We start from the raw sequence: 112786 nt of genomic DNA, 5'->3' as shown, positions 1-112786 counted from the left end.
ATTCTCGGCTTCAATACCGGCGCTTACAGCGGCGTGCTGGTGGCGCTGGTGCTGTTTAATCAGAGCATCACCGCGATGACCGGGGCCGCGCTGATCGGCGGTATCGCGACGGCTGCGCTGGTGTATCTGTTTGCCTGGCGCAACGGGGTGGAAACGTTTCGGTTAATCATCGTGGGCATCAGCGTGCGCGCGCTGCTGATGGCGCTCAATGCCTGGCTGATTATCAGCGCTTCGCTTGAGTCGGCGCTCAGCGCCGGGCTGTGGAGCGCCGGCTCGCTCAACGGCATCACCTGGGCGAAAACGCCGCCGGTGGTGACGGTGCTGCTGCTGTCGCTGCTGCTGGTGGCGCTGTTAACGCGCCGCATGCGTCTGCTGGAGATGGGCGACGACACCGCCTGCGCGCTCGGCGTGCCGGTGGAGCGCAGCCGCCTGTGGCTGATGCTGCTGGGCGTGCTATTGACCGCGGCGTCCACCGCGCTGGCGGGGCCGATCTCGTTCGTGGCGCTGCTGGCACCGCAGATTGCGCGCCGGCTGAGCGGCGGGGAAAAAGGCGCATTATGGCTGGCGGCGCTGTGCGGCGCGCTGCTGTTGTGCGCCGCCGATTATGCCGCGCAGCATCTGTTCCTGCCTTATCAACTGCCGGTTGGCGTGATTACCGTCAGCCTGGGCGGACTCTATCTGATTGCGTTACTGGTGCGGGAGGCGCGACGCCAATGATCGATATTCCTTCACGGCTGCATGGCGAAGGCCTGACGCTGGGTTATGACAAAAAGGTAGTGGCGGAAAATCTGTCGGTGGCGATTCCGCAAGGGGAGCTGACCGTGATTATCGGCCCTAACGCCTGCGGTAAATCCACCCTGCTGCGTACTCTCAGCCGCCTGCAGGCACCGCTGAAAGGCGACGTGCTGCTGGACGGCGAGGCGATTGCACGTTATCCCACCAAAGAGGTGGCGCGCCGTCTTGGCCTGCTGCCGCAGAGTTCAAACGCACCGGCGGGCATCAGCGTGAGCGAGCTGGTGGCGCGCGGACGTTATCCGCATCAGTCACTGTTTGGCCGCTGGCGCGCAGAGGATGAAGCGGCGGTACAGCAGGCGATGCTGGCCACCGGCGTGGCGGACCTGGCGCAACAGGCGGTCGATACCCTGTCCGGCGGGCAGCGTCAGCGCGTGTGGATTGCCATGGTACTGGCGCAGCAGACGCCGATGCTGCTGCTGGATGAGCCCACCACCTGGCTGGATATAACCCACCAGATTGAGCTGCTTGAGCTGATGCAGACGCTCAATCAGCAACATGGCCGCACGCTGGTAGTGGTGCTGCACGACCTTAATCACGCCTGCCGCTACGCCACCCACCTGATCGCCATGCGTCACGGGAAGATCATTGCCGAGGGCAAGCCTGGCGAGATTGTGACGCCAGCGCTGATTGAGCAGGTGTACGGATTACGCTGTGTGATTGTTGAGGATCCGGTGGCGCATACGCCAATGATTGTGCCGCTGGGGCGCGGGCGCTAAGGCGAAAGAAAGGGCTGTTGTTTAAACGTTTTCTGCCATACGGTTCCCTCTCCCGCCGGGAGAGGGTTAGAGTGAGGGCAAAACCGCTACGCCAGCAACTGCTGCAACAGCGGCCCGATCTGCTCAAACATGCGAGGCGAGATAATCTCGACGTGGGCGCAATCCATCGGCCACACCGTCAGCTCACCGACATAGGGCGCCCAGGCGCGGCGCGCATCCTGGCCTGGCTGCTGCGTCTGTTCGGCGAGGAACAGCGTAGCGCGGCCGCCGAAGCGTGCGCTGCGCGCCGTGGCCAGCAGACGCACCGAGCTGGCGTAGTTGGCTTCGATGGTATCGAACATGGCCTGCATCTCTTCACCGGCCTGATGGCGCTGCGCGGCGATAAACTGTTCGCGCTCGCGATTCACTTCCTCCAGTACCGCCGGATCCAGCACATTCTCGCCGCGCTTCTCATCCCAGTTCTGCGTTTCCGGCGGCCAGGTGTCGAGCAGGCCAAGGAAGGCGACCTCTTCACCCGCCGCTTCCAGCCGGGCAGCAATGCCCTGCGCCAGCGTACCGCCCAGCGAGTAGCCGAGGAAATAGTAGGGCCCGTGCGGTTGTACCTCGCGCAGCGTACGCAAATGCGCTTCACAGACCTCATCGAGATGCGCGCTCTGATTCAGCGGTCCCTGAGTATCAGGCGACTGAATGCCGACCAGTGACCAGCGTGGGTCAAGGTAACGCTGCAGCACGCTGAACTGCCAGGCGAAGCCGGACGCCGGGTGGAAGCAGAACAGCGTCGGTCCGCTGCCTTTACGCAGCGGCAGCACCGCTTCAAAGCCTGCCTGCTGATGGGATTGTCCATCGCTCAGCAGCGTCGCCAGTTTTTCAACCGTCGGGGCGATCATGATCTGCCCAACCGAGACCGGCAGCTGGAGCTCGCGGCGCAGCTGCGCAGCCAGGCGCATCGCCAGCAGCGAATGGCCACCGAGCGCAAAGAAATCATCCTGCGCACCGATCGTGTCACAGGTCAGCAGGCGGCAGAACGCTGCGGCCAGCGTGCTCTCTAAACCGGGCAGTGGCGCGCGCCCCTGGCGCTGCGTGGTGCTCTGCGGCAGCGGCAGCGCTTTGCGATCCAGTTTGCCGTTGCTGCTGAGCGGCAGCGCCTCCAGCTGGACGATGGCCACCGGCACCATGTGTGCCGGTAGCTGCTGTGCCAGCGCCTGACGCAGCGCATCGCCATCCACCGGCTGAGGCGCAACCACGTAGCCCACCAGCTGACGCGCATCGCCCTGTGCCGCCGCACTGCCCAGCACCACCGCATGCGTCACCGCCTGCTCAATGCCGGGCTGGGCGCACAGCGCATGATCGATTTCGTTCAGCTCAATGCGCTGACCGCGGATCTTCAGCTGGTCATCGCTGCGCCCGAGATACTCCACCGCACCGTTGTCCAGCCAGCGCGCTACGTCGCCGGTCAGGTACATGCGCTCGCCAGCGGCGTACGGGTCGGCGATAAAGCGGCTGGCGGTCAGCTCCGGCCGGTTGAGATAGCCGTGCGCCAGCTGAATGCCGGTAAGATAGAGATCGCCGGCCACGCCCGGCGGCACCGGCTGCATTTGCGCATCAAGAATGCGCAGACCGGTGTTCCACACCGGGAAGCCGATCGGTACGCTCGGGGCATCGACGGCGGCGAGCGCCGCGCCATACGCCGGATACCAGCTGACATCAACGGCCGCTTCGGTCGGCCCATACAGATTGTGCAGCGGCACGCGGGTCAATGTTTCCCAGCTGCGCGACAGATCGGTGGGCAATGCTTCACCGCTGCAGAACACATTGCGCAGGCTGGCGCAGCACGCTATCGCGGCCGGGTGGTCGAGCGCCGCGACAAAGGCCGCCAGCATCGAGGGTACGAAATGCGTGGTGGTGACTTTGTAGCGGGCAAACAGTTGCTGTAAGGCTTCCGGATCGCGGTGTGCATCCGGCGGCGCCATCACCAGCTGCGCGCCGACCAGCAGCGGCCAGAAGAACTCCCACACCGAGACATCAAAGCTGCTCGGCGTTTTCTGCAGCACCACGTCATCCGCCTGCAGCGGATAACGATCCTGCATCCACAGCAGGCGATTAACGATCGCCTGATGGCCGACCAGTACGCCTTTCGGCCGGCCGGTAGAGCCGGAGGTATAGATGATGTACGCGCCATCCTGCGGCGTCGGCGCGCTGGGCGGGGCCGGTGCATGTTCGGCATTGTACAGGGTGTCAAAGTGCAGCTGACTGACCGGCGCGATGGCGCCGAAGCGGGCACTGAGCGCGGCAGTGGTAATCAGCGTTTTGGGCGCGGCGTCTTCCAGCATCAGCTGGAGCCGCTCGTCCGGATAGCCGGTATCCAGCGGCAGATAAGCGGCCCCGAGCGTCACAATCGCCTGCAGCGCCAGCGACAGCTGCACCGAACGCGGCAGCGCCACGGCGACGATATCGCCCCGCTGCACGCCGGCCGCGCTGAGATCGGCCGCCAGCGCGAATACCTGCTGCTGCATCTGGCGATAGTTCAGCTGGTGCTGCGCATCGGCCAGTGCCGGTGCGTCCGGGGTGCGCTGCGCCTGCTGCGCCAGCAGCGACGCCAGGGTTTCCGCCGGCAGCGGATGGGCGGTCTGATTGATGGCCGCAATCTGCTGCTGCTCCGCTGGCGTCAGCAGATCGAGCTCGCCCAGCGCGCGCTGCGGCTGCGCGGCCAGCTGGCTGAGCAGCAGGGCAAAGCGGCTGGCATGGCGCTGCAGCGTCTCGGCAGCATAGCGCTGCGCGTTCGCCAGCAGCTCCAGCGTCAGATCGCCGTGCTCGCTGAGATAAATCGCGATTTCCAGATCGCGCACCGGGCCGGAGGCCAGCTGATGCGTGATGCCTTCAATGCCGGCGAAATCGAGCTGGTAGTCAAACATCTTCAGGTTGATCACCGGGCCATACAGCGGATCGCTATCGCCGAGGCGGCCGAGATCGCGCTGCACCTGTTCAGCATCGTAACGCTGATGGCGGCGCATTTTTTTCACTTCCGCGGCCAGCTGAGCGGCGAGATCGCCGAGCGTTTGTCCCGGCTGATAGTGCACCGCCATCGGCAGCACGTTAATCACCGGACCGGTGGCGCACAGCGCGGCGGAGCCGATGCGGCGCATGAAGATGAAGCCGGCAGCAAAATCATTTTGCCCGCTGAGGCGAGCCAGCCACAGCGCTACCAGCGCAAAGGCCAGATCGGCGGCGCTGTGCTGTGGATGCTGGCTGGTCAGCGTGTGGAAACGGTGACGATCCAGCGTAACGCTGTGGCGCAGCAGATCGGTGCTGGCGCTCTGACCGGCCAGCGGCAGCGGCGACAGCGAGGCGGGCGCGGGCAGGGCGCGGCCTTTTTCGCGCCAGAATTCGCCGTCACGGGTGTAAGACGCCGATTGCTGATAGCGCTGATACTCGTCAACCACGGCGCTGAACGGAATAAACGGTGTCGGCTCAGGCGGCTGCTGCTGTACGGCGGCGCTGTACAGGTTGGCGATGCGGCGCGTCAGCGCGGTAAAGCTGAAGCCATCCACCACCAGATGGTGATAGCGCTGATACCAGAACCAGTGCTGCTCGCCGAGGCGGAACAGGCGATGGTGCCACAGCGGCGCGCCGCTCAGCACGCGCAGGTCGCCCTGCATATCGGCGCGCATCTGTGCGCGCGCAACGGCGGCGGCATCCGCTTCGCCGCGCAGATCAACGATGTCTGGCAGGCTGAAGGTCTGCGGCTGCGGCCACTGCAGCGGCTCGCCGTCGATTTCGCCGAACGCCATATTCAGGGTATCGGCTTCCTGCATGCCGTCGACAATGGCCTGCGCCAGCAGCGCACTGTTGATGTCGCCGCGCAGTTCGACAAAGTGCGCGACCGCGTAGGCGTTGTGATGGCGGCTGAGCTGGTCGGCGATCCAGATGCCAGGCTGCGCTGCCACCAGCGGCAGAGTTTGTTGGTCAATCATAGTGTCGTTCATCAGAGAATTTACTGTCGCTCCGGTTCACGTCTGGCGTGATGAATGAATTTGGATTGCGCCACAAAGCTTGCAGACCGTCGAGCAGGCCACCGCGCCAGCACAGCGCGTCATGGCCGCCCTCTACCGGCTGGTAATGCACCTGATAGCCGGCAGCGGTAAGTTGTTGTTGTAATTGTTGATTGGCTTGCAGAATCAGGCCTTCACGCTGGCCTGCCTCCAGCCAGAAACGCAGCGGCTGGCGAGGTGCCAGGCCATGGTCCAGCGCCTGCAACAGCCAGCCATGCGGGTTACCACGCTCCGGCCACCAGAAGGAGCCGGACAGGCTGAGCGCATTACCAAAGGTGTGGGGAAAGTGCAGCGCGGCAAACACCGCGGCCAGACCGCCAAAGCTTTGTCCGGCAACCAGCGTGCGCGCCGGCTGCGCATCGTACGGCATCCAGCGTGCTACCTGCGGCAACAGCTCCTGCTGCACCGCCTGCCAGAATTGCGGATTGCATGGCAGCTCGCGGCTGCGGTGTTCGCGATCGATGATGTCGATAAACAGGTAGACCGCCGGCGGCAGCTTGCCCGCGGCGGTCAGCTGCTGCAGCGGTCCGGCGATCGGCATCTGCTGCGCCCAGAACTGACCATCGAGCAGTATCGCCAGCGGACGCGGGCCGTGCTGCGCCTCGCCTGTAGCGTACAGCCACACCCGGCGACGATTGCCGAGCAGCGCGCTGTCCCACTGCTGCTCCTGCAGCGTCAGCGCCGGGGTGCGGCCCTCATCCACCGCACGCCACACCTGCTGGTCGGGCGCGTCAGGCAGGTGCAGTGGTGACACGCCCATGCCGCGTCCGCCGGACCAGCTGCGCAGCGGATTGAGCGCATCGGCCTGCGCGGCAGGGAATTTTTCGCGCCACCAGTGGCGCAGCGCATGCATGTCAGGCTCGCCGCTGAAATCGCTGGCCTGCCGATCCGGCATCAGGCAGTAGCTGCCGCGCCAGTGTGACGGCAGCACGGTTTGCCAGTACCAGACATCGCTACTGGCGACGCGCATCAGCGATTGCGGCGGGCGATGCTGGTGGTGATCGGTCACGCCGGTGATGTTGATCCACACGCGCTGGGTGTGGGAGGTGGTTTCACTGCCTTGCGGATCGCGCCAGAAGAAGGTCACCAGACAGGTGCCATCCTGCTGCGGCTCAATGCGCGGAATGCCCTGAGTCTGTTGCTCCTGCCACCAGGCTTCGCTACCAATTCCATCATTTCGCCAGGTCATAGGGGCTGCCAGTCGCCGTCTGTACGGGGAGGTTTACATAGGATTGATAAATAATACTATTGATAATTATTTGCATTTGCAATAGGGTGACTGCGCTCAAAATGAGCACGCACGTTCCGTCTGGCACCCGGTAAGTCATGGGATTCAGCAAAGGATGGCCCTGCCAGGTGTGAACGGCTGCGCGATAAAGACAGGGATCTTCTCACCGGCTCGCCAGTCACTCCGCTGTGGCGCAGAACTGGCCTTCCAGGAATGAAAAAAAATGAAGCATTACTCGCGGTTAACCTTCGCTATTTTGATTGAACTGGGGCTCAGCGCCTCACTGCTTTCCGGCAGCGCCTGGGCAGCAGAGACTTCCAGCAAGACGACTTCCAGCAACGCCTCTTCTCCCGATGCCAGCGCAATGGACGGTGGCACCTTAATGGTGACGGCCCAGCAGCAGACGCTGCAGGCACCGGGGGTTTCCACCATCACCGCCGATGAGATCAAAAAGCATCCGCCGGCGCGCGATGTTTCAGAAATTATCCGTACCATGCCGGGGGTTAACCTGACCGGTAACTCGACCAGCGGCCAGCGCGGCAACAACCGTCAGATCGATATTCGCGGCATGGGACCGGAAAATACCCTGATCATGGTGGACGGCATGCCGATCACCAGCCGTAACTCAGTGCGTCTCGGCTGGCGCGGTGAGCGTGATACGCGCGGCGATACCAACTGGGTGCCGCCGGAGATGATTGATCACATCGACGTGATTCGCGGGCCGGCCGCGGTGCGCTACGGTAACGGCGCGGCGGGCGGTGTGGTGAACATCATCACCAAAAAGTACAGCGATCAGCAGTGGCACGGTTCGTGGAATACCTACTTCAACGCGCCGGAACACAAATCGGAAGGGGCGACCAAACGCACCAACTTCAGCCTTGAAGGGCCGCTGGGCGACGACTTCAACTTCCGGCTGTATGGCGGTTTAGCCAAAACCCAGGCCGACGCGTACGACATCAATGAAGGGCATGCGGCAGCGCGCACCGGCAGCTATGCTGGCAGCTACCCGGCAGGCCGCGAAGGCTCGGTTAACAAAGATATCAATGCGTTGCTGAGCTGGGCGTTTGCCCCTATGCAGACGCTGGAGCTGCAGGCCGGTTACAGTCGTCAGGGCAACCTGTACGCGGGCGATACGCAGAACACCAACACTAACGCGCTGGTGAAAAGCCTGTACGGCGATGAAACCAACCGTCTGTATCGCCAGAATATTTCACTGAAATGGACAGGCGCGTGGGATAACGGCATCAGCACCAGCAGCTGGGCGCGCTACGAGAAAACCCGCAATACGCGCATTAATGAAGGTCTGGCGGGCGGCACGGAAGGGATCTTCTCCAACAGCGGGTTCAATACCATTCAGCTGGACGATGTGCTGCTGCACAGTGAAATCAGCCTGCCGTTTGAGCTGGGCGTCAATCAGACCGCGACGCTGGGCACCGAGTGGAACCAGCAGCGCATGAAGGATCCTTCGTCGACCACCCAGGCCGCCAGTAACGGTGCCGTGCCAGGCATCGCCAGCACCGGCCGCAGTCCTTATGCCCAGGCGGAGATTTTCTCCCTGTTTGCCGAAGACAACATGGAGCTGACCGACAGCACCATGCTGACGCCGGCGCTGCGCTTCGATCATCACTCCATCGTTGGCAACAACTGGAGCCCGTCGCTTAACCTGTCGCAGGGGCTGGGCGATGACTTCACGCTGAAGATGGGGATTGGCCGGGCCTACAAAGCGCCGAGTCTGTACCAGACGAACCCGAACTACCTGCTGTACAGCAACGGCCAGGGCTGCGCCGCCAGCACCGGCGCCTGCTATTTGCAGGGTAATCCGAATCTGAAAGCGGAAAACAGCATCAATAAAGAAGTTGGGCTGGAGTGGAAGCATGAAGGTTATCAGGCCGGTCTGACCTGGTTCCGTAACGACTACCGCAACAAGATTGAAGCCGGCTATGCGCCTTCAGGTAAAGCCTCTAACGGCACCACGGATATCTATCGCTGGGAGAACGTGCCGAAAGCAGTGGTGGAAGGGCTGGAAGGTACGGTCAATGTTCCTTTCTCTGACAGCGTGATGTGGAATAACAACTTTACCTACATGCTGCAGAGCAAGAACAAGGAGACCGGCGATCGTCTGTCGATCATTCCGGAGTATACGCTGAACTCGACACTGAGCTGGCAGGCAACGCAGGATCTGTCGCTGCAAACCACCCTGACGTGGTACGGCACCCAGACACCGAAGAAGTATGACTACAAAGGACAGCCGGTGACCGGCAGCGCCACCGACAAAGTGAGCCCGTACTCGATTGTCGGCATGAGCGGTACTTACGATATCAATAAGTATGCCAGCGTGACGCTGGGCATCGATAACCTGTTCGATAAGCGCCACTTCCGTGAGGGCAATGCGCAAACCACCGGTAATGCTACCACCGGCGCTTATCTCTACGGTGCCGGTGCCAATACCTATAACGAATCAGGCCGTACTTACTATATGAGCCTCAACACCCACTTCTGATGGCGTTCAGCCAATCAGTTGCGTTGGCAAACAGCAGCGGGCGACCAGTCCGCTGCTGTCTTCGCGGTTGACCAGTTCCAGCCTGCCGCGATGCATCTGCACAATACGCAGCACAATGTTCAGGCCCAGGCCGCTGCCGCCATAGCGTTGATCGCGCCGCCGGAACGCCTGCGTCAGCTCTTCTGCCGCATCGGCATCAATACCCGGCCCCTGATCCCACACTTCAACCCAGACCTGCTGTTGCACCTGACGCAGCTTCACCTGCACGCTGCTGCCTTCCGGACTGTAGCGCGACGCGTTCTCCAGCAAATTGCGCAGCATCAGGCGCAGCAGCACCGCTTCACCCTGCTGCGGCACATCGTCGCCGTCTGGCCAGTGCAGCGTCTGCTGACGCTGGGCATACAGTTCAGCCATCTCCGGCATCAGCGGCTGCATGATGTCACGCTGCCACTGCAGCTGCTGATAGTGGCCGCCCGCCAGCGCCTGACCGGCGCGCGACAGCATCAGCAGCTGTTCGACGGTGTGCATCAACTGGTCGATACGCTCAATCAGCATGGCGCTTTGCGGCACCTGCTGCTGATGCAGAAGCTCAAGATGCAGGCGCAGCCCGGCCAGCGGCGTACGCAGCTCGTGCGCGGCGTCGGCGGTGAATAATCGCTCCTGCTGCAGCGTGTGGTCGAGACGGGAAAACAGCTGGTTGATGGAGGAGGTGACCGCAACAATCTCATCCATCTCGGAGTAAATCGGCAGCGGCGTCAGGTTGTCGGCAGAGCGGTGGGCAAGGCTGTCCTGTAACGATTTGAGCGGACGGATAATCCAGTTGATGGCCCAGAACGACAGCAGCAGCGTCAGGCTTACCATCACCAGCGAAGGCAGCAACAGCGAAGCGATGGCCTCACGGATCTCATTCTCCACGCGATCGTTACGCGCCTGGGCCGACAGGGTTTCGTTGACGAGGAAACTGATCTGTTCGCGGCTTTCGTGCCACAGCCAGATGGCACTCATCACCTGGCAGGTGAGGAGAATCAGCGCCAGCATAATCAGTAACCGCTGACGCATGCTGTTCATTCGCGCAATTCCAGCCGGTAGCCAACGCCGCGCACGGTTTTGATGCGATCTTTCCCCAGCTTGCGGCGCAGATTATGAATGTGAACTTCTAAAGTGTTGGAGCCGGGATCGTCGTTCCAGCTGTAGAGATCCTGCTGCAGCGTTTCGCGATGCACATTCTGCCCCACGCGCATCAGCAGACGGGTGAGCAGGGCAAACTCTTTGGGGGTGATCTCCAGCGGCAGATTCTCCAGCAGCACCTGCTGCGAGCTGAGATTGAGCGTCAGATCGCCCTGCTGCAGCAGGTTGTCGCTGTGCCCCTGATAGCGGCGGATCAGCGCGCGCACCCGCGCCTGCAGTTCTGCCAGCGCAAACGGCTTGACCAGGTAATCATCGGCACCGGCGTCCAGCCCGTCAACGCGATCCTCCAGCGCATCGCGCGCGGTCAGGATCAGCACCGGCACCGCGATGCCGTCGCGTCGCCACTGGCGCAGCAGCGTGGCGCCATCGCGATCCGGCAGACCGAGATCCAGCACGATCAGGCTGTACTGGCTGCTGCGCAGCAGGGCGTTGCTTTCCGCCGCGCTGCCAGCGCAATCCACGGCGTAGCCCTCGCTGCTCAGCGCCTGCGCCAGGCCCGATTGTAACAACGCATCATCTTCAACGATCAACAGTTTCATTAGTTGTTCTTGTTAATGTCGGTATAGAGCCGGCTCTCAAAGCGCACCAGCGGAATCCGCCGCGTTTTCTGGTCTTCCGGCGGTACCGCATAGCCAGAGAGGAACTGGACAAAGGCCACGCGCGCACCGCTCGACGTGGTGATGAACCCAGCCAGATTATAGACGCCCTGTAGCGAACCGGTTTTTGCCGACACTTTGCCATCCAGCCCCGCTTCGTGCAGACCGCCGCGATACTGCAGCGTGCCGTCATAACCCGCCAGCGGCAGCATCGAAATATAATTCAGCGTGGCGTCATTTTTGGCGATGAACTGCAGCACCTGCATCATGGTCTCCGGCGCGATCAGGTCGTGACGCGACAGGCCGGAACCATCCACCTGAATACTGTTGCCGAGGTCGACGCCGGCTTTTTCGCGCAGCACACGCCTGACCGCATCCGAACCGGCGCGGAAGGTGCCCGGCACGTTAAAGTAGTGATGGCCGATGGTGCGGAACACGGTATCAGCGATCATGTTGTCTGACTTTTTCAGCATGGTGTGCAGCAGGTTGTGCAGCGGTGCGGACTGCGTTGAGGCCAGCACCGTGCCCGGTGATGTCACCTGCGTCTGGCGCACTAAATGGCCGCTGTAATCAATATCGGCGTCGCGCAGCTGCGCTTTAAGGATCTCGCCGGCCCACGCGGCGCCATCCTGCACGGCAAACGCCAGGGGTAGCGGTTCCGCACGCTGGCGCATACAGCCGGTCAGCGTGTAGCGATTGAGCTCGCCGGGCACCACGTCGAGCTCGCAATACTGCCCGTCACCGCTGTTGCGTCCGATCGTCCGCACCTGACTGAACATGTGCGCCGGATAGTAAGAGGCGATGCGCACAAAGGCGTTTTCGCCGGGCGTATTGGCACTGTAGAGCGAAACCGAGAAGCAGTTTTTATCAACAATCGCCGCACCTGGCGGGGCGCTGAAGCACTGTGTCAGATCGTTCCACGGCCAGCCTGGCGCCATATCGTGACTGGCGAACACCGAGGTGTCGATCACCAGATTGCCTTTGATATGGTTGATGCCCTGCTTTTTCAGCGCCGCCACCATATTGCGCAGATCCTGGCGGCTAAGCGTCGGATCGCCGGCAAAGCGCGCCACCAGGTCGCCGTTTAAGGTGCCATCGCTGACCGCGCCTTTGGTCTCCAGCGTGGTCTGAAAACGGAAGTCCGGACCCAGCTCCAGCAGTGCCGCCAGCGCGGTGATCACTTTCATGGTACTGGCCGGCAACGCCATCTGTTTGCCGTGATAGTCGATTATCGGGGTGGATGCGCCCACTTTTTGTACCATCAGCGCCAGGTTTGCGCCGTCTGGCAAATACTGCATGTATTCTTCAACGGGTGCTGCTTGTGCCTGCAGCATAAACGCACAGGTTAATCCGGTAACAAGTCGTGAAAATCGCATAATCTCGCGGTAACTGACGGGTGAAGGCGTCAATACTATGTCCCCGGACGGTGCAAAGTAAACAATGACCCACAGGGAACTCTGGGGTAAAATACGTATCAAAATGCAAAACCGATACCTGACCCGGAAAGCTTTCCGGGTCAGGATTCTTTTGCTTGTGAAAAGAGGTTACGCGCCGCAGAAGCCGATCTTCTGCTGTCACCGGTCAGGATGACGCCGTTAACCAGGATAGATGACGAGGAGCCAAAATGAATCAGATTCCGATGACGTTGAAAGGCGCTGAGAAGCTGCGTGAAGAGCTGAACGAACTGAAAACCGTTAAGCGTCCGCGCATCATCGCCTCTATCGCCGAAGCCCGTGAGCACGGCGATCTGAAAGAGAATGCCGAATACCACGCTGCGCGCGAAGAACAGGGGTTCTGCGAAGGGCGTATTCAGGAGATCGAAGCCAAGCTCTCCAATGCACAGGTGATTGACGTGACCGCCATGCCGAAAACCGGCCGCGTGATTTTTGGTGCCACCGTCACCGTGCTGAATGTTGATACCGATGAAGAGTTTACTTACCGGATTGTCGGTGACGACGAAGCGGACTTTAAACAGAACCTGATTTCCGTGAATTCGCCGATGGCGCGCGGTCTGGTGGGCAAAGAGGCCGATGACGTGGCTATTGTCAAAACCCCAGGCGGCGATGTGGAATATGAAGTGCTGAAAGTGGAATACATCTAAGATATTGCTACGCTTTGAAATGCGCAGCTGCATATTGTAAAGAAAGGAAAAAGGCCGCGCTGCGGCCTTTTATCCCATGCAGGAGCATGGCACTTTCTCTGCCCGTCGGACGAGCCGTAACGGTACGCTTAACGTGGCAGAGTAATTTTGCGCTCTTTGGCAGGGCGATACAGCACCAGCACGTTGCCGATGACCTGAACGTTGTTTGCCTTAGTTTCACGCACGATAGCGTCCACGATCAGCTGCTTGGTTTCACGATCTTCCGAGGCAATTTTTACCTTGATCAATTCGTGATGTTCGAGCGCCTGTTCGATCTCGGCGAGCACGCCTTCAGTCAGGCCATTGCCGCCCAGCATGACCACTGGCTTCAGTGGATGGGCAAGGCCTTTCAGGTGCTGTTTTTGTTTGGTACTCAGATTCATCGTATTTTTTGCTTACTCAGGGATTGAAAACGGTTCATTCTACCGCCATCTCGGGTATATCGCCAAATCAACGCGACCCATTGCGTGCTGATTTATCGCTACGATGACGATTTAACTGGAAATATTATGACGGGTAAAAAGCGTTCGGCCAGTTCCAGTCGCTGGCTTCAGGAACACTTTAGCGATAAATATGTGCAACAGGCACAGAAAAAAGGGTTGCGCTCGCGCGCCTGGTTTAAACTGGATGAAATTCAGCAGGGTGACAAGCTGTTCAAACCCGGTATGACCGTGGTTGACCTGGGCGCTGCGCCCGGCGGCTGGTCGCAATATGTGGTACAACAGATTGGTTCGGGTGGCCGTATTATTGCCTGCGATCTGCTGCCGATGGATCCCATCGTTGGCGTTGACTTCCTGCAGGGCGATTTTCGCGACGAAGCGGTGTTGAAAGCGTTACTGGAGCGCGTGGGCGACCAGAAAGTGCAGGTGGTAATGTCGGACATGGCGCCGAACATGAGCGGTACGCCTGCGGTCGATATCCCGCGTTCCATGTATTTAGTTGAACTGGCGTTAGAAATGTGTCGGGATGTACTGGCACCTGGCGGCAGTTTTGTAGTGAAAGTGTTTCAGGGAGATGGCTTCGATGAATACCTGCGGGAAATTCGCTCCCTGTTTACGAAAGTGAAAATTCGTAAGCCGGACGCTTCGCGATCACGTTCGCGCGAAGTGTACATTGTGGCGACAGGGCGCAAACTGTAGCCCTCCATACCGGAATCAAAGCAAGGCGAAACGGCGTTTATTCTGATGCGTAATTCTGAGTTTCAGGCTAAACAGGCAAAATCATCAGCGCCGCGATTCCAGGTATGAAGGATATATAGTACCCTACGCTGTCTGTTAACACCGTTGTAATATGAGGTTAATCCCTTGAGTGACATGGCGAAAAACCTGATTCTCTGGTTAGTCATCGCGGTCGTGCTGATGTCAGTATTCCAGAGCTTTGGGCCCAGCGAGTCGAATGGCCGTAGGGTTGATTATTCAACCTTCCTGTCGGAAGTGAACCAGGATCAGGTCCGCGAGGCACGTATTAACGGGCGTGAGATCAACGTAACCAAAAAAGACAGTAATAAATACACGACCTACATTCCTGTCAACGATCCCAAGTTACTCGATAACCTGTTGACCAAAAACGTCAAAGTTGTGGGTGAACCACCAGAAGAGCCGAGCCTGCTGGCTTCCATCTTCATCTCCTGGTTCCCGATGCTGCTACTGATTGGCGTGTGGATCTTCTTTATGCGGCAGATGCAGGGCGGCGGCGGCAAGGGCGCGATGTCCTTCGGCAAGAGCAAAGCCCGTATGCTGACCGAAGACCAGATCAAAACCACCTTTGCTGACGTTGCGGGTTGCGACGAAGCAAAAGAAGAGGTGGGTGAGCTGGTGGAATACCTGCGTGAGCCGAGCCGCTTCCAGAAGCTGGGCGGTAAAATCCCAAAAGGCGTGCTGATGGTGGGCCCTCCGGGTACCGGTAAAACGCTGCTGGCGAAAGCGATTGCCGGCGAAGCGAAAGTACCATTCTTCACGATTTCCGGTTCTGACTTCGTAGAAATGTTCGTTGGTGTCGGTGCATCACGTGTGCGCGACATGTTTGAGCAGGCGAAGAAAGCGGCACCGTGCATCATCTTTATTGATGAGATCGATGCGGTGGGTCGTCAGCGTGGCGCCGGTTTAGGCGGTGGTCACGACGAACGTGAGCAGACGCTGAACCAGATGCTGGTTGAGATGGATGGCTTCGAAGGCAATGAAGGCATCATCGTTATCGCCGCGACTAACCGTCCGGACGTACTGGACCCGGCGCTGCTGCGTCCAGGCCGTTTTGACCGCCAGGTGGTGGTAGGTCTGCCAGACGTGCGCGGCCGTGAACAGATTCTGAAAGTGCATATGCGTCGCGTGCCGCTGGCAACCGACATTGATGCCGCGATTATCGCACGTGGTACGCCGGGCTTCTCCGGTGCGGACCTGGCGAACCTGGTCAACGAAGCGGCGCTGTTTGCTGCGCGTGGCAACAAGCGCGTGGTGTCGATGGTCGAGTTCGAGAAAGCGAAAGACAAAATCATGATGGGTGCGGAACGTCGCTCCATGGTGATGACGGAAGCGCAGAAAGAATCCACCGCGTATCACGAAGCGGGCCATGCGATTATTGGTCGCCTGGTGCCGGAACACGATCCGGTGCATAAAGTGACGATTATCCCGCGCGGCCGTGCGCTGGGTGTGACCTTCTTCCTGCCTGAAGGCGACGCGATCAGCGCCAGCCGTCAGAAGCTGGAGAGCCAGATTTCAACGCTGTACGGCGGCCGTCTGGCAGAAGAGATCATCTACGGGGCGGAACACGTTTCAACCGGTGCTTCAAACGACATCAAAGTGGCGACCAACCTGGCGCGCAACATGGTGACGCAGTGGGGCTTCTCGGAAAAACTCGGTCCGCTGCTGTATGCGGAAGAGGACGGTGAAGTGTTCCTCGGTCGTTCAGTGGCGAAAGCCAAACACATGTCGGACGAAACGGCACGCATCATCGACCAGGAAGTTAAACACCTGATCGACAGCAACTACCAGCGTGCACGCCGTATTCTGGGTGAGAACATGGACATCCTTCACGCGATGAAAGACGCGCTGATGAAATATGAAACCATTGACGCACCGCAGATCGACGACCTGATGGCGCGCCGCGAAGTGCGTCCGCCAGCAGGCTGGGAAGATCCAGGCAGCAACAACTCTGACAGCAACGGTACGCCAAAGGCGCCACGTCCGGTTGATGAACCGCGTACGCCAAACCCAGGCAACACCATGTCAGAACAGTTCGACAAGTAACAGGCCTGTTCCTAAGCAAAAACCCCGGCTGGTCCGGGGTTTTTTACATTCCACAATCCAGTGATTCCTCAGGGAGATTTTCGCCATGAAGTTGTACGCCCGTGATACCCATCTCGATCTGTCGTTTCCCCATGTGATGGGAATTTTAAATGTCACGCCGGACTCCTTTTCTGATGGCGGAACGCACAACACGCTGGTCGACGCGCTCACGCACACCAACGAGATGGTGAATGCCGGTGCCACGATTATCGATGTGGGCGGCGAATCAACCCGTCCTGGTGCTGATGAAGTCCCGGTGGAAGAGGAGCTGGCGCGGGTGATTCCGGTGGTGGAAGCCATTGCGCAGCGCTTTGAAGTGTGGATTTCGGTGGATACCTCAAAAGCAGAAGTGATCCGCGAAGCCGCGCGTGTGGGCGCTCACATCATTAACGATATCCGCTCGCTGTCCGAGCCGGGTGCGTTACAGGCCGCCGCAGAGACCGGTCTGCCGGTATGCCTGATGCACATGCAGGGCGAACCGCGCACCATGCAGCAGGCACCGGAATATCAGCATATCGTAAGCGAAGTGGACGCTTACTTCGCTGCGCAGATTGCGCGCTGTGAAGCGGCCGGCATTAAAAAAGAGCGTCTGCTGCTCGACCCGGGCTTCGGTTTCGGTAAGAATCTCAGCCACAATTATGAGCTGCTGGCGCATCTCAGTGATTTTCACCATCACGGTCTGCCGCTGCTGGTGGGCATGTCGCGTAAGTCGATGATTGGCCAGCTGTTAAACGTCGGCCCGGCACAGCGTCTGACCGGCAGCCTGAGCTGCGCGGTGATCGCCGCCATGCAGGGCGCGCAGATTATTCGCGTGCATGACGTTAAAGAAACTGTCGAAGCGATGCGCATCGTCGAGGCGACACGGAGAGCAAAAGGATAAAGGCATGAGCGATCGTAAATATTTCGGTACGGATGGGATTCGCGGCAAAGTGGGTGAAGCGCCCATTACCCCGGACTTTGTGTTGAAGCTGGGTTTTGCTGCCGGCAAAGTGCTGGCCCGTTCCGGCTCGCGCAAAGTATTGATTGGTAAAGATACACGTATTTCCGGCTACATGCTGGAATCGGCGCTGGAAGCCGGTCTGGCGGCTGCCGGGCTGTCTGCCGCGTTCACCGGCCCGATGCCCACGCCGGCCATTGCCTACCTGACGCGCACTTTCCGCGCCGAGGCGGGCATCGTGATCTCCGCGTCGCACAACCCGTTTGACGACAACGGCATCAAATTCTTCTCTGCCGAAGGCACCAAACTGCCGGACGACGTCGAAGCCGCCATTGAGCTGGAGCTGGAGAAGCCGCTGACCTGCGTCGAGTCCGCTGAGCTGGGCCGCGCCAGCCGTATCGTCGATGCCGCCGGGCGTTACATTGAGTTCTGCAAAGGCACTTTTCCCAGCGAGCTGAGCCTGAACGGGCTGAAGATCGTGGTGGACTGCGCCAACGGCGCGACCTATCACATCGCGCCGAATGTGCTGCGTGAACTGGGTGCGAAGGTGATTGCGATTGGCGTGCAGCCGGACGGCATGAACATCAACAAAGAGTGCGGCGCTACCGATTTGCGTCAGCTGCAGCAGCGCGTGCTGGATGAAAAAGCCGATCTCGGCCTGGCCTATGACGGCGATGGCGACCGCATCATGATGGTGGATCATCTTGGACAGAAGGTGGATGGCGACCAGATTCTCTACATCATCGCGCGCGAAGCGCTGCGTCAGGGTCAGCTGCGCGGCGGCGTGGTCGGCACGCTGATGAGCAACATGGGGCTGGAGCTGGCGCTGAAACAGCTGGGGATTCCGTTTACCCGTGCCAAAGTGGGCGACCGCTATGTGCTGGAAAAAATGCAGGAGAAGGGCTGGCGCATGGGCGCGGAGAACTCCGGCCACGTGATCCTGCTGGATAAAATCAGCACCGGTGACGGCATCGTAGCAAGTTTGCAAGTGCTCACTGCGATTGTGCGCAACCACATGAGTCTGCACGATCTGTGCAGCGGCATGAAGATGCTGCCACAGGTGCTGGTGAATGTGCGTTTCAGCGGCAGCCACGATCCGCTGGAGAGCGACAGCGTCAAAGCGGCTGCCGCAGAAGTGGAAAAAACGCTGGCCGGGCGCGGGCGCGTGCTGTTGCGTAAATCCGGCACCGAGCCGCTGATTCGCGTGATGGTGGAAGGCGAGGATGAGGCGCAGGTGACCGAACTGGCGCACAAAATTGCCGATGCGGTAAAAGCGGTTTAACCGCGTTACGGGCGGTCAGTTTGCTGCTTTCCGCCTGTAAAATCACCGGGATGGCGCTTTTTTCCGCAATCGCAAAACTTCGTGTAAATTGCGCTTGCAGAGGTATGCGCCTTTGGTTAGTATTCACACCCGCTTCTGATGGGTGATGACGAGACTCCCCGTCAATATTGGTTGAAGCTTTAACTGTGCGGATAACGCGCAAGGAAACAGGTTGATTATGTACGAAGCTCTGTTGGTTGTTTTCCTTATTGTAGCGATTGGCCTCGTTGGTCTGATCATGCTGCAGCAAGGCAAAGGCGCTGATATGGGAGCCTCATTCGGTGCAGGCGCGTCTGGTACGCTGTTCGGTTCAACCGGGTCTGGTAACTTTATGACTCGCATGACCGCGGTACTGGCTACGCTGTTCTTCATTATCAGTCTGATTCTGGGCAACCTGAACAGTAACAAGACTTCCAAAGGAAGCGAGTGGGAAAACCTCAGCGCGCCGGCTCAGTCTCAACAGCAGACTCAGCCAGCTAAACCGGCCACGCCGGGCAATGATATCCCGCAGTAAGATCGTCAGCGCTAAAGCGACATCGTATCGTCGCAGTCAGTGAAGTGCCGAGGTGGTGGAATTGGTAGACACGCTACCTTGAGGTGGTAGTGCCCGATTGGGCTTACGGGTTCAAGTCCCGTCCTCGGTACCAAATCTCAGTATAACTTGCATTTTTCGCAAGATCGGCGTAATATTCGCCACGTTTTCGGACGCGGGGTGGAGCAGCCTGGTAGCTCGTCGGGCTCATAACCCGAAGGTCGTCGGTTCAAATCCGGCCCCCGCAACCACTTTCCCTTAGAGTTCTTTTTCAAATATACTGTATGCATCGACGGACGCATCCGCAGTCAGTTTTGAAAAAAATTCTGCTGGATGGTGTGCCGAAGCCGCATCGCGGCATACAGGGTCCAGTCACAAAAAGCCCCGAATTTTCGGGGTTTTTTGTTATCAGGAAATCGTAACACTGGGCTTTAGGCCCTTTTTTTATGTCTTGGGGGTGGGCTTGTCCACATTAGAGCAAAAGTTGACAGAGTTGATCTCTGCTCCGGTAGAAGCGCTTGGCTACGAATTGGTCGGTATCGAGTTCATTCGTGGTCGCACATCAACCTTGCGCATCTATATTGATAGTGAAGAGGGTATCAATGTTGATGATTGCGCCGATGTTAGCCACCAGGTCAGCGCTGTAATGGATGTGGAAGATCCTATTACGGTGGCTTACAACCTTGAAGTTTCCTCACCGGGTCTCGATCGCCCTCTGTTCACCGCGGAGCACTATGCGCGTTTCGCTGGCGAAGAGGTGAGCCTGGTACTGCGTATGGCCGTGCAGAACCGCCGTAAATGGCAGGGCATCATCAAGTCTGTCGAAGGCGAGATGATCACGGTAACCGTTGAGGGTAACGATGAAGTGTTCGCGCTGAGCAACATTCAGAAAGCGAACCTGGTCCCCCACTTTTAAAAGTCCGGATTGAGGCTAACCAGGATGAACAAAGAGATCTTAGCTGTAGTAGAAGCCGTTTCTAACGAAAAAGCCCTGCCGCGTGAGAAAATCTTCGAAGCGCTGGAGAGCGCTTTGGCCACTGCGACCAAGAAGAAGTATGAGCAGGAAATCGACGTGCGCGTCAGCATTGACCGTCGCAGTGGCGATTTCGACACCTTCCGTCGCTGGGTGGTTGTAGAAGAAGTCACGCAGCCAACGCGCGAGATCACGCTGGAAGCAGCACGCTTTGAAGATGAAGCCTTCAATCTGGGCGATTATGTTGAAGATCAGATCGAATCTGTCACCTTCGACCGTATCACCACGCAGACCGCGAAACAGGTTATCGTCCAGAAAGTGCGTGAAGCCGAGCGCGCGATGGTGGTCGATCAGTTCCGCGAGCAGGAAGGCGAAATCATCACCGGCGTGGTGAAGAAAGTGAATCGCGACAACATTTCACTGGATCTCGGCAACAACGCCGAAGCGGTGATTGTGCGTGAAGACATGCTGCCGCGTGAAAACTTCCGCCCGGGTGACCGTATTCGCGGCGTGCTGTATGCCGTGCGTCCGGAAGCGCGTGGTGCGCAACTGTTTGTTACCCGCTCCAAACCGGAGATGCTGATCGAACTGTTCCGCATTGAAGTGCCGGAGATTGGCGAAGAAGTTATCGAGATCAAAGCGGCAGCGCGCGATCCGGGTTCACGCGCCAAAATTGCGGTAAAAACTAACGACAAACGTATCGATCCGGTCGGTGCCTGCGTCGGTATGCGCGGTGCGCGCGTGCAGGCGGTGTCCAGCGAGCTGGGCGGCGAGCGTATTGATATCGTGCTGTGGGACGACAACCCGGCACAGTTCGTGATTAACGCCATGGCACCTGCCGATGTGGCGTCAATTGTGGTGGATGAAGACAATCACACCATGGATATCGCTGTTGAAGCCGGCAATCTGGCTCAGGCGATTGGCCGTAATGGCCAAAACGTGCGTCTGGCATCCCAGCTGAGCGGCTGGGAGCTGAACGTGATGACCGTCGATGATCTGCAGGCGAAGCATCAGGCCGAAGCCCATGCAGCGATCGATATGTTCACTAAACATCTCGACATCGACGAAGAGTTCGCCACCGTTCTGGTGGAAGAGGGCTTCTCTTCGCTGGAAGAATTGGCTTACGTGCCAATCAACGAGCTGCTGGAAATCGACGGCCTCGACGAAGAGACCATTGAAGCCCTGCGTGAACGAGCAAAAAATGCGTTAACCACCCTGGCATTAGCGAAAGAAGAGAGCCTTGGTAATCAGGAACCTGCTGAGGACCTGCTGAATCTTGAAGGCCTGGATCGTGCGCTGGCGTATCGCCTGGCGTCAAAAGGCGTTTGCACGCTGGAAGATCTCGCTGAGCAAGGTGTTGACGATCTGACAGATATTGAAGGGCTGGATGATGAGAAAGCCGGTGCGCTGATTATGGCTGCACGTAATATCTGCTGGTTCGGCGATGACGCGTAATAACAGGAAGGAACAGCATGACAGATGTAACCGTAAAATCGCTGGCCGCCGAAATTCAGACTCCGGTCGATCGCCTGGTACAGCAATTTGCTGATGCAGGGATCCGTAAGTCTGAAAACGACGCCGTATCCCAGCAAGAGAAAGAGACCTTACTGTCCCACCTGAATCGTGAGCACGGTCAGACCGGTTCAGGCAAACTGACGTTGCAGCGCAAAACGCGCAGCACCTTGAATATTCCAGGCACCGGGGGTAAAAGTAAGTCGGTGCAAATCGAAGTCCGCAAAAAGCGCACATACGTGAAAGGTGATGCCGACGCTGAGCAAGCTCAGGCGGAAGCAGAAGCCGAGGCGCAGCGTGAAGCGGAAGAGCAGGCGCGTCGCGAGGCTGAAGAACAAGCCCGTCGCGAAGCTGAACAAAAAGCGCAACGTGAAGCCGAAGAGAAAGCCAAGCGCGAAGCCGCTGACAAGGCTAAGCGTGAAGCAGCGGAAAATGAGAAAGTGACTAATCAACCTACCGACGAAATGACCAAGGCTGCGCAATCTGACAAAGCCCGTCGTGAAGCTGAAGCCGCCGAACTGAAGCGTAAAGCGGAAGAAGAAGCGCGCCGTAAGCTGGAAGAGAATGCGCGCCGCGCGGCGGAAGAAGCCCGTCGTCTGGCCGAAGAGAAAGCCGCTGAATGGGAAAAACCAGAGGAAGAAGATAAGGGCGACTATCACGTCACCACTTCAACTCATGCCCGTCAGGCAGAAGACGAAAACGATCGCGAAGTCGAAGGCGGTCGTGGTCGCACCCGCACCACCAAGGCAGCGCGTCCGGCCAAAAAAGGCAACAAGCACTCTGAAGCCAAAACTGACCGTGAAGAAGCGCGTGCTCAGGTACGCGGCGGTAAAGGTGGCAAACATCGTAAACCAAGCACGCTGCAGCAGGGCTTCAATAAACCTGCTCAGGCGGTGAACCGTGACGTCATCATTGGCGAAACCATCACCGTTGCCGAACTGGCCAACAAAATGGCGGTGAAAGGCTCGCTGGTTATTAAAGCGATGATGAAGATGGGTGCCATGGCGACCATCAACCAGGTTATCGATCAGGAAACCGCCCAGCTGGTGGCCGAAGAGATGGGTCACAAAGTGATCCTGCGCCGCGAGAACGAGCTGGAAGAAGCGGTAATGGACGATCGTGATACCGATGCTGCGCAGGAAAGCCGTGCGCCGGTCGTGACCATCATGGGTCACGTTGACCACGGTAAAACCTCGCTGCTGGACTACATCCGCTCCACCAAAGTCGCCTCCGGCGAAGCGGGCGGGATTACCCAGCACATCGGTGCGTATCACGTTGAAACCGATAACGGCATGATCACCTTCCTCGACACCCCGGGCCACGCCGCGTTTACCGCAATGCGTGCACGTGGTGCGCAGGCCACGGATATCGTTATCCTGGTGGTGGCGGCGGACGATGGCGTGATGCCGCAGACCGTCGAAGCGATCCAGCACGCGAAAGCGGCCGGTGTGCCGGTGGTCGTGGCAGTGAACAAGATCGACAAGCCAGAAGCCGATCCGGATCGCGTGAAGAACGAGCTGACCCAGTACGGTATCATTCCGGAAGAGTGGGGCGGCGAGAATATGTTCGTTAACGTCTCGGCGAAAGCTGGCACCGGCATCGACGACCTGCTGAACGCGATTCTGCTGCAGGCGGAAGTACTGGAGCTGACTGCAATTCGTCAGGGTATGGCGAGCGGCGTGGTGATCGAATCGTTCCTCGACAAAGGTCGTGGTCCGGTAGCCACCGTGCTGGTGCGTGAAGGTACGCTGAACAAGGGCGATATCGTACTGTGCGGCTTCGAATACGGCCGTGTGCGTGCGATGCGTGACGAACTGGGTCGTGAAGTGCTGGAAGCGGGTCCATCGATTCCGGTGGAAATCCTCGGCCTGTCCGGCGTGCCGGCAGCGGGTGACGAAGCGACCGTGGTGCGTGACGAGAAGAAAGCGCGTGAAGTGGCGCTGTATCGTCAGGGCAAATTCCGCGAAGTCAAACTGGCGCGTCAGCAGAAGTCCAAGCTGGAAAACATGTTTGCCAACATGACCGAAGGCGAAGTGTCCGAGCTGAACATTGTCCTGAAGTCCGACGTACAGGGTTCTGTGGAAGCGATCTCCGACTCGCTGCTGAAACTCTCCACCGACGAAGTGAAGGTGAAGATTATCGGTTCTGGTGTGGGCGGTATTACCGAAACCGACGCTACCCTGGCCGCTGCGTCCAACGCGATCATTCTCGGCTTCAACGTGCGTGCTGATGCCTCTGCGCGTCGCGTGATTGACGCTGAAAACGTTGACCTGCGCTACTACTCCGTCATCTATAACCTGATTGACGAAGTGAAAGCTGCCATGAGCGGCATGCTGGCACCGGAGTTCAAACAGCAGATTATCGGTCTGGCCGAAGTCCGTGACGTGTTCAAGTCACCGAAATTTGGCGCGATTGCCGGCTGTATGGTCACCGAAGGCAACATCAAACGTCACAACCCGATCCGCGTACTGCGCGACAACGTGGTTATCTACGAAGGCGAGCTGGAATCTCTGCGTCGTTTCAAAGATGACGTCAACGAAGTGCGTAACGGCATGGAGTGTGGTATCGGCGTGAAGAACTACAACGACGTTCGCGTTGGCGATATGATCGAAGTGTTCGAAGTGATTGAAGTTAAACGCACCATCGAGTAATTGCTGGTCGATGTGATGCAATTTGGGAGGCCTCTGGCCTCCCGAATTATTTGGGAGAAATAGTATGGCGAAAGAGTTTGGTCGCCCACAGCGCGTGGCGCAGGAATTGCAGAAAGAGATTGCGATCATCCTGCAGCGCGAAATCAAAGACCCGCGTCTGGGTATGATGGTCACCGTGTCTGGCGTTGAGGTGTCACGCGATCTGGCGTATGCCAAAGTGTTCGTGACCTTCCTGAACGACCAGGATGAAGAAGCGGTGAAAAATGGCCTCAAAGCGCTGAAAGAAGCGTCTGGCTACATCCGTATTCTGCTCGGTAAAGCGATGCGTCTGCGCATCGTGCCAGAGCTGACCTTCTTCTACGATAACTCGCTGATTGAAGGGATGCGCATGTCGAATCTGGTGTCTAACGTGATCAGAAACGATGCTGAGCGACGGGGTGAAAGCCCGGCGGAAGACGACAAGGAGGACTGATGAGTCGTCCTCGTCGCCGTGGTCGCGATGTCCACGGTGTTTTCCTGCTGGATAAACACCAGGGCGCATCCTCCAACGATGTGCTGCAAAAAGTCAAACGCCTGTTTAATGCTAACAAGGCGGGCCATACCGGCGCGCTCGATCCGCTGGCCACCGGTATGCTGCCGATTTGCCTCGGCGAAGCCACCAAGTTTTCCCGCTATCTGCTGGATTCGGACAAGCGGTACCGCGTGATTGCCCGTCTGGGCCAGCGCACCGATACCTCCGATGCGGACGGCAATATCGTTGAAACGCGGCCGATGACCTTCAGCCAGGCTGAGCTGGATGTGGCGCTGGAGAGCTTTCGCGGCGAGACGCTGCAGGTGCCCACCATGTTCTCGGCGCTCAAGTATCAGGGCCGCAAGCTGTACGAATATGCGCGCGAAGGCATCACCGTGCCGCGTGAAGCGCGACCGATTACCGTGTTTGAACTGCAGTTTATTCGCTGGCAGGGCGACGAGCTGGAGCTGGAAATCCATGTTTCCAAAGGCACCTACATTCGCACCATCATTGACGATTTAGGGGAGAAGCTCGGCTGCGGTGCACACGTGATCATGCTGCGCCGTCTGCAGGTGGCGCGCTACCCGATTGCGCGCATGATGACGCTGGAACAGCTGCAGGCGCTGGCGGCGCAGGTTAATGCGGCGGAAACGCCGGATTACGCACCGCTGGACGCGTTGCTGTTGCCGATGGACAGCCCGGCGGAAGATTTTCCAGCGGTCAATCTGCCCACGCCGGTCGCGGCCTGGTTCAAACAGGGCATGCCGGTCCAGGCGGAAAACGCGCCGGCCAGCGGGCTGGTGCGGGTGACCGAAGGCGATGAGCAGAAATTTATCGGCATGGCGGAAATCGCCGATGATGGTCGCGTGGCACCGCGTCGTCTGGTGGTGGAGTTTGCCGACTGATCGCGTATTACCGCTGGCCGTTACAGCGCATTTGCGTTGCTACCGGGCGAAGAGTAGAATAGCGCGGCTTTAAAAGCGGGCTGCTGAATTAGAGATCGGCACCCATACATTCATTTTTTACTGGAGTTTATTATGTCTCTAAGCGTAGAAGCTAAAGCAGAGATCGTTGCTAAATACGGTCGTGGCGCTAACGACAGCGGTTCAACTGAAGTTCAGGTTGCTCTGCTGACTGCTCAGATTAACCACCTGCAGGGTCACTTCTCTGAGCACAAGAAAGACCACCACAGCCGTCGCGGTCTGCTGCGCATGGTATCCCAGCGTCGTAAGCTGCTGGACTACCTGAAGCGTAAAGACGTTGCACGTTACACCAGCCTGATCGAAAGCCTGGGTCTGCGTCGCTAAGTCTGAAGAATCTGATCAACGATGTAGCGCATGCAGTATGCAAAAAACCGCATCTGGCGATCAGATTTGTGCGAGTTTCGCGAAAAGGGGGCCTTTATGGCCCCTTTTTTCGAGCAATCCGCAGCAATCCGGACCAAACTCATGTATTGTTGCTGAGAGTGATCTTTGCTTGCAGAGGTTCGCGCGGCTAATGAGAGGCTTTACCGCAGGGGCGGTTAAGGGTTGTCATTAGTCGCGAGGATGCAACTAAAGATCGGTAATCCCCGGCGGGCCGAGCAGGCTTTGCCACGAATTTAAGGACTTAAATTTTGCTGAACCCGATCGTACGCAAATTCCAATATGGTCAGCATACCGTCACGCTGGAAACCGGCATGATGGCGCGCCAGGCCACCGCAGCAGTAATGGTAAGCATGGACGACACAGCGGTATTCGTTACCGTCGTGGGCCAGAAAAAAGCCAAAGCCGGTCAGGACTTCTTCCCTCTGACAGTGAACTACCAGGAGCGTACTTACGCCGCTGGCCGTATTCCGGGCAGCTTCTTCCGTCGTGAAGGCCGTCCAAGCGAAGGCGAAACCCTGATTGCGCGTCTGATTGACCGCCCGGTGCGTCCGCTGTTCCCGGAAGGTTTTGTTAACGAAGTACAGGTTATCGCGACTGTGGTATCTGTGAACCCGCAGGTTAACCCGGACATCGTTGCGATGATCGGTGCTTCTGCTGCGCTGTCACTGTCTGGCATTCCGTTCAACGGCCCAATCGGTGCGGCACGCGTCGGTTACATCAACGATCAGTACGTGCTGAACCCAACCGCGGATGAGATCAAACAGTCTCGTCTGGATCTGGTGGTTGCCGGTACGCAGAATGCAGTGCTGATGGTGGAATCTGAAGCGGACATCCTGACCGAAGACCAGATGCTGGGTGCTGTGGTGTTCGGCCACGACCAGCAGCAGGTTGTGATTGAAAACATCAATGCGCTGGTGGCCGAAGCAGGCAAACCACGCTGGGACTGGCAGCCAGAGCCGGCGAACGATGCGCTGATCGCACGCGTTGCCGCCCTGGCCGAAGCGCGCATCAGCGATGCGTACCGCATCACTGACAAGCAGGAGCGCTATGCACAGGTTGGCGTCATCAAAGACGAAACCATCGCCGCACTGCTGGCTGAAGACGAAACGCTGGATGATGCCGAAATCGGTGACATCGTACACAGCCTGGAAAAGAACGTGGTGCGTACCCGTATCCTGAACGGCGAACCGCGTATCGATGGCCGTGAAAAAGATATGATCCGTGGTCTGGACGTGCGCACTGGCGTACTGCCGCGTACCCACGGTTCTGCGCTGTTTACCCGTGGTGAAACGCAGGCGCTGGTCGCTGCTACCCTCGGTACCGCGCGTGACGCACAGAATCTCGATGAGCTGATGGGCGAGCGTACTGACAGCTTCCTGTTCCACTACAACTTCCCTCCGTACTCCGTGGGCGAAACCGGTATGGTTGGCTCACCGAAGCGTCGTGAAATTGGTCACGGCCGTCTGGCGAAGCGTGGCGTGCTGGCAGTAATGCCTAAACAGGATGCGTTCCCGTACACCGTGCGCGTCGTGTCTGAAATCACCGAATCGAACGGTTCTTCTTCTATGGCTTCCGTGTGCGGTGCATCACTGGCACTGATGGACGCTGGTGTACCGATCAAAGCGGCCGTTGCCGGTATCGCGATGGGTCTGGTGAAAGAAGACGAGAAGTTCGTGGTGCTGTCTGACATCCTCGGCGACGAAGATCACCTCGGCGATATGGACTTCAAAGTAGCCGGTAGCCGTGAAGGTATCACCGCGCTGCAGATGGACATCAAAATTGAAGGTATCACCCGCGAAATCATGCAGGTGGCACTGAACCAGGCCAAGGGTGCGCGTCTGCACATTCTGAGCGTGATGGAACAGGCGATCAGCACGCCGCGTCAGGAGATCTCCGAGTTCGCGCCGCGCATCTACACCATCAAGATCAACTCAGACAAGATCAAAGACGTCATCGGTAAAGGCGGTTCAGTTATCCGTGCGCTGACCGAAGAGACCGGCACCACCATCGAAATCGAAGATGATGGCACCGTGAAGATCGCAGCGACCGACGGCCTGAAAGCCAAAGAAGCGATTCGCCGCATCGAAGAGATCACCGCTGAGATCGAAGTGGGCCGTATCTACGCCGGTAAAGTGACCCGTATCGTTGATTTCGGTGCCTTCGTGGCAATCGGCGGCGGTAAAGAAGGTCTGGTACACATTTCTCAGATCGCCGACAAGCGTGTAGAGAAAGTGACCGATTACCTGCAGATGGGTCAGGAAGTGCCAGTTAAAGTGATGGAAGTGGATCGTCAGGGCCGCGTTCGTCTCAGCATCAAAGAAGCGACAGAGCAGAAGCCAGCAGAAGAAACCGCTGCGGTGACGACGCCTGACGCCGAGTAAGCGTTTTTCCTGATCAGCCGCTCCCTGCCTGCTGGTGGGGAGCGGTGTTTGTATACCCGGAATGCGTCGCGCGCTGGTCAGCGTGTCAGTGCAGCTGAAGCAGGACGGGTATCATCGCGAGGGCGGGAACCCTTGTGCATAGCAGGCGGATGACAGGATGGTTATCCCAATGTTTGTATTCGGGAGTGGGAAATGAAGCCTTTTTTGCGCTGGTGTTTTGTTGCGACAGCTATCACGCTGGCAGGATGCAGCAACTCCAATTGGCGTAAGAACGAAGTTCTGGCAGTACCTTTGCAGCCCACACTGCAGCAAGAGGTTATTCTGGCGCGAATGGAACAAATTCTTGCCAGTCGGGCCCTGACCGATGATGAACGCGCACAGCTGTTATATGAGCGCGGAGTGTTGTATGATAGTTTGGGTCTGAGGGCACTAGCGCGGAACGATTTCTCGCAAGCGCTGTCTATCAGACCGGATATGCCGGAAGTGTTTAACTATCTCGGCATTTACTTAACGCAGGCAGGCAATTTTGATGCTGCCTATGAAGCGTTTGATTCTGTACTTGAGCTTGATCCAACTTACAACTATGCGCATTTAAACCGTGGTATCGCCCTCTATTACGGCGGTCGATACAAGTTAGCGCAAGATGATCTGCTGGCGTTTTATCAAGACGATCCTAACGATCCGTTCCGCAGCCTGTGGCTCTACCTCGTTGAACGCGAGATGGATGCCGACAAGGCAAAAGTGACGCTACAACAGCGTTACGACAAGGCGGCTAAGGACCAATGGGGATGGAATATTGTCGAGTTCTACCTGGGCGACATCAGTGAAAAAACATTGATGGAACGTCTCAAGGCGGACGCAACGGATAACACCTCGCTCGCTGAACATCTCAGTGAAACCAACTTCTATTTAGGTAAGTACTACCTAAGTCTGGGGGAGAAGGACGACGCGAAAGCGTTGTTCAAACTGGCGGTGGCCAACAACGTCAATAACTTTGTTGAACACCGATACGCATTGTTGGAACTGGCGCAACTCGGCCAGACACAAGACGATTTATCAGAATCTGACCAGCAATAGCTGACGAACTTTTATTGCCTGATTTACCCGTAAAGTCATCGCCTGAACAGGTGAGGGCTTTTCTGTTCGTCAAAACTTCTAATTTGAGCCGGTTCACACTTTTTGATGAAAATGACTGAAAGTTTTCACGACGAGTTATGTAGACTGGCCGCCGCAATCTAAGAGGCACGTGTACTACATGACTGATATTCAAACCACTTTTGCTGATCTGGGCCTGAACGCCGACATCCTCGAATCACTGAACGGTATGGGCTACGTTAAGCCATCGCCAATCCAGGCTGAGTGTATTCCTCACCTGCTGGCGGGCCGTGATGTGCTGGGTATGGCGCAGACCGGTAGTGGTAAAACAGCAGCGTTCTCGCTGCCGCTGCTGAACAACGTTGATCCTTCTGTCCGCGCACCGCAAATCCTGGTGCTGGCGCCGACCCGCGAACTGGCGGTTCAGGTGGCTGAAGCGATGACAGAATTCTCTAAACACATGCGCGGTATTAATGTCGTGGCCCTGTACGGTGGCCAGCGTTATGACGTGCAGCTGCGCGCACTGCGCCAGGGTCCACAGATCGTGGTTGGTACCCCGGGCCGTCTGCTGGATCACCTGAAACGCGGTACCCTGGACCTGTCCAGCCTGCGTGGTCTGGTACTGGACGAAGCCGATGAAATGCTGCGTATGGGCTTCATCGAAGACGTTGAAACCATCATGGCGCAGATCCCGGAAGGTCATCAGACCGCACTGTTCTCTGCAACCATGCCGGAAGCGATTCGCCGTATCACTAAGCGTTTCATGAAGGATCCGCAGGAAGTGCGCATCCAGTCCAGCATCACTACACGCCCGGACATTTCTCAGTCTTACTGGACCGCTTACGGCCGTAAGTCTGACGCGCTGGTGCGTTTCCTCGAAGCGGAAGACTTCGATGCTGCCATCATCTTCGTGCGCACCAAAAATGCCACGCTGGAAGTCGCAGAAACGCTGGAGCGTAACGGCTACAACAGCGCCGCGCTGAACGGTGACATGAACCAGGCGCTGCGTGAGCAGACGCTGGAGCGTCTGAAAGACGGTCGTCTGGATATCCTGATCGCGACTGACGTTGCGGCCCGTGGTCTGGACGTTGAGCGTATTAGCCTGGTGGTTAATTACGACATCCCGATGGATGCCGAATCGTATGTACACCGTATCGGCCGTACCGGTCGTGCGGGTCGTGCTGGCCGTGCGCTGCTGTTCGTTGAGAACCGCGAGCGTCGTCTGCTGCGCAACATCGAACGCACCATGAAGCTGACTATTCCGGAAGTTGAGCTGCCTAACGCCGAGCTGCTGAGTCAGCGTCGTCTGGCGCAGTTCGCTGCCAAAGTTCAGCAGCAGCTGGAAAGCAGCGATCTGGATCAGTACCGTGCGCTGCTGGCTAAAATGCAGCCAGAAGAAGAGCTGGATATGGAAACGCTGGCCGCTGCACTGCTGAAAATGGCGCAGGGCGAACGTCCACTGATTCTGCCACCGGATGCACCACGTCCACAGCGTCGTGAATTCCGCGATCGCGATGAGCGTGGCGGCGACCGTCCACGTCGTGACAGCCGTGACAGCCGCGAAGGTGGCGATCGTCCACGTCGCGAACGTCGTGACGTTGGCGAAATGCAGCTGTACCGCATTGAAGTGGGCCGTGATGACGGTGTTGAAGTGCGTCATATCGTGGGCGCGATTGCTAACGAAGGCGACATCAGCAGCCGTTACATCGGTAACATCAAGCTGTTTGGTACTCACTCCACTATCGAGCTGCCAAAAGGCATGCCGGGTGAAGTCCTGCAGCACTTCACGCGTACGCGTATTCTCAACAAGCCGATGAATATGCAGCTGCTGGGCGATGCACAGCCACACGAGCGCACCGAGCGTCGTAGCGGCGGTCGTGACTTCGGTGGTGAGCGTCGTGGTAACCGCGAGGGTGGCAACCGTGAAGGTGGCGCACCGCGTCGTTTCTCTGAGCGTCGCGAAGGCGGTCGTGAAGGCGGACGTTTCAGCCGTGAAGGTGGCCGTGGCCCACGTCGCGACGAAGGCGCAGCTGCACCACGTCGCCGTGATGCATAAGCGTTAATCGCTTAAAAATAAAAAGGACGCGCAAGCGTCCTTTTTTTATGTCTGTAATGCGGACTTTACACGCCGCCGGCAATCAGCACCCGCTCACCGGTAACATAAGCCGACTCTTCCGACGCCAGAAACAGCGCCACCTGCGCCACATCCTCCGGCAGACCAAAGCGTCCCAGCGGCGTGGCCGCGATCAGCTGCGCTTTAAATTCTGCATTCATTTTTTTCGCTGCCAGCAGCCCTTCGGTCAGAATGATCCCCGGCGCCAGCGCGTTGACGCGAATGTTGCGCGGGCCCAGCTCACGTGCCAGCCCCTGCGTTAAGGTATCGATTGCGCCTTTGGTCGCTGACCACAGCACCGAGCCGGGCAGGCTGCGCTGGCTATTCAGCGCGCTGAGGTTAATGATGCAGCCGCCGCGCGCCGGAAAATGCTGCGCCGCCTGCTGGCACACCAGCAGCGTACCGAGCAGATTGACGTTGAGCTGCTGCTGCATGTCGCTGACGCTGAGGTTGGCGAAGTCGCCATGGTGAAACATGCCGGCGTTGTTGACCACGATGTCTGGCGCGCCAAACTGCGCAATACTGCTGGCGAACAGGCGCTGCACGTCAGCTTCTCGGGATATATCGGCCTGTACGGCGATGGCGTCGCTTCCCAGCGCGCAGATATCGGTCACCACATCCGCCGCGCCCGTCACCAGCGCAATTTTGCCTTCAAGTGCTTGCATTGTGTCTCTCCACCTGAGATTTCGGGTGAGTAAAGCATGCGCTGTTGCCGCTTTGTGCGGTAGCGCAATCCTGCAAGCTTTTTGCACGATCCTGCAAATCTGTGGCGCAGGGACTAGGCGCAACCGCATCGGCAGGTAAGAATGGGGATTCAGTGATTTTTCATCGCGGAGTGCTTAACGCATGATTCATCAGGAACAGTGGCAGCAGCTGGTGGCGATGATTGCCCGTCACGCGCAGCAGGATGGGCGCACCGCCAGCGCGATTGATTTTCTCTCTTTTGGCCGCAGCTCGCACCCCTCCAGCCTGGCGCACATTGCCAGCTGGGCGGGGTTTGCGCTGATGGCCCAGGGCCAGAAAGCACTGCGCATGGGCGATGATGTGATGCATTACGGGCCGGGCGATCTGCTGCTGGTCACCATGGACATGCCGGTGCAGTCCTGCGTGGTGCTGGCGACACCAGAGAAACCCTGTCTTGGCGTCGGCATCACCATCAACGAAGCGCGCCTGCTGCGCTATCTGGAGCATTTCCCGCCGCAGCAGATTGGCAGCGCCGCCCCCGAACGCAGCATTACCGTCCATAAAGTCGCGCCGCCGCTGGTGGATGCGGTGATGCGGCTGGTGGCGCTGCTGGATCAGCCGCAGGATATCGCCGCGCTGGCACCGCTGATTGAGCAGGAGATTTTCTATCGCCTGCTGACCGGGCCGGAAGGGCCGCGCATTCTGAATATGGCGCTGACCGAGCGCCCGGGCAACAAAGTGGCGCGCGCGGCGCGCTGGCTGCGCGAAAACTTTCATCAACCGCTGAAGGTGGATCAGCTGGCCAGCAGCGTTGGCATGAGCATTTCATCGCTGCACCATCACTTTAAAGCGGTTACGGCAATGACGCCGATGCAGTATCAGAAGCAGTTGCGGCTCAACGAAGCGCGCCGACTGATGATGATTGAGAAGCTGGATGCCGGGACGGCGGGCTACCGGGTGGGCTATCAGAGTGCGTCGCAGTTCAGCCGGGAGTACAGCCGTTTTTATGGCCAGTCACCGGCGCGCGATGTGCGCAAGATGGCGGTGGGGCCGGAAGGACTCTCCCCACCGCAGTAAGGCTTACAGCGTGCGTGCGGCTTCCATCGCCAGCGCGAACGAACGCAGGCGCGCCTGCGGATCGTAAATCTGGCCGTTGACCATGATCTCATCCGCCTGGGTTTCGCGCAGCAGCGCGGCAAGGCCGTGGCGCACTTTATCTTTATCGCCCACCACCGACATGCTCAGCGCCTGCTGCACGCCATACTGTTCGGACGGCGACCACAGGTTATCCATGTTCTCCACCGGCGCCGGCAGCGGGCCGGGCTTGCCGCGGCGCAGATTAATGAACTGCTGCTGCATCGAGGTGAACAGGAAGCGCGCATCACGATCGCTGTCTGCCGCCACCACGTTGACACACACCATAGCGTAAGGTTTTGCCAGACGCGCAGAGGGCTGGAATTTTTCGCGATACAGGTGCAGCGCCTGCAACAGCAGGTCTGGCGCGAAGTGCGAAGCAAAGGCAAACGGCAGACCAAGCTGCGCCGCCAGCTGCGCGCTATACAGGCTGGAACCCAGCAGCCACACCGGAATTTTCAGCCCGAGGCCAGGCACCGGCTGTACCGGCGGATGTTCGCCCTCTTCGGCATCGAACCAGCGGATCAGATCGGCCACATCTTCCGGGAAGCTGTCGGCCTGGGCGCTCGAAAGATGACGGCGCAGCGCCAGCATGGTGCGCTGATCGGAGCCGGGCGCGCGGCCCAGTCCGAGATCGATACGGCCAGGGTAGAGGGATTCCAGGGTGCCAAACTGTTCGGCAATCACCAGCGGTGCGTGGTTGGGCAGCATGATCCCGCCGGAGCCGAGGCGCAGCGTTTCGGTGTTAGCGGCGAGATAGCCAATCAGCACCGACGTTGCGGCGCTGGCGATGCCGGTCATGTTGTGGTGTTCGGCCAGCCAGTAGCGATGAAAGCCAAGGGCTTCAGCCTGACGCGCCAGCGCCAGCGAATTATGGAAGGCATCGCGCGCAGACGAGCCTTGCGGAATGGGGGCCAGATCCAGTACGGACAGGCGAACAGTTTTCTTCTCAGACATGGGTACTCCAGCAAAGGATGGCGCAGGTGATAAGTAAACCTGCACCAGTCAGTATTACGCATCATTACCCATATTAAAACTGCTAATAACGGCAGGAATATAGCCGGAATGTGCCTTTAACCGCCGCTATCCAGCGCCATTCCGGCCAGGCGGCGCCAGTAACCGTTGCTGTCGCTGCCGCGCGCCATCATCAGCGGCGCTTCACCCGCTTCGTTAGCGCGGAAGCGATCAACCTGTGCCAGGGTGCTCTCATCCTGCGGCGACAGGCGCACAATATCGATCCAGCCATGCATACCGGCGAGATCGTTGCCAAGGTTGTAACAGTAGCCGCTCATGGTCTGAATGCCGTTCAGGACAAATACCTGCTGGCCCTCCTGCGACAGCACGCGGCGCCCGGTGGGATAATCAATACAGCAGGTCTGGCAATCATCTTTGGCACGGTTTTCGGAACGCGCGGTAAAGCAGCGCGCCGACAGTGCCAGCGGCAGATGGCCGTAGCCGAGCACTTCAACCTCAAACCGGTCGCGCAGGCCAGCGTCATGGCACTGCTGCAACAGCTGAATCAGCCAGTCGCGTGACATCTCCACCGGCATGCACCAGCGCGTCATGCCCTCCTGCAGCAGCAGCTGGAGCGTCTGCGCGTTATACACATTCAGGGTGGGACCGGCGACAAACGGCAGTTTGCGCTCTGCCGCCATGTTCACGGTGCCGATATCGTTGGCTTCCAGTAAGAACTCACCGTTTTCAACATAGCGGCGCAGCTCTTTGACTTCCGAAGGGGACTGCAGCAGCGCCAGCGTGCTCAGCACCACCTGTTTGCCGCTGGCCGCCAGCGTGCGGCCCATCTCCATCCACTGACTGAACGCAGTGGCGCGGCGTTTGCTGCACACCGCTTCGCCGAGGTAGACAATCTCTGCGCTGCTTTCTGCGGCGCGCTGGTAAAACTGCTCCAGCGTGGCGGTTGGCCAGTACCACAGCACCGGGCCGATGGCGTATTTCATACGGTCTCCTTATTGCCAGTCGCGGTGATAGGCGCCGAGCGTGGTCTGGCTGCCTTCAGAAAGTTCACCGAGCGCGCGCATCCACGGCGCCTGCACCGTGAACTGTTGCGGATCGGCCATGCAGCGATCGATCGCCTGACGCCACACTTTCGCCACCTGCGCCACATAGGCCGGGCTGCGCTGGCGTCCCTCAATTTTCACCGAGGCGATATTGGCGCGCAGCAGCTCTGGCAGCAGCGCCAGGGTATTCAGGCTGGTGGGCTCCTCCAGCACGTGATAGCGCTGGTTATCCACCTCGTAGCGTCCTTTACACAGCGTCGGATAGCCCGCGCTCTCATCGGCGGCGTAACGGTCAATCAGTACTTCGTTCAGGCGCGACTCCATGCCCTGTGCCGTCTGCTGCCAGCGCACAAATTTGGCCGGTGAACAGGCGCCCGCGCTGTTCGGCGACTCGCCGGTCAGCCACGACGAGAGATAGCAGCGGCCTTCGGCCATGATGCACAGGCTGCCAAAGGCGAATACTTCGAGCGGCACCGGCGTTTCGCGCGCCAGCTGCTTCACCTGGTGCATCGACAGCACGCGTGGCAGCACCACGCGGCTCAGCGCAAAGTGGCGGTGATAAAACTGAATGGCCTGCAGATTGGTGGCGGACGCCTGCACTGACAGGTGACGTTCAACCTGCGGATAGCGGCTGGCGGCATACTCCAGCGTGGCGATATCGGCCAGAATCAGCGCATCGGCACCGTTCTGTGCGGCGACGTCAATGGCGCTTTGCCAGCGGTTAAGGCCGTCAGGATGGGCGAAGGTGTTGATCGCCACGTGCAGTTTACGCCGGTGCTGATGCAGGAAGCGCGCCGCTTCTGCCAGTTTCTTATCGGTAAAATTGAGGCCAGCAAAGTGGCGGGCGTTGGTGTCATCTTTCAGGCCGACGTACACCGCGTCAGCGCCGTGCTCCACCGCCGATTTCAGCGCAGGTAAATTCCCCGCCGGACACAGCAGTTCCATACAATTTCCTCCCCCGGATTCTGAACGCCGTTGAGTGTAAGGAAGCGCAGGTGCAGCAATGTTGATTTAAGGCAGTGAAAGCGGGATTGCCAGGGCGGAATGGAGAATTTTCGCACAGACGCGGGGCGATTTCCTTGATCCCGGTTGAGGCGAAAGCCGACGGATGTGGCAATATAGATAAAATTTTCTCAAGGGAGTGCAGCGCATGTTCGCACGCTTACGCGGCCTGTTAATTGAAAAAGGGCCGGAATTCCTCGCTTTACCGGTGTCGCTAACACCATTCGCCGTGAAAAAAACGGTTTTGCAACAACTCCTAAACTGGCAATTTCGTCATGCTTTGGCTGAAGGTGAGTTAGACTTTCTGCAAGGGCGCTATCTCGGCATTGAGATCGCGGACGTCAATCTGCGCTGGATCACCACGCTGCAGGACGGGCGCCTGACCGTTTCGCGCGATGCCGAAGCAGATGTCTGGTTTCGTGGCGAAGCCAACGATCTGCTGCTGGTAGCAGCACGCAAAGCCGACCCCGATATGTTGTTCTTTCAGCGCCGTCTGGTGATTGAGGGCGACACGGAGCTGGGACTGGAGGTGAAGAATCTGATGGATGCCATAGAACTGGACGCCATGCCCACGCCATTGCGCACGGGGTTGCTGCAGCTGGCTGCTTTTGTTGAGGCAGGAATGACACAGGACGCGAAGGCCGCTGAGGCGCGCGCGGGGATCTCATGTTGATTCGTACTGAAATTGGTGTGGACGCGGCAGGCATCGACAGCCTGTTAAAGCGCAGTTTTGCCACCGCAGCCGAAGCGGAACTGGTACAGCAGCTGCGTGAAGACGGTTTACTCACGCTGGGCGTGGTGGCCACCGATGACGAAGGCCAGGTGCTGGGTTATGCCGCCTTCAGTCCGGTGACGTTGCAGGGCGAGGATCGTAACTGGGTGGCGCTGGCGCCGCTGGCGGTTGATGCCTCGGTGCGCAGTCAGGGCATTGCTAAACAGCTGGTGTATGAAGGGCTCGATTCGCTCAATGAGTTCAGCTACAGCGCCGTGGTGGTGCTGGGCGATCCGCAGTTCTACAATCCGCTCGGCTTTGAACCGGCGGCGCGTCACGGCCTGCACTGCCGCTGGCCCGGCAGCGAAGCGGCGTTTCAGGTGTATAAACTGGCGGACGATGCGTTCGATGGGGCAGAAGGGCTGATCGCCTTCTCGGCACCTTTCAATCGTATCGACTAAACCACGCCGTTAAGCAGGCCGGCTGCTGGGCAACCAGCAGCAGTTTCTGCGTCCGGCTCAGCTGTTTTACCTGATACTCCAGCCGGGAAGCCGCCGCGCGATCGCCAGCCGCGCAGTGAAACACCAGCGTCAGTGGACCTTTGCCGCGCAGCGCACGGGCACCGCGCCCCTGCTGGTGCTGCTGCAGGCGACGGTTGACGTCAGTGGTGATGCCGGTATAAAGCATCCCGGCGGCGGTTTGCAGCATATACAGCTGCCAGCCCTGTTCCATTTACAAACCTCGTTCATGTGCTGGCGGGCAGTGTAACGCGCCTGCGGCCGCATCGCTATCAACGCACGGAGTTGCTCTTGTCTGACCATTCTCATCTGATTCGCTATCTGAAAAAACAGCACGTGCTGTCGCTGTGTGCCAGCGACGGCGATGCGCTATGGTGCGCCAACTGTTTCTACGTATTCGATGAAGCGCGCATGGCGTTCTGGCTGATGACCGAAGCCGATACGCGTCACGGCGCGCTGATGGCGCGTCATCCACGCGTTGCCGGCACGGTGAACGGCCAGCCGAAAACGGTGCTGCTGATTAAAGGCGTGCAGTATCGCGGGCGTATACAACTGACCGATGAGGCGCAGGCGCTGAAGGCCTATCAGTCGCGCTTTCCGGTGGCAAAAAAAGTCACCGCGCCGCTGTGGGAAATTACGCTGGATGAGTTGAAAATGACCGATAACGCGCTGGGGTTTGGCAAAAAGATTGTCTGGCAGCGTTAGCCCGGCACGCGCGCAGGCGCACCGGGCGACCGCCTTACGCTGCGTTCAGAATGCGCAGGGATTCGCGGTTAAACGCGGGCAGGTCTTCAGGCGTGCGGCTTGTAACCAGCTTGTCATCATCAACCACCACCTCTTTATCGTAAAAGTCCGCGCCGGCATTACGCAGATCGATGGCGATAGCTTTCACGCAGGTCATTTTGCGACCGCGCACGCCGTTCGCGCTGATCAGCAGCTGCGGACCGTGACAGATGGCGAAAATCGGTTTGCCGCTGGCAACAAACTCTTTGGTAAAGGTGACAAAGCGATCGTCACCGCGCAGCGCGTCAGGCGAATGACCACCGGGCAGCAGCAGCGCGTCGAACTCGGCCGGGCTGACATGGTCAATATCCTTGTCGATTTTGACTTCGGCTTTGCCCTGTTTTCCCTTCACGGTTTTGCCCGCCTGCATCTCAATAGTGACCACTTCATGGCCCGCTTTGGTGAAGGCCTCGGCCGGTGAGGTAAACTCTGAGTCTTCAAATTCATCGGTAATCAGAACCGCTATTTTCTTGCTCATCTTTCTCCTCCTTGCTGGTCACGCACCTGCTGTGCGTGACACGTTTCAACAGACAAGTCTGGACCCTGAGCGCGGAAACGCAAGCCAGCCGGCGCAGGCGGGATTGGTTAAATTCCGGAGACAGATCAAGTTTAAGCGTGACGACGCTGGCACACAGGCATAACCTGAATAACACTGTGGGATCTGCGTCGCGCCCTCCGCGCGGCATACGTTATTCAGTTGAATACGGAACCGGTTATGACCCAATTCGCCTCACCTGCACCAGCGGCCCGCTTCGCCTGGTGGAAACCGCTGCTGTTCCTCGCCGTGGTGCTTATCGGCCTGTGGTACGTTAAATGGCAGCCTTACTATGGCAAAGCCTTCACGGCTGCAGAAACCCATTCCATCGGCCGCTCGATCCTTGCCAATGCCGCAGATTCGCCGTGGCGCGCCGCGCTGGATTACGCCATGGTCTATTTTCTCGCGGTGTGGAAAGCCGCGGTGCTCGGCGTGGTGCTGGGCTCGCTGGTGCAGGTGCTGATTCCGCGCCGCTGGCTGCTGCGTCTGATGGGCAGCAACCGGCTGGGGGCCACGCTGGTCGGCACCGGTTTTGGCCTGCCGGGCATGATGTGCAGCTGCTGTGCCGCGCCGGTGACCGTCGGCCTGCGCCAGGCGCAGGTTTCAAGCGGCGCGGCGATGGCGTTCTGGCTGGCGAATCCGCTGCTCAATCCGGCAACGCTGGTGTTTATGGGCTTTGTGCTCGGCTGGCAGTTTGCCGCCATTCGGCTGGTGGCGGGTGGGGTGATGGTGCTGGGCATTGCCCTGCTGGTGCAGCGCAGCGTACCGGAAACCGCCGTTGCCGCGCCGCTGTTGCCGCAAGAAAGCCATGAACGGTTTGTGACGCGCTGGCTGCGCGTGATGTGGCGGCTGTTCTGTAACACCATTCCGCTCTACATCGTGGCGGTGCTGCTGCTCGGCGCCGCGCGCGTCTGGCTGTTTCCGCACGCGGACGGGGCGGTGGGCAATACGCTGTTCTGGGTAATGCTGATGGCCATCGCCGGCTGCCTGTTTGTGATCCCGACCGCTGCCGAAATCCCTATCTTGCAAACCATGATGCTGGCGGGCATGGGCATCGCACCGGCGCTGGCGCTGCTGGTGACGCTGCCCGCAGTCAGCGTGCCGTCGCTACTGATGCTACATCGCGCGTTCCCGCCGCGCGCGCTGTGGATCGCCTTCTGCGGCGTGGCCGTCAGCGGCATGCTGCTCGGCATCCTCGCACTGTGGCTGGCGTAGATACCAGATAGTCTGATTGCGGCTGCCGCGCCACAGCAGCCGCGCATCTTTTTCCGCTTCGATGAAACGTCCATCAATCAGCACGTCGATTTCCGCAATAACTTCACGCTGCGCCGCCGTCAGCTCCGCCAGGGTGTAGCCGGTCCACAGCCAGATATCTTTATCCGGACAGTCGCGTCGCACGCGCTTCACCAGCCGGCGAATATGCGGCACATTGTGCGGATGCAGCGGATCGCCGCCGCTCAGCGACAGCCCCTGACGCGGAATGCGTTGATCCTGCAGATCGGCGATCAGCTGCTCCTCCATGGCCAGCGTAAACGGCACGCCGGAGTCATGCCGCCAGGTGCTTTGGTTGTAGCAACCGCGACACTGATGTTCACAGCCCGCGACAAACAGCGTGCAGCGCGTGCCGGGACCATTCACGATATCCACATCGTAGTAGCGATGAATGTGCATCATCCCAGCTGTCCGGTATCAAGGTGTTTGACGCGGCGCTGCACCTCTTCCTGCTTGCCGGCGTTGAACGGCCGCGCATCCGGGCTGCCAAGATAGCCGCAGACGCGGCGCGTGACCGAAACGCGCGCCGGATCGTGATTGCCGCAGCACGGACAGGTAAAGCCTTTGCTGGTACAGCTGAACTCGCCGCTGAAGCCGCACTCGTAGCACTCATCGATCGGCGTGTTGGTGCCGTAATAGGGCACGCGGTCATAGCTGTAATCCCACACATCTTCCAGCGCCCGCAGGTTGTGCTGAATGTTGGGGTATTCGCCGTAACAGATGAAGCCGCCGTTAGCGATGGCCGGGTAGGGCGCTTCAAAGTCGATTTTGTCGTACGGATTGACCTTTTTCTCTACGTCGAGATGGAAGCTGTTGGTGTAATAGCCCTTGTCGGTCACGCCCGGCACCACGCCAAATTCGGCGGCATCAAGGCGGCAGAAGCGATCGCACAGGTTTTCACTGGGCGTACTGTACAGGCTAAAGCCGTAGCCGGTTTCCGCTTTCCACGCATCCACCGCTTTGCGCAGATGCGTCACAATCGCCACGCCGGTTGCGCGCAGATGCGCGGCATCATACGGATGCACGGCGTTGCCGCTTAGCGCGTTAAGCGTTTCATGCAGACCGATATAGCCCAGCGAGATCGAGGCGCGGCCGTTGCGGAAGATCTTGCCCACCTCGTCGTCCGCGTTGAGCCGTACGCCGCAGGCGCCTTCCATGTAAAGAATCGGTGCGACGCGCGCTTTGGTTTTTTCCAGCCGGGCAATGCGGGTCATCAGCGCCCGCTTCGCCAGCGCCAGGCGCGCATCCAGCAGCGTCCAGAAGCGGGCTTCGTCTCCCTGGGCTTCTAACGCAATGCGCGGCAGGTTGAGGCTGATCACGCCGATGTTGTTGCGGCCCTCATGAATCTGCTCGCCGTTTTCCTCGTAAACGCCGAGGAAGCTGCGGCAGCCCATCGGCGTTTTGAACGAGCCGGTGACTTCCACCACTTTGTCGTAGTTGAGAATATCCGGATACATGCGCTTGCTGGCACACTCCAGCGCCAGCTGTTTGATGTCGTAATTGATGTCGCCGGCGCGGCGATTGACGCCTTCGCGAATGGCAAACACCAGCTTAGGAAACACCGCGGTTTTATGGTTTTTGCCCAGCCCGGCAATGCGGTTGCGCAGAATCGATTGCTGAATCAGGCGCGCCGCCCAGTCGGTGCCGAGGCCAAAGCCAAAAGTGACGAACGGCGTCTGGCCGTTGGCGGTGTGCAGCGTATTGACTTCGTACTCCAGCGACTGAAACGCGTCGTAGCACTCTTTTTCCGTGCGTGCGTGCGCGTAAGCTTCCACGTCAGCAATCTGCCATTCGCGGGCAATCTGGCGATGTTTTTCAAGGCTGAGGGTGACAAACGGCGCCAGCACTTCGTCAATGCGGTTTATGGTGGTGCCGCCGTAAATATGGCTGGCGACCTGCGCAATGATCTGCGCCGTCACCGCGGTGGCGGTGGCGATGGATTTTGGCGGTTCAATCTCGGCGTTACCCATTTTGAAGCCGTGCGTCAGCATGCCGTGCAGATCGATCAGCATGCAGTTAAACATCGGGAAGAAGGGAGAGTAGTCGAGGTCGTGATAATGGATTTCCCCACGCTCGTGCGCCAGCACCACATCGCGCGGCAGCAACTGCTGCTGGGCATAATGTTTGGCCACGATGCCGGCCAGCAGGTCGCGCTGCGTCGGGATCACTTTGCTGTCCTTGTTGGCGTTTTCGTTGAGCAGCGCCGCGTTGGTCTGTTCCACCAGGCCGCGAATGGCATGGTGCAGCTTGCCGCGCTGCTCGCGCGCCAGATCGCGGTCGTGACGGTATTCAATATAGGCGCGCGCCAGCTGTGGCCAGCGTCCGCTCATCAGCGCCTCTTCCACGGCACACTGGATGTCGCGAATATCGACTTCAGCCTGCGTTGCCAGCTGCGCGCTGACCTGCTGAGCGACCGTCGTGCACCAGGCCAGGTCGTCAACCTGGGCAGCCTGCGCGGCGGCCCGCACTGCAGCTTCAATGCGCCGGGCATCAAACGGCACCCTGCAGCCGTCACGCTTAATCACTACCGTTGCCATCTTCCCTCACTCCGCTGGAAACTACATGTAGATAATTTTAAGGAGTGTAATCGCAACATGTGGTGTTTCAGAGGGAATTAATCGCACTGTTTTTGACTTGTCGCAAAGAAGCGCGGCCAGCGCCTGAAAGCCGTGCAGTGGTCAACAGCCGCTACACTGAAAAGTTTTAAGCCGCACAAACTTCAGCCGGTTGCAACTTGCTTTGCGTTGCGAAACAGGTTTAATGAGCGTTTTGCGCCATTTCCGGCCCATCGTTTTGCCTTACAAGGATGCCCACCATGCTTCTGCCCCGTACGCTGCTGGCCGTTTTGTGTTCCCTGACGTTTTCCACGCAGGCCGCACCGGCAGGCGATCTGCCGCTGATGCCGTGGCCACAGCAGGTGACGCAGCCCGCAGGCGGTGGCGCGTTTACCCTGACGCCGCAATTTTCGCTGCACATCACCGGCGATCACCTGGAAGGGGCCGAAGCGCGCTGGCGCGCCCGCATTGCGCGGCAAACCGGCTGGGCGCTGCTGCCCGCCAGCCCGGCCAGCGATCGTCCCGCCATTCAGATCCGGATTGCCGACGCGGTCGATCCGCTACCGCAACCGGACAGCGACGAAAGCTACCGTCTGGAGGTCAGCAGCAGTGGCGTACTGCTGCAGGCACCTACCCGTTTTGGCGCGATGCGCGGCATGGAAACCCTGCTGCAGCTGATCGCCAACACTGCCAGCGGCACGCAAATTCCCTTTGTCACTATTGACGATCGGCCGCGCTTCCCGTGGCGCGGCGTGCTGATCGACCCGGTGCGCCACTTCCTGCCGCTGGAAACCCTCAAGCGGCAGATTGATGGTATCGCCGCGGCGCGCATGAACGTGTTTCACTGGCACCTGACCGACGATCAGGGCTGGCGCTTTGCTTCCAGTCACTATCCGCAGCTGCAGCAGCAGGCCAGTGATGGCCTGTTCTACAGCCAGCAGCAAATGCGCGAGCTGGTGCACTATGCCACTCAGCGAGGCGTGCGCGTGGTGCCGGAAATCGATCTGCCCGGCCATGCTTCCGCCCTGGCCGTAGCGATGCCGGAGCTGATGAGCGCGCCGGGGCCGTATGCCATGGAGCGCGGCTGGGGGGTGTTTAAACCCTTGCTCGATCCCAGCAATGAAGCGGTGTTTCGCTTTATTGATACGCTGATTGGCGAAGTCGCGGCGATCTTTCCCGATCCCTACATTCACATCGGCGGGGATGAAGTCGATCCCAGTCAGTGGAACGCCTCACCGAAGATTCAGCAGTTTATGCGCGACCACGGCCTGCAGAATGCCCATGCGCTGCAGGCGTGGTTCAACCAGCGGGTTGAGAAGATTCTCGCCGCGCATCAGCGGCGCATGCTTGGCTGGGATGAGGTGTACCATCCCGACCTGCCGAAAAGTATTGTGATTCAGTCGTGGCAGGGGCAGGACGCGCTGAGCGAAGTGATAAAGCAGGGATATCGCGGCATTCTTTCCACCGGTTTTTATCTCGACCAGCCGCAGAGCGCCGCGTATCACTATCGCAACGAGCTCTGGCCGCAGGGGCTGAACGGCGTCGATCAACTGCGCGCCGACGATCAGGCGCAAAGCTGGCAGTTCACTATGCCGCGTCTGAAAGGCAGCGCGGTGCAGGGCAGTTTCACCCTGATTGAGAGCAAAAACGGCTGGCGCGGTTTTATCGATTTCAGCGGCAAGGCGCGACGCCAGGTCAGCGACATTCGCTGGCTATCACCGACGCAGCTGACCTTCAGCGTCGACAGCTGGATGGGGCCGTTTCAGCCGGTGGTGACGCTGACGCGTGACAGCCTGACCGGCTACGTGCTGGTGGGCAACGTGCGCTATCCGACCACAGGCAGCAGGCTGGCGCAGATACCGGCCGGTATTGCTCCGGTACTGCCCACGCCCGCTCAGCTGCAGCGTGATTTGCTGGGCGGTGAAGCGGCGCTGTGGGCGGAGAACGTGAATAGCCGGGTGATTGATACGCGGCTGTGGCCGCGCGCCTTTGTGGTGGCGGAGCGGCTGTGGTCGGCGCAGGATGTGACCGATAGCGAGAATATGTACCAGCGGCTCAGCGCGATTGATCGCTGGGGGACGGTGTCGGTCGGCCTGCAGCAGCATCAGCAGGCCGAGGTGCAGATGATGCGGCTGGCCAACAGCAGCGATATCACTCCACTGCGCGTGCTGGCGGAAGTGCTGGAACCGGCGCAATATTACACCCGCCAGCACCTGAAGTTTCAGGCCGGGCATTATGACTATTTTGAGCCGCTGAACCGGCTGGCGGACGTGCTGCCGGCTGAGAGCGAGCCGGTGCGCCTGCTGGATAAGCAGGTGGATGCGCTGATCGCCAATCGCGGCGATCATGCTGCCGCCAGCGCCCTGCGCCATCAGCTGCAGCGCTGGCAGCGCAACAGCGATGCAGTGATGCCGCTGGTGCTGGGCAACTATCAGCTGAAAGCGCTGCAGCCGCAGGTGCGCCAGGTCGCTGAGCTGAGCCGGATGGGGCTGGATCTGGTGAATGCGCTGGAGCGCAATCATGCCTATGGCGCAGGCGAGGTGGCGCAGATGCACGCCCAGCTGGATGCGGCGGCGCAGGTGCAGGATGAAACGGTGCTGGCGCTGGTGCGACCGCTGGAGAAACTGCTGCGATCGTCGAGATAGGGAAGTTCGGAAGTCACGAACTATGCAGGGTCGTCATTGATGACGACCTGGCGATCTCGCCAGGTGCGCACGGATACGCCCCCTGCATGCTGTGTGATTGATGACAGCTAAATCAGCGACGTACCGCGATGGCTTCGATCTCAATCTTCACGTCTTTCGGCAGACGCGCCACTTCCACGCAGGAGCGCGCCGGGAAGCTGGCCTGATGCTCGGTGAAAAACGCTTCATAGGTGGCGTTGACCGTGGCGAAATCGTTCAGGTCTTTGACGAACACGGTGGTCTTCACAATGTCGCCCACCTGCAGGCCAGCGGCCAGCACAATCGCCTTCACATTCTCCAGCGACTGACGCGCCTGCGCGGCGATATCGTCCGGAACCGCACCGGTGGCCGGATCGACCGGGATCTGGCCGGAGGTGATGATCATGCTGCCGAGATCCACGCCCTGGACGTACGGGCCAATCGCTGCCGGGGCTTTTTCAGTACTGATTTCGCGAGACATTGTTTCTCCTTAGGCATGCGCGGCGAACCCTTGCCCGCCGCGAAAATGTTCGCCCCATTATAGGGAGGTAACGGGCGATTACCAGTGACCGAGCACCACGTGGCGCGCGAACTCTTTCTCGCAGTATTTACACTTCAGGTGCACATCGTCGTCGCGCTGTTTCACCGCAAAGCTGGAGAACACCGGCTCGCTGCGGCTGATGCAGTTGCCGTTGGGGCAGGTCAGCACGCGCTCGATGCGTTCCGGCAGCGTCGGTGCGATCTTCGCCACCACTTCATACTCATCAATGCGATTCACCGTGGCGTGCGGCGCGTACACCGCCAGCTGATTGATCTGATCATCGGTCAGAAAAGTATTTTCGATTTTGATCAGGTCCTTACGCCCCATCTCGCCCGACGGCAGATTAAGGCCGATGGTGATGCGCTGATCGGTTTCGGTGAGGCGGAACAGTGACAGTAGCTTAAAGCCGACCTGCGCCGGAATATGGTCGATCACCGTGCCGCGTTTGATGGCTTCAACCTGCAGTTTGTTATCGTGGGTCATCGTTCTGCTCCTTACAGTGCCAGTTCGCTATTCAGTACCAGCGCCAGCAGGGCCTGGCGGGCATAGATGCCGTTGCCGGCCTGCTGGAAATACCAGGCGTGCGGCGTGCTGTCGACATCGGTGGTGATCTCATCAATGCGCGGCAGCGGATGCAGCACCTTCATGTTATCGCGCGCACCGGCCAGGTCGGCCGCCCGCAGGATGAACTGCGCTTTCACGTTGGCATACTCTGAGGGATCGAGACGCTCTTTCTGTACGCGCGTCATGTAGAGAATATCCAGCTCCGGCATCACTTCTTCGATGCTGTCGTGGCGCGACCAGGCAATGTTCTGTTCATCCAGCATATCGGTGATGTAGGACGGCATCGCCAGCGCATCCGGTGCGATGAAGTAGAAGCGGTTGCCGCTGAACTTCGCCAGCGCCTGGGTCAGCGAATGCACGGTGCGGCCATATTTCAGGTCGCCAACCATCGCCACGTTGAGGTTATCGAGGCGGCTCTGGGTTTCCCGGATGGTGAACAGATCGAGTAGCGTCTGCGTCGGGTGCTGGTTGGCGCCGTCACCGGCGTTAAGGATCGGCACGCCGCCCGAGAACTCCGTGGCCAGCCGCGCCGCCCCTTCCTGCGGATGGCGCATCACGATGGCATCCACATAGGTGCCAATCACCGAGATAGTATCGGCGAGGGTTTCCCCTTTCTTGCCCAGCGAAGTGTTGCTGCCGTCGGCAAATCCCACCACCGAGGCGCCCAGCCGGTGCATCGCGGTTTCAAACGACAGGCGGGTGCGCGTTGAAGCCTCAAAGAAGCAGCTGGCGATAACGTTGTGTTTCAGCAGCTCCGGCTGCGGATGGGCTTTCAGCTGGGCGGCGGTATGCAGCACCAGCTCCAGCTCATCGCGGTTGAGGTCGTTGATGGAAATAATGTGCTTGCGATATAGCGGGTTGGCCATAGCTCTCTCCTCTGCGCTGCCGGATTGCGGACAAAAAAAAGCCCCTTTACAGGGGCTTTCTGGCGATCGATGAATGACGGAAAGAAACAGGTGCGCCGCCTGCATTCAGGCGTACGGGAGCGGCAAATTGTGCGCTGCGCTGTTGCATGTTTCCTCCGGCAAATTGTGGCGCATTATACGCATTCACTGAGCCGCATCAAGCAGAAATCACGCGCGAGGTAAACGTTTGCGCCGTGCAGGCTTAGCGCTGGCTCAGCGTCGCCACCATCACCGCTTTAATGGTGTGCATGCGATTTTCCGCCTGGTCAAACACCACGCTATGGTCGGATTCAAACACCTCGTTGCTGACTTCCATGCCGTCGTGCAGGCCATACTGTTCGGCCATCTGCCGTCCGAGCGTGGTTTGGTCATCATGAAACGCGGGCAGGCAGTGCAGGAACTTCACCTGCGGATTGCCGGTCAGCGCCAGCATCGCGCTGTTCACCTGATAGGGACGCAGCAGGGCGATGCGCTCTTCCCACACCGATTTCGCTTCGCCCATCGATACCCAGACGTCGGTATAGATGAAATCAGCACCCTGCACGCCTTCGGCAATCTCTTCTGTCAGGGTGATTTTGCCGCCGGTGTGCTGCGCTGCCGCGCGGCACTGCGCCACCAGCTCCTCTTCTGGCCAGCAGCCTTTCGGCGCCACCAGCCGCAGGTCCAGCCCCACCAGCGCCGCCGCTTCCAGCATGCTGTTGCCCATGTTGTTGCGCGCATCGCCGACGTACACCAGCGTCATCTGGTTCAGTGCTTTGCCCGGCAGATGCTCCTGCATGGTCAGCAGGTCAGCCAGCAGCTGCGTCGGATGGAACTCGGTGGTCAGGCCGTTCCACACCGGCACGCCGGCATATTCGGCCAGCGTCTCTACCAGCGCCTGACCGTAGCCGCGATACTGAATGCCGTCATACATGCGTCCCAGTACGCGCGCGGTGTCTTTCATCGACTCTTTATGGCCGATCTGGCTGCCACTCGGACCGAGATAGGTGACGTTAGCGCCCTGATCGTAGGCGGCAACTTCGAAAGAGCATCGGGTACGGGTCGAGTCTTTTTCGAAGATGAGCGCGATGTTTTTGCCTTTCAGGTACTGGGTTTCGCTGGCGTTTTTCTTTGCCTGTTTTAATTCACTGGCGAGTGATAACAAACCGGTGATTTCGGCTGGGGTGAAATCCAGCAATCTCAGGAAATGTCTCGAATACAGCTGACTCATACTGCGCTCCGCATTACATCAATAATGAATTAAAATTCAATCTAACCGTATGAATATGCATTTTCAACCCCAGCGATAAGAAACTTTCTGTTTTGTGTAGTGGCGCGCGAGGCAGTGTGGGAAAATAATTGCATTCACTGCCACCATTTTGAGGACACGCCCATGGCATACGAAGCATTGCTGGAAGAACAGCGCGAAGAGACGCGCCTGATCATTGAAGAGTTGCTGGAAGACGGCAGCGATCCGGATGCGCTTTACACCATCGAGCATCATCTCTCCTGCAACAACTTCGACTCGCTGGAGAAAGCCGCGGTTGACGCTTTCAAGCTGGGCTATGAAGTCACCGAGCCGGAAGAGCTGGAGCTGGAAGACGGCAGCACCGTGATGTGCGTCGACATCCTGAGCGAATCGGCGCTGAAGCCGGAACTGATTGACGCGCAGGTCGAGCAGCTGGTGAATCTGGTCGGGAAATACAACGTCGATTACGACGGCTGGGGCACCTACTTTGAAGATCCGGATGCCGAAGATGAAGACGACGGCGAAGAGATCGACGACGAAGACGATGACGGTGTGCGTCACTAAGCCCTGACGGGCGGCACGTGCCGCCCGGTAATTTTCCTGCCAGCAAAGAACCTCCGATGAATTACGCTTCGCTATTAGACCCCATTCACCAGTTTTTACAGTGCCGCACGCCGCAGGCGTGGATTGATGAAGCGCGCAAGCCGGAAAATCTCACGCTGCTGCTTACCGATCACATGGTATGCGAGTTGAAAGCGGCGCAGACCGCGGTGTGGCTGATTCGCAAATACGTCGCGGATAAACCCAGTGGCGACGCGATTCTGGCGTGGCTGCAGCCGTACGAAGATTTTATTTTCGGCGAGAATCACGACAGCGATTTTATCAATGCCCACAAGAATCTCAGCAAAAGCATCATTGTGCGCAATGAACTGCCGTGGGCTGATGAGATGGTGGAAAAGATGGTGCTGCTGATCAAAGAGGAGCTGCACCACTTTTATCAGGTGTGGGAAATCATGCAGGCGCGCGGTTTGCCCTATCGTAAGATCACCGCCAGCCGCTACGCCAAAGGGCTGCTGCGTGAAGTGACCACCCATGAACCGGATACGCTGGTGGATAAACTGATTTGCGGGGCGTATATCGAAGCGCGTTCCTGCGAGCGCTTCGCCAGCCTGGCGCCGTATCTGGATGCGCAGCTGGAGAAGTTTTACATCTCGCTGCTGCGTTCCGAAGCGCGCCACTATCAGGATTACCTGACGCTGGCGGCACAGATTTCACCGAAGGATATCGCGCCGCGCGTGCGGGCGATCGGGGCAGCGGAAGCGCGCTTGATCAGCGAGCCGGACGCTGAGCTGCGCTTTCACAGCGGCGTGCCGGCGTTTTGATTTGGTGCGCGCGGCGAAACTTCCTGACCCAGCCTTGAGGCGTTGTCTTACTACCCTCTTTAGCTTCGCATACCTTCTGTGTAAAGACGCTGGGGGTAGTAATTAAGCAGTGAGTCATTAAGGGCTTATAAATACCATGGAAGCAGGAATGAATTTGCCCGATCAGATCTTCGCGGCGCGCTGATGGCCCCAGGTCAGGTAGTAGACATCATAAAAATCCACTTCTCCTTTCTGCTGCATCAGGCGATCGATGCCGCTGCGCACGCGCTCGGGCGTGCCTGGATTCTCAAGGATCTTGTCCAGCGCCTGCTGTGAGACCGGCTGCACGTAATACCACTCGCCGTTGTAGCACACGCGCAGATCCAGCGTATCGATGTCCTCGAAGCGGTATTTCGGGTTGATGTCCAGCAACATCAGAAAACTCATCACCAGCACGAACACCGTGGCGAACCAGAAGGCCGGCCAGCCGAGCATCTCAGTCGAGAAAATCAGCGCCACGCACAGGCCGTAGCACAGGTACATCACGCCCCACAGCCCCGGATGGGTTTTCAGGAAGTTAAAGCTAAAACGCGGCAGATTATCGCGCCGCTCTTCGCGGTTGAGCGTGTCGATTTCATCGATCAGAATTTGTTTAATCGCGTCCATTATTCACCTCTGAATATCACTGCCTGCCAGTAAACCACATAACAGTGAAGGGCGGCAGAGACAGATCAGCGGTGTTTTTTTATAACAGTTTTCCGCAACGCATCAGCTCACCTGCCCGACAATCTGCAGATTGGCATCGTCCGGTACCTCGTTATACGACAGCACATTCAGCCCGCTGGCGAACAGCCGGGCGTAGCGCGCAATCAGCGGCCGCAGCTGCGGCGTCACCAGCAGCACCTGCGTCAGGTTCTGCGCTTTCAGCTGCTCCATCATCACCGGCAGCGTGCTCTGCAGCTGGGTGAGAATGTTAGGGTCGACCGGGAAACTGTCCAGCGCCACTTTGCCGCCCTGCTGCGCCTGATTGAGCGCTGCCAGCAGCAGGTTTTCCAGGCTGTTATCCAGCGTATAGGCCGACAGCGGTTTGTTGTCCGGCGCAATCGCCGCCACCATGGCGCGGCGCAGCGCATAACGCACGTCGGAGGTCAGCAGGATCGGATCTTTGGTGATCGCCACGCTCTCCAGCAGCGTGGTGGCGATGGTCGTGATGTCCTTGAGCGATACCTGATCGTTGAGCAGCAGACGATACACCTTGAGCTGCAGACTGTAGTTCACTGCCGCGTTGAGATCCTCCGACAGCTTCGGTGCCACGCTCGCCAGCCGCTGATGCAGCTGAGTAATATCATCGTAGTTGAACAGCTCCGGCAGGTTTTCGCGCACCACTTTGTTGACGTGCGTGGCCACCACGCTGGCGCAGTCGACTACCTGATAACCCAGATTCAGCGCTTTGGCTTTCTGCTCCGGCAGGATCCAGGTCACCGCCATACCGTACGCGGGATCGGTATCCAGCAGGCCGTCGATCTCACCGTACTGATCCGGCGTCGGCAGCGCCATCAGGCGGTCGGCGTGCACTTCACCCACCGCGGTGCGAACGCCGTTGATCTTGATGGCGTACTGCGACGGCTTTAAGTGGAAATCTTCACGCAGGGCGATCTCCGGCAGCAGCACGCCGCTGGTTTCCGACACCACCTGGCGCACGCCGCGCATACGCTGGGTCAGCGGCGCGCCTTTGCCTTTGTCCACCAGCGTGACCAGCTTGTAGCCCAGGTTAAGGCCGATGGGCTCGACCAGCGGAATATTGTCCCAGCTGATGGTCGGCTGTTCGTCCGGCTGCGCCAGCGCCTGATTGATCGCTTCCATGTCGACATGGCTTTGCGTCGGCTTCTGCACCACGCGGCTCTGGCGCCACGCGGCGAACAGCAGCAGGGCGGTGAAGACGAGGAACACCATGTGCGGCATGCCCGGCACAATCGCCAGCACAAACATCACGCCTGCGGCGGTATACAGCGTGGCCGGTTTCGCCAGCAGCTGCGACTTCACTTCCTCGCCCATGTCAGCGCCGTCGCTGATGCGCGTCACGATGATCGCCGCCGCCGTCGACAGCAACAGCGACGGGATCTGCGCCACCAGACCGTCACCGATGGTCAGCAGCACATACTGTTCGAACGCCTGGCCGGCCGGTAAACCGTGTTTGAAAACGCCGATCAGGATGCCGCCCAGCACGTTGATCAGCAGGATCATGATGCCGGCGACGGCGTCACCGCGCACAAACTTGGAGGCACCGTCCATCGCGCCGTAGAAGTCCGCCTCGTTGGCCACATCCTGACGCCGCACGCGCGCCTGTTCCTGATTGATCAGCCCGGCGTTGAGATCGGCGTCGATCGCCATCTGTTTGCCCGGCAGCGCGTCGAGGGTAAAGCGCGCCGACACTTCAGAAATACGCTCGGCCCCTTTGGTCACCACCACAAAGTTGATGATCATCAGGATGACGAACACCACGAAGCCGACCACAAAGTTGCCACCAATCACCACGTTACCGAAGGCTTCAATTACCTTACCGGCCGCACCCGCACCGTCATGACCGTTCAGCAGCACCACGCGCGTCGAGGCGACGTTGAGCGTCAGACGCATCAGCGTGGTGACCAGCAGAATGGTCGGGAAGATGGAGAAATCCAGCGGGCGTTTACTGTTCACGCTCGCCAGCAGCACCATAATCGCCAGCACGATGTTGAAGGTGAACAGCACGTCCAGCACGATCGGCGGCAGCGGCAGAATCACCATCGCCAGTACGCACAGCAGCAGCACCGGCACGCCGATGTGCGCCTGGCGTAATAGCTGGCTGAACTGGCGCGGTTTAAGTTGGCTCATGAGCTTTCATTACCTCGTTCAGGTTCGGCAGCTGGGTATCCAGCCGCGGTTTCTCGCCCTCGCCGTTACGCCACGCCTGCAGCTGCATGACATAGGTCAGCACCTGGGCGATCGGGCGGAACAGGCTGGCAGGAATCTGTTGGTTGACGCGGGTGCTGTGGTAAACCGCGCGTGCCAGTGGGGGAAACTCCACCACATCGACCTTGTGTTTACCCGCCACGCTGCGGATATACAGCGCCACGTCATCGACGCCTTTCGCCACGATATAGGGCGCCGGCGCTTTTTTCGGGTCATACTTCAGCGCCACAGCAAAGTGGGTCGGGTTAGTGATCACCACGTCGGCCTGCGGCACCTGCTTGTTAATCTGGCCCAGTGCCATCTGACGCTGCAGGCTGCGAATACGTCCTTTTACCTGCGGGTTGCCTTCATTGTTTTTATGCTCATCGCGCACCTCTTTTTTGGTCATCTTCATCTTTTTGGTGAAGAAGAATTTGGTCAGCGGCACGTCGACCAGCGCAAACAGCGCGATGGTCAGCACGAACAGGCGCATCATCGATTCATACAGCCCGAGCCCCTGGGTGATGGCATCGCGCAGAAACAGGCCCTGCAGGTTCATCATCTCCACCAGGTTGCCTTTGATGGTGCTCCACAGCAGCGCCAGCAGCACCAGACATTTGGCGATCATCTTCAGCACGTCGACATAGTGCTGCATCGAGAACATGCGTTTCGCACCGCTGATTGGGTTGAGCTTTTTCAGATCCGGCTTGATGCGCGTAGGCACGAAAATCCAGCCGCCCGGCACCAGCGTGGAGACGGCTGCCGCGAACGGGATGGGGATCAGCGTGGCGATAAACTTCAGGATGATGAGCACCTGCGTCAGCATGAACTGGTGCAGCGCGCCGTCATCGTGGATGCGGTCCGCCATCTGACGCACCGCGATAAACGACGCCTGAATCAGCTCACGGTAATAAGGGAAAAATATGCCGAGCATGATCAGCGCCATGATCAGGCTCACCGCCAGATTCACCTCTTTGGAACGCGGAATATCGCCCTTTTTACGCGCCTTGCTCAGCTTGCCCGCGCTGGGTTTTTCGCTCTTATCGCCGCTGCCGGACATCAGTTATTCCTCATCAATCAACGGTTACGCAGGGTGCAGATTAATGCGCGCCGCGCCGGGCGGTCGCCATTAATGGCGACCCTACAGCGTACGTGCCTGTCGGCGTGCGCACCGTGTTGCGCCGGGCGGTCGCCATTAATGGCGACCCTACAGCATGCGCGCCTGCCGGCATGCTCCCCGTAGGGTGCGCATTGATGCGCACCTGCGTTCATCGCATCTTCTCCAGCATCGCCAGCACCTGGTTGGTGAGCTCCAGGTAGTGGCTGCCGACGTTGCCGATCAGCAGCGTGAAGCAGAACAGGCCAAACAGCATGCTGATCGGGAAGCCCAGCGCGAACAGGTTGAGCGTCGGCGACACGCGGTTGAGCAGGCCGAACACGCCCTGCACCAGCATCATGATCACCACCGTTGGCATCGCCAGCAGCAGCGCGCCGCTGAAGATCCAGCCGACGCCGCCGGTCAGGGTGCGCAGCGAAACCTCATTGATCGCCTGGCCAATCGGCCAGTAGCTGAAGCCGGTATAGAGAATGGTCAGCAGCAGCAGATGACCGTCCATGCTGAAGAACAGCAGGCCAGCCCAGATATAAATGATCTGTGAGATCACCATGGTCGAACTGCCGCTGGCGGGATCGTTCATCACCGCCATACCCAGCCCCATGTTCATCGACAGAATATTGCCGGCGGTTTGCAGCGCCCAGAACGTCCACCACAGCATCTGACCAAACAGCAGGCCCCACAGCAGCTGCTCGCCGGTGAGAATCAGGCTCTGCACCGACATCAGCCCGTTCAGCACCACGTTGTGCGTCAGCATCGGCGTCATCACCATGCTGAGCAGCAGCGCCAGGCCGATTTTGGCTTTGCGCGTAAAAGCGCGGTTATCCAGCAGCGGGCAGAAGTGCAGAAAGGCGAGGATGCGCACAAACGGCAGCCACAGCGCAAACAGCGGCTGGATCAGGTCGTTGATGGCGATTCCCATCGTCAGCCGACCAGCTGCGCGGCCTGCTGAAAGATCAGCTGGGTAAAATCAATCAGCTGCGTCAGCATCCATTTACCGGCAAACACCAGCACCAGCAGCGTCATGATCAGGCGCGGCAAAAAGCTCAGCGTCTGCTCGTTAATCTGCGTGGTGGCCTGGAAAATACTCACCAGCAGGCCGGTGAGCAGGCTGGGAATGATCGCGACCGCGGAGATCAGCAGCACCAGCTTCAGACCCTGCGCCAGGATGTCACCGGCGACGTCAATGCTCATCATAAGCCGAGCCCCTGCACGCTTTGCGTCAGCGTGCCGACAATCAGCGACCAGCCGTCACACAGCACAAACAGAATCAGTTTGAACGGCAGCGACACAATCAACGGCGACAGCATCATCATGCCCATCGCCATCAGAATGCTGGCGACAATCAGGTCGATCACCAGGAACGGGATGTAGATCATGAAGCCGATCTTAAACGCGGTTTTCAGCTCGCTCAGCACGAAGGCGGGCGCAATGATGGTGAGATCCTGCGCTTCCGGTTCGCCGCTGGCGTTGGCGATGGTCATGATCTGTGCCAGCGAGGTGCTGTGCGTCTGCGACAGCATAAACTTCTTCAGCGGCACCTGGCCGGTGGTCAGCGCCTGCTTCAGGCTGATCTCATCGTTCTGATACGGCACCACCGCGTTGTCGTAAACATTCAGCCACACCGGGCGCATCACCAGCAGCGTCAGCACCAGCGCGATACCGGTCAGTACCTTGTTCGGCGGGCTCTGCTGCAGGCCGATCGCCTGACGCAGCAGCGCCAGCACGATGATAAAACGGGTAAAGCAGGTCATCATCAGCAGCATGATCGGCAGCAGGCCAAGCAGCGTCATCAGAATCAGGATTTCAACTTTCACGCTGTAGTCCTGGCTGCCGTTAGCGCCAGGCACCGCAGAAAACAGCGGCAGTCCCTGCTGTTCCGCCAGCGCCAGTGACGGCACCAGCAGCAGGCCAGCCAGTGCCAGCCCGCCTGTTAACCCACCGGATAGGCGCTTCATGATTAACCCGCCAGTTCGCTGAGGTCGCTGTTGTTGAACTCAATCAGGCGCAGGCCGTATTTGTCGTTCAGCACCACCACTTCGGCTTTACCAAACAGGATGCCGTTGACTTTGACGTCCAGCGGCTCGCCGGCCAGCTTGTCCAGTTCGATCACCGAGTCGTTGCCCACGCCAATCAGATCGGCAAGGGAAATCTCCACCGACGCCACTTCCAGCGTCAGGGTGACCGGAATGCGGCTAAACAGCGCCAGGTTACGCGGCGCATCGCGCGTGACCGCCGGTGCCGCGTCGGCGACCTCGGTCGCAGGCTGGTTTTCCAGGGAGAAATCAAGGTCCAGCGCATCGGCTAAATCGTTTAAATCGCTCATATTATTCACTCGTACGGTCACTGAATTCGGAGAAAAAGAGTTTGCCGCGCTCTTCGCAGATCACGGCGCTGAACAGCGGCTGATCGCCGACCAGCAACGGAATGCGATCGTTCATGGCGAAGGTCAGCACATCGTTGGGTTTCAGGCGCGCCAGGTCGGCGACGGTCAGCGGCAGCGTGGCCAGACGCCCGCGCAGGCGCACCGGCAGCTGTTTGAAACTGTGTGCGCCGCTGGTCAGCGGGGCGCTGCGACTGGCATCCGCGGGCTGGCGCAGGCTGCTGAGCAGGCGGTCAACGTGCGCAGCATCCAGCAGCAGCGAGAAATTGCCGTTGCTGTAACCGTCGAGAAAGAAATCGACGCGATAGGACCACTGGGTCAATAGCGAAGCCGGGTCGGGTTTTATCGTCAGCGGTTCGCCGAACAGCTCGTCGCCACAAATTAAATGCAGCAGCTCGCTGGCCAGTTTATTTTGCAGTCGCTCTTCGGTTTTGGTGACGGGAAAATTATCCGCCACCATCTCATGCTGATCGTCACGCGATAAGCCGTAATAGTCGTGCAGTATATTCAGCAGCAGCGTGCGATCGAGGCGAAAAGCCAGATTGCCCAGCTCGGTACTGAATATCGTGGCCTGCTTAACTGCACAGTCCATCTGAAATTGCATATCGCGCAGGCTGACATCGACGCGAAACTTCTTCAGGAAATAGATGCTCAGTTTGGCATCTAAGCGATCGCTGTTGTCTTTAAATACTTTCGGCACCTTATGATAAGGCCGCCCCAGTTTATTGACTTCCAGCTTCATCAGCTCTGGCTGATTGTCTGGCGTGTAAATTCGTACCCGATTTGATTTCGTACGCATAATGATGCTTTCGCCTGTCAGGACTCAATTTATCAATTCATTGTTGAATGTCATCCCGTGCAAGAAATTTCCCGTTTAAGCTTCGTTGCATTTCACTGCATCAAACCGTTTAGGAATCTTCTAACTAAATTGGCCGGAATGTTTTCTCTGGCGCAAATTAAAGCTTTTTGCGCACATTAAAACAAGGCGCTTAAATTTATTAATCTATTAATTTAAACCGGTGAAAAACATTAATTAAATTTGTCAACTGTATGATTTTAATGGATTAATGTTTTAATACTGTGAAGCCGCTAGCTAAGAATTGTCTTATGCGTATACTCAGCGCACATCACAGGCGGAAGCAACATTTTGACACCCTCATCCGGCGAAACTTAGGCCGATTCTTAATAGCGAAGTGTCTGGCTTTCACCTTAAACCACCGCATAACTCTAAATGCGTAATAAGACAGGTCTTTCACAAAATAAAGACTGTGTGCTTAAAGGTCTCCAGGATACTTTCAATATGAATATGGTTGATACGATGCAGAAGAATCAGGATGAACGCTTTATTGCCCAGGCAGAATCGAGTGTAAATCTGTTCGCACTGGCGCAGCGTGTAGCAAAATTCAACGTGCCGGTGTTAATCACCGGTGAAACCGGTACCGGCAAAGAGTGTGTGGCAAAATACATTCATCAGCAGGCCTTTGGCGAGGCGGCACCTTATGTCGGCGTCAATTGCGCGGCGATTCCGGAAAATATGCTGGAAGCCATTCTCTTCGGTTACGAAAAAGGCGCATTTACCGGCGCGGTCTCCAGCCAGCCAGGCAAATTTGAGCTGGCGAACGGCGGCACCTTATTACTGGATGAAATTGGTGATATGCCGCTGGCGCTGCAGGTGAAATTACTGCGTGTGCTGCAGGAGCAGGAAGTTGAGCGCCTCGGCAGCCATAAAAAGATTCCGCTCGATATTCGTTTAATTGCCTCGACCAATAAAGATCTGGAAGTGGAGATCGCCGAAGGGCGTTTCCGTCAGGACCTGTTTTACCGCCTGGCGGTGGTGCCGATGCACATTGCGCCGCTGCGTGAGCGCACCGCCGATATCCTGCCGCTGGCCGAACGCTTCATCGAAAAATATCAGGGCTTTGTTAAGCATCGTCCGCGCATTACTGAATGCGGGCGCCGTGCGCTGCAAAGCTATGCCTGGCCGGGTAACGTGCGTGAGCTGGAAAACATTATGCAGCGCGGCCTGATCATGTGCGCCGACGGCGACCTGCACGCCGGCTGCTTCAATCTGAAAAGCCACACCACGCTGCTGCCGGAAGTGATGCTGCCGCAGGTGGACGCCGCCAACGCTGACGAGAGCCAGATCAAGAGCCACGGGCGTCGCGCAGAGTCGCAGTACATTCTTGACCTTTTGAAACGACACCAGGGAAACAAATCCAAAACCGCCGAGTTTCTTGGCATCACTCCACGCGCGCTGCGCTATCGACTGGCATCGATGCGCGAGCAGGGCTTTGACCTCGGCTGCGCCTCCTGAAGAGAACACTGCAATGATAGACAAACTTCCCGCCATCGGCGTGCAGGGGCAGATGCTGGCCGAGATGCAGCGGATGCAGATGCAGGCGCAGAGCCCGGCAATTGCCCCCGCGCAACAGCAGGCTTCACTCAGCACGCCGGACTTCTCCGACGTGCTGGACGGCGCCATTAATCACGTCGATCGCCAGCAGCATGTGGCGTCGCAAAAGCAAAAAGCCATTGATATGGGCCTGAGCGATGACCTGAGCGGCGCAATGATTGAGAGCCAGAAAGCCAGCGTGGCGTTCTCCGCGCTGATGCAGGTGCGCAACAAGCTGCAGCAAGGCTTCGATGAAGTCATCAACAGTCCACTTTAAGGGGTAACGCGTGTTAGCGAAATTACAGGCGCTGTGGCCGGAAAATCCGACCGCCGTGGCAAAAAAGTGGCTGCTGCCGGCGGCAATTGCGGCGGTGATTACCGCAGTGATCGTCGCGCTGCTGTGGCAGAGCAACAACCAGTGGACCGCGCTGTTTGGCTCGCAGGAGAACCTGCCGATGGCCGACGTGGTGGAAACCCTGAGCGGTGAAGGGCTGAGCTATCGCGTGGCACCGGACAGCGGTCTGGTGCTGGTGCGCGAAGGCGATCTGCCGCAGGCGCGCATGGCGCTGGCGGCGAAAGGCATCCGCGCACAGTCGCCGGGCGGCTACGAGCTGATGGATAAAGAGGAGATGCTCGGCAGCAGCCAGTTCATTCAGAACGTGCGTCTGCGCCGCAGCATGGAAGGCGAGCTGGCGCAGAGCATCATGGCGCTCGACAGCATCGACTACGCCCGCGTGCACCTTGGCATCAGCGAAACCAGCTCCTTCGTACTCTCCAATAAACCCAACAGTACGGCCTCTGTGGTGCTGCGCCTCAAATACGGCCGCCAGCTGAGCGATGAGCAGGTCGGCGCGATTGTCAGCCTGGTGGCGAGCAGCGTGCCGGGCATGCAGCCGGAGCAGGTCAGCGTGGTCGATCAACAGGGTGCGCTGCTGTCCGCCAACATTGCCGACCAGCTGAAAGGGCGTCCGGGTCTGCGCAGCAGCGGTGAGCTGGTACAGCAGATGCGTGAACAGGTGGAGCGGAATATCGCCAACCTGCTGGTGCCGGTACTGGGGCGTGAGAACTTCCGCGTCAGCGTGGTACCGCGCGTCGACTTCAGCCAGATCGAAGAGACGCAGGAGCGCTACATCAACGAACCGCGCTTGACCAGCGAACAGCTGGCACAGGACAACACCACCGAGCAGCTGGCGGTCGGCATTCCGGGCTCGCTCAGCAACCGGCCGGCCAACGCGCCGCCGCAGAACAACGCGCAGCCGCAGATGTCGACGCGCAATCAGGCGCAGCGCCAGTTCAGCTGGGATCGCGATGTGCGGCATATCAAACATCAGGGCTTTGCCGTGCAGAAGCTCACCGTGGCGGTGGTGCTGAACCAGAACGCAGCGGCCGTGCAGGGCTGGACTGGCGACAATCAGGCGCAAATCAACACGCTGCTGACCAAAGCCGCCGGCATTGACAGCCAGCGCGGCGACGAACTGAGCCTCGCGCTGCTGGCCTTTACGCAACCGGCCGAGGTACAGCCGGACGTGCTGGCGTGGTGGGAGCGTGACAGCACGCTGCTGTGGGCGGAGCGCGGCGGCATCGGCCTGCTGGCGCTGCTGGTGATTCTGTTTGGTCTGCTGCCAATGATGCGCCGCGTGGCGCGCCAGCCGCAGGAGGCTGAGCCGGTCGCTGAGACACTGCCGGTACTGGCCGACGCGCCAGCGGAAGGGGAAGAAGACGCGCCAGCGCTGCCGGGCACCAGCTTCGGCACCGACGATAACTTACCGCCGCAGGGCTCCGGCCTCGAAACCAAAATCAACTACCTCCAGACGCTGGCGCAAAGCGAAACCGATCGCGTAGCCGAAGTGTTGAAACAATGGATCAGCAGCAATGAGCGAAGCAGCAGAAAGTAAAACCAGCAAAAGCAGCGACTCCAGCAAGGTGCGCTCACGCCTCGAACAGGCTGCCATCGTGCTGCTGAGCATTGGCGAAGAGGCGGCGGCACAGGTGATGAGCAAGATGAGCCGTGAAGAGGTGCTGCGCCTGTCGGAAACCATGGCGCGCCTGCACGGCGTCAAGCTGACGCACGCCCGCCTGGCGATGAACAACTTTTTTCAGGAGTACCGCGAGCAGAGCGGCATCAACGGCGCTTCGCGCAGCTACCTGCGCAATATTCTCGAGCGCGCGCTGGGCGGCGAAATTGCCCGCAGTGTGATCAACGGCATCTACGGCGACGAGATCCGTCACCGCATGGCGCGCCTGCAGTGGGTCGATACGCCGCAGCTGGCGGCGATGATTGCCCAGGAGCATCTGCAATTGCAGGCGGTATTCCTTGCCTTCCTGCCGCCGGACGTCGCCGCAGGCGTGCTGGCACAGCTTGATGAGTCGCGCCAGGACGAAATTCTGTACCGCGTGGCGCGCCTCGATGACATCAACCGTGACGTGGTTGACGAGCTGGACCGCTTGATCGATCGCGGCGTGGCGGTGCTGTCCGAGCACGGATCCAAAGTGCAGGGCATCCGCCAGGCGGCCAACATCGTCAATCGCATCAGCGGCAACCAGCAGTCGCTGCTGGCGCAGCTGGAGATGCGCGATGAGACGGTGGTCGATGAGCTGAAAAGCGAGATGTACGAATTCTTTATCCTCAGCCGTCAGAACACCGCGGTGCTGCAGCGTCTGCTGGAAGAGGTGCCGATGGAGCAGTGGGCGGTGGCGCTGAAGGGCACCGAACCGGTGCTGCGCCAGGCAGTTTACGATGCGATGCCGCGCCGTCAGGTGCAGCTGCTGCAGAACACCACCTCGCGTCTGGGCCCGGTGCCGATCAGCCGCATCGAACAGGTGCGCAAAGAGATCATGACGCGGGTGCGCGAATTGGCCGAAGGCGGCGAGATCCAGATTCAGCTGTTTAGCGAACAGACGGTGGAGTAAGCGATGAGCACACAGATGCGTTTGCATCAGTTTCCGCCGCTGCGCAAAGCCTGGCAGCGCGTGGAAGAGAGTGGCGAACCGGCCGATGCCGCCACGCTGCAGCAGCAGCTGATGGACGGTTTTCAGCAGGGCATCAGCGACGGTTTCGCCCAGGGACTGGAGCAGGGCAAAAGCCAGGGCTATCAGGAAGGGGTGGAGCAGGGGCGCAGCGCGGGCCAGCAGCAGGGATTCGACGCCGGTAAGCAGCAGGCGCGCGAACATTTTCTCGCGGCGGCAGCACCGCTGGATGCGCTGAGCGCGCAGCTGCAGCAGCAGCTGGATGAGCACGAGCAGCGCCGCAAGAGCGAGCTGCTGGCGCTGGTTGAGAAGGTGACGCGTCAGGTGATCCGCGTGGAACTGGCGTTGCAGCCGTCTCAGTTGCTGGCGCTGGTGGATGAAGCGCTGAGTACGCTGCCGGAGCTGCCAAAACAGCTGCGCGTGCTGATGAATGCCGAAGAGTTCAGCCGCATCAAAGAGCTGGAGCCGGAGAAGGTACAGAGCTGGGGCCTGTGCGCCGACAGCGAGCTGGAGCCCGGCGAGTGCCGCATTGTCACCGACGCCAGCGAGATGGATATCGGCTGTAACCAGCGCCTGAGCCAGTGCATGAGCGTGCTGCAGGAGAATCTGTAGGGCTGGAGCGGTTTGCTGCCCTCACCCTAACCCTCTCCCACGGGGAGAGGGGATAACCCGCTCTGGGGTGAGGGCTGGTGCGGTTTGCTGCCCTCACCCTAACCCTCTCCCGCGGGGAGAGAGGATAAACCCGCTCCGGGGCGAGGGGAAGCACGCACCCGACAGCTCCCTCTCCCGCCTGCGGGAGAGGGTTGGGGTGAGGGGCAGCGCGCATCATCCTCAAAACCAACCATAACGGTGGAGTCACATGACACAGTCCTTCAACAATCTGCTGCAGTCGCTCGACAACATCCCGCTGGCGCGCGTCGCCGGACGGCTGGTGCGCGTCAACGGCATCCTGCTGGAAAGCGTGGGCTGCCCGCTGGCGGTCGGGCAGCGCTGCAGCATTGAACAGGCCGACGGCACGCTGCTCGCCGCGCAGGTGGTGGGCTTTGATCGTGACGTCACCTGGCTGATGCCATTTAAAAGCCCGGAAGGACTGATGGCCGGTGCGCGGGTGTTTCCACTGGAAAAACAGAGTGATATCCACGTCGGTGCCAGCTGGTTGGGGCGCGTAGTCAACGGCCTCGGCGAGCCGATCGACGGCAAAGGCCGGCTCGGCGGTGAAGCGGTGCTGCCGGCACAGCCGGTGCAGATCCATCCGCTGACGCGCAAAGCGGTGGCGGAACCGCTCGACGTTGGCGTCAATGCCATCAACGGCCTGCTGACGATAGGCAAAGGCCAGCGCGTCGGGCTGATGGCCGGTTCCGGCGTCGGTAAAAGCGTGCTGCTCGGCATGATCACCCGCAGCACCAATGCGCAGGTGGTGATCGTCGGGCTGATCGGTGAACGCGGACGCGAAGTGAAAGAGTTTATCGATCACTCCCTCGGCGCGGCCGGCATGGCGAAATCGATTGTGGTCGCTGCACCCGCCGATGAATCACCGCTGATGCGCATCAAAGCCACCGAACTGTGCCACACGCTGGCGGCGTGGTATCGCGACGCCGGCTACGACGTGCTGCTGCTGGTGGACTCGCTGACGCGTTACGCCATGGCGCAGCGCGAAATTGCGTTGTCGCTCGGCGAGCCGCCCGCTACCAAAGGCTATCCGCCGTCCGCGTTCGGCATCATTCCAAAGCTGGTGGAGAGCGCCGGCAACAGCGATTCCAGCGGCAGCATGACCGCTATCTATACCGTGCTGGCCGAGGGCGATGACCAGCAGGATCCGATTGTGGACTGCGCGCGCGCGGTGCTTGACGGCCATATTGTGCTGACGCGCCAGCTGGCGGAGTCCGGGCACTATCCGGCCATCGATATCGGCCAGAGCATCAGCCGCTGCATGAGCCAGGTGACCGGCAAAGCACACCAGCAGGCGGCGCGCACCCTGAAGCAGCTGTACGCCGAATATATGGCGATCAAACCGCTGCTGCCGCTGGGCGGCTACGTTGCGGGCGTCGATGCGCAGGCGGATCGGGCGGTGCGCCTGCAGCCAGCCATAACCAGTTTTCTGTGTCAGACGGTCGACCAACCGGCCAGCCTGGCGCAATCCATTGATGACTTACTGGCGCTGAGCCAGGCATAGGTAACCGTATGATCAGAAAAAAGAAGATGATCGGTACTTTATCGCAGCTGCATACGTTGCGTGAGCGCAAAGTGACCGATCTCAGCGGCCAGCTGGCGCAGCAAAAACAACTGGTGCAGCGCTATCACGAAAATATCGAGTCGCTCAGCCAGCTGACGGCGGGCGAAGCGGTGGACGTGCGTAACGCCGTGCATCTGGTGAACCGCGCCACTTACAAAGCGCACATTCAGCGCGTGATTGACTGGCAGAACCAGGCGGTGGTGATTGCTGAAAAACAGCAGGAGACGATCCAGGGCGAGCTGATTACGCATGCCTGCCAGGAAAAAACCGTGGCGCTGATGCGCAGCCAGCAGCAGCAGGAGCTGGCGCTGGCGCTGGCGCGCGAGCAGCAGAAACTGACCGATGCCCAGGCCATGCAGTGCTGGGTGCGCAACCGGAGAATGGCATGAACAACACTCTGTTCTCGCAGCTGATGGCGCGCCGTCAGCAGCCGGCCAGCGGCGAACTGCCGTTTGTCAGTGTGGTTACGCCCACCTGGAACCGGCGCGCATTTCTGCCTTATCTGCTGTACATGTTTCAGTATCAGGATTATCCGGCGGATCGCCGCGAACTGGTGATCCTCGACGATTCAGCCGAAAGCAACGCTGAGCTGATCGCCACGCTGACGCGCTATGCACCGCATCCGGAGCTGATTCGTTATTACCACCAGAGCGAACGCCTGCCGATCGGCGCCAAGCGCAACCGGCTGAACGAGCTGGCGCGCGGCGAGTATATCGTCTGCATGGACGATGATGATTTTTATCGCAGCGACAAGCTGAGCTACACCATCGCAGAGATGCGGCGCCACAATGCGCTTTTTGCCGCCTGTAACATTCTGCCGGTGTGGTACAGCCACGTGAACCGCATCTTTACCACCGCCGCCCAGAGCCCGCGCCACGTGCTGAATGGCACCTTCGCCTATCACCGTAACTTTCTGAAAAAACACCGTTATGACGATCGCGTCACGCTGGGCGAAGAGCTGAGCTTTACCAACGATTATACCGCGCCGGTGCTGTTGCTTGATCCGTGGCGCTCGATTCTCTGCGTCTCGCACAGCAATAACACCTTCGACAAAGATTTTGTGCTGGGCAGCAGTGAGATGCAGCGCACCCCGCTGAGCGAAGTGGTGAAAGATGCGTTTATCTACAAGTTCTATCAGCGCCTGCATCAGGCACCGCTGACGCAGCAGCCGGACTGGGGCTTTTTCCATCGCGTGGTGCTGTTACAGCATGCGGACGCGGGTGATGGCCTGCTGCAGCGGCTGCAACAGGCCGGTCTGCCAGCGGCCCTGATTGTCATCGTGCCGGTGACGGAAAGCGATGCGCGATTAACCCATCTGGCGCTGACGCAGCGCGCCCAGCGCGAAGGCTGGCCGAACTATCTGCTGCTCGACAGCCGCCTCGAATGGGTGCGCCAGGAGCGGGTAATTGTCGGGCTGAACCGCCTGCTGCGCGCGCTGCGCCAGATTCCGTGGGATGGCTTTCACCTTGCGGCTGAAATTGAAGCCGGCAAGCCGCTGGAACAGCTGCCGGGCGTGGCTGCCGCAGTGGTGCAGTCGTTGCCGCATCTCGCCTGCTGCGTCAACCAGCAGGCTTACGCCCCGCTCATTGAACGATTACAGGATCAGCTGGCGCAGGCCGGCTATCTCAATACAGCCGATCTGCGCTGGTTTGCGTTATACCCCAGTATGTTCTTCCTCAGTGAGGATGAAACGGGGCAAGCCTGTACCGCGCGCTTTTTCCGCAAATTAGGTACCGTGCCGCGCGCCGGTGCTCAGGAGCCTTTATGAACAGTGCCATGATGTATACCCCCGAATTTGTCGCGCAGCTGGATGCGCACCCCTGGGCCTGCCAGTGTGCCGGCTGCCACGGCGAGAAACCGCTGCAGCAGCTGCGCTGGCGTGAAGAGCAGCGCGTCAGCGCCCCGCTGCAGTGCGACAGCGCCGCCGCCGCGATTTTATGCCTGAACGAGGCGTTTGCGCTGCAGCATGCTGCCGTGGCTCCGCTGGAGGCACCGGCGCTGTGTCCGCGTCTGCAGGCCCTCAATCAGCAAACCATTTTCCTGCTGCTCAATGACGAAGTACCGCTGGCGGAACGCCTGTACGCGGTGGGGGTGCTGCTGAGCAAATGTCAGAAGCTGCAGGAGGTTGACGCTATTCAGCAGGTGGGCGATGAGCTGCAGGCGCTGACCCACAGCGGCCTGATGCGGGAAGCCTTTGCCGCACTGCCGGCTATCGATGCTTATCCGCTGGCGGCCCTGCGTCAGCTGGGACATATTGAGCTGGATGCCAGCCTCGATCCGCTGACCGGTATGACGCTGGTGATGAAGCTGAATGAGCTGGCGGCGCTGAGCGATGACTATCTGTTACCGCTGCTCAACGAACTGCGTGACGATGCGCAGGTACAGGCATTTATGCAGCAGCACGCGGAGAAATGGCGCAACTATGTGCTGTGGTACGCTTATCACAGCATGTTCCCGGGCACGGACGTGGCGCAGTGGGAGAACCAGTTTTTACAGCTGAGCCAGCGCGTGTTTGGCATCAGCGTGATTGTCGGGCTGCTGCAGATAGAGCAGTGTGAACTGGATGACAACACGCTGGCGGCGCTGTTTGCCGCGTGGGAGCGTCAGCCGCTGCCGGCGCTGAGCGACGACAATGCGTTGCTGATCGGGCTGTCGCTGCTGAAGTGAGGCTGCGGGACAGCGGGATTGTTATTAAGGTATTTTGCGCGATCTCACTTCGGGCACCTGCGTCATCGGCAGCGTGCCCGTTTTTTGTTGTGACCTCTGCCAGGTTGCTGACATCGCAAAGCCGGTTTCCATATAGAAACCGACCTGCAAAGTTTTCATGGTTTATCTCTGATAGAGGAAATCGTGCGCGGGCTGGCCGGTGAGGGTGTTCAGCGTCTCCTGCTGCATGGCCAGCAGCACGCCGTTGCGATCGTTCATCTGCTGGCAGGTCAGCGCGCTCAGCTCCAGCGTGCGCCACCAGCTTTCGGCCTGCTGCGCCAGCGTGGCGGGCAGGTACGGCAGCAGCTGATTGACGCCGCGGCTGTCGGAGGAGAGCTTCAGCGCCTGCAGGGTTTCACTGCGGCGCTGCGCGGAGTCGTGCAGCTGCTGATAGATGTGCAGCAGCTGGTCATTGACCGACTGCAGATGGCCGGCATCGCAGGCGATCATCGCTTCACGCTGCTGCTTCAGCAGGTGGGTCAGCGCATCGTAGTGCTGCGTGTCCTGTTTGATATCACGCAGCAGGGATTTAACCCGTTCCGCGGTGCTGGTCATGAGCGGTAATAGTCCATCATGGCCTGCGCCAGCGTCTCGGTATCCACCTGCAGACGGCCCGCTTTGAGCGCGTCCTGCATGGCGCTGACAAAGGTGCTGTCCACGTCCGGCATCTCACGCAGCTGCTGGCTGGCCACCTGCAGCGGGCTTTGTGCGGCCTGCTCGCTGCGATTTGCCGTGCGACCAGTAGTTTGCGCCTGCGGCGCGTCGTTCAGCGATGTGGTGACGGCTTGGTTGACTGGCGTCACACCAGTCTCGGTACGGGTGATCTTCATTGTCTTGTTTCTCAGGGTCGATAACGGCATACCTCAGCACAACGACACTGCCTGGCGGAAACTTAAATTCCGCCGTCAGGGATTTCCCGGCGCCACCAGCATACGCACCACGCCGATATCGTCGACGCGCGCGGTCACTACGCGCTGGCTTTGCAGGTTACGCACCTTGATCATGTCGCCCTTGCGCCCTTTCTTTAAGGCTTCGCCCATCATCTTCGCCTGCACGCCATCCTGCTCGGCAATCATCAGCACCTGCTGGCCGCGCTCCACCAGTACCGGCTGGTCGAGATGGCTGGGTGCAATCGGCTGTAGTTCACGCACGCGCTTCTTCAGGGTGTAGCCGAGGGCTTCATCCGGATTGCTGATAAAGCCGTCGCGCAGGCCTGCGATATTGCGCTTCTTCACTTCCACATCGCTCGCCGCCAGCTGTTTACCGCGTTCCAGGGTGGTTTTCGCCACCAGAATCGGCAGATACACATCCGGTTTGACGGTGACCGCCAGCTCCCAGCCGTTGCTGTCTTCACAGCGAATGTCGTAACGCAGCCGCGCCAGATCCAGCCGGTCGCCGGCCGGCAGCGCCGAGGTTAACGGTTTGGTGCAGCGCGCCAGGCGGCTCACTTCGGTGGGAATAAAGACGTTGAGTTTGCTGCTGAAATCTTTCCAGCCTTTCTGCCGGGCGAGACGCTGGATGTCTGCCGTGGCGTTAGCCACCGCCTGGTTATACACCTGTTTGCGCGCGGTTTGCGCATCGGGAATGGCAAACGTCGCAGCAGAAAAAAGCAGCAGGCTAAGCGGAATCAGGCGGAAAAATGACTTCCCGCTATCACGCAATGTGTTCATGTAAACCTCATTAAATCAATGATTTAAAAGTTGGCACGCTGTTTGCTTGAGAGCGTGTGAATGACAACTTTTGAGGAACACACCGTGGGGATAAGTTTTGACAAAGCGCTGGGGGTTCATCCCGCCGCCTTACAGCTTCGACTTTCGCGAGCAGAGCTGTTAACGGCCAACCTGGCAAATGTGGATACCCCGAATTACCAGGCTAAAGATATTGATTTCGCCGCTGAGATGCAACGTTCCCTGCAAAAAAGTTCGTTCACTTCTTCACCAGAGATTCAGTATCGCGTGCCGTATCAGCCAGCGTCCGATGGCAACACCGTGGCGCTGGACGTTGAGCAGGCCGAGTTCTCGAAAAACTCGCTGGATTACCAGACCAGCCTGCAATTCCTCAGCAGCAAGTTTATTGGCCTGAAGCAGGCCATTGAAGGGAAATAACCGTGTCCTTTAACGATATCTATCGCGTTTCGGGTTCCGCCATGACGGCGCAAACCGTCCGCCTGAACACCATCGCCAGTAACCTGGCGAACGCCGAATCACCGGCGGCCAGCGAAGCGGCAACCTATAAAGCGCGCCGTCCGGTTTTCGCCGCCATTTACCAGAACAGCCAGCTGATGGATGCGCCCGCGATGGCCGGTGCGCGCGTGCAGGTGCTGGATGTGGTGGAAACCGGCAGTGCGGTGCGCCGCTATGAGCCGGGCAATCCGCTGGCGAACGCCCAGGGCCATGTCTTCTATCCCGACATCAACACGGTGGAAGAGATGGCCGACATGATGTCCGCCTCGCGCAACTTTGAAACCAATGTGGAAGTGCTGAACAGCGTGAAAAGCATGCAGCAGAGCCTGCTGCGTCTGGGAGAAGGCTAAGTATGAGCGTCAACAACGTTAACAACAACGGCAGCAACGGCAACAACGATCTGCAGGGGCCGCAGGCCAACGGCGGCACCAGCAATATGTTCCTGACGCTGCTGGTGGCGCAAATCCAGAACCAGGATCCCACCAACCCGACCGACAGCGCGGACTACATTAACCAGCTGTCGATGATGTCGCAGATGGAGTCGATGCAGACCCTGACCGACACCATGACCGGCGTCTATTACATGGGCGAAAACCTGCAAATGCTGGCGATGTCGAACCTCGTCGGCCAGCAGGTGTTCGTCAACAGCGACAAAGTGCAGCTCGACGGCAAGCCGATCGATGGCCGTCTGCACCTCGAGCATCCGGCGGAAAACGTCACGCTGCACGTGAAAGACAGCGCCGGCAAAGAGGTGAAGATCCCGCTCGGTAAACAGTCGCAGGGCGATGTGCCGTTCACCATTGATCCGGAAGCGCTGGGCCTCGCCGACGGCGAATACACCCTGAGCGTGGTCACCGACGTCGGCGAAACCGAAATCCCGATTGAGATCGCCGGCACCGTCAACAGCGTGCGCTTCGATCCGAAAACCGGCGCGCCGCTGCTGAATATCCCCGGCCTTGGCGAAGTCGCTTACAACACCATCCGCCAGTTTGGCAGCCGCAACAGCGGCGACCAGCAGCAGAACCTGTTCTCTGGCGTGAACCCATCACGTCTTTTCTCCTGAGGAATTTTTCATGAGTTTTAACATTGCCACCTCTGGCCTCAACGCCGTGACCAAACAGCTCGGCACCATCAGTAACAACATCGCCAACGGCGGCACCGTCGGCTATAAATCGATGCGCGCCGAGTTCGCCTCGCTGTATGCCAGCGGTCAGCCGCTGGGCGTTGGCGTCAGCAGCATTTCCCAGAGCATCAGCCAGAACGGCGGTATCTCCGGCACCGGCCGCGGTCTCGACCTGGCGATCGCCGGGAACGGCTTCTTTATGACCAAAGACAGCAGCGGCAACATCAGCTACACCCGCGCCGGTTATTCGCAGATCGACAGCCAGGGCTATCTGACCAACAACCTCGGCAAGCGCCTGCAGGGCTATCCGGTGGATGCGAACGGCCAGCTGCAGACCGGGGTGATCAGCGATCTGCAGATCAATTCCGGCAGCATTCCGGCCAAAGCCACCGACGAGATGAACTTTGTCGGCAACCTGAACGCCAACAGCAAAACGCCTGCCACCGCGCCGTTTAATAAAGACGACAGCACCAGCTACAACAACACCTACAGCAGCAAAATTTATGACTCGCTGGGCCGTGAGCACACGCTGGAGCAGTACTTCGTGAAAACCGGCGATAACCAGTGGGAAGCGCACTATTTCGTTGACGGCCAGCCTGCTACCCCGGCCAGCCAGCAGCTGGAGTTCAGCACCAACGGCGTGCTGACCAGCCCGACCGGTGCGGTCGATGTGTCTGCCACCATTCCCGGCGCCGACGCGCTGACTATCGGCCTCGACTACACCGGCACCAGCCAGTACGGCTCAGAGTTCAACGTCTCGCGCAACAGCCCGAACGGCTACGCCGCCGGTGAGAAGAACGGCGAACAGATTGACGATGACGGCAAGATTTACGCCACCTACAGCAACGGCGAGCGTCTGCTGCAGGGCCAGCTGGTACTGGCGGGCTTCACCAATCCTAACGGCCTGACCTCCGAAGACGGCACCGCGTGGACCGCTAACAATCAGTCCGGTCAGCCGATTCTCGGCACGCCGAAAAGCGGCCTCAACGGCAGCATCAAATCCAACGCGCTGGAAGATTCCAACGTCGATATGACGGCGGAGCTGGTCGGGCTGATGAACGCGCAGCGTAACTATCAGGCCAACACCAAAGTCATCTCGACCAATGATTCGATGATGAACGCTCTGTTCCAGGCGCTGTAACCATGGATCGCCTGATATATACCGCCGTCAGCGGCGCGAACCGCAGCCTGACGCAGCAGATGATCCACGCCAACAACCTGGCGAACGCCAATACCGAAGGCTTCCGTGCCGATCTGGAGCGCGCCAGCACCCAGGCGATTACCGGTGGCGGCTACGACAGCCGTCATCAGGTGCGCAGCGAAAACGGCGGCATCAACATGGCGCACGGTGCGCTGCAGGAGACCGGGCGCGAGCTGGATGTCGGCATCAAAGGCGACGGCCTGATCGCCGTACGGGAAGGGCGGCGCGAGCTGTATACCCGCAACGGCCATATCGATATCGACGACATGGGCAACCTCTCCATCGGCGGCAAGCCGCTGCTGGGCGATGACGGCCCGATTCAGCTGCCGCCGTTTTCTCAGGTAGCGATTGGCGACGACGGCACCATCACGGTGATTCCGGAAGATGGCAACGTGGCGGCGGCGATGGACGTGGCGCGCATCAAGTTGGTGGACATTCCTGCCGCGCAGCTGCGCAAAAACAACGATGGCTGGCTGAGCGCTAACCGTCTGGTGGCACCGCGCAGCGAAGCAGTGCAGCTGGCGCATGAGCATCTGGAAACCAGCAACGTGTCGGCGGTGAATGAGATGGTGCAAACCGTGTCGCTCAGCCGCCAGTTCGAAGCGCAGATCAAAATGATGAAAGCCGCAGAAACCCTCGTGCAGGCAGGCAATCGCCTGATCCGCGGCAGCTAACAGGAAGCAAAAACATGAATCCGGCTCTTTGGGTCAGTAAAACCGGTCTGGCGGCGCAGGACGCCAAAATGACCACCATCTCCAACAACCTGGCGAACGTGAATACCACCGGTTTCAAGCGCGATCGCGTGGTGTTTGAGGATCTGTTCTACCAGACGCAGCGCGCGCCGGGTACGCAGCTTGATCAGAACAACATGACGCCTACCGGCGTGCAGTTCGGCAGCGGCGTGAAGATCCTTGGCACGCAGAAGCAGTTCACGCAGGGATCGATCAGCAACACCCAGCAGGAGCTGGACGTGGCGATCACCGGGCAGGGCTTTTTCCAGGTGGAAACCACCGATGGCGATATCGCCTATACCCGCTCCGGCAACCTGAAAATCAGCCCGGACGGCGTGCTGACCAACGCGCAGGGCCTGCCGCTGATCCCGCAGATTGAGCTGCCGGAAGGCACCAAAAATCTCACCATCGGCAAAGACGGCACCGTCAGCGCCACGGTGGGCGGCGAAGAGGAACCGGTTGAGCTGGGCCAGATCACCCTGGTGAACTTCGTCAATCCAGCCGGCCTTGATGCGCTGGGCGGCAACCTGTATCGCGAAACCGCCGCCAGCGGCGAAGCGGTCGAAGGCGTACCGGGCGAAGAGGCGTTCGGCCAGCTGGAACAGGGTTCGCTGGAGGGCTCCAATGTGCAGGTGGTGGAAGAGATGGTTGACATGATCACCGTGCAGCGCGCCTACGAGATGAACGCCAAAATGGTGTCGGCGGCGGACGACATGCTGAAGTTTGTCACCCAGCAGATGTAATTTTCCGGGCGGAAGTCTGACTTCCGCCCGCTGAGCAAGGCCATAACAACAATGAAACTGACAGAAAAACTCACCCGCGGCCTGCTGCTGGCCGCCGCACTGCTGCTGACCGGCTGTGAAAGCCCGGCGCTGCTGGTGCAAAAAGATGACGCCGCCTTTGCGCCGCCGGAGGAGCTGATGCAGCCGGATGCGCGCGTCAGCGGCGGCGGGCTGTACAACAGCCAGTATCAGTGGTCGCTGATGCAGGATCGCCGCGCCTATCGCGTCGGTGACATCCTCACCGTGCGGCTCGACGAATCGACCCAGTCCAGCAAGCAGGCGCGCACCAACTTCGGTAAGAAAAACGATGTTGAGCTCGGCATCTCGTCGGCCATGGGCAAAACCTATGACCAGCTGAGCGGTTCGCTGGAGGGCAAACGCAACTTTAATGGCAACGCCTCTTCAGCGCAGCAGAACATGCTGCGCGGCTCGATCTCGGTGGCGGTGCACAAGGTGCTGCCAAACGGCGTGCTGGTGATCCGTGGCGAGAAGTGGCTGACGCTCAACCAGGGCGATGAGTACATGCGCGTCACCGGGCTGGTGCGCGCCGACGATATCGAACGCGATAACAGCATCTCCTCGCAGCGCATCGCCAATGCGCGCATCTCCTACGCCGGGCGCGGCGCGCTCAGTGATGCCAATGCAGCGGGCTGGCTCACGCGTTTCTTCAACCATCCGCTGTTCCCGATTTAAGGTGAAGATGATGATCAGAATGACACTCCGTTATTTGCTGCCGCTGTGTGTGGCCGCCGGTCTGATGGCCGCTAATCACGCCAAAGCGCAGCCGCTCGGCGCGCTGGTCGATGTGCAGGGCGTGCGCGGCAACCAGCTGGTGGGTTACAGCCTGGTGGTCGGCCTGGATGGCACCGGCGATCGCAGCCAGGTGAAGTTTACCGGCCAGTCGCTGGGCAACATGCTGCGCCAGTTCGGCGTGCAGATGCCGGGCAAAATGGACCCGAAAGTGAAAAACGTGGCCGCCGTGGCGCTCAGTGCGACGCTGCCGCCGATGTACGCGCGCGGTCAGACTATCGACGTCACCGTGTCGTCGATTGGTGATGCCAAAAGCCTGCGCGGTGGCACGCTGCTGCTGACCCAGCTGCGCGGTGCCGACGGCGAAGTGTACGCGCTGGCGCAGGGCAACGTGGTGGTCGGCGGCGTCAAAGCCGAAGGCGATAGCGGCTCCAGCATCACCGTCAACACGCCAACCGTGGGCCGCATTCCCGGCGGGGCTTCCGTTGAGCGTGAAGTACCGAGCGATTTTCAGGACAACAGCGATGTGATGCTTAACCTGAAGCGTCCGAGCTTCAAAACCGCCAATAACATCGCGGTCGCGCTCAATCAGGCGTTCGGCGCCGGTACCGCCGTGGCAAAAAGCGCCACCAACGTATCGGTGAACGCACCGCGCGACGCATCAGCCCGCGTGGCGTTTATGTCGATGCTGGAAGAGGTGCAGATCGATGCCGGCAAACAGCCGCCGCGCGTGGTGTTTAATGCCCGCACCGGCACCATTGTGCTGGGCGAGGGCATTGTGGTGCGTGCTGCGGCGGTGGCGCACGGCAACCTGACGGTGACCATTACTGAGCGTCCGCAGGTCAGCCAGCCCGGCCCGTTCAGCAACGGCCAGACGGCGGTGACGCCCGACAGCGACATCAATGTCGATCGCGGGCGCGGTCAGATGGTGACCATTCCGGCCGGCACCAGCCTGCGCAGCATCGTCAATACCATTAACAGCCTCGGTGCCGCACCGGATGACACCATGGCGATTTTACAGGCGCTGCACGAAGCGGGCGCGCTGGATGCTGAACTGGTGGTGATCTGATCATGATTGACCGTATCGCGACGCCGTTCACGCCAATAGCCGCTGACATCACCGGCAGCGTCAAACCCAACAATCTGGAGCAGGCCGCCGAGCAGTTTGAGGCGATGTTTCTGCGCACCCTGCTGAGCGAGATGCGCAAAGGCACCGATGCGTTTGCTGGCGAGGACGGCATGTTCAGCAGCCGGGAAGCGCGGCACATGCGCGATTTTTACGACGATGCGCTGGCGCAGGAGCTGGCCAGCCAGCGCAGCACCGGCATCGCCAATATCCTGATTAAGCAGCTGTCACCGAAAGGCGCTTAATAAACGCGGCGCATTTGTCGCTCTGCCTGAGCAGAACCGTGGAGAGCATGAGGAAACCATGAGCATTATTAATATCGGCTACAGCGGCGCCAACGCGGCACGTATTGGCATGAACGTCACCGCGCTGAACATTGCCAACGCCGCCACCGCCGGGTACAGCCGCCAGCGCATTGAGCAGCAGGCGATTGGCCCGATGGGCAACCAGCGCCTGTTCAGCGGCAACGGCGTCGAAGTCACTAACATTCGCCGGATGGCCGATCAGTTCCGCATCGGCCAGGTGTGGCGCGCCAACACCCAGACCAGCTATTTCGATCAGGGACAGGTGTATCTGGGCGCGCTGGAGAGCCTGCTGGGCACCGAAACCAGCGGCATCGGCGACGGCCTGGATAACTTCTTCAAATCGCTGAGCGGCGCCAGCGAGAAGCCGGACAACCAGGCGATGCGCCAGGACGTGCTGACCGAAGCGCGCGCGCTGGCCACCCGCTTTAACAATATTCAGTCGTTCCTGCAGAAGCAGCGCAGCGACAGCCAGCTGCAGCAGCGCAACCTCACCGCATCGATTAACAGCGTCAGCGGTAACATCGCCGAATACAACAAAAAGATCCGTGAAACCGAAGCCATCGGCGGAGATACCAGCGTGCTGCGCGATCAGCGTGACGAGCTGGTGCGCGAACTGAGCGGCTACGTCGATGTACGCGTGCAGGAAAATGATAAGGGCGAATACAGCCTGATGCTGCCTTCCGGTCAGCCGCTGGTGAGCGGCAGCGACGTCGGGCAGCTGTCGATGGAGATGGACGCGAACGGTCAGCCGTTCCTGCAGCTGAGCTTTGCCGGCAGCCGTTATCAGGTGGACATGGCGACCGGCGGCCAGTTTGGCGCGCTGCATGATTATCAGGTCAACACCCTGAACGGCATCGAGCAGAGCGTGCTCGGCATGGCGGAGTCGCTGGCTAACGCGTTTAACGATCAGCTGGGCAAAGGTTTTGATCTCAAAGGTAATCCCGGTAAAGCGCTGTTTGATTTCGATCCGGCTAACCCGAACGGCATGCTGCAGGTTAACGATCTGGCGTGGGATGAACTGGCGTTCTCCGGCGACGCCAGCGCCACCGGCGACAATAAAAACCTGCTGGCGCTGATTGGCATTAAAAATCAGACCTTCAACATTCCCGGCATCGGCGATGCCACGCTGGACAGCGCCAGCGCCTCGCTGATCAGCACCGTCGGCATTAAGAGCCGCCAGAATCAGACCGAGCTGACCGCCGCCGCCGCGCTGCTGGAAGACGCCGTGACCCAGCGCGATAACTACAGCGCGGTGGATTACGACGAAGAGTACGTCAGCCTGACCAACTACACCCAGGCGTATCAGGCCAACATGAAGGTGATCGCCACCGGCGACCAGATCTTCAGCGATCTGCTGGCGCTGTTCTGAGGAAAATACCATGCGAGTGAATAGTTTAAGTTTCTCCAGCACCATGCTGCACAATCTGGGACGCAACAGCAGCAAGCTTAATAAGCTGATGACGCAGATCAACGAGCAGAAGCGGGTGATCAATCCGTCTGACGATCCGATCGCCAGTACCCAGATCGCGCAGATTCGCCGCGAACAGGCAGCGATCGGTCAGTATCAGCGTAATATCGAACGTTTAGGCCACAGCCTGTCACAGCAGGAGACGCTGGTGGATTCCGCCAGTCAGCAGCTGCTCAACATGCTGGATAAAGTGCGCGAAGCCAACAACAGCAGCCACAGCGCCGTGGATATGGGCGGGTTTGCCAGCGAGCTGGGCGCCATGAAAGATATGCTGGTTGAGCTGATGAACAGCCGCGACGAGAGCGGACGCTTTCTGTTTGCCGGCACCAAAACCAATCAGCAGCCGATGGTGCGCGACGCCACCAGCGGCGAGTGGACCTTTGCCGGTAACCACGAAAGCAACAGCACACCGATTGGTCATGGCGTACTGATGAAATCCAACACCGATCTGGCCGCAGCGTTTGGCAACGATATGCAGATGGTGAATCAGCTGGAAGCGCTGCTGAGCAAAATGAGCGATGCAACGCAGTCGCCGGAAAGTTACGCCGATGAGATGTCCGCGATGATCGACACGCTGCAGGGCACGTCCGACCGCGTTGCCAGCCTCTTTACCGATCTCGGCGGCCGTCAGAACAACCTGACGCTGATGGATGAAGCACATCTGGATAACAAAACCATTCATGATGAAGTCGCCGGCCAGCTGCAGGGACTGGATATGGCCAGCGCGCTGCTGGAGCTTAATCGCTACACCACGGCATCGCAGTCGTCTTACAAGACGTATAACCAGATCGCCACGCTTTCGCTGTTCAACCTGAGGTAATGCCATGATGCAGGTGGAGAATCGTCTGTCGGCCGGGTTACAGCCTGGCGCGCTCAGCAGCACCCCGCTGAAAGCGCAGACGCCGGTCAGCAGCGTGGCGAACAGCAACACACGCCACAATGCCAGCTTTCCTGACGCCCCGCTGATTTCCGCCCAGCCGCTGCGCTACAACGTGCAGCTTAATCAGCAGCTGACGCGCGTGCAGCAGGCGGATCACTTCCTGCAGGCTACCGAAAGCCAGCTGCTGAAGGTGAGCCACGCGCTGAGCCGGCGCGGCGATCGGCAGCAGGCGCTGGCGCAGACCAGTGCGCTGCAGTCGTTGCTGGCGCAGCGCCAGACGTTATCCGGCGGTAGCGTCAATCGCCAGCTGCAGGTGACGCTGGAAGGCAAATCGCAGGTGAATTTTCAGCTGCGCGACGGGCAGGCGCTGCTCAGCAATCCGCAGCCGGAAGTGCTGACTTTTTCGCTGGCCGGATCGCAGCGGGAAATCAGCGCGGCGGCGATTGCTGCCGACAGCACGCCGCAGCAGACGCTGATCAGCCTGAATCAGGCGCTGGGCAAGTGGGGCATTCACGGCCGGCTGGATGCACAGCGCGACGTGCAGTTTCAGGTGGATGAGCAGCAGTGGTCGCGCGTCAATCAGCATCTCAGCGTACAGGGCGGCGGCGAACGCTATCCGCACAGCCAGTTTTTCCCGGTAAAACCGCAGGCGGAAAACGCGCTGGAGGATGAGGTGGCGCGCGTACTGGCCAATCCGGGCCAGCTCGACTCGCTGCAGCCGGTGCTGGACAGCACGCTGGAGCAGCTAACGCGTCAGCGCAAACAGCTGGTGCGCACCAAAGCGCTGGTGCAACAGCGGGTAGACAGCATGGCGAACCTGAGTTCCGCGCAGGCGCATCTGAGTGCGCAGGATGTGGCGCAGCAAATGGGGAGCAGGGATTATCGCGGGCTGGCGGACGCGCTGGGCGCGCAGGCTAATGTGCCGCGCGCCACGGTGAAGAACGTGCTGGGCGCGCAGGCGCTGCTGCGCGGCTGAGGTTAGTTTTCCTGATTAATGATCAGCCCGGACGGCGTAACCAGCATGTGATTGCCTTCAAAGGTCACGCTATTAAAGGTTACGCCGTTGTGGGCCATAAAGTTAAACACGCTCTGTACCAGCGGATGCCCTTTACTGACGTGAAACATCATCGGCTGATAGCTGTAGAGCTGGCCGGCGCGGGTATCCGCCTGGTGCGTCAGCCGTACTTTAGCCATAAACTGGCTGTCATTTTCGCTGGTGAGCGTCATCAGCACGCTATCCGGCTGCACGGCGAAAAACGGGTAGTAAAGCTCCTGATGACCGTTTTCCAGATCGTAATAGCCCAGCTCCACGCCGTTGCCGTTAAAGCTATCGTCAAATACCTGATGGCTGAACGTCGGCAGCCAGCCGCGCAGCGCGGCAACGCCCAGCAATAGCAGCGTCAGCACCAGCAGACTAAGGGTTGCAAGTCGCCATTTCATGCAGCTTTCTCTCCGTTTCCACCCGCACCAGCTCACGCAGCGCGTCCGGTTTTTCCCGGCCGTTAAAAATGTTCATCGCCAGCTGGTGACGCGCGCAGGCGCTTTTCAGATACAGCGTCAGGTTGATGTTGGTGCCAGACGCAGAGTAATAAACATCCATCGTCACCTGCTGCTGCTGCAGCGGCGCGTTAAGGGCGCGCAGCGCAGGGCCGATCAACTGGACCATATTCAGCTGGTTGGTCGACGCGTCGCGCGGCGTATTGGACAGCCTGAGCAGTCGCACCTGGCTGACATTCTCCAGCGGCACGGTGTCGAAACGCGCTGGCTGCTGCCCGGCGCTGCGCCACACTATTGCCGCCACGGCAAGCAACACCACCAGCATCAGACAAAACGCCAGCATGCCGCGCTCGCGCTTTTTATTGCTGGCCGGCAGATAGCCGGTGTCCGCTGGTGGTGCTGCCTGTGGCAGCGGCGCCTCCGCGGGGGCGCTGTCGGTCATGGACGGCACTGGCAGCGGAGGCGGATTAAAACTTAGCGCGGCGTCGCCGCTTTCCAGCCATGTTTCATCCTCTTCATCCGTCACGCGGCGCTGAAACTGACAATATTCGGCTTCGAGGATGTAACCTTTTTTCGGCACGGTTTTGATGATGCGCTGTTGCTTACCATCATCTTCCAGCGCCACGCGCAGCGCGTGAATCGCATTCGGCAGGCTGTTGTTGCCAATCACCCGCCGCTCCCACACCAGCTGGTTCAGCTCTTCGCGCGATAAAATCTGTCCGGCATGCTGAATCAGCACCACCAGCAATTTCAGCTGATACTCGCCCAACCGGCGCTGTTCGCCACTCTCCTGATGTATTAAAGAGGCACTGGAAATATCGAGCAGCCAGTGGTTGATAATACAGTTCGACGTCATCGTAAGCGGTTATCCCGTCCAGCGGCTGTTAGCCTGTTATCGCCTCACCCTCAGCGTTGAAAACGCATAGTTAGACGAATAATTTATTCTGAAGCAAGACTAGTCTCAAAAAACTTTGATTTCAATACGGCTGTGAATGGCAAAAAGCGTCATTAGTTGTTTAAAAAATACCAGGCTGGCGTTCTGAATAATGGGCTGGAATCCGAAAAGCAGGCGCTTATTAAGTGTTTATTTAACCTGTTTTTATCTATTTTCATTTAAATCAATGCTTTGAGAATTTTAACCCGAATGGGTTAAACGTTTAATTTCGATCTATTGACGGCCGCTGTTATTTTCTCTTCATTTTCTGATGACGCCATAAATAAACCTTTGTTGCGTTAAAATTTAAAAAAAGCCGTTTAAGAGCCCCGAATAACGTGCCGTTTTCTCCTGATACTTGTAACGGAATCCCCCTGATTCCTTTTTGGAGATAAAACTCATGTTAACTATGTTTACCAACTCAGCAGCCATGTCCTCTACCAACTCCATGAACCGTGCAAACTCTGCACTGTCCACGGCAATGCAGCGTCTGGGTACCGGCAAACGCATCAACTCCGCTGCAGACGACGCAGCTGGCCTGCAGATCGCTACCCGCCTCGACGGTCAGTCACGCGGTATGAGCGTAGCAAAAGACAACATCGCAAAAGCCACCGCGATGATGCAGACCGCTGAAGGTGCTTTCGACGAAGTGAACAACATCCTGTTCCGTATGAAAGATCTGGCCACTCAGGCGGCGGATGACACCAACAACGCCGATGACCGTACTGCGCTGCAGTCAGAGTTCGATGCACTGAACTCTGAACTGGACAACATCATGGCAAACACCTCTTACGGTACAGAAAAACTGCTGACCGGTGGTTCTGGCGCAGCAGCAGGTAAGCTGACCAAACAGCTGCAGTTCCAGATCGGTGCGTCTAAAGACGAAACCCTGAAAGTTGACCTGAGCGCGGGCCTGAGCGGCGTGACGGGTGCACTGACTGCGCTGACTGGCGCAAGCGGCATCGCTGCCAGCGCATCTGGCGCGAACGCCATGCTGGATAAAGTGACCACCGCCCTGAACGCTGTCGGCAGCATTCGTTCCGATCTGGGTGCCAACATCAACCGTCTGGGCCACACCGCGGCGAACCTCGCCAACATGAAAGACAACACCGACCTCAACCTCGGCACCATCCGTGATGCGGACTTTGCGGCGGAAAGCTCAAAAATGAGCCGTCAGAACATGCTGATGCAGAGCAGCCAGGCGATGCTGAAGCAGGCAAACGGCATGGGTCAGATGGTTCTGGGCATGCTGGGCTAAGTCTCTGCCATTGATAAAACACCGCTCGCGTAGCGGTGTTTTTGTTTCCGCCTGCGCCACACCGGTTTCCGCCGCAGCGGAAAGAAAATTTCCCACTTTTTTAGTTCATCTTATTGATTTTAATGAAAATTAAAAACTGGCACGCCAATTGCTATTAGATGAGTCATTCCCAGGAGGAAAAGTATGAATATAGGTATGGAACCGTCTCAATGGGCGGAAATTTTAGCCACCGACAGCATTGCCGCGCTGCAGTCGCGCCTGCAATCCCAGCAGAAGAAAGTTGACGCTGAGCAGACGGCGCTGACGGCGCTGAAGACCGCGCTGACCGAATTTCGTACTGCGCTGAAAGGGTTTGGCACTAACGGCAATCTGGTGAAAAACAGCGCGAATGCCAACGTTGAGGGATACGTCAACCTGAAAGCCAGCGCCAGCGCCAGCAAGGGCCTGTATGAAGTGCAGGTACTGGAAACTGCCGGCGCGCAACAGCAGTCATTCGACAAGTTGACCGACGAGATGGTGAAAGAGGCCAGCGGCCCCCTGACTATCAACGTCGGCGGCAAAGACATCATCGTCGAGATGGACAAGGTGAGCAGCATGGCGGAGCTGCGCGATGCCATCAACAAACACCCGGATAATTCTGGCGTCACCGCCTCGCTGATGAAGGTCAACGGCGAGACCCGTCTGCTGATGGGCAGTGAAAAAACCGGCGTGAAGAACGCCTTTAAAATCGAAACCGGTGCTATCACCGGCGATGCCTTTAAAAACGCCCTTGATAATCCCAGCAAGATCTCCGAAGCGCGCGATGCAAAGATCAGGCTCGGCGGTATGGAAGTCAGCAGCGCCACCAACACCTTTAAAGATGTGATCCCTGGCGTGGAGATCAACGTGGTGCAGAAAACCGATCCGACGCGTCCGCTGATCATCAGCGTTGAGAACGATGAGGCCGGCACCAAAGAGCAGGCGCAGAAGTTTGTCGATGCCTATAACGCGCTGCAAAGCAAACTCGACGAACTGACCAAAAGCGGCGGCGAGAAAGATAAGCGTGGTGCGCTGGCGGGCGACTCCGGCCTGCGCGTGCTGGAACAGCAGATGACCTCGCTGCTGCGTAAAAGCGTGGGTGGCAAAAAGCTGCTCGACTTCGGCATCACCACCGACAAAGAAGGCAAGCTGCAGCTCGACAGCGAGAAATTTGAGGAAGCGGTGCGCGATAACCCGTCAGCGCTGGATGCCCTGTTTGGCGGCAGCGACGGCATGGTGAAGCAGATGGATAAAGGCCTCGACAGCTTCCTCAGCACCAGCAGCGGTTCGATTAAAGCCCGTCAGGATTCCCTCGATCGCCGCAGCTCACAGCTCACCGCCAAAACCGACCAGATGCAGCGTCGCTACGACACCAACTACGCGCGTTACCTGAAAGAGTTCACGCGTGCGCAGACCGCCATGTCGCAAATGCAGGACACCATGTCGAGTTTCTTCGGTTAATAAGGTTAAAACATGTACGGTAATTCTTCAGACATTCACGGCTACAACGATGCGGATCTGGCGATCCGCACCGCTGCCGCCTCGCCGCATCAGCTGGTGCTGATGCTGTTTACCGGCTTGCAGGATGAGCTGGTACGGGCCAAAGGCCACATCGAAGCGCGCCGCTTTGAACGCAAGGCCAGCAGCATTTCTAAAAGCATCGATATCCTCAATGCGCTGACCAGCGCGCTTGACTATGAGCGCGGCGGTGAACTGGCGCTGCGCCTCGCGGCCCTTTACGACTACTGCGTTTATCGCCTGTATGACGCCAGCCACAATTTGTCCGTGGCGCAGATTGAAGAGGTCGAGAGCGTGCTGGCCACGCTGCGTGAAGGCTGGGAGGGCATGCAGCCATGACCCAGCAGCAGATTGTGGCGCTCGGCGATGCGCTGGAACAGGCGGCACATGACGATAACTGGCCGCAGGTCACGCAGATCGACAAACAGATCAATGCGCTGTTGCAGGATCTGCGCGATCGCAGCCTGAACGCGGCGACGCTGGCCCAGCTGAAACAGCTGCAGCAGCGCCATCTGCGCGTGGCCGATCAGTGCCGCACGCGCCTCGATCAGCTGCGCCACAAACTGCAGCAACACCAATCCCAGCGCGAAGGTTTACAGGCCTACGAACTGTTCAGCGATGAGACAGGAGGTGCGGAATGATTCCTGCACTGCCGGTTTCCACCCTGCCGCAGACGGCAGAGACGCTAACGCCGCCCGCCGCCGCGCTGCCGCTGCCGGGAAGCGCGCCGCTGCTGCCGGCATTCATGCTGGGAGGCAGCGTGACGCCGCCTGCGAGCGCGACGCCTGCCAGCGAAGCGCCTGCCGTGGAAGAGATGGCCGATCCGCAACAGCTGCTGCAGCTGCTGCTCGATCCGTCACTCGCGGCACCGATCGCCACACCACCGGCGCAGCCGCTGCCAGGCACCGCGCCATCGGCAGCACCCGCTTTCCAGCCCGGCCTCGCCGCCACTGCCGCGTTAGCGCCCGCCGCGCAGAGTGTGCCGTCCGCGCCACCAGCGCTGACCAATCCGCGGCTGATGCGCAACAGCGCAAGCCCCGTCACGCCGGCGCAGCCGTTCAAACTGCGTACGCCGCAGGATGCGCGCGCTGCCAGCCAGCAGATTGTGGCGCTGATGCAGGCGCATCCGGAGGAGACACTGGCGAAAGCGCTGCCGCAGCAGCATCCGATGCAGGCGCTGTCGCTGGTACAGGGCCAGCAGCCAGCCACGCCGGGCAGCGTGAAACAGCCACCGTTAGTGTTACCGGAGCAGCCGGAAGCGCGTGCCGCGACGCTGCGTGACGCGCTCGGCGAGCGTTTACAGCTGCAGGTTGAGCAGCGCAGCCAGAAAGCCACCATCCGTCTCGATCCGCCCAACCTCGGCAAGCTGGATATCTCGCTGCACTACGAGGGCGGCAAGCTGCAGGTGCAGATCCAGGCGGCGCAGCCGGATGTGTATCGCGCGCTACAGCAGGTGAGCCAGGAGTTGCGCGGCGCGCTGAGCGAGCACAACCAGGTGGCGGTTAACGTACAGATTTCGCAGCAGCAGCAGCAGGGCGAACAGCGCCATGCGCCGCGTCAGTCGCCGTCGCAGGAGACGGTGCTGGCCAATAACAGTTTTGAAGAAGTGACGGGAGAACAACGTCACCACGACCTTTCCATACTGACAACGGTATAACTTTATGAAAACTAAAAATATGGCTATCGGCCTGGTGATGGTGGTATTCGGCTCCGTGCTGACCGCTGCGCTGGTTGTAGTCGGCACTCAGTTAATCAAACCCGCCAGCGAGGATGCCAGCGCGCCGCTTTCCCTGTTCGCCAGAAAGGAGAAAGCGCCGGAGGTGCACTATCTGGAAGTGAAAAATCAGGTCATCACGCTGAAGGGCAACACCGCGAAAGAGCGCTATCTGCTGCTGGATCTCGCGTATGTCGCCAACAGTGCAGTGGAGCTGAAAGCCACCGAAGAAAACCTGCCGAAGCTGAAAAGTGTGCTGGTGTCGATGTTCTCCGGCATGGAGTACGACGCCGTGCGCACCATGTCGGTCGACGACATTCATATGCAGATGATGACGCGCTACGAAGGGGCCTTTGGTAAAAACCAGCCGTTTTCCGACGTGATGATCTCGAAAATGGTCTTCCAGTAAGGGGCTGTCATGAGCGTATTCAACGAAGTGACCGAACTGACGCCGCAGGAAGAGAGCCGCTATCTGCAGCAGTGGCTGCCGCTGGTGAAACGCGTGGTGCGCCAGCTGGCGACCCAGGCGGATGCGGTGATGGATCGCGAGGATCTGGAGCAGATTGCGCTGATGGGGCTGCTGGAGTCGCTGCGTCGCTACGGCCATCCGGATGAAAACTTTGCCGGTTACGCACTGCAGCGCGTGCGCGGCGCGGTGCTGGACCAGCTGCGTCTGCACGACTGGCGTCCGCGTCGTCTGCGGCAGAAAACCCACAAAATCAACGATGCGGTGCGCGAACTGACGCGGCGTCTCGGTCATGAACCGAGCGAAGAGGAGATTCGTCAGCATCTGAAGCTCAGCCATGAAGAGGTGCAGGAGTATCTGCTGCTGGAGTCGGCGAGCGCCATGGAGAGCTTTGACGAACTGCTGTCAGGCGACGGGTTAGGCAGCGCCATGAGCGGCCGCGCGCTGGAAGAGGAAGTGACTATTCAGCGCACGCTGAAGCGCGCGCTGGCGTCGCTGAGCGAACGCGAGCAGCTGATTCTCAGCCTCTACTATCAGCACGAAATGAGCCTGAAAGAGATCGCTCAGGTGCTGGCGCTGACCGAAGCGCGCGTCTGCCAGATCAATAAAAAGATCGCGGAAAAAATTAAACAATTCTTCGGATAAATATCATGCAGAAACTGATAGGAATTTTAGTGGTGCTGGGCAGCGTGGTGGGCGGCTATCTCGCCTCCGGTGGCCTGCTGAGCGCCTTCTGGCAGCCGGGCGAGCTGGTGATCATTCTCGGTGCCGGCGCTGGCGCCATGGTGATTGGTAACTCGAAAAGCGTGCTGAAAGAGATGTGGGCACAGGTGCGCGGCGCGATGAAGAAAAACACCTACACCGCTGAGTTTCAGCAGCAGCTGCTGATGCTGCTGTTCGAACTGCTGGAGCTGGTGCAGGACGGCGGCCTGAAGGCGCTCGATGCGCACATTGAAGTGCCGGAGAACAGCGATCTGTTCCAGAAATACCCGCTGATCCTTGCCGATCGTACCTTCGTCGCCTTTATTTCCGACAACTTCCGCCTGATGGCGATGGGCAAGATCAACGAACACGAGCTGGAAGGCATTCTTGAGTCCGAGCTGCAGGCGGTGGAAGAGGATCTGCTCAAGCCGTCGCGCTCGCTGCAGCGTACCGCCGAAGCGATGCCGGGCTTTGGCATCTGTGCGGCGGTGCTTGGCATCATCATCACCATGCAGTCGATTGATGGCTCGATCGCCATGATCGGCGTGAAAGTGGCGGCGGCGCTGGTCGGGACTTTCCTCGGCGTGTTCTTCTGCTACTGCCTGCTCGATCCGCTGGCTAACGCCATGGAACAGAACATGAAGAAACGCCTGGCGGTGCTGGAGTGTATCCGTACCGTGCTGGTGAACCAGGTGGCCGGTAAGCCGACGCTGCTGGCGGTGGATGCCGGACGTAAAATGCTGCCGCTGGATACCAAACCGACCTTCGCCACGCTGGACGGCTGGGTGAATCAGCTGACTGAAGGTGCCTGATGAAAGCCGGTCAGCATCACACCACCATCATTAAACGCGGCGGCAGGAAAGCGCATCACGGGGCTCACGGCGGCGCATGGAAGGTGGCCTTTGCCGACTTCACGCTGGCGATGATGGCGCTGTTTATGGTGCTGTGGATCATGGGCGCCGTCACCGAAGACGAGCGTAAGGAGATTGTCGCGCAGCTCAACGGCACCTCGGTGTTTAACGGTTCCGGCTTTAATCCGTTCGATGTCGAAACCGGACGCGGCTCCGCCATCATTGGTGAAACGCTGGCGATTGCGCCGCCGACCGAGGGCGCCACCGTCAGTGACACCAGTGCGGAAAACAGCGACAACAACAGTAACGCCAGCCAGCCGCAGGAAGATCTGGACAGCGTGCTGTCGCGCTCCGACGCCGAGCTGGCGCAGCTGCGTCAGCAGATCCAGAGCATCATCAACAGCTATCACGCCCAGAACCTGCTGACGCTGGAAACCCTGCCGCAGGGGCTGCGTATCCTGATTCAGGATGACCAGGATCGCATGATGTTCCCGCGCGGCAGCGCGGTGCTGACACCGTTTTACCAGCGCCTGCTGACTGAACTCGGTCCGGTGTTTAACCGCATCGACAACAAAATCATGATCAGCGGCCACACCGACGCCGCGCAGTACAGCGGCAACGCGGCGTACAACAACTGGAATCTCTCCGGTGACCGTGCGCTGGCGGCGCGGCGCGCGCTGGAGCGCGGCGGGCTGGAAAGCACGCGCGTGCTGCAGGTGAATGCCATGTCATCCCGTATGCCGCTGGACAAAGCCGATCCGCTCAGCGCACGTAACCGCCGCATTGAAATCATGGTGCTCACCGAGGCGGCAGCCGAGACGCTGTTTCAGTTTTATGGTCGCGAAGGGGAGAACGTGGTGAAACCCATCGCTGACCGCCTGCGATAACCTGTCAGTGCCTTTGAATCAACTGTTGATTCTACCGGTGGCGAAATCCACCGGTTTTTTTTGCCTGTTTTTTGCTGCGGCAGACGCCGGGTAAACGAGGCGCGCCACGGCATGCCACGAAATGTTAAATATGTTAATAGGTAATTTGGCTTTAGTAAGCTAAATCATTCTTTTATGTGAATTTTGCCGGTGTGCGCACATTGCAATGCCCGGTGGCTTTGCCACAATTAGGCAACGTGGCTATCCGGAGAAAGAGTATGTCTGCCCAATCTTCCAGTCTGCTGTTACTGATGTCTTTCGCCGCCGGTACCTTTTCCGCGGGATCGTCAGGTAACCCGCAGCATTTAATGTTATCGCTGCCGTCCGGCGGTGTACCCAATAATCCGCTGCCGCTGATCATCTGGCCGTGCGTGGTGCCGGAAGAGGAGGAGGACAGCGCGGCCTGGTTTGAAAAAACCTTTAGCGCCAGCGGCTGGCCTGCGGCGTGGCGCGCGCCGATTTTTCCTTACACCCACTATCATCCCAATACCCATGAAGTACTGGGCGTCGGCGCGGGCTGGGCGGAAGTGCTGTTTGGCGGCGACAGCGGCCGCATGGTGACGCTGCGTGAGGGGGATGCGGTGCTGATCCCGGCCGGCGTGGGCCATAAACAGGTGTTTGCCTCCGACGACTTTTTCACCGTTGGCGCCTATCCTGAAGGGATGTCACCGGAAACCGTGCGCGACGAACCCTCCCGGCTGCGCGCGTCGAAAGAGCAGATCCAGCGCGTGCCGCTGCCGGATCGCGACCCGTTTACCGGCGGCGAAGGAGCAATGACCGAAATCTGGCTGCCAGTGGCGCAGCAGCTGATGCACCAGTAAGGTGCAAGGCAACGATTATCCGGCGCGGCTCCGCTTTTGGGGCGCGCGTGCCGTTGCGGCGGCGGGCCTCTGGCACACTTTGTGCAGGAGAGAAGTCAGGTCCTCTGACAAGCGCCGGGTAAATCATGAAAGCACGCGACCAGATAGCATCAACCTTCTACGATGAGATGTTGCAGAGCGACGGTCAGCACCGCGCTCACTATCAGCATTACTGGGAATGGTTACAACAGGCGGACAAAGAGGCGGTGGCGCGTAAACGTGAAGAGGCAGAACTGCTGTTTCATCGCGTTGGCATCACCTTCAACGTCTACGGTGACGATGGCGGTGCCGAGCGGCTGATCCCGTTCGACAGCGTGCCGCGCATCATTCCTGCCAGCGAGTGGGCGATGCTGGAACGCGGCATCCGCCAGCGCGTTCAGGCGCTCAACGCCTTCCTGCACGATATCTACCATCAGCAATATATTCTCAAAGCCGGCATCGTGCCGGCCGAGCAGGTGCTGGTTAACGATCAGTATCAGCCCTGTATGCAGGATGTCGATCTGCATCGCCAGATCTACGCGCACATTACCGGTGTCGATATGGTACGCAACAGCGACGGCGACTATTACGTGCTGGAGGATAATCTGCGCACGCCGTCCGGCGTCTCCTACATGCTGGAAAACCGCAAAATGATGATGCGCCTCTATCCGGAGCTGTTTGCCGCGCAGCATATCGCGCCGGTGGAGCGTTATCCGTCGCACCTGCTGCAGACGCTGCGCGAAAGCTCGCCGGTTAACGATCCGGTGGTGGTGGTGCTGACGCCGGGACGCTTCAACAGCGCCTACTTCGAACACAGTTTTCTCGCCCAGCAGATGGGCGTGGAGCTGGTGGAGAGCGCCGATCTGTTTGTCAAAGACGGCGCGGTGCTGATGCGCACCACCGCCGGGCCGTGCAAAGTGGATGTGATCTATCGCCGCGTGGATGACGCCTTTCTCGATCCGCTCGCCTTCCGGCCGGATTCGATGCTCGGCGTGCCGGGATTACTGTCGGTATACCGATCCGGCAATGTGGTGCTGGCGAATGCGATCGGCACCGGCGTCGCCGATGACAAGTCGATCTACCCCTACGTGCCGGAAATGATCCGCTACTACCTTGATGAAGATCCGATCCTCAACAATGTGCCCACCTGGCAGTGCCGCAAGCCGCAGGATCTGAGCTACGTGCTGGCCAATCTGGCGCAGATGGTGGTGAAAGAGGTGCACGGTGCCGGCGGTTACGGCATGTTGATTGGCCCGGTCGCCAGCCAGCAGCAGCTGAGCGAGTTCCGCGAGCGGCTGCTGGCGCGGCCGGATAATTATATCGCCCAGGATACGCTGTCGCTCTCCACCTGCCCGACCTTTATCGACAACGGTCTGGCGCCGCGCCATATCGATCTGCGGCCTTTTGCGCTGTACGGCGCGGATATCCGGCTGGTGCCGGGCGGCCTGACGCGCGTGGCGCTGACCGAAGGCTCGCTGGTGGTGAACTCGTCGCAGGGCGGCGGCACCAAGGACACGTGGGTGCTGGAGGATGACACATCATGCTAAGCCGGACGGCCAGTGGCCTTTACTGGATGGCGCGCTATCTGGAGCGCGCAGAACAACTTGCCCGGGTGCTGGATGTGACCCATCGCCTGTCGCTGATGCCGGTGCGCAATCGTCAGGGCGACGAACTGCTGTTGCCGCTCAACCTGACCGGTACGCGTCAGCTGTTTGAAACCCTCAACGGGCGCTGCACCATGCCGCAGCTGTTCAACTTCTTCGCGCTGGATGAGCGTAACCCGAGCAGTATTTCAGCTGCTGGCAGGCGGCGTGGAACAACGCGCACGCGGTGCGCGGCAGCCTGTCATCCGAAGTGTGGGAAAGTATTAACTCGACGTGGATTGAGATGCGCAACACGCGCCGCCGCGGCATCTCGCCGGCCGGTGCCGACAGCTTCTTCGACTGGGTGAAAGAGCGTTCGCATCTGTTTCGCGGCGCGATGTCCGGTACGCTGCTGCGCGGCGATGCGCTGCGTTTTATCCGGCTTGGCACGCTGATGGAGCGCAGCGACGGCACCGCGCGGCTGCTGAGCGTTAACCAGCAGCTGCTGGAGCAGCATCCCGACACGGTACGGGAATATTACTGCCTCGATAGCCTGCTGCGCGCGGTGTCAGCGCGCGAGGCCTACAACGCCATCTTTAAGCAGCAGCTGATGCCGCCGCTGGTCAACGAAATGCTGATCCTGCGCAGCGAAAGTCCGCGCTCGCTGCACTCCTGCATTGAAGAGATCGCCAGCCAGCTGGAGCAGATTGGCAGCAGCGGCGAGGATCGCCCGCGCTATCTCAGTACGGTCCTGCTGGCGGAGATGCGCTTCAGCACCTGGGAAAGCCTGACGCGCGACGGCCTGCAGCCGTGGCTGGACCATTTTCTCAGCCGCATCAACGCGCTGGCGGAGAGCATCAATCACACCTATCTGGAGGCGAAATGAGACTGAATATTGAGCATAAAACCTGGTACGCCTATGAGCAGCAGGTAAAACTCAGCACCCAGTATCTGCGCCTGACGCCGCAGAATTCGGTGCACCAGCAGGTGCTGTCGTGGCAGCTCGATCTGCCGTGTGAGGCGACGCGCACGCTGGATGCCTATGGCAACGTGCTGCACGTGCTGACGCTGGACAGGCCGCATCAGCTGCTGGAAATAGCCGCGCGCGGCGTGGTCGAGATTCTGGATGCCAGCGAGCTGGCGCCGGATCCGCAATCGACGCTGTCGCCGCTGGTGTTTCTGCGCGCCACGCCGCTGACCCAGCCGGACGGGGCAATCCGCGACTTCGCCCGGCGTTACTGGCAGGCGGAAAAACCGCTCGCCAGCCTGGAAAAACTAATGGACGAGCTGCTGCTGAAAATGCCGTACCAGCCCGGCAGCACGCAGGTGAGCGACAGCGCGGCGAAAGTGTTTGCTGCCGGCAGCGGCGTTTGCCAGGATCACAGCCACGTGTTTCTCGCCTGCTGTCGCAGCCTGGGGATCCCGGCGCGCTACGTCAGTGGCTATCTGTATACTGACAACGTTGAACACGTTGCTACCCACGCCTGGGTTGAAGCCTGGCTGGATGGCAGTTGGCACAGCTTTGATATCACCAATAACACGCGCAGTACGCGGCAGCATTTGCGGCTGGCGGTGGGCGTCGACTATCTCGATGCCTGTCCGGTGCGCGGCATTCGTCTGGGCGGCGGCGGTGAAGATATGCTGGCGGTGGCTGCGGTGCAACAGGTGCACGGGCAGCAGTAATCGGAACAGGCGTAACTATGACTTATTGTGTGGCAATGCGTTTATCGGCCGGGATGATTTTTGTCTCGGATTCACGCACCAATGCGGGCGTGGATCATATCTCCTCGTTTCGCAAACTGCATGTGTTTCAGGTGGATGATGAGCGCACGCTGGTGCTGCAAAGCGCCGGCAATCTGGCGACGACGCAGAGCGTGATGAGCCTGCTGCGGCGCAACTGCAACGACAGCGAACAACCCAATCTGCTTAACGGGCGTTCGCTGTACGACATTGCGCTGCTGGTGGGCGCCACGCTGCGTGAAGTGATAGCGCGCGACGGCGAGGAGTTTGGCGGCACGCTGCTGCTGGGCGGGCAGATTCGCGGCGAAGAGCCGCGGCTGTTCCAGATCTATCCGCAGGGCAACTTTATTGAAGCCAGCGTCGACACGCCGTACTTCCAGATTGGTGAGAGCAAATACGGTAAGCCAATTATTGACCGCGTGCTGCGCTATGAGACCTCGCTCAGCCAGGCGATGCAGTGTGCGCTGATCTCCATGGATTCGACGCTGGCGAGTAACATCTCCGTCGGCCTGCCGCTCGACGCGATGGTTTACCACAGCGACAGCTTTAGCGACAGCGAGCAGTACCACATCACCGAACAGCATCCCTACTTTTCCCAGATCCGCCAGCTGTGGAGCAAAGGGTTGCTGAGCGTATTCTCTCAGCTGCCGCCGCTCAAGCTCTGACCTGCTGCCCGGTCGTCACGCTGGCGGACCGGGCCGGGTTTGACTCACACCAGCTCATTGGCGCGCGCCGCCGTATTAATTCCGCTAATCCCTTTCAGGCCGAGCTTACGCAGAATTTTAATTTTATAAGTGCTGATGGTTTTACTGCTCAGCTGTAATTGTGAGGCGATCTCTTTATTACTCATCCCGGAGGCCAGTTTCACCAGCACAATCAATTCGCGGCGCGTTAAACTCATCAATTTCTCGCTTTCAATCAGCTCGGCGGCATCCGCTGCACTGTGCGTGACCGGATAAAAACGTTTTCCGCGCTCGACTTCTTTTATTGCTGTCAATAAAGTTTCCAAATCGCCGCGTTTACACACATAGCCTTCTACCCCTAACTGCAGGCAACAGCGTTGATAAAACAGGCTTTCTGAGGCGGTAAAAACAATGATTTTTTGCTGCGGCAAAATACGTTTAATGTCGGCAATCAGCGGAATGCCCGCGCGGCCGGGCATGGTCAGGTCCAGCAGCACCACGTCTGGCTGCGCATGATGTAATTCGCTAATCAATAAATCGCCTTTGTTGGCAATGCCCGCAACCGAATAGTCATAAGCGTGCAGCAGTGCCTGAATACCCGCACAGATTAATGGGTGGTCATCAACTATAAATACCGAATGAATCATATGTGTAGTCCAAAAATAAACAAAAAAAGAACGCAAGGAATAAACACCGATGAAAATTCATTAGCAGAGGTGTGACCAGATTAATTCACGGGTCTTAAGAATAAGATTTAAGTCCTGTCTGGAAAATTCTCATTTAAGGTAAAATTGACTTTTTTATGCGCCAGCACAAAGCGCGCCGATACTTTTTCCTGTCCGCATCTGCCGTGGTCATAAATCTGAAAACAAGCCGTTTTAACGTCAGGGGAATAAACCGCTGCGTATAAAAAGGTGCACCATGTTTTCCGTTGATCAGCTTCTCAATACTTACTGGCCAGGCCAGCAGCCAGCGCACTGGCAGAAAAGCCTGCTGAAGTGGGCGGTGCGTGAACAGGAGTTTCAGGACTTTGCCCAGCGCTATCCGCATCTGAAAGGGGTGGATATGGTGGAGCAGGTGCTGGAACACCTGGATGTGCGCTGTGAGCTCAGCGAACGCGACCTTGAACAGATCCCGACGCACGGGCCAGTGGTGATCGTCGCCAACCATCCGCTTGGCGCGCTGGACGGCCTGGCGCTGCTGGCAGCGGTATCGCAGGTGCGGCGCGACGTGAAAATCGTTGCCAACCGCATGCTGATGATGCTGGAACCCATCAACAACCTGATGCTGCCGGTGGATAACATGGGCAACCGCACCAGCCGCGAGCAGCTGACGCGCATGCAGCAGCATCTCGACAACCAGGGCGCGCTGATCATCTTCCCGGCCGGTGAAGTCTCGCGCCTGTCCAGCCGCGGCGTGCGTGACCGTCACTGGCACCACAGTTTTCTGCGCCTGGCCGCCCGCGCCCGCGCGCCGCTGGTTCCGGTGCACGTGGTAGGACGTAACAGCCTGGCGTTTTACGCCGCGGCGAAGGTGGCGGCACCGCTGGCACTGCTGATGCTGGTGCGCGAAATGTTCCGCCAGCGCGGCACGCGCATCAAACTGCATATCGGCGAACAGATTCCCTTCGCCAACTGGCACGATGGCCATACGCCGGGCAAAGAGCTGGCGAAGCGGCTGCGCAAGCATCTGTACCGCATCGGCCAGGGACGGCGCGGTCTGTTTCTTACTGAAGCCGCCATCGCCCGCCCGGAAGATCGCGCTGAGTTGAAAAAAGCGTTGCTGGAGAGTGAACGGCTCGGGACGCTGCCGGACGGCAAACAGATCTATTTGTGGCGGCGCAACGGGGCCAGCTGGGTGCCGCTGCTGCGTGAACTGGGCCGGCTGCGCGAAATCGCTTTCCGCGCGGTGGGCGAGGGCAGCGGCCGGCGGCGCGATCTCGACAAGTATGACGATGATTACTATCACCTGATTTTGTGGGATGACGAGGCGCTGGAGATTGTCGGGGCCTACCGCTTTATTCCCGGCGCCGAGCAGCTGGCGCGGCGCGGGCTGCAGGGCATCTACAGCGACAGCCTGTTCCACTATGACGAGCGCATGCTGCCGATTATTCAGCAGGGGCTGGAACTGGGGCGCAGCTTCATTCAGCCGGCCTACTGGGGCAAGCGCGGGCTGGATTATTTATGGATGGGCATCGGCGCTTACATTGCGCGCTATCCGCAGACGCGCTACCTGTTTGGCCCGGTATCAATCTCCGGCACCATGCCGCTGGCGGCACGCGATCTGCTGGTGGCGTTTTACCGTCTCTACTTTCCGACCGATCTGCCGCTGGCTAAATCGCGCCGCCCTTATCCGGCGTCGCTGCCGGAGGTGCTGGCGCAGTTCACCGGCGATAACTACGCCGACGATTTGCGGCGTCTCAAGCATTTGCTGGCTAATCTCGGTACCGCGATTCCGACGCTGTACAAACAGTATTCGGAAGTGTGCGAGCCGGGCGGCGTGCAGTTTATCGATTTCGGCAGCGATCCGGATTTCAATCACTGCATTGATGGTCTGGTGCTGGTCGATCTGTCACGCGTGAAACCCGCACGTTATGAGCGCTATATCGGCATGCATTTAACCTGAACGCGCCAGATGACGTCAGTTAATGCCACCTGACAGCACGCCGCCGGAGAATCTCCGCGCGGCGTGCTGTCAACTTTGCGCAATAAATCCACTATCCCACTGAACATTTTCTCGCCACTGCCGATAACCACACTACCAACTTTTGTCTGCGGATGATTTGCGCTTGTAAGCGATGCGCTTTTGCGTTTAAGTCTGCCTGAAGATTAAGAATTATCTTAACTGCGCATCGAGACCAGGCCAGCATAGGCGAACAACAATGAACAATAACTCAGACGTAATGTACCGGCTACTGGTGCAGAGCGTGGTGGATTACGCCATCTACATGATTAAGCCGGATGGCACGGTGGCTAACTGGAACATCGGGGCGCAACGCGCCAAAGGCTATACCCCCGAAGAGATTGTCGGGAAGAATTTTGCGCTGTTTTACAGTGAAGAGGATCGGCGCAACGGCGCGCCGCAGCGCGGTCTGGCCATCGCCACCGCCACCGGGCGCTATGAAACCGAAGGCTGGCGCTATCGCAAGGACGGCAGCGCCTTCTGGGCGCACGTGGTGATCGACGCCATCCGCGATGAGTACGGCGAATTGCTGGGCTTTGCCAAAATCACCCGCGACTGCACCGAACAGCAGGCGCAGCAGCGTAAACAACAGGAACAGGAGCAGCGTTTCCGTTTATTGGTTGAAGGCGTAACGGACTACGCCATCTACATGCTCGACCTTGACGGCAACGTCGAAAACTGGAACGCCGGCGCGCAGCGCGCCAAAGGCTATGTGGCTGAAGAGATTGTCGGCCAGCACTTCTCGCGCTTCTACAGCGCACAGGATCGCCTGAACCATATCCCGGAACGCAACCTGACCACCGCGTTTAAAACCGGTCGCTTTGAAGACGAAGGCTGGCGCTATCGCAAAGATGGCAGCGCCTTCTGGGCGCACGTGATCATCGATGCGATTCGCGATGACGCCGGCAAACTGATCGGCTATGCCAAAATCACCCGCGACTGCACCGAACAGCAGGCGCTGCTGCGCAAGCAGCGTGAATACGAGAAAACCTTCCGCCTGTTAGTGGAAGGCGTGACGGATTACGCCATCTACATGCTGGATTTACAGGGCCGGGTGGTGAACTGGAACGCCGGCGCGCAGCGCGCCAAAGGCTACATGGCTGACGAGATCGTGGGCCAGCACTTCTCCGTGTTCTACGGCTCACCGGAACGTCAGGCGCGTACGCCGGATGCCAATCTGGGCATCGCGCTGAAAACCGGTCGCTTTGAGGACGAGGGCTGGCGCTACCGCAAAGACGGCTCCGCCTTCTGGGCGCATGTGGTGATTGACGCGATTCATGATGAAGAGGGCAAAATGATCGGCTTCGCCAAGATCACCCGCGACGTCACCGAGCGGCGTGAGCACGAGCAGCAGCTGCTGCGTGCGCGCGATCTGGCGCAGGCGCAGAGCGCCAAAATGTCGGAGCTTTCCGGCTTCCTCGACACCATCATCAGCAACATTCCCTCCTGCGTGATCGTCGAAGACGCCATCAGCCGCGAAATCCTGATGGTCAATGACAAAGCCGAGCAGCTGTTTGGCTTCAGTAAGTCGCTGATTATGCATAAGCGGCCGCACGAATGTATGTCGGCGGAACTGAGTGATTACTTCAACAGCCTGGCGGATATCGCGCTGCGCAGCGAAGGCATCCACACGCGCGAGCAGCTCTTGCTGACCGCTGGCGGTGAGCGGGTGCTGCACACGCGCGCCACCACCATCAGCGGCAAAGACATGCGGCAGAATTACGTGATGCTGATTGTGGAGGACGTCACCGATCAGCGCGAAGCCGATGCGCGCATTCGTCATATGGCGCATCACGATAATCTTACCAGCCTGCCGAACCGCATCCTGTTTCGCCAGAAGCTGAGCGAGGCGCTGCGTGTCGATCAGCAGCAGGGCCAGACCAGCGCCACGCTGTGTCTCGATCTGGATAACTTCAAGAACGTGAACGATGCGCTGGGGCATCAAATCGGTGACGATCTGCTGCGGGTGGTGGCGAAGCGGCTGCGCAGCGTACTGCGCGATCAGGACACGCTGGCGCGCATCGGCGGCGATGAGTTTGCCATCGTGCTGCCTAACGTGCGGAATGCCGATGAGGCCGCGATTGTGGCGCAGCGCCTGATCGAGGCGATCCGCCCGCCGGTGAATGTTGAAGGCCACAACCTGTCGGTCGGGCTGAGCGTCGGCATTGCGCTGACCTCGCAGGCCACCAATACGCCGGAACATATGCTGCGCTGCGCCGACATGGCGCTGTATGAAGCCAAGCGTAACGGCCGTAACCGCTATGAGCACTTTACGCTGGAGATGGATAATGTGGCGCGCAGCCGCCGGGTGATCGAGAACGATCTGCGCGAGGCGATCACCGGACGGCAGCTCAAGCTCTACTATCAGCCGATCACCAACGAGACCGGCATCATTGGTTATGAGGCGCTGATGCGCTGGCATCATCCGATCAAAGGATTGATCATGCCGAATGACTTCATTCCGATTGCCGAAGAGACCGGGCTGATCCATATGCTCGGCGCCTATGCGCTGTACGAAGCCTGCCGCGAGGCGCAGAGCTGGGAAACCGAACAGTCGGTGTCGGTCAACCTGTCGCCGCTGCAGTTTAAGAACAGCTCGCTGGTGTCGGTGGTGGAGGGCGCGCTGCGCGAATCCGGCCTGGCACCGCATCGGCTGGAGGTGGAGATCACCGAATCGGTGCTGCTGGATGATACGCTCGGCAATATCCGTACGCTGCAGAGTCTGAAAACGCTGGGCGTGCAGATTGCGCTCGACGACTTCGGCACCGGCTACTCGTCGCTCAGCTATCTGCGTTCGTTCCCGTTCGATAAGATCAAAATCGACAAGTCATTTATCAATGATATGGGCGACAGCCGCGAGGCGCTGGCGATCATCCGCGCGATTACCGGCATGAGCCGCAGCCTGGATATTCAGATCACCGCTGAGGGCGTGGAGAGTAATGAGCAGTTTGTCCGGCTGCGCGAAGAGGGCTGTACGCTGTTTCAGGGCTACCTGTTTGGCCGGCCACAGCCGTCGGAGCTCAGACTGAAGGCGCTGGAGTAAGCACAAAAAAACGCCCGACAGGGTCGGGCGTTGTGCATGCTGCTGTGCATAATCTTTATTATTTTTACTGGCCGTGGCCTTCGACGTTCATGCGGCCCAGATCTTTGTCCACCAGGAACAGACCTTCGCCTTTGTTGCCCACCAGCGCCAGTTTGTCCAGCACGGTTTTGAACAGCTTCTCTTCTTCGTGCTGCTCGGCAACGTACCACTGCAGGAAGTTAAAGGTGGAGTAATCCTGCGAAGTCAGCGCGGCGTGAACCAGCTCGTTGATTTTGCTGGTGATCAGCTGCTCGTGCTTCAGCGCTTCTTCCAGTACGTCATTCAGCGAGGTCCAGCTTATCGCCGGCGCGGCGATGCTGCCCAGCACCGGCAGTGAACCGGCATCGCTGACGTAATCAAACAGCTTCTGCATATGCTGCATCTCTTCGCGCGAGTGCATTTTCAGGAAGGAGGCGGCACCTTCGAAGCCTTTGTCGCTGCACCAGGCACTCATCTGCAGATAGAGGTTGGCGGAGAAGAATTCGAGATTGAGCTGGTCGTTCAGGCGTGAGGTCATTTCAGCGGTTAACATGGCTGAGTCCTTTTTAATTTGTCAGGTGAAGTACGGCGAATTATGCATCAATCTATACTTTTTTGTGAAGGTTTTTTCGTAAAAAAGTTGAATTTATCTTATTGATTATAAATGGAATTATTCCGCTAGTTGAATGCGAAGAATTCTCAACTTTGACTAATTTTCATTCACAGTCCGCAGCACTGTTTTAGTGCAGCTGTGTTGCCTGCTGGCGGTGCAGCGCACAACCGCACCGATCACTTCTTCGCCAGTCAACCCGCCGATAAAATAAGCACTGGCGCGACCGGCAATAAACCTGGCACAGCGATATAAACGCTTATTCCGGCTGCTGCTTGTTACTGAACAAAATTAGCCATAGCGAAATTAAAGAAAGTGCGCGTTGGCATAAATCCTGCTTGGTTAATAGTTCCGTATATTGCAACCACGTCTGGCAGAAATAGGGCCAGCAGGAGAAAAGATGTCTGAAGAAAAAATCATGGCCGCGCCACAATCGGTCACGGCGAGCGCCGGAAATTATCTCGCGCTGATACTGGCAATACTGTTTTTTTCCGGTTTGCTTTATAAGGTCGAAGGCTTTAGCTGGCTGGGCGCGTTTGATTTCACCACGCTGGGCGGCATCTTTGGCACCATCAAAGAGTCAGGTTCCACCTTTCTCGGCGCCGGTGGCATCAGCGCCAAAGCCGGCTTCCTGTTCGCGCTGTCGCTGGCACCCACTGTGATGCTGGCGCTGGGCGTGCTGGAGATTTTCACCCACTACGGCGCGATTCGTGCCGCCCACACGCTGCTGACGCCACTGCTGAAACCGCTGATGGGGTTGCCGGGACGCTGCGGCCTGGCGCTGATTACCGATCTGCAAAGTACCGATGCCGGCGCGGCGCTCACCAAAGAGATGGCGGATCAGCAGCAAATCGGTAAAAAAGAGCTGGTGGTGATGAGCGCCTGGCAATATTCCGGTGCCGGACTGATCAATAATTATTTTGCCATTGGCTCGGCGCTATTTGCGTCCATGAGTGCACCAATCATTATTCCGCTGCTGCTGATGTTTGTGCTGAAATTCGTCGGTGCGGCATTTGTCCGTTTTGTGTTAAACAGTGTTTATAAAAAGGATTTTGCTGATGTCAAATAACGTACAGACGCGGGTCAATAATAATCCGTTTGATATTTTTATTGTCGGCGCGCGTAAAGGCTTCCATATTGCTATTCACAATCTGATGCCCAATGTGGTGATGGCCTACGTACTGGCGGAAGTGCTGAATCTGCTCGGCATCATGCAGTTTCTTGGTCACGCGTTTGCGCCGCTGATGGGAATTTTCGGTTTGCCCGGCGAGGCGATCACCGTGCTGCTGACTGCGTGGCTGTCATCCTCGGCCAGCGTCGGGGTGGCGGTGAGCCTGATGGCGAAAGGCTTGCTGAGCGGTACCGACATCACCATCCTCGCACCGGCGATTTTTCTCATGGGTTCGCAGTTGCAGTACATGGGCCGCCTGCTGGGCGTTGCTGATGTGCCGAAAAAATACTGGCCGCTGCTGATGCTCACCAGCATTATCAATGCGGTTATCGCTATGTTCGTGATGCGTTTTTTTGTTTAGGAGCGAAACGGTGTCCAGAGTTCTCGATCACTACCATTTTCTGCATGAAATCCCCGAGCTGGGGTTTCAGGAAGTTAAAACCTCGGCCTACATCGCCGGCCAGCTGGAACAGGCTGGCATTAAGGTCACGCGCGGCATCAACCAGACCACCGGCATCGTGGCGGAGATCGACAGCGGCGTGCCGGGCCCGGTGCTGGCATTGCGCGCCGACATGGATGCGCTCGGGCATGTGATCGACGGCGTTGCCTGCGCCCGCCATACCTGCGGCCATGACGGCCACTCGTCGGTGGTGCTGACCGCCGCGCAGGAGTTGCTGCAGGAAGGCGCTATTAACAAAGGGCGGCTGAAGCTACTGTTCCAGCCGGCTGAAGAGCTGGGGGCCGGCGCGCTGGCGATGATTGAGGGCGGCGCGCTGGATGACGTGGAGATGATCCTCGGCTTCCATTTGCGCCCGCTGGAGGAGTGCCAGGTCGGGCAGGCGACGCCTGCGGTGATCTATTCAGCGTGCAGCACGCTGGAGGCCACCATTAAAGGTGTTCCGGCCCATGCCGCGCGACCGCATCTCGGCGTCAACGCGCTTGATGCGGCAGTCCAGGCGGTGCAGGCGGTGAACAGCATTCATCTGGCACCGGGCCTCACCTGGAGCGTAAAAGCGACGCGCTTCCTGTGCGACGCCGGCGTGACCAACTCGGTGCCGGACGAGGCGCGCGTGGTGTGGGATCTGCGTTCGCAGGAGAACGCGCCGATGGAACTGCTCAAAGAGAAAGTCAGCCAGGCGATTCAGCACAGCGTGGCCGCGCTGGGCGCAACCGCTGAAGTGGTGGTGCTGAAAGAGATGCCGGCGGCGGAAATTGATGCCGATGCCACCGCGCTGCTGAGCGCCGCGATTGTCGATGTGCTCGGCGAGCAGGGATTACTGGCGGCGAAAACCACGCCGGGCAGCGAGGATTTCTTCTACTATCCGGTGAAAAATCCGCAGGTGAAAGCCGGTTTCTGGGGGCTGGGAACCAATCTGGTGCCAGGACTGCACCATCCGCAGATGCGCTTTGAGCTGAGTTCGCTAGAGATCGGCGTGAAGATCTTCAAGGCGGCGGTGGTGCGCATGCTGGGATAACGCGCCTCAGCGCGCGCCCGCGCCTACGGTCTGGTTCCACACCATCTCATCAAGCAAAATCGAGCTGTGCTGGCTGGTCTCAATCACCAGTGAGACCGGCTTCATGCCAGCGAAGCAGAACACTTCGTGGCGCTTTTTGCTGGCGTTCAGGCGACGAAACGCCACGATGCGTCCGGCACGGTTGTAGAAGCGCACTTCGCTAAAGTAGGTGTTGAGACCGATGTAGCTCAGCACTAAGTCGTGCAGCGGCGGCAGATCAAATTTCACCAGCGTCTGCCGCTCAATCACCAGCGCACACTTGTCACTGTCGGCGTGATACGGTGCTAACGACACCGCGCCCCGGCGGGCAGTGACCGACAGCGCGGCGTCCAGCATGTACGGATACTCCGGGACAAAATGCTGACCGGCAGAAAAACCGGGGCGCGGCGTGAGCAGATAATGCAGGTGCGCCGGCAGGCTGCTGCGGGAAAAATCAGCGCGGCCAGTGGCAGGCACGCCTGGGTTATCCGGCGCGTTGATCAGCAGCATCTCGCAGGGTTTGCGGTACATCTGCGCGGGCGACGACAGGGCGGCGTTTCGGTGCGACGGGCTGTAGGTTTGTGGGTTAAGCTGTAGAGTCATTTTGCTGTCCTTGCCGGGGTGACGGTTCCGGACAGGCATTCTCAGCCAGACATCGCTTAGTGTTTACAAGACATGTCCTGAACTGCGCGAGCATCGTCTCATCCTGCCGCAGATTCCCCCGCCTGCTGAAATATTGTATGCTATGCCGCCTCAATGCTGATGGGATAACCGGACTGCCGCCAATGTAGATCGCACACACCCTGCTGTGACCCGACGCGCATGCGTCGCCATTGGCACCGTTATCCGCCGGACTGGCTCCGGAATGATTTATTCGCAGCGCGCCGCTCGCGCGTTGCCCTGAAGAAGAATTCACTCATGTCTATTGCTCCCTTTTTAGAAGAAGTGGCGCGCCGCCGTACCTTTGCGATCATCTCGCACCCGGACGCCGGTAAAACCACAATCACCGAAAAAGTCCTGCTGTTCGGACAGGCGATCCAGACCGCCGGTACCGTTAAAGGTCGCGGCTCCAGCCAGCATGCCAAATCAGACTGGATGGAGATGGAGAAGCAGCGCGGTATCTCCATCACCACCTCGGTGATGCAGTTCCCCTATCGCGACAGCCTGGTTAACCTGCTGGATACCCCCGGGCACGAAGACTTCTCGGAAGACACCTACCGTACGCTGACGGCGGTGGACTGCTGCCTGATGGTGATCGACGCCGCGAAAGGGGTTGAGGATCGTACCCGCAAGCTGATGGAAGTGACCCGTCTGCGCGACACGCCGATCATCACCTTTATGAACAAACTGGACCGCGACATTCGCGATCCGATGGAACTGCTGGATGAGGTCGAGAGCGAGCTGAAAATCGCCTGCGCCCCGATCACCTGGCCGATTGGCTGCGGCAAGCTGTTCAAAGGCGTGTATCACCTCTACAACGATGAAACTTACCTGTATCAGAGCGGCAAAGGCCACACGATTCAGGAAGTGCGCGTGGTAAAAGGGCTGGCGAATCCGGAACTGGACGCGGCCGTCGGCGAAGAGCTGGCGCAGCAGCTGCGTGACGAGCTGGAGCTGGTGCAGGGCGCATCGCACGAGTTCGACAAAGAGCTGTTCCTGAGCGGCGAAATTACGCCGGTGTTCTTCGGTACCGCGCTGGGCAACTTTGGCGTCGATCATATGCTGGATGGACTGGTTGCCTGGGCGCCGGCACCGATGCCGCGCCAGACCGATACCCGCAAAGTCGAAGCCAAAGAGGAGAAGTTCAGCGGCTTCGTGTTTAAGATTCAGGCCAACATGGACCCGAAACACCGTGACCGCGTGGCCTTTATGCGCGTGGTGTCCGGCAAATATGAAAAGGGCATGAAACTGCGTCAGGTGCGTACCGGTAAAGATGTGGTGATCTCCGACGCGCTGACCTTCATGGCGGGCGACCGTTCGCACGTTGAAGAAGCTTATCCGGGCGATATCATCGGCCTGCATAACCACGGCACCATCCAGATTGGCGACACCTTCACCCAGGGCGAAACCATGAAGTTCACCGGTATTCCGAACTTCGCCCCGGAACTGTTCCGTCGCATTCGCCTGCGCGATCCGCTGAAGCAGAAACAGCTGCTGAAAGGGCTGGTCCAGCTGTCGGAAGAGGGCGCCGTGCAGGTGTTCCGTCCGGTGCACAACAACGATCTGATCGTGGGTGCGGTGGGCGTGCTGCAGTTTGATGTGGTCGTGGCGCGTCTTAAGAGCGAGTACAACGTTGAGGCGATTTACGAGGCCATCAACGTGTCGACCGCCCGCTGGGTTGAATGCAGCGACGCGAAGAAGTTCGACGACTTCCAGCGCAAAAACGAGATCAACCTGGCGCTCGATGGCGGTGACAACCTCACCTATATCGCCCCGACCATGGTCAACCTCAACATCACGCAGGAGCGCTATCCTGACGTGACCTTCCGTAAAACGCGCGAACACTAAGTTCGCCGTTCCGACCGGGCTGTCACTTTGTGCGGCCCGGTTTTCTCCGATACAGACTCCTCTTAATTGCGCTGCGGTTATCGCTTTTTGGCGAGATATCAACCACAAAAGCCAGCAAAAGCTGTAATCCCTACTATGATTATTCTGTCGGACGAGAAAACGGACCTGTGGGTCTGATTACGTCCATCACGCAGCAACGTGGTGTGTTGCTGGCGCATTCGCGGTTGCGAGTGGGTTAACTGATAGAAGGATGATATCGATGAATAAGACTAAGATTGCTAAAACCCTGATTGCTGCACTGGCCAGTACTGCGCTGTTAAGCGGCGCGGCAATGGCGGCTGATACCAGCAGCAGCGCGGGTTCCAAAATCGATAGTTCTATGAAAAAAGTCGATGGCTTTATGGATGACAGCGGCATCACCGCCAAAGCCAAAGCCGCGCTGGTGGACGATGAAGCGATTAAAAGTACGGATATCTCCGTTAAAACGCAGCAGGGCGTGGTGACGCTGAGCGGTTTTGTCACCTCGCAGGACCAGGCCGAGAAGGCTGTGGCGCTGGTGCAGAAGGTGGAAGGGGTTAAATCCGTCAGCGACAAACTACACGTCAGAGACAGCAAACAGAGTTCATTGAAAGGTTATGCAGGTGATGCAGCAACCACCAGTGAAATAAAAGCTAAACTTTTAGCAGATGACATTGTGCCATCGCGCAACGTGAAGGTGGAAACCACCGATGGCGTGGTACAGCTGTCCGGGGAAGTGGCGAATCAGGCCCAGTCCGATCGGGCTGAGAAGATCGCCAAAGCCATTGAAGGCGTGAAAAGCGTGAAGAATGACCTCAAGGTGAAATCTTAACGCAACCGGAACGGCATCACCAACGGTGCCGTTCCGTATTAAAAACAGTGATGTGAAGAATAAGCAGTTCGATTTTCACTATGGTAAAGGAGAGGCTTATGTTTCGTTGGGGTATTATCTTTCTGGTCATCGCTCTGATTGCTGCAGCATTAGGTTTTGGCGGTCTGGCGGGTACGGCAGCATGGGCAGCTAAAATTGTCTTTATTGTCGGTATTATTCTGTTCCTCGTGAGCCTGTTTACCGGGCGCAAACGACCCTGACCCACTGCGTTAACCATGTTAACCCGCTAGTCACATAAAGCGGAGGCCAGTCATTGCCACCATTGAAGGTGCGCCGCGACGATTGCAGGATGCGGTTGGTCAGGGAACGACAATGACTGGTTCTCCGGGATGCTGATTGAGCGCTTCCCTCAGAGCAGCAAACACTGAGGGACATCCATTGGGAATACGCATCCCGGTGTCGCTGGACACCTTTGAGCCACTGGCACTCACGCCATTCAAATCCAAAAAAATCGCGCTGGTCTGCGAAGGCGGCGGGCAACGCGGCATCTTCACGGCGGGCGTACTGGATGAATTTCAGCGCGCAGGTTTCAACCCTTTTCAGTTAATGCTCGGCACCTCAGCCGGGGCACAAAACCTCTCAGCCTTTGTCTGTGCCCAGCCCGGTTATGCGCGGCGCGTGATTACCCGTTACACCACCAGTAAACTGTTTTTCGATCCGCTGCGTTTTGTGCGCGGTGGCCACCTGATCGATCTTGACTGGCTGGTGGATATCACTAAACAGGAGTTCCCGCTGGCGCTGAGCAGCGCCGAAAGCCTGTTTGCCAAAGGCAGCGAATTTTACATGTGCGCCTGCCGCAGCGATGATTACAGCGCGCAGTATTTCAATCCCACCAATCTGACCTGGCATGACATCATTAAGGCTTCCAGCGCGATCCCCGGTTTCTACCGCAGCGGCGTGTTGATGGATGGTGTGAGCTATCTCGACGGCGGCATCAGCGACGCCATTCCGGTGCGCGAAGCGGCGCGGCGTGGCGCCGATACCATTGTGGTGATCCGTACCGTGCCGTCACAGATGGCGTATACGCCGAAGTGGTTTAAACGCATGGAGCGCTGGCTGAGCGACAGCGCCCTGCAGCCGATGATCAATATCCTGCATCAGCACGAAGAGAGCTACCGCCAGATTCAGCAGTTTATTGAACAGCCGCCGGATAATCTGCGCATCATTGAGATCTTTCCGCCAAAGCCGCTGGCCAGCATGGCGCTGGGCAGTCGTCTGGCGTCGCTGAATCAGGATTATCATCTGGGCCGCCGCAGCGGGCGCTATTTCCTGGCAACGCTGGGCCAGTGGCTGAGCGATGCTGAACCGCTGGCGCGACCGATTGCCGTGACGCCGCCCGCCGCCGTCGCAAACGCGCCGGATAACCGGCCGGTCAGCACGCCACCGCTGGCGGGCAATGACGCCGACTACGATGCAGGATCGCTGGCATGAGATTTATCGACACCCACTGCCACTTTGATTTTCCGCCATTTGTCACCGCTGCCGAACACAGTATCGCGCAGGCGGCGCAGGCGGGCGTGGAACGCATCATCGTGCCGTGCGTGGATGCCAGCCGTTTTGCCGTGGTGAGCCAGCTGGCGCAGCAGCATCCGGCGCTGTATAGCGCGCTCGGGCTGCACCCGATCAATATTGCGCAACATCAGGATGACGATCTCGATCGCCTTGAGCAGTACCTGCAAACGCCGGATGTAAAACGCGTGGCGATCGGGGAAATCGGGCTGGATCTGTATATGGAAGCGCCGGATTTTGCGCGGCAAACCCGGCTGCTGGAGGCGCAGCTGAAGCTGGCAAAGCGCTATGATTTGCCGGTGATCCTGCATTCGCGACGTACGCACGATCAGCTGGCGCAGTATTTGCGCCGTCACGATGTGCCGCGGCGTGGCGTGGTGCACGGCTTTGCCGGCAGCCAGCAGCAGGCGGAGCGTTTCATCGCCCTTGGCTACGCGATTGGTGTCGGCGGCACCATTACCTATACGCGCGCCAGCAAAACCCGCCACACCATCGCCAGCCTGCCATTGCAGGCGCTGCTGCTGGAAACCGATGCGCCCGATATGCCGCTGCACGGTTTTCAGGGCCAGCCAAATCGCCCGGAGCGCGCGCGTAATGTGTTTGAAGTATTGTGCCAGCTGCGCCCGGAACCGCCCGATGAGATCGCCGATGCGCTGTGGCACAACAGCCTGCGTTTGTTCGCGCTGCCGGATTGAGTATTGATCCTGCGCCTGCCGTCACCTCACTTCATCTAATAGCGCCGTCACGGTTAATGGCCGTTGCAATTGTGCCAGCGGCGCAATTTCTTGCGCGATGAATCGCGTCGCTGCAACGCCTCTGCCACTTTTGATGATGTGCTGACAACTCCCGCTCTGTCGCAAATTAACTACGCTTTAACGATATCCGATACCTTTTTGCGGCAACATTTGTGATAATAATCACAATCGCATCATGCCGCGCTGTTCGGCAAAATAGCGATTTAATGTGATTAAAATCGCTAAATGCATGTATATCAGAGCGCGGTTTCCTTTTCCTTGTGACAAACCTCGCAATTCCACGCGGCGTGGGTTGTTATAATTATCACATTCTCCGGTGAGCAGATTTCACCGGCCTGACTTTGGAGAGCACCATGACCGATCTGAACGCGGCCGCGCAGCGCGCGCTGCATCTGATGGACCTGACCACCCTGAACGAAGACGACACCGATGAAAAAGTGATCGCGCTGTGCCATCAGGCGAAATCACCGGCCGGTAACACGGCGGCGATCTGTATCTATCCGCGCTTTATCCCGATTGCACGTAAGACGCTGCGCGAGCAGGGCACGCCGGAAATTCGTATCGCGACCGTCACTAACTTCCCGCACGGTAACGACGACATCGACATCGCGCTGGCGGAAACCCGTGCGGCAATCGCCTACGGCGCGGATGAAGTTGACGTGGTATTCCCGTACCGTGCGCTGATTGCCGGTAATCGTGACGTTGGCTTTGCGCTGGTAAAAGCCTGTAAAGAGGCCTGTGCGGCGGCGAACGTGCTGCTGAAAGTGATCATTGAAACCGGCGAGCTAAAAGAGGAAGCGCTGATTCGTGCAGCGTCCGAAATCGCGATCGATGCCGGCGCGGATTTCATCAAAACCTCTACCGGTAAAGTGCCGGTCAACGCCACGCCAGAGGTGGCGGCGATCATGATGCAGGTAATCCGTGACAAAGGCGTGCAGCAGCAGGTGGGCTTCAAACCGGCTGGCGGCGTGCGCACGGCGGAAGATGCCGCTATCTACCTGCAGCTGGCCGACGACATCCTCGGCAGCGGCTGGGCGGATGCGCGTCATTTCCGCTTCGGCGCTTCCAGCCTGTTAGCCAGCCTGCTGAATACCCTGGGGCACGCTACGGCGACCAGCAAAGCCGGTTATTGATCCACGCGGTCGCTAAAATAGCGGCCCACGGTGTCACTGCCGTCAGGTGCGTATTGCTGCGCATCTGGCGGTTGTCATTCAGCGATACATCGCTTTTCCGGGGAGGCAACCTTGTTCCTGCCACAAGAAATTATTCGTAAAAAACGCGACGGCCAGCCGCTGAGCGAAGCGGAAATCCGCTTTTTCATCAACGGTGTGCGTGATAACAGCGTGTCTGAAGGGCAAATCGCCGCGCTGGCGATGACGATTTATTTTCACGACATGAACCTGGAAGAGCGCGTGGCGCTGACCATGGCGATGCGCGATTCCGGCACGGTGCTCAACTGGCAGGCGCTGAATCTCAACGGACCGATTGTCGATAAACATTCAACCGGCGGCGTGGGCGATGTCACTTCGCTGATGCTGGGTCCGATGGTGGCGGCCTGCGGCGGCTACGTGCCAATGATTTCCGGGCGCGGCCTCGGTCACACCGGCGGCACGCTGGATAAGCTGGAAGCCATTCCCGGCTTCGATATCTTCCCCAGCGACGATCGCTTCCGCCAGATCATCAAACAGGTCGGCGTTGCCATTATCGGTCAGACCAATTCGCTGGCGCCGGCGGATAAGCGGTTCTACGCCACGCGCGATATCACCGCCACTGTGGATTCTATTCCGCTGATCACCGCCTCGATCCTCGCCAAAAAATTAGCCGAAGGATTAGACGCGCTGGTGATGGATGTCAAAGTCGGATCCGGGGCGTTTATGCCAACCTTTGAGGCCTCGCAGCAGCTGGCGCAGGCGATTGTCGGCGTCGCCAACGGTGCGGGATGCAAAACCACCGCGCTGCTCACCGACATGAATCAGGTGCTGGCATCGAGCGCCGGTAATGCGCTGGAAGTGCGCGAAGCAGTGCATTTCCTCACCGGTGAGGCGCGCAATCCGCGGCTGCTGGAGGTCACGCTGGCGCTGTGTGCTGAGATGCTGATCTCCGGCAAACTGGCGGCGAACGAAGCCGAAGCGCGGCAAAAACTGCAGCAGGTGCTGGATAATGGTAAAGCGGCTGAGGTGTTTGCCCGCATGGTGGCGGCGCAGAACGGCCCGACGGATTTCATCGAGCAGATGGACCGCTACCTGCCGGCACCGATGCTGAGCAAAGCGGTGTACGCCGATCGTCCCGGCATCGTCAGCGCCATGGACACACGGGCGCTGGGCATGGCGGTGGTGGCGCTGGGCGGTGGCCGTCAGCGCGCCAGCGACAGCATTGATTACAGCGTGGGCCTCAGCGACATGATCACGCTGGGCAGTGAGGTCAATGCGCAGCAGCCGCTGGCGGTGATTCATGCCGCGTCGGAAGCACAGTGGCAGCAGGCCGCTGCGGCAGTGAAAGCGGCGATAACGCTCAGCGACCACGCCCCGGAGGCCACGCCGGTGGTGTATCGCCGCATCAGCGAATAGTGGCGTAACTGCGTGCCAGGCAGCGGCCGTTCGGGTATACTGATCTGATCGCTTTTTTTTGACTTGTCATCGCGCTATGGCGCAGGAGACTTGCATGAAACGTGCTTTTATTATGGTTCTCGACTCCTTCGGGATTGGTTCCAGCAAAGACGCCGATAAATTCGGTGATGAAGGATCGGATACGCTCGGCCATATCGCCGAAGCGTGCTTTGAAGGCCGCGCCAATGAAGGCCGCGAAGGTCCGCTGCATCTGCCCAATATGACCGCGCTCGGCCTTGGCAAAGCGGCGGAACTCTCTACCGGCCGCTTCCCGCCGGGACTGGATCCGCAGGCGGAAATTATCGGCGCGTACGCCTACGCCAGCGAACTCTCTTCGGGCAAAGATACGCCGTCCGGCCACTGGGAAATCGCCGGGGTGCCGGTGCTGTTTGACTGGGGCTACTTCAGCGACAAAGAGAACAGCTTCCCGCAGGAGCTGCTGGATACGCTGGTAAAACGCGCCGATCTGCCGGGCTACCTCGGCAACTGCCACTCCTCCGGCACGGTAATTCTTGACCAGCTGGGCGAGGAGCACATGAAAAGCGGCAAGCCGATTTTCTACACCTCGGCAGATTCGGTGTTCCAGATTGCCTGTCATGAAGAGACCTTTGGCCTCGATCGCCTGTACGCGCTGTGTGAAATCGCGCGTGAAGAGCTGACCAACGGCGGCTATAACATTGGCCGTGTGATTGCGCGTCCGTTTGTCGGCGATAAAGCCGGTAACTTCCAGCGCACCGGTAACCGTCACGATCTGGCGGTCGAACCACCGGCACCAACCATGCTGAAAAAGCTGGTGGATGAGAAGGGCGGTGAAGTGATTTCAGTGGGTAAAATCGCTGATATCTACGCGGAGCAGGGCATCACGCAAAAAGTTAAAGCCACCGGTCTGGATGCGCTGTTTGACGCCACCATTGAGCAGATGAAGAAGGCGCCGGACAACTCAATTGTGTTCACCAACTTCGTCGATTTTGACTCGACCTGGGGCCATCGCCGCGATATCGCCGGTTATGCCGGAGGGCTGGAGCTGTTTGACCGCCGTCTGCCGGAGCTGATGGCGCTGGTGAAAGAGGGTGATATCCTGATTCTCACCGCTGACCACGGCTGCGATCCGAGCTGGCACGGTACCGAGCACACGCGCGAGCACATCCCGATTCTAATCTACGGTCCAGAAGTAAAACCGGGCTCGCTGGGTTACCGCGATACCTTCGCCGATATCGGCCAGACTATCGCCAGCTATTTTGGCCTGTCCAGCATGGACTACGGCAAAAGCTTGCTGTAAAACAGCCACCACTTTTTGATAAGGAAGAACAACAATGGCAACTCCTCATATTAATGCCGAAATGGGCGATTTCGCGGACGTGGTGCTGATGCCAGGCGATCCGCTGCGTGCAAAACACATTGCCGAGACTTTCCTCGACGATGTGGTCGAAGTGAATAACGTACGCGGCATGCTGGGCTTCACCGGGACTTACAAAGGCCGCAAAATCTCCGTAATGGGCCACGGTATGGGTATTCCATCCTGCTCGATCTACACCAAAGAGCTGATCACCGATTTCGGCGTGAAGAAGATCATTCGTGTGGGTTCCTGCGGTGCCGTACGTGCAGACGTGAAACTGCGTGATGTGGTGATTGGTATGGGTGCCTGCACCGATTCAAAAGTTAACCGCATGCGTTTCAAAGATCACGATTTTGCCGCCATCGCGGATTTCGACATGGTGCGTAACGCGGTTGACGCGGCTAAAGCGCTGGGCGTGGACGCACGCGTCGGTAACATCTTCTCAGCTGATTTGTTCTATACGCCGGACCCGCAGATGTTCGACGTGATGGAGAAGTACGGCATCCTCGGCGTGGAGATGGAAGCGGCCGGCATCTACGGTGTGGCGGCAGAATTCGGTGCCAAAGCGCTGACTATCTGTACCGTGTCGGATCACATCCGTACGCACGAGCAAACCACCGCGGCAGAGCGTCAGACGACGTTCAACGATATGATTAAGATCGCGCTGGAGTCGGTGCTGCTGGGGGATTGATTTTCCCCGGTTTTCCTTCGCCCTCACCCTAACCCTCTCCCGCGCGCGGGAGAGGGGACTGATCGAGCAACGGTTAACGCCCTCGCGCGGGAGAGGGGACCGATCGGGCAGCGTTTATTAGCCGGTCAACGCCCTGTCCCGCATTCCTGACGTAGCCGCTCCACCGTAAACATCTGACACACTTTTACCCAGGCTTGTGCATCTTCCTGCTGGCTCTGCGGCGATCTCTCCCTATCATTAGCGTGATAATGAAGAGACTAAGCCCCTGATGAATTTCCGCAATTTCGAAGCCGAAGAGAAACTGTTTGTGCGCCGCGCGCTGGTGGCGTTTGCCCTGGTTGTTATCTGCTTCACCATTCTTGGCATCAACCTGTATCGCTTACAGGTGGATCAGCACAGCTATTACCAGACGCGTTCCAACGAGAACGACATTAAAATGATCCCCATCGCGCCGACGCGCGGGCTGATTTTCGATCGCAACGGCATCCCGCTGGTGCGCAACGTCACCTGGTACGACATCCTCGTCACGCCGTACAAAATCGACAACATGCAGGCGACGCTGAAGGCGCTGACGCCCATCGTCGATCTGACACCGGATGATATCGAAACCTTTGAGCATGAACTGAAGCAGAGCAGCCGCTATAAACCGGTGGAGCTGAAGGCCGAGCTCACCGACGAAGAGGTGGCGCGCTTCTCGGTCAATCAGTTCCGCTTCACCGGCGTCACCATCGATACCTATCAGGATCGGGAATACCCGTACGGCGCCGATCTGGCGCACGTGGTCGGCTACGTGTCGAAGATTAACGACAATGATTACAAGCGGCTCAATGCCGAGGGCGTGGGCGAAAACTATGCCGCCGACCATAACATCGGCAAGCAGGGTATTGAGGGCTACTATGAATCCCTGCTGCACGGCAAGACCGGCTATCAGGAAGTGGAAGTGGATAACCACGGCCGCATCGTGCGCGTGCTGAAAGAGGTGCCGCCGGTAGCAGGCAAAAACATCTGGCTGACGCTGGATCTGCATCTGCAGCAGTATGTGGAGAGCCAGCTGGCCGGGCAGCGTGCGGCGGTGCTGATTGAGGATCCGCA

110 protein-coding genes, 2 tRNA genes and 2 pseudogenes (2 of these 114 only partly in view) are annotated in these 112786 nt (G+C 58.9%); 79 read left to right on the top strand and 35 right to left on the bottom strand.

The features are described 5' to 3' along the window. Nucleotides 1–717, top strand: partial view of an iron-enterobactin ABC transporter permease gene (gene fepG / locus F3J41_RS12775; protein WP_058759584.1) — the 3' portion only. 267 nt of this gene lie to the left of the window's left edge; 717 of the gene's 984 nt are visible here — the last part of the coding sequence; its start codon lies beyond the left edge, outside the window; it ends in the stop codon at nt 715–717. After that, the gene (locus tag F3J41_RS12770) at nt 714–1511 is read left to right on the top strand and encodes an ATP-binding cassette domain-containing protein (RefSeq protein WP_166711372.1); all 798 of its coding nucleotides are present in this window, start codon (nt 714–716) and stop codon (nt 1509–1511) included. Before fepG ends, F3J41_RS12770 begins: the two co-directional genes overlap by 4 nt. Before the next feature lie 86 nt (nt 1512–1597). Here F3J41_RS12770 and F3J41_RS12765 read toward each other — a convergent pair whose 3' ends face one another. Both F3J41_RS12765 and fes read right to left on the bottom strand, forming a co-directional pair. Then, nucleotides 1598–5482, bottom strand: coding sequence for an enterobactin synthase subunit F (locus F3J41_RS12765; protein ID WP_247656284.1), 3885 nt, complete (start codon nt 5480–5482; stop codon nt 1598–1600). Continuing rightward, nucleotides 5475–6749 (bottom strand): enterochelin esterase, encoded by a 1275-nt coding sequence (gene fes, locus F3J41_RS12760; protein WP_166711368.1) that lies wholly within the window; start codon nt 6747–6749, stop codon nt 5475–5477. Before fes ends, F3J41_RS12765 begins: the two co-directional genes overlap by 8 nt. 262 nt (nt 6750–7011) lie before the next feature. Here fes and F3J41_RS12755 point away from each other — a divergent pair, with 262 nt between their 5' ends. Next, complete coding sequence (locus F3J41_RS12755) at nt 7012–9288, top strand: TonB-dependent siderophore receptor (protein WP_166711367.1); 2277 nt, start codon at nt 7012–7014, stop codon at nt 9286–9288. A gap of 6 nt (nt 9289–9294) precedes the next feature. On the opposite strand, the gene pmrB is transcribed toward F3J41_RS12755, so the two are convergent. From pmrB to dacB, 3 genes are read right to left on the bottom strand one after another with little or no spacing between them, the layout of a single operon-like run. After that, nucleotides 9295–10356 carry a two-component system sensor histidine kinase PmrB gene (gene pmrB, locus F3J41_RS12750; RefSeq protein WP_021507712.1) on the bottom strand — a complete coding sequence of 354 codons (1062 nt, stop codon included), beginning with the start codon at nt 10354–10356 and terminating at the stop codon, nt 9295–9297. Further along, complete coding sequence (gene pmrA, locus F3J41_RS12745; RefSeq protein WP_021507711.1) at nt 10353–11015, bottom strand: two-component system response regulator PmrA; 663 nt, start codon at nt 11013–11015, stop codon at nt 10353–10355. Before pmrA ends, pmrB begins: the two co-directional genes overlap by 4 nt. Further along, the gene (gene dacB / locus F3J41_RS12740; RefSeq protein ID WP_104094036.1) at nt 11015–12448 is read right to left on the bottom strand and encodes a serine-type D-Ala-D-Ala carboxypeptidase; all 1434 of its coding nucleotides are present in this window, start codon (nt 12446–12448) and stop codon (nt 11015–11017) included. The genes pmrA and dacB overlap by 1 nt, the downstream gene beginning before the upstream one ends. A gap of 248 nt (nt 12449–12696) precedes the next feature. On the opposite strand from dacB, the gene greA reads away from it, so the two are divergent. Then, a complete protein-coding gene (gene greA / locus F3J41_RS12735; RefSeq protein WP_021507709.1) occupies nt 12697–13173 on the top strand; it encodes a transcription elongation factor GreA in 477 nt (158 codons plus the stop codon). A gap of 128 nt (nt 13174–13301) precedes the next feature. Here the strand turns inward: greA and yhbY are convergent, their stop codons facing one another. Continuing rightward, nucleotides 13302–13595 carry a ribosome assembly RNA-binding protein YhbY gene (gene yhbY / locus F3J41_RS12730; RefSeq protein ID WP_010617345.1) on the bottom strand — a complete coding sequence of 98 codons (294 nt, stop codon included), beginning with the start codon at nt 13593–13595 and terminating at the stop codon, nt 13302–13304. A 126-nt stretch (nt 13596–13721) separates the two neighbouring features. Here yhbY and rlmE point away from each other — a divergent pair, with 126 nt between their 5' ends. The 17 genes from rlmE (at nt 13722) to F3J41_RS12645 (ending at nt 31829) form a co-directional block, all read left to right on the top strand. Then, nucleotides 13722–14351 (top strand): 23S rRNA (uridine(2552)-2'-O)-methyltransferase RlmE, encoded by a 630-nt coding sequence (gene rlmE, locus F3J41_RS12725; RefSeq protein WP_021507708.1) that lies wholly within the window; start codon nt 13722–13724, stop codon nt 14349–14351. Nucleotides 14352–14525: 174 nt separating this feature from the next. Then, complete coding sequence (gene ftsH, locus F3J41_RS12720; RefSeq protein ID WP_021507707.1) at nt 14526–16454, top strand: ATP-dependent zinc metalloprotease FtsH; 1929 nt, start codon at nt 14526–14528, stop codon at nt 16452–16454. A gap of 85 nt (nt 16455–16539) precedes the next feature. Beyond that, nucleotides 16540–17373 (top strand): dihydropteroate synthase, encoded by an 834-nt coding sequence (gene folP, locus F3J41_RS12715; RefSeq protein ID WP_088516028.1) that lies wholly within the window; start codon nt 16540–16542, stop codon nt 17371–17373. Between the two features lie 4 nt (nt 17374–17377). Beyond that, nucleotides 17378–18712, top strand: a complete 1335-nt coding sequence (gene glmM, locus F3J41_RS12710; protein WP_021507705.1) for a phosphoglucosamine mutase — start codon at nt 17378–17380, stop codon at nt 18710–18712. A 217-nt stretch (nt 18713–18929) separates the two neighbouring features. Next, on the top strand, nt 18930–19265 hold the full coding sequence (gene secG / locus F3J41_RS12705; protein ID WP_010617340.1) for a preprotein translocase subunit SecG: 336 nt from the start codon (nt 18930–18932) through the stop codon (nt 19263–19265). 46 nt (nt 19266–19311) lie between these two features. After that, nucleotides 19312–19398 (top strand) — tRNA-Leu (locus F3J41_RS12700). Between the two features lie 59 nt (nt 19399–19457). After that, nucleotides 19458–19534, top strand: a tRNA-Met gene (locus F3J41_RS12695). A 212-nt stretch (nt 19535–19746) separates the two neighbouring features. After that, nucleotides 19747–20199, top strand: a complete 453-nt coding sequence (rimP, locus tag F3J41_RS12690) for a ribosome maturation factor RimP (RefSeq protein ID WP_031279732.1) — start codon at nt 19747–19749, stop codon at nt 20197–20199. A 24-nt stretch (nt 20200–20223) separates the two neighbouring features. Continuing rightward, nucleotides 20224–21711: a transcription termination factor NusA gene (nusA, locus tag F3J41_RS12685; RefSeq protein ID WP_021507703.1), complete on the top strand. Its 1488-nt coding sequence runs from the start codon at nt 20224–20226 to the stop codon at nt 21709–21711. A gap of 17 nt (nt 21712–21728) precedes the next feature. After that, complete coding sequence (gene infB, locus F3J41_RS12680) at nt 21729–24419, top strand: translation initiation factor IF-2 (RefSeq protein WP_021507702.1); 2691 nt, start codon at nt 21729–21731, stop codon at nt 24417–24419. 64 nt (nt 24420–24483) lie between these two features. Then, nucleotides 24484–24891: a 30S ribosome-binding factor RbfA gene (gene rbfA / locus F3J41_RS12675; RefSeq protein ID WP_021507701.1), complete on the top strand. Its 408-nt coding sequence runs from the start codon at nt 24484–24486 to the stop codon at nt 24889–24891. Continuing rightward, on the top strand, nt 24891–25835 hold the full coding sequence (truB, locus tag F3J41_RS12670; protein WP_152391379.1) for a tRNA pseudouridine(55) synthase TruB: 945 nt from the start codon (nt 24891–24893) through the stop codon (nt 25833–25835). The genes rbfA and truB overlap by 1 nt, the downstream gene beginning before the upstream one ends. Nucleotides 25836–25967: 132 nt before the next feature. Beyond that, nucleotides 25968–26237: a 30S ribosomal protein S15 gene (gene rpsO, locus F3J41_RS12665; RefSeq protein WP_010615981.1), complete on the top strand. Its 270-nt coding sequence runs from the start codon at nt 25968–25970 to the stop codon at nt 26235–26237. A gap of 308 nt (nt 26238–26545) precedes the next feature. Further along, the gene (gene pnp / locus F3J41_RS12660; protein ID WP_058770684.1) at nt 26546–28678 is read left to right on the top strand and encodes a polyribonucleotide nucleotidyltransferase; all 2133 of its coding nucleotides are present in this window, start codon (nt 26546–26548) and stop codon (nt 28676–28678) included. Between the two features lie 192 nt (nt 28679–28870). Beyond that, nucleotides 28871–29755 carry a lipoprotein NlpI gene (gene nlpI, locus F3J41_RS12655; protein ID WP_021507697.1) on the top strand — a complete coding sequence of 295 codons (885 nt, stop codon included), beginning with the start codon at nt 28871–28873 and terminating at the stop codon, nt 29753–29755. Nucleotides 29756–29860: 105 nt separating this feature from the next. Further along, on the top strand, nt 29861–29917 hold the full coding sequence (gene yrbN, locus F3J41_RS23670) for a protein YrbN (protein WP_098053093.1): 57 nt from the start codon (nt 29861–29863) through the stop codon (nt 29915–29917). Nucleotides 29918–29933: 16 nt separating this feature from the next. Continuing rightward, the gene (locus F3J41_RS12645; protein WP_058759574.1) at nt 29934–31829 is read left to right on the top strand and encodes a DEAD/DEAH family ATP-dependent RNA helicase; all 1896 of its coding nucleotides are present in this window, start codon (nt 29934–29936) and stop codon (nt 31827–31829) included. Nucleotides 31830–31894: 65 nt separating this feature from the next. Here F3J41_RS12645 and F3J41_RS12640 read toward each other — a convergent pair whose 3' ends face one another. Next, entirely contained in the window at nt 31895–32551 is a 657-nt protein-coding gene (locus tag F3J41_RS12640) for an SDR family NAD(P)-dependent oxidoreductase (RefSeq protein WP_166711365.1), read from the bottom strand. Between the two features lie 181 nt (nt 32552–32732). Here F3J41_RS12640 and F3J41_RS12635 point away from each other — a divergent pair, with 181 nt between their 5' ends. Further along, nucleotides 32733–33647: an AraC family transcriptional regulator gene (locus F3J41_RS12635; RefSeq protein WP_059009545.1), complete on the top strand. Its 915-nt coding sequence runs from the start codon at nt 32733–32735 to the stop codon at nt 33645–33647. Nucleotides 33648–33650: 3 nt separating this feature from the next. Here F3J41_RS12635 and F3J41_RS12630 read toward each other — a convergent pair whose 3' ends face one another. The 3 genes from F3J41_RS12630 to F3J41_RS12620 all read right to left on the bottom strand — a co-directional run bounded on the left by F3J41_RS12630 (nt 33651) and on the right by F3J41_RS12620 (nt 36667). Then, nucleotides 33651–34661 (bottom strand): LLM class flavin-dependent oxidoreductase, encoded by a 1011-nt coding sequence (locus F3J41_RS12630; protein WP_021507693.1) that lies wholly within the window; start codon nt 34659–34661, stop codon nt 33651–33653. Nucleotides 34662–34777: 116 nt separating this feature from the next. Then, nucleotides 34778–35662, bottom strand: a complete 885-nt coding sequence (locus tag F3J41_RS12625; RefSeq protein WP_058770682.1) for a U32 family peptidase — start codon at nt 35660–35662, stop codon at nt 34778–34780. Between the two features lie 9 nt (nt 35663–35671). After that, nucleotides 35672–36667, bottom strand: a complete 996-nt coding sequence (locus F3J41_RS12620) for a peptidase U32 family protein (protein WP_058759571.1) — start codon at nt 36665–36667, stop codon at nt 35672–35674. A gap of 205 nt (nt 36668–36872) precedes the next feature. Here F3J41_RS12620 and F3J41_RS12615 point away from each other — a divergent pair, with 205 nt between their 5' ends. Both F3J41_RS12615 and F3J41_RS12610 read left to right on the top strand, forming a co-directional pair. Beyond that, on the top strand, nt 36873–37397 hold the full coding sequence (locus F3J41_RS12615; protein WP_058759570.1) for an SCP2 domain-containing protein: 525 nt from the start codon (nt 36873–36875) through the stop codon (nt 37395–37397). Beyond that, nucleotides 37391–37897 (top strand): GNAT family N-acetyltransferase, encoded by a 507-nt coding sequence (locus F3J41_RS12610; protein ID WP_021507689.1) that lies wholly within the window; start codon nt 37391–37393, stop codon nt 37895–37897. Before F3J41_RS12615 ends, F3J41_RS12610 begins: the two co-directional genes overlap by 7 nt. Here the strand turns inward: F3J41_RS12610 and F3J41_RS12605 are convergent. After that, complete coding sequence (locus tag F3J41_RS12605; protein ID WP_058770681.1) at nt 37881–38168, bottom strand: GIY-YIG nuclease family protein; 288 nt, start codon at nt 38166–38168, stop codon at nt 37881–37883. The two genes, F3J41_RS12610 and F3J41_RS12605, sit on opposite strands and share 17 nt — an antisense overlap. Nucleotides 38169–38245: 77 nt before the next feature. On the opposite strand from F3J41_RS12605, the gene F3J41_RS12600 reads away from it, so the two are divergent. Next, nucleotides 38246–38659: a YhbP family protein gene (locus F3J41_RS12600; RefSeq protein ID WP_058759569.1), complete on the top strand. Its 414-nt coding sequence runs from the start codon at nt 38246–38248 to the stop codon at nt 38657–38659. A 34-nt stretch (nt 38660–38693) separates the two neighbouring features. On the opposite strand, the gene F3J41_RS12595 is transcribed toward F3J41_RS12600, so the two are convergent. Continuing rightward, a complete protein-coding gene (locus F3J41_RS12595; RefSeq protein ID WP_021507686.1) occupies nt 38694–39215 on the bottom strand; it encodes a type 1 glutamine amidotransferase domain-containing protein in 522 nt (173 codons plus the stop codon). A 237-nt stretch (nt 39216–39452) separates the two neighbouring features. On the opposite strand from F3J41_RS12595, the gene F3J41_RS12590 reads away from it, so the two are divergent. Further along, nucleotides 39453–40487: a permease gene (locus tag F3J41_RS12590; protein WP_166711363.1), complete on the top strand. Its 1035-nt coding sequence runs from the start codon at nt 39453–39455 to the stop codon at nt 40485–40487. On the opposite strand, the pseudogene nrdG reads toward F3J41_RS12590, so the two are convergent. Beyond that, nucleotides 40482–40946: pseudogene (nrdG, locus tag F3J41_RS12585) on the bottom strand (anaerobic ribonucleoside-triphosphate reductase-activating protein); the annotation flags it as partial. The gene F3J41_RS12590 and the pseudogene nrdG sit on opposite strands and share 6 nt — an antisense overlap. After that, the gene (gene nrdD, locus F3J41_RS12580) at nt 40943–43081 is read right to left on the bottom strand and encodes an anaerobic ribonucleoside-triphosphate reductase (RefSeq protein WP_166711359.1); all 2139 of its coding nucleotides are present in this window, start codon (nt 43079–43081) and stop codon (nt 40943–40945) included. The gene nrdD and the pseudogene nrdG, both read right to left, overlap by 4 nt. Nucleotides 43082–43359: 278 nt before the next feature. Here nrdD and F3J41_RS12575 point away from each other — a divergent pair, with 278 nt between their 5' ends. After that, nucleotides 43360–45744: a beta-N-acetylhexosaminidase gene (locus F3J41_RS12575; RefSeq protein ID WP_166711357.1), complete on the top strand. Its 2385-nt coding sequence runs from the start codon at nt 43360–43362 to the stop codon at nt 45742–45744. A 112-nt stretch (nt 45745–45856) separates the two neighbouring features. Here F3J41_RS12575 and ridA read toward each other — a convergent pair whose 3' ends face one another. The 4 genes from ridA to argF all read right to left on the bottom strand — a co-directional run bounded on the left by ridA (nt 45857) and on the right by argF (nt 48982). Then, nucleotides 45857–46243, bottom strand: a complete 387-nt coding sequence (gene ridA / locus F3J41_RS12570) for a 2-iminobutanoate/2-iminopropanoate deaminase (protein ID WP_010615965.1) — start codon at nt 46241–46243, stop codon at nt 45857–45859. 78 nt (nt 46244–46321) lie between these two features. Next, on the bottom strand, nt 46322–46786 hold the full coding sequence (gene pyrI / locus F3J41_RS12565) for an aspartate carbamoyltransferase regulatory subunit (protein ID WP_010615964.1): 465 nt from the start codon (nt 46784–46786) through the stop codon (nt 46322–46324). An 11-nt stretch (nt 46787–46797) separates the two neighbouring features. Next, entirely contained in the window at nt 46798–47733 is a 936-nt protein-coding gene (gene pyrB / locus F3J41_RS12560) for an aspartate carbamoyltransferase (RefSeq protein ID WP_058770675.1), read from the bottom strand. 241 nt (nt 47734–47974) lie between these two features. After that, nucleotides 47975–48982 (bottom strand): ornithine carbamoyltransferase, encoded by a 1008-nt coding sequence (argF, locus tag F3J41_RS12555; RefSeq protein ID WP_136545806.1) that lies wholly within the window; start codon nt 48980–48982, stop codon nt 47975–47977. Nucleotides 48983–49144: 162 nt separating this feature from the next. Between argF and rraB the strand changes: the two genes are divergently transcribed. Both rraB and F3J41_RS12545 read left to right on the top strand, forming a co-directional pair. Then, nucleotides 49145–49564, top strand: a complete 420-nt coding sequence (gene rraB / locus F3J41_RS12550) for a ribonuclease E inhibitor RraB (protein WP_010615961.1) — start codon at nt 49145–49147, stop codon at nt 49562–49564. Between the two features lie 56 nt (nt 49565–49620). Then, on the top strand, nt 49621–50382 hold the full coding sequence (locus tag F3J41_RS12545) for a tRNA-(ms[2]io[6]A)-hydroxylase (RefSeq protein ID WP_088516037.1): 762 nt from the start codon (nt 49621–49623) through the stop codon (nt 50380–50382). Between the two features lie 162 nt (nt 50383–50544). On the opposite strand, the gene F3J41_RS12540 is transcribed toward F3J41_RS12545, so the two are convergent. The 8 genes from F3J41_RS12540 to F3J41_RS12505 all read right to left on the bottom strand — a co-directional run bounded on the left by F3J41_RS12540 (nt 50545) and on the right by F3J41_RS12505 (nt 57585). Beyond that, entirely contained in the window at nt 50545–51027 is a 483-nt protein-coding gene (locus F3J41_RS12540; RefSeq protein ID WP_021507677.1) for a YlaC family protein, read from the bottom strand. 102 nt (nt 51028–51129) lie between these two features. After that, nucleotides 51130–53232, bottom strand: coding sequence for a flagellar biosynthesis protein FlhA (locus F3J41_RS12535; protein ID WP_166711355.1), 2103 nt, complete (start codon nt 53230–53232; stop codon nt 51130–51132). Beyond that, a complete protein-coding gene (gene flhB / locus F3J41_RS12530) occupies nt 53219–54352 on the bottom strand; it encodes a flagellar biosynthesis protein FlhB (RefSeq protein ID WP_166711493.1) in 1134 nt (377 codons plus the stop codon). Before flhB ends, F3J41_RS12535 begins: the two co-directional genes overlap by 14 nt. Before the next feature lie 205 nt (nt 54353–54557). Continuing rightward, nucleotides 54558–55325 (bottom strand): flagellar biosynthetic protein FliR, encoded by a 768-nt coding sequence (fliR, locus tag F3J41_RS12525; protein ID WP_166711353.1) that lies wholly within the window; start codon nt 55323–55325, stop codon nt 54558–54560. A gap of 2 nt (nt 55326–55327) precedes the next feature. Continuing rightward, nucleotides 55328–55600, bottom strand: coding sequence for a flagellar biosynthesis protein FliQ (fliQ, locus tag F3J41_RS12520; RefSeq protein ID WP_166711352.1), 273 nt, complete (start codon nt 55598–55600; stop codon nt 55328–55330). Beyond that, nucleotides 55597–56361 carry a flagellar type III secretion system pore protein FliP gene (gene fliP / locus F3J41_RS12515; RefSeq protein ID WP_166711350.1) on the bottom strand — a complete coding sequence of 255 codons (765 nt, stop codon included), beginning with the start codon at nt 56359–56361 and terminating at the stop codon, nt 55597–55599. Before fliP ends, fliQ begins: the two co-directional genes overlap by 4 nt. 2 nt (nt 56362–56363) lie before the next feature. Beyond that, a complete protein-coding gene (gene fliN / locus F3J41_RS12510; RefSeq protein WP_166711348.1) occupies nt 56364–56729 on the bottom strand; it encodes a flagellar motor switch protein FliN in 366 nt (121 codons plus the stop codon). Between the two features lies 1 nt (nt 56730). Continuing rightward, nucleotides 56731–57585 carry a FliM/FliN family flagellar motor switch protein gene (locus F3J41_RS12505; RefSeq protein ID WP_211075195.1) on the bottom strand — a complete coding sequence of 285 codons (855 nt, stop codon included), beginning with the start codon at nt 57583–57585 and terminating at the stop codon, nt 56731–56733. A gap of 501 nt (nt 57586–58086) precedes the next feature. On the opposite strand from F3J41_RS12505, the gene F3J41_RS12500 reads away from it, so the two are divergent. From F3J41_RS12500 to F3J41_RS12460, 9 genes are all read left to right on the top strand, one after another. After that, nucleotides 58087–59100 (top strand): sigma-54-dependent Fis family transcriptional regulator, encoded by a 1014-nt coding sequence (locus F3J41_RS12500; RefSeq protein ID WP_166711346.1) that lies wholly within the window; start codon nt 58087–58089, stop codon nt 59098–59100. A gap of 13 nt (nt 59101–59113) precedes the next feature. After that, entirely contained in the window at nt 59114–59455 is a 342-nt protein-coding gene (locus F3J41_RS12495) for a flagellar hook-basal body complex protein FliE (RefSeq protein ID WP_166711344.1), read from the top strand. A 10-nt stretch (nt 59456–59465) separates the two neighbouring features. Then, nucleotides 59466–61073, top strand: a complete 1608-nt coding sequence (gene fliF, locus F3J41_RS12490) for a flagellar basal-body MS-ring/collar protein FliF (protein ID WP_166711342.1) — start codon at nt 59466–59468, stop codon at nt 61071–61073. After that, nucleotides 61051–62088 carry a flagellar motor switch protein FliG gene (locus F3J41_RS12485; RefSeq protein ID WP_166711340.1) on the top strand — a complete coding sequence of 346 codons (1038 nt, stop codon included), beginning with the start codon at nt 61051–61053 and terminating at the stop codon, nt 62086–62088. The genes fliF and F3J41_RS12485 overlap by 23 nt, the downstream gene beginning before the upstream one ends. A gap of 3 nt (nt 62089–62091) precedes the next feature. Beyond that, nucleotides 62092–62757 carry a flagellar assembly protein FliH gene (gene fliH / locus F3J41_RS12480; RefSeq protein ID WP_166711338.1) on the top strand — a complete coding sequence of 222 codons (666 nt, stop codon included), beginning with the start codon at nt 62092–62094 and terminating at the stop codon, nt 62755–62757. A 247-nt stretch (nt 62758–63004) separates the two neighbouring features. Beyond that, nucleotides 63005–64318, top strand: a complete 1314-nt coding sequence (gene fliI / locus F3J41_RS12475; protein ID WP_166711336.1) for a flagellar protein export ATPase FliI — start codon at nt 63005–63007, stop codon at nt 64316–64318. A 26-nt stretch (nt 64319–64344) separates the two neighbouring features. After that, complete coding sequence (locus F3J41_RS12470) at nt 64345–64767, top strand: flagellar FliJ family protein (RefSeq protein WP_166711334.1); 423 nt, start codon at nt 64345–64347, stop codon at nt 64765–64767. Further along, a complete protein-coding gene (locus F3J41_RS12465; protein ID WP_211075193.1) occupies nt 64764–66146 on the top strand; it encodes a glycosyltransferase family 2 protein in 1383 nt (460 codons plus the stop codon). The genes F3J41_RS12470 and F3J41_RS12465 overlap by 4 nt, the downstream gene beginning before the upstream one ends. Next, nucleotides 66143–67045, top strand: a complete 903-nt coding sequence (locus F3J41_RS12460) for a hypothetical protein (protein WP_166711332.1) — start codon at nt 66143–66145, stop codon at nt 67043–67045. Before F3J41_RS12465 ends, F3J41_RS12460 begins: the two co-directional genes overlap by 4 nt. 24 nt (nt 67046–67069) lie before the next feature. Here the strand turns inward: F3J41_RS12460 and F3J41_RS23555 are convergent, their stop codons facing one another. The 4 genes from F3J41_RS23555 to flgA all read right to left on the bottom strand — a co-directional run bounded on the left by F3J41_RS23555 (nt 67070) and on the right by flgA (nt 68754). Further along, nucleotides 67070–67204 (bottom strand): hypothetical protein, encoded by a 135-nt coding sequence (locus F3J41_RS23555; protein ID WP_256378121.1) that lies wholly within the window; start codon nt 67202–67204, stop codon nt 67070–67072. A 3-nt stretch (nt 67205–67207) separates the two neighbouring features. Beyond that, nucleotides 67208–67639, bottom strand: coding sequence for a flagellar protein FlgN (locus tag F3J41_RS12455; RefSeq protein WP_166711330.1), 432 nt, complete (start codon nt 67637–67639; stop codon nt 67208–67210). Next, complete coding sequence (flgM, locus tag F3J41_RS12450; protein WP_166711328.1) at nt 67636–67914, bottom strand: flagellar biosynthesis anti-sigma factor FlgM; 279 nt, start codon at nt 67912–67914, stop codon at nt 67636–67638. Before flgM ends, F3J41_RS12455 begins: the two co-directional genes overlap by 4 nt. 75 nt (nt 67915–67989) lie before the next feature. Then, a complete protein-coding gene (gene flgA / locus F3J41_RS12445) occupies nt 67990–68754 on the bottom strand; it encodes a flagellar basal body P-ring formation chaperone FlgA (RefSeq protein WP_166711326.1) in 765 nt (254 codons plus the stop codon). A gap of 84 nt (nt 68755–68838) precedes the next feature. Between flgA and F3J41_RS12440 the strand changes: the two genes are divergently transcribed. The 12 genes from F3J41_RS12440 to F3J41_RS12385 are packed head-to-tail and all read left to right on the top strand — an operon-like array spanning nt 68839 to nt 78609. Beyond that, nucleotides 68839–69189, top strand: coding sequence for a flagellar basal body protein (locus tag F3J41_RS12440; protein WP_166711487.1), 351 nt, complete (start codon nt 68839–68841; stop codon nt 69187–69189). Nucleotides 69190–69191: 2 nt separating this feature from the next. After that, nucleotides 69192–69617 carry a flagellar basal body rod protein FlgC gene (gene flgC, locus F3J41_RS12435; protein ID WP_166711324.1) on the top strand — a complete coding sequence of 142 codons (426 nt, stop codon included), beginning with the start codon at nt 69192–69194 and terminating at the stop codon, nt 69615–69617. A gap of 2 nt (nt 69618–69619) precedes the next feature. Further along, nucleotides 69620–70330: a flagellar hook capping FlgD N-terminal domain-containing protein gene (locus tag F3J41_RS12430; protein WP_166711322.1), complete on the top strand. Its 711-nt coding sequence runs from the start codon at nt 69620–69622 to the stop codon at nt 70328–70330. A gap of 10 nt (nt 70331–70340) precedes the next feature. Continuing rightward, nucleotides 70341–71531: a flagellar hook protein FlgE gene (gene flgE / locus F3J41_RS12425; protein WP_166711320.1), complete on the top strand. Its 1191-nt coding sequence runs from the start codon at nt 70341–70343 to the stop codon at nt 71529–71531. 2 nt (nt 71532–71533) lie between these two features. Then, entirely contained in the window at nt 71534–72265 is a 732-nt protein-coding gene (locus tag F3J41_RS12420; RefSeq protein ID WP_166711318.1) for a flagellar basal body rod protein FlgF, read from the top strand. A 14-nt stretch (nt 72266–72279) separates the two neighbouring features. Continuing rightward, nucleotides 72280–73065, top strand: a complete 786-nt coding sequence (flgG, locus tag F3J41_RS12415; protein ID WP_166711316.1) for a flagellar basal-body rod protein FlgG — start codon at nt 72280–72282, stop codon at nt 73063–73065. 51 nt (nt 73066–73116) lie between these two features. Next, nucleotides 73117–73797: a flagellar basal body L-ring protein FlgH gene (gene flgH / locus F3J41_RS12410; protein ID WP_166711314.1), complete on the top strand. Its 681-nt coding sequence runs from the start codon at nt 73117–73119 to the stop codon at nt 73795–73797. Between the two features lie 19 nt (nt 73798–73816). Beyond that, nucleotides 73817–74923 (top strand): flagellar basal body P-ring protein FlgI, encoded by a 1107-nt coding sequence (locus F3J41_RS12405; RefSeq protein WP_168714912.1) that lies wholly within the window; start codon nt 73817–73819, stop codon nt 74921–74923. Nucleotides 74924–74925: 2 nt separating this feature from the next. Further along, the gene (locus tag F3J41_RS12400; RefSeq protein WP_166711312.1) at nt 74926–75225 is read left to right on the top strand and encodes a rod-binding protein; all 300 of its coding nucleotides are present in this window, start codon (nt 74926–74928) and stop codon (nt 75223–75225) included. Nucleotides 75226–75283: 58 nt separating this feature from the next. Further along, nucleotides 75284–76654 (top strand): flagellar hook-associated protein FlgK, encoded by a 1371-nt coding sequence (flgK, locus tag F3J41_RS12395; RefSeq protein ID WP_166711310.1) that lies wholly within the window; start codon nt 75284–75286, stop codon nt 76652–76654. Nucleotides 76655–76664: 10 nt separating this feature from the next. Next, nucleotides 76665–77573 (top strand): flagellar hook-associated protein FlgL, encoded by a 909-nt coding sequence (gene flgL, locus F3J41_RS12390; RefSeq protein ID WP_166711308.1) that lies wholly within the window; start codon nt 76665–76667, stop codon nt 77571–77573. A 4-nt stretch (nt 77574–77577) separates the two neighbouring features. Beyond that, nucleotides 77578–78609 carry a hypothetical protein gene (locus F3J41_RS12385; RefSeq protein WP_166711306.1) on the top strand — a complete coding sequence of 344 codons (1032 nt, stop codon included), beginning with the start codon at nt 77578–77580 and terminating at the stop codon, nt 78607–78609. A gap of 2 nt (nt 78610–78611) precedes the next feature. Here the strand turns inward: F3J41_RS12385 and F3J41_RS12380 are convergent, their stop codons facing one another. Then, on the bottom strand, nt 78612–79073 hold the full coding sequence (locus F3J41_RS12380; protein WP_166711304.1) for a hypothetical protein: 462 nt from the start codon (nt 79071–79073) through the stop codon (nt 78612–78614). Further along, nucleotides 79048–79986 carry a transcriptional regulator gene (locus F3J41_RS12375; protein WP_166711302.1) on the bottom strand — a complete coding sequence of 313 codons (939 nt, stop codon included), beginning with the start codon at nt 79984–79986 and terminating at the stop codon, nt 79048–79050. The genes F3J41_RS12380 and F3J41_RS12375 overlap by 26 nt, the downstream gene beginning before the upstream one ends. A gap of 478 nt (nt 79987–80464) precedes the next feature. On the opposite strand from F3J41_RS12375, the gene F3J41_RS12370 reads away from it, so the two are divergent. The 14 genes and pseudogenes from F3J41_RS12370 (at nt 80465) to F3J41_RS12305 (ending at nt 92344) form a co-directional block, all read left to right on the top strand. Then, nucleotides 80465–81322: a flagellin gene (locus F3J41_RS12370; RefSeq protein ID WP_168714911.1), complete on the top strand. Its 858-nt coding sequence runs from the start codon at nt 80465–80467 to the stop codon at nt 81320–81322. A 183-nt stretch (nt 81323–81505) separates the two neighbouring features. Next, nucleotides 81506–82801, top strand: coding sequence for a flagellar filament capping protein FliD (gene fliD, locus F3J41_RS12365; protein WP_166711300.1), 1296 nt, complete (start codon nt 81506–81508; stop codon nt 82799–82801). A 12-nt stretch (nt 82802–82813) separates the two neighbouring features. Further along, nucleotides 82814–83197, top strand: a complete 384-nt coding sequence (fliS, locus tag F3J41_RS12360; protein ID WP_166711298.1) for a flagellar export chaperone FliS — start codon at nt 82814–82816, stop codon at nt 83195–83197. After that, the gene (locus F3J41_RS12355; protein WP_166711296.1) at nt 83194–83499 is read left to right on the top strand and encodes a hypothetical protein; all 306 of its coding nucleotides are present in this window, start codon (nt 83194–83196) and stop codon (nt 83497–83499) included. Before fliS ends, F3J41_RS12355 begins: the two co-directional genes overlap by 4 nt. Further along, nucleotides 83496–84515: a flagellar hook-length control protein FliK gene (locus F3J41_RS23290; protein WP_247656283.1), complete on the top strand. Its 1020-nt coding sequence runs from the start codon at nt 83496–83498 to the stop codon at nt 84513–84515. Before F3J41_RS12355 ends, F3J41_RS23290 begins: the two co-directional genes overlap by 4 nt. Nucleotides 84516–84519: 4 nt before the next feature. Beyond that, the gene (locus tag F3J41_RS12345; RefSeq protein WP_166711294.1) at nt 84520–84981 is read left to right on the top strand and encodes a flagellar basal body-associated FliL family protein; all 462 of its coding nucleotides are present in this window, start codon (nt 84520–84522) and stop codon (nt 84979–84981) included. 9 nt (nt 84982–84990) lie between these two features. Continuing rightward, entirely contained in the window at nt 84991–85683 is a 693-nt protein-coding gene (locus tag F3J41_RS12340) for a FliA/WhiG family RNA polymerase sigma factor (RefSeq protein WP_166711292.1), read from the top strand. Between the two features lie 5 nt (nt 85684–85688). Then, a complete protein-coding gene (gene motA / locus F3J41_RS12335) occupies nt 85689–86552 on the top strand; it encodes a flagellar motor stator protein MotA (RefSeq protein ID WP_166711290.1) in 864 nt (287 codons plus the stop codon). Next, nucleotides 86552–87478, top strand: a complete 927-nt coding sequence (gene lafU / locus F3J41_RS12330) for a putative lateral flagellar export/assembly protein LafU (RefSeq protein WP_166711288.1) — start codon at nt 86552–86554, stop codon at nt 87476–87478. Before motA ends, lafU begins: the two co-directional genes overlap by 1 nt. 257 nt (nt 87479–87735) lie before the next feature. Next, the gene (locus F3J41_RS12325; RefSeq protein WP_021507674.1) at nt 87736–88338 is read left to right on the top strand and encodes a hypothetical protein; all 603 of its coding nucleotides are present in this window, start codon (nt 87736–87738) and stop codon (nt 88336–88338) included. A gap of 125 nt (nt 88339–88463) precedes the next feature. After that, nucleotides 88464–89903, top strand: a complete 1440-nt coding sequence (locus F3J41_RS12320) for a circularly permuted type 2 ATP-grasp protein (RefSeq protein ID WP_058770669.1) — start codon at nt 88464–88466, stop codon at nt 89901–89903. Further along, a pseudogene (locus F3J41_RS12315) lies at nt 89897–90825 on the top strand (alpha-E domain-containing protein). Before F3J41_RS12320 ends, F3J41_RS12315 begins: the two are co-directional and overlap by 7 nt. After that, on the top strand, nt 90822–91622 hold the full coding sequence (locus tag F3J41_RS12310) for a transglutaminase family protein (protein WP_058759558.1): 801 nt from the start codon (nt 90822–90824) through the stop codon (nt 91620–91622). The pseudogene F3J41_RS12315 and the gene F3J41_RS12310 overlap by 4 nt, the downstream one beginning before the upstream one ends. A 17-nt stretch (nt 91623–91639) precedes the next feature. Further along, nucleotides 91640–92344 carry a proteasome-type protease gene (locus F3J41_RS12305; protein ID WP_031279727.1) on the top strand — a complete coding sequence of 235 codons (705 nt, stop codon included), beginning with the start codon at nt 91640–91642 and terminating at the stop codon, nt 92342–92344. Between the two features lie 44 nt (nt 92345–92388). Here F3J41_RS12305 and F3J41_RS12300 read toward each other — a convergent pair whose 3' ends face one another. After that, nucleotides 92389–93045 (bottom strand): response regulator transcription factor, encoded by a 657-nt coding sequence (locus F3J41_RS12300; RefSeq protein ID WP_233209825.1) that lies wholly within the window; start codon nt 93043–93045, stop codon nt 92389–92391. 238 nt (nt 93046–93283) lie between these two features. Here F3J41_RS12300 and F3J41_RS12295 point away from each other — a divergent pair, with 238 nt between their 5' ends. Both F3J41_RS12295 and F3J41_RS12290 read left to right on the top strand, forming a co-directional pair. Further along, a complete protein-coding gene (locus F3J41_RS12295; RefSeq protein ID WP_021507668.1) occupies nt 93284–94987 on the top strand; it encodes a lysophospholipid acyltransferase family protein in 1704 nt (567 codons plus the stop codon). 256 nt (nt 94988–95243) lie between these two features. Beyond that, complete coding sequence (locus F3J41_RS12290; RefSeq protein WP_058759557.1) at nt 95244–98087, top strand: bifunctional diguanylate cyclase/phosphodiesterase; 2844 nt, start codon at nt 95244–95246, stop codon at nt 98085–98087. Between the two features lie 64 nt (nt 98088–98151). Here F3J41_RS12290 and ftnA read toward each other — a convergent pair whose 3' ends face one another. Beyond that, complete coding sequence (gene ftnA / locus F3J41_RS12285; protein WP_125309428.1) at nt 98152–98658, bottom strand: non-heme ferritin; 507 nt, start codon at nt 98656–98658, stop codon at nt 98152–98154. Nucleotides 98659–99115: 457 nt separating this feature from the next. On the opposite strand from ftnA, the gene F3J41_RS12280 reads away from it, so the two are divergent. From F3J41_RS12280 to F3J41_RS12270, 3 genes are read left to right on the top strand one after another with little or no spacing between them, the layout of a single operon-like run. Continuing rightward, nucleotides 99116–99784: a nucleoside recognition domain-containing protein gene (locus F3J41_RS12280; RefSeq protein WP_166711286.1), complete on the top strand. Its 669-nt coding sequence runs from the start codon at nt 99116–99118 to the stop codon at nt 99782–99784. After that, complete coding sequence (locus F3J41_RS12275; protein ID WP_021507664.1) at nt 99774–100247, top strand: YjiG family protein; 474 nt, start codon at nt 99774–99776, stop codon at nt 100245–100247. Before F3J41_RS12280 ends, F3J41_RS12275 begins: the two co-directional genes overlap by 11 nt. Before the next feature lie 10 nt (nt 100248–100257). Continuing rightward, complete coding sequence (locus F3J41_RS12270) at nt 100258–101361, top strand: M20 peptidase aminoacylase family protein (protein WP_166711284.1); 1104 nt, start codon at nt 100258–100260, stop codon at nt 101359–101361. A 6-nt stretch (nt 101362–101367) separates the two neighbouring features. Here F3J41_RS12270 and F3J41_RS12265 read toward each other — a convergent pair whose 3' ends face one another. Further along, nucleotides 101368–101982 carry a hypothetical protein gene (locus tag F3J41_RS12265; RefSeq protein ID WP_153010131.1) on the bottom strand — a complete coding sequence of 205 codons (615 nt, stop codon included), beginning with the start codon at nt 101980–101982 and terminating at the stop codon, nt 101368–101370. A gap of 315 nt (nt 101983–102297) precedes the next feature. Between F3J41_RS12265 and prfC the strand changes: the two genes are divergently transcribed. From prfC to mrdA, 10 genes are all read left to right on the top strand, one after another. Next, nucleotides 102298–103887: a peptide chain release factor 3 gene (gene prfC, locus F3J41_RS12260; protein WP_021507661.1), complete on the top strand. Its 1590-nt coding sequence runs from the start codon at nt 102298–102300 to the stop codon at nt 103885–103887. Between the two features lie 259 nt (nt 103888–104146). After that, entirely contained in the window at nt 104147–104737 is a 591-nt protein-coding gene (osmY, locus tag F3J41_RS12255; RefSeq protein ID WP_166711282.1) for a molecular chaperone OsmY, read from the top strand. 98 nt (nt 104738–104835) lie between these two features. Beyond that, on the top strand, nt 104836–104997 hold the full coding sequence (locus F3J41_RS12250) for a DUF1328 domain-containing protein (RefSeq protein ID WP_007893192.1): 162 nt from the start codon (nt 104836–104838) through the stop codon (nt 104995–104997). A 178-nt stretch (nt 104998–105175) separates the two neighbouring features. Beyond that, nucleotides 105176–106228, top strand: coding sequence for a patatin family protein (locus tag F3J41_RS12245; RefSeq protein ID WP_031279725.1), 1053 nt, complete (start codon nt 105176–105178; stop codon nt 106226–106228). Next, the gene (locus tag F3J41_RS12240) at nt 106225–107001 is read left to right on the top strand and encodes a TatD family hydrolase (RefSeq protein WP_166711280.1); all 777 of its coding nucleotides are present in this window, start codon (nt 106225–106227) and stop codon (nt 106999–107001) included. Before F3J41_RS12245 ends, F3J41_RS12240 begins: the two co-directional genes overlap by 4 nt. 413 nt (nt 107002–107414) lie before the next feature. Then, nucleotides 107415–108194: a deoxyribose-phosphate aldolase gene (gene deoC, locus F3J41_RS12235; protein WP_166711278.1), complete on the top strand. Its 780-nt coding sequence runs from the start codon at nt 107415–107417 to the stop codon at nt 108192–108194. Between the two features lie 111 nt (nt 108195–108305). Continuing rightward, nucleotides 108306–109628 (top strand): thymidine phosphorylase, encoded by a 1323-nt coding sequence (gene deoA / locus F3J41_RS12230; RefSeq protein WP_058770661.1) that lies wholly within the window; start codon nt 108306–108308, stop codon nt 109626–109628. Nucleotides 109629–109722: 94 nt separating this feature from the next. Continuing rightward, nucleotides 109723–110946, top strand: coding sequence for a phosphopentomutase (gene deoB, locus F3J41_RS12225; RefSeq protein ID WP_021507655.1), 1224 nt, complete (start codon nt 109723–109725; stop codon nt 110944–110946). A gap of 34 nt (nt 110947–110980) precedes the next feature. Further along, nucleotides 110981–111694 (top strand): purine-nucleoside phosphorylase, encoded by a 714-nt coding sequence (deoD, locus tag F3J41_RS12220; protein WP_021507654.1) that lies wholly within the window; start codon nt 110981–110983, stop codon nt 111692–111694. Nucleotides 111695–111962: 268 nt separating this feature from the next. Beyond that, a protein-coding gene (gene mrdA, locus F3J41_RS12215) for a penicillin-binding protein 2 (protein WP_021507653.1) crosses the window boundary here: on the top strand, nt 111963–112786 show its 5' portion. 1066 nt of this gene lie beyond the right edge of the window; only the first 824 of its 1890 coding nucleotides appear in the window; it begins with the start codon at nt 111963–111965; its stop codon lies off the right edge, out of view.

Source organism: Pantoea sp. Ap-870 (assembly GCF_011752515.1).
Lineage (GTDB): Bacteria > Pseudomonadota > Gammaproteobacteria > Enterobacterales > Enterobacteriaceae > Pantoea > Pantoea dispersa.
Note: the sequence above shows the minus strand (reverse complement) of the source record. Positions and strands in the feature narration are given on the sequence as shown.

Bases quoted from the DNA above. Each gene is read 5' to 3' on its own strand.
- F3J41_RS12770 (WP_166711372.1), top strand. From the start codon at position 714: ATGATCGATATTCCTTCACGGCTGCATGGCGAAGGCCTGACGCTGGGT.
- F3J41_RS12765 (WP_247656284.1), bottom strand. From the start codon at position 5,482: ATGATTGACCAACAAACTCTGCCGCTGGTGGCAGCGCAGCCTGGCATC.
- fes (WP_166711368.1), bottom strand. From the start codon at position 6,749: ATGACCTGGCGAAATGATGGAATTGGTAGCGAAGCCTGGTGGCAGGAG.
- F3J41_RS12755 (WP_166711367.1), top strand. From the start codon at position 7,012: ATGAAGCATTACTCGCGGTTAACCTTCGCTATTTTGATTGAACTGGGG.
- pmrB (WP_021507712.1), bottom strand. From the start codon at position 10,356: ATGAACAGCATGCGTCAGCGGTTACTGATTATGCTGGCGCTGATTCTC.
- pmrA (WP_021507711.1), bottom strand. From the start codon at position 11,015: ATGAAACTGTTGATCGTTGAAGATGATGCGTTGTTACAATCGGGCCTG.
- dacB (WP_104094036.1), bottom strand. From the start codon at position 12,448: ATGCGATTTTCACGACTTGTTACCGGATTAACCTGTGCGTTTATGCTG.
- greA (WP_021507709.1), top strand. From the start codon at position 12,697: ATGAATCAGATTCCGATGACGTTGAAAGGCGCTGAGAAGCTGCGTGAA.
- yhbY (WP_010617345.1), bottom strand. From the start codon at position 13,595: ATGAATCTGAGTACCAAACAAAAACAGCACCTGAAAGGCCTTGCCCAT.
- rlmE (WP_021507708.1), top strand. From the start codon at position 13,722: ATGACGGGTAAAAAGCGTTCGGCCAGTTCCAGTCGCTGGCTTCAGGAA.
- ftsH (WP_021507707.1), top strand. From the start codon at position 14,526: ATGGCGAAAAACCTGATTCTCTGGTTAGTCATCGCGGTCGTGCTGATG.
- folP (WP_088516028.1), top strand. From the start codon at position 16,540: ATGAAGTTGTACGCCCGTGATACCCATCTCGATCTGTCGTTTCCCCAT.
- glmM (WP_021507705.1), top strand. From the start codon at position 17,378: ATGAGCGATCGTAAATATTTCGGTACGGATGGGATTCGCGGCAAAGTG.
- secG (WP_010617340.1), top strand. From the start codon at position 18,930: ATGTACGAAGCTCTGTTGGTTGTTTTCCTTATTGTAGCGATTGGCCTC.
- nusA (WP_021507703.1), top strand. From the start codon at position 20,224: ATGAACAAAGAGATCTTAGCTGTAGTAGAAGCCGTTTCTAACGAAAAA.
- infB (WP_021507702.1), top strand. From the start codon at position 21,729: ATGACAGATGTAACCGTAAAATCGCTGGCCGCCGAAATTCAGACTCCG.
- rbfA (WP_021507701.1), top strand. From the start codon at position 24,484: ATGGCGAAAGAGTTTGGTCGCCCACAGCGCGTGGCGCAGGAATTGCAG.
- truB (WP_152391379.1), top strand. From the start codon at position 24,891: ATGAGTCGTCCTCGTCGCCGTGGTCGCGATGTCCACGGTGTTTTCCTG.
- rpsO (WP_010615981.1), top strand. From the start codon at position 25,968: ATGTCTCTAAGCGTAGAAGCTAAAGCAGAGATCGTTGCTAAATACGGT.
- nlpI (WP_021507697.1), top strand. From the start codon at position 28,871: ATGAAGCCTTTTTTGCGCTGGTGTTTTGTTGCGACAGCTATCACGCTG.
- F3J41_RS12645 (WP_058759574.1), top strand. From the start codon at position 29,934: ATGACTGATATTCAAACCACTTTTGCTGATCTGGGCCTGAACGCCGAC.
- F3J41_RS12640 (WP_166711365.1), bottom strand. From the start codon at position 32,551: ATGCAAGCACTTGAAGGCAAAATTGCGCTGGTGACGGGCGCGGCGGAT.
- F3J41_RS12635 (WP_059009545.1), top strand. From the start codon at position 32,733: ATGATTCATCAGGAACAGTGGCAGCAGCTGGTGGCGATGATTGCCCGT.
- F3J41_RS12630 (WP_021507693.1), bottom strand. From the start codon at position 34,661: ATGTCTGAGAAGAAAACTGTTCGCCTGTCCGTACTGGATCTGGCCCCC.
- F3J41_RS12625 (WP_058770682.1), bottom strand. From the start codon at position 35,662: ATGAAATACGCCATCGGCCCGGTGCTGTGGTACTGGCCAACCGCCACG.
- F3J41_RS12620 (WP_058759571.1), bottom strand. From the start codon at position 36,667: ATGGAACTGCTGTGTCCGGCGGGGAATTTACCTGCGCTGAAATCGGCG.
- F3J41_RS12615 (WP_058759570.1), top strand. From the start codon at position 36,873: ATGTTCGCACGCTTACGCGGCCTGTTAATTGAAAAAGGGCCGGAATTC.
- F3J41_RS12610 (WP_021507689.1), top strand. From the start codon at position 37,391: ATGTTGATTCGTACTGAAATTGGTGTGGACGCGGCAGGCATCGACAGC.
- F3J41_RS12605 (WP_058770681.1), bottom strand. From the start codon at position 38,168: ATGGAACAGGGCTGGCAGCTGTATATGCTGCAAACCGCCGCCGGGATG.
- F3J41_RS12595 (WP_021507686.1), bottom strand. From the start codon at position 39,215: ATGAGCAAGAAAATAGCGGTTCTGATTACCGATGAATTTGAAGACTCA.
- F3J41_RS12590 (WP_166711363.1), top strand. From the start codon at position 39,453: ATGACCCAATTCGCCTCACCTGCACCAGCGGCCCGCTTCGCCTGGTGG.
- nrdD (WP_166711359.1), bottom strand. From the start codon at position 43,081: ATGGCAACGGTAGTGATTAAGCGTGACGGCTGCAGGGTGCCGTTTGAT.
- F3J41_RS12575 (WP_166711357.1), top strand. From the start codon at position 43,360: ATGCTTCTGCCCCGTACGCTGCTGGCCGTTTTGTGTTCCCTGACGTTT.
- ridA (WP_010615965.1), bottom strand. From the start codon at position 46,243: ATGTCTCGCGAAATCAGTACTGAAAAAGCCCCGGCAGCGATTGGCCCG.
- pyrI (WP_010615964.1), bottom strand. From the start codon at position 46,786: ATGACCCACGATAACAAACTGCAGGTTGAAGCCATCAAACGCGGCACG.
- pyrB (WP_058770675.1), bottom strand. From the start codon at position 47,733: ATGGCCAACCCGCTATATCGCAAGCACATTATTTCCATCAACGACCTC.
- argF (WP_136545806.1), bottom strand. From the start codon at position 48,982: ATGAGTCAGCTGTATTCGAGACATTTCCTGAGATTGCTGGATTTCACC.
- rraB (WP_010615961.1), top strand. From the start codon at position 49,145: ATGGCATACGAAGCATTGCTGGAAGAACAGCGCGAAGAGACGCGCCTG.
- F3J41_RS12545 (WP_088516037.1), top strand. From the start codon at position 49,621: ATGAATTACGCTTCGCTATTAGACCCCATTCACCAGTTTTTACAGTGC.
- F3J41_RS12540 (WP_021507677.1), bottom strand. From the start codon at position 51,027: ATGGACGCGATTAAACAAATTCTGATCGATGAAATCGACACGCTCAAC.
- F3J41_RS12535 (WP_166711355.1), bottom strand. From the start codon at position 53,232: ATGAGCCAACTTAAACCGCGCCAGTTCAGCCAGCTATTACGCCAGGCG.
- fliR (WP_166711353.1), bottom strand. From the start codon at position 55,325: ATGGGAATCGCCATCAACGACCTGATCCAGCCGCTGTTTGCGCTGTGG.
- fliQ (WP_166711352.1), bottom strand. From the start codon at position 55,600: ATGATGAGCATTGACGTCGCCGGTGACATCCTGGCGCAGGGTCTGAAG.
- fliP (WP_166711350.1), bottom strand. From the start codon at position 56,361: ATGAAGCGCCTATCCGGTGGGTTAACAGGCGGGCTGGCACTGGCTGGC.
- fliN (WP_166711348.1), bottom strand. From the start codon at position 56,729: ATGAGCGATTTAAACGATTTAGCCGATGCGCTGGACCTTGATTTCTCC.
- F3J41_RS12505 (WP_211075195.1), bottom strand. From the start codon at position 57,585: ATGCGTACGAAATCAAATCGGGTACGAATTTACACGCCAGACAATCAG.
- F3J41_RS12500 (WP_166711346.1), top strand. From the start codon at position 58,087: ATGAATATGGTTGATACGATGCAGAAGAATCAGGATGAACGCTTTATT.
- F3J41_RS12495 (WP_166711344.1), top strand. From the start codon at position 59,114: ATGATAGACAAACTTCCCGCCATCGGCGTGCAGGGGCAGATGCTGGCC.
- F3J41_RS12485 (WP_166711340.1), top strand. From the start codon at position 61,051: ATGAGCGAAGCAGCAGAAAGTAAAACCAGCAAAAGCAGCGACTCCAGC.
- fliH (WP_166711338.1), top strand. From the start codon at position 62,092: ATGAGCACACAGATGCGTTTGCATCAGTTTCCGCCGCTGCGCAAAGCC.
- fliI (WP_166711336.1), top strand. From the start codon at position 63,005: ATGACACAGTCCTTCAACAATCTGCTGCAGTCGCTCGACAACATCCCG.
- F3J41_RS12470 (WP_166711334.1), top strand. From the start codon at position 64,345: ATGATCGGTACTTTATCGCAGCTGCATACGTTGCGTGAGCGCAAAGTG.
- F3J41_RS12465 (WP_211075193.1), top strand. From the start codon at position 64,764: ATGAACAACACTCTGTTCTCGCAGCTGATGGCGCGCCGTCAGCAGCCG.
- F3J41_RS12460 (WP_166711332.1), top strand. From the start codon at position 66,143: ATGAACAGTGCCATGATGTATACCCCCGAATTTGTCGCGCAGCTGGAT.
- F3J41_RS23555 (WP_256378121.1), bottom strand. From the start codon at position 67,204: ATGAAAACTTTGCAGGTCGGTTTCTATATGGAAACCGGCTTTGCGATG.
- F3J41_RS12455 (WP_166711330.1), bottom strand. From the start codon at position 67,639: ATGACCAGCACCGCGGAACGGGTTAAATCCCTGCTGCGTGATATCAAA.
- flgM (WP_166711328.1), bottom strand. From the start codon at position 67,914: ATGAAGATCACCCGTACCGAGACTGGTGTGACGCCAGTCAACCAAGCC.
- flgA (WP_166711326.1), bottom strand. From the start codon at position 68,754: ATGAACACATTGCGTGATAGCGGGAAGTCATTTTTCCGCCTGATTCCG.
- F3J41_RS12430 (WP_166711322.1), top strand. From the start codon at position 69,620: ATGAGCGTCAACAACGTTAACAACAACGGCAGCAACGGCAACAACGAT.
- flgE (WP_166711320.1), top strand. From the start codon at position 70,341: ATGAGTTTTAACATTGCCACCTCTGGCCTCAACGCCGTGACCAAACAG.
- F3J41_RS12420 (WP_166711318.1), top strand. From the start codon at position 71,534: ATGGATCGCCTGATATATACCGCCGTCAGCGGCGCGAACCGCAGCCTG.
- flgG (WP_166711316.1), top strand. From the start codon at position 72,280: ATGAATCCGGCTCTTTGGGTCAGTAAAACCGGTCTGGCGGCGCAGGAC.
- flgH (WP_166711314.1), top strand. From the start codon at position 73,117: ATGAAACTGACAGAAAAACTCACCCGCGGCCTGCTGCTGGCCGCCGCA.
- F3J41_RS12405 (WP_168714912.1), top strand. From the start codon at position 73,817: ATGACACTCCGTTATTTGCTGCCGCTGTGTGTGGCCGCCGGTCTGATG.
- F3J41_RS12400 (WP_166711312.1), top strand. From the start codon at position 74,926: ATGATTGACCGTATCGCGACGCCGTTCACGCCAATAGCCGCTGACATC.
- flgK (WP_166711310.1), top strand. From the start codon at position 75,284: ATGAGCATTATTAATATCGGCTACAGCGGCGCCAACGCGGCACGTATT.
- flgL (WP_166711308.1), top strand. From the start codon at position 76,665: ATGCGAGTGAATAGTTTAAGTTTCTCCAGCACCATGCTGCACAATCTG.
- F3J41_RS12385 (WP_166711306.1), top strand. From the start codon at position 77,578: ATGATGCAGGTGGAGAATCGTCTGTCGGCCGGGTTACAGCCTGGCGCG.
- F3J41_RS12380 (WP_166711304.1), bottom strand. From the start codon at position 79,073: ATGAAATGGCGACTTGCAACCCTTAGTCTGCTGGTGCTGACGCTGCTA.
- F3J41_RS12375 (WP_166711302.1), bottom strand. From the start codon at position 79,986: ATGACGTCGAACTGTATTATCAACCACTGGCTGCTCGATATTTCCAGT.
- F3J41_RS12370 (WP_168714911.1), top strand. From the start codon at position 80,465: ATGTTAACTATGTTTACCAACTCAGCAGCCATGTCCTCTACCAACTCC.
- fliD (WP_166711300.1), top strand. From the start codon at position 81,506: ATGAATATAGGTATGGAACCGTCTCAATGGGCGGAAATTTTAGCCACC.
- fliS (WP_166711298.1), top strand. From the start codon at position 82,814: ATGTACGGTAATTCTTCAGACATTCACGGCTACAACGATGCGGATCTG.
- F3J41_RS12355 (WP_166711296.1), top strand. From the start codon at position 83,194: ATGACCCAGCAGCAGATTGTGGCGCTCGGCGATGCGCTGGAACAGGCG.
- F3J41_RS23290 (WP_247656283.1), top strand. From the start codon at position 83,496: ATGATTCCTGCACTGCCGGTTTCCACCCTGCCGCAGACGGCAGAGACG.
- F3J41_RS12345 (WP_166711294.1), top strand. From the start codon at position 84,520: ATGAAAACTAAAAATATGGCTATCGGCCTGGTGATGGTGGTATTCGGC.
- F3J41_RS12340 (WP_166711292.1), top strand. From the start codon at position 84,991: ATGAGCGTATTCAACGAAGTGACCGAACTGACGCCGCAGGAAGAGAGC.
- motA (WP_166711290.1), top strand. From the start codon at position 85,689: ATGCAGAAACTGATAGGAATTTTAGTGGTGCTGGGCAGCGTGGTGGGC.
- lafU (WP_166711288.1), top strand. From the start codon at position 86,552: ATGAAAGCCGGTCAGCATCACACCACCATCATTAAACGCGGCGGCAGG.
- F3J41_RS12325 (WP_021507674.1), top strand. From the start codon at position 87,736: ATGTCTGCCCAATCTTCCAGTCTGCTGTTACTGATGTCTTTCGCCGCC.
- F3J41_RS12320 (WP_058770669.1), top strand. From the start codon at position 88,464: ATGAAAGCACGCGACCAGATAGCATCAACCTTCTACGATGAGATGTTG.
- F3J41_RS12310 (WP_058759558.1), top strand. From the start codon at position 90,822: ATGAGACTGAATATTGAGCATAAAACCTGGTACGCCTATGAGCAGCAG.
- F3J41_RS12305 (WP_031279727.1), top strand. From the start codon at position 91,640: ATGACTTATTGTGTGGCAATGCGTTTATCGGCCGGGATGATTTTTGTC.
- F3J41_RS12295 (WP_021507668.1), top strand. From the start codon at position 93,284: ATGTTTTCCGTTGATCAGCTTCTCAATACTTACTGGCCAGGCCAGCAG.
- F3J41_RS12290 (WP_058759557.1), top strand. From the start codon at position 95,244: ATGAACAATAACTCAGACGTAATGTACCGGCTACTGGTGCAGAGCGTG.
- ftnA (WP_125309428.1), bottom strand. From the start codon at position 98,658: ATGTTAACCGCTGAAATGACCTCACGCCTGAACGACCAGCTCAATCTC.
- F3J41_RS12280 (WP_166711286.1), top strand. From the start codon at position 99,116: ATGTCTGAAGAAAAAATCATGGCCGCGCCACAATCGGTCACGGCGAGC.
- F3J41_RS12275 (WP_021507664.1), top strand. From the start codon at position 99,774: ATGTCAAATAACGTACAGACGCGGGTCAATAATAATCCGTTTGATATT.
- F3J41_RS12265 (WP_153010131.1), bottom strand. From the start codon at position 101,982: ATGACTCTACAGCTTAACCCACAAACCTACAGCCCGTCGCACCGAAAC.
- prfC (WP_021507661.1), top strand. From the start codon at position 102,298: ATGTCTATTGCTCCCTTTTTAGAAGAAGTGGCGCGCCGCCGTACCTTT.
- osmY (WP_166711282.1), top strand. From the start codon at position 104,147: ATGAATAAGACTAAGATTGCTAAAACCCTGATTGCTGCACTGGCCAGT.
- F3J41_RS12250 (WP_007893192.1), top strand. From the start codon at position 104,836: ATGTTTCGTTGGGGTATTATCTTTCTGGTCATCGCTCTGATTGCTGCA.
- F3J41_RS12240 (WP_166711280.1), top strand. From the start codon at position 106,225: ATGAGATTTATCGACACCCACTGCCACTTTGATTTTCCGCCATTTGTC.
- deoC (WP_166711278.1), top strand. From the start codon at position 107,415: ATGACCGATCTGAACGCGGCCGCGCAGCGCGCGCTGCATCTGATGGAC.
- deoB (WP_021507655.1), top strand. From the start codon at position 109,723: ATGAAACGTGCTTTTATTATGGTTCTCGACTCCTTCGGGATTGGTTCC.
- deoD (WP_021507654.1), top strand. From the start codon at position 110,981: ATGGCAACTCCTCATATTAATGCCGAAATGGGCGATTTCGCGGACGTG.